Origin of the sequence: Microbacterium sp. AG1240 (assembly GCF_003635115.1) — a bacterium.
GTDB lineage: Bacteria > Actinomycetota > Actinomycetes > Actinomycetales > Microbacteriaceae > Microbacterium.
Genome location: NZ_RBXJ01000003.1, coordinates 353962 through 468007, shown reverse-complemented (window position 1 = coordinate 468007; position 114046 = coordinate 353962). Strand labels below are relative to the sequence as shown.

102 protein-coding genes and 2 pseudogenes (2 of these 104 running past the window's edge) are annotated in these 114046 nt (G+C 71.4%); 51 read left to right on the top strand and 53 right to left on the bottom strand.

Annotated elements, in window-relative coordinates; all coding sequences use genetic code 11:
• Nucleotides 1-896, bottom strand: partial view of a DEAD/DEAH box helicase gene (locus DEU34_RS14305; RefSeq protein ID WP_121151362.1) — the 5' portion only. 1252 nt of this gene lie to the left of the window's left edge; only the first 896 of its 2148 coding nucleotides appear in the window; the start codon lies at nucleotides 894-896; the stop codon falls past the left edge of the window.
• A 315-nt stretch (nucleotides 897-1211) separates the two neighbouring features.
• On the opposite strand from DEU34_RS14305, the gene DEU34_RS14300 reads away from it, so the two are divergent.
• Nucleotides 1212-2117 (top strand): aldose 1-epimerase family protein, encoded by a 906-nt coding sequence (locus tag DEU34_RS14300; RefSeq protein WP_121151360.1) that lies wholly within the window; start codon nucleotides 1212-1214, stop codon nucleotides 2115-2117.
• 97 nt (nucleotides 2118-2214) lie between these two features.
• A pseudogene (locus tag DEU34_RS16520) lies at nucleotides 2215-2964 on the top strand (DUF998 domain-containing protein); the annotation flags it as partial.
• A gap of 40 nt (nucleotides 2965-3004) precedes the next feature.
• Here DEU34_RS16520 and DEU34_RS14290 read toward each other — a convergent pair.
• The 4 genes from DEU34_RS14290 to DEU34_RS14275 form a co-directional block, all read right to left on the bottom strand.
• A complete protein-coding gene (locus DEU34_RS14290) occupies nucleotides 3005-6241 on the bottom strand; it encodes an efflux RND transporter permease subunit (protein ID WP_121151356.1) in 3237 nt (1078 codons plus the stop codon).
• 130 nt (nucleotides 6242-6371) lie between these two features.
• Entirely contained in the window at nucleotides 6372-7334 is a 963-nt protein-coding gene (locus DEU34_RS14285) for a DNA topoisomerase IB (RefSeq protein ID WP_121151354.1), read from the bottom strand.
• Between the two features lie 3 nt (nucleotides 7335-7337).
• Nucleotides 7338-7604, bottom strand: a complete 267-nt coding sequence (locus DEU34_RS14280; RefSeq protein ID WP_121151352.1) for a Rho termination factor N-terminal domain-containing protein — start codon at nucleotides 7602-7604, stop codon at nucleotides 7338-7340.
• A gap of 89 nt (nucleotides 7605-7693) precedes the next feature.
• Nucleotides 7694-8362, bottom strand: coding sequence for an FMN-dependent NADH-azoreductase (locus tag DEU34_RS14275; protein WP_259460176.1), 669 nt, complete (start codon nucleotides 8360-8362; stop codon nucleotides 7694-7696).
• A gap of 67 nt (nucleotides 8363-8429) precedes the next feature.
• On the opposite strand from DEU34_RS14275, the gene DEU34_RS14270 reads away from it, so the two are divergent.
• From DEU34_RS14270 to DEU34_RS14260, 3 genes are all read left to right on the top strand, one after another.
• Nucleotides 8430-8768: a helix-turn-helix domain-containing protein gene (locus DEU34_RS14270; RefSeq protein ID WP_121151348.1), complete on the top strand. Its 339-nt coding sequence runs from the start codon at nucleotides 8430-8432 to the stop codon at nucleotides 8766-8768.
• 122 nt (nucleotides 8769-8890) lie between these two features.
• Entirely contained in the window at nucleotides 8891-9766 is an 876-nt protein-coding gene (locus DEU34_RS14265; RefSeq protein WP_121151346.1) for a DUF4097 family beta strand repeat-containing protein, read from the top strand.
• Complete coding sequence (locus tag DEU34_RS14260; RefSeq protein ID WP_121151344.1) at nucleotides 9763-10371, top strand: PadR family transcriptional regulator; 609 nt, start codon at nucleotides 9763-9765, stop codon at nucleotides 10369-10371. The genes DEU34_RS14265 and DEU34_RS14260 overlap by 4 nt, the downstream gene beginning before the upstream one ends.
• 3 nt (nucleotides 10372-10374) lie before the next feature.
• On the opposite strand, the gene DEU34_RS14255 is transcribed toward DEU34_RS14260, so the two are convergent.
• Nucleotides 10375-10923 (bottom strand): universal stress protein, encoded by a 549-nt coding sequence (locus DEU34_RS14255; protein ID WP_121151342.1) that lies wholly within the window; start codon nucleotides 10921-10923, stop codon nucleotides 10375-10377.
• A gap of 140 nt (nucleotides 10924-11063) precedes the next feature.
• Between DEU34_RS14255 and DEU34_RS14250 the strand changes: the two genes are divergently transcribed.
• Nucleotides 11064-11282, top strand: coding sequence for a DUF3073 domain-containing protein (locus DEU34_RS14250; protein WP_116647120.1), 219 nt, complete (start codon nucleotides 11064-11066; stop codon nucleotides 11280-11282).
• 25 nt (nucleotides 11283-11307) lie between these two features.
• On the opposite strand, the gene DEU34_RS14245 is transcribed toward DEU34_RS14250, so the two are convergent.
• The 4 genes from DEU34_RS14245 to DEU34_RS14230 form a co-directional block, all read right to left on the bottom strand.
• Nucleotides 11308-12525, bottom strand: coding sequence for a CynX/NimT family MFS transporter (locus DEU34_RS14245; protein ID WP_259460175.1), 1218 nt, complete (start codon nucleotides 12523-12525; stop codon nucleotides 11308-11310).
• A gap of 13 nt (nucleotides 12526-12538) precedes the next feature.
• Complete coding sequence (gene purF, locus DEU34_RS14240) at nucleotides 12539-14047, bottom strand: amidophosphoribosyltransferase (protein WP_121151339.1); 1509 nt, start codon at nucleotides 14045-14047, stop codon at nucleotides 12539-12541.
• Between the two features lie 6 nt (nucleotides 14048-14053).
• A complete protein-coding gene (purM, locus tag DEU34_RS14235; RefSeq protein WP_121151338.1) occupies nucleotides 14054-15184 on the bottom strand; it encodes a phosphoribosylformylglycinamidine cyclo-ligase in 1131 nt (376 codons plus the stop codon).
• A 138-nt stretch (nucleotides 15185-15322) separates the two neighbouring features.
• A complete protein-coding gene (locus DEU34_RS14230) occupies nucleotides 15323-16168 on the bottom strand; it encodes an endonuclease domain-containing protein (RefSeq protein WP_121151335.1) in 846 nt (281 codons plus the stop codon).
• 215 nt (nucleotides 16169-16383) lie between these two features.
• On the opposite strand from DEU34_RS14230, the gene DEU34_RS14225 reads away from it, so the two are divergent.
• Nucleotides 16384-16998 carry a zinc-binding alcohol dehydrogenase gene (locus tag DEU34_RS14225; protein ID WP_121151334.1) on the top strand — a complete coding sequence of 205 codons (615 nt, stop codon included), beginning with the start codon at nucleotides 16384-16386 and terminating at the stop codon, nucleotides 16996-16998.
• On the opposite strand, the gene DEU34_RS14220 is transcribed toward DEU34_RS14225, so the two are convergent.
• Genes DEU34_RS14220 through DEU34_RS14195 form a run of 6 tightly spaced genes read right to left on the bottom strand, consistent with a single transcriptional unit; the run spans nucleotide 16999 to nucleotide 22818 of the window.
• The gene (locus DEU34_RS14220) at nucleotides 16999-17343 is read right to left on the bottom strand and encodes a YtxH domain-containing protein (protein WP_121151332.1); all 345 of its coding nucleotides are present in this window, start codon (nucleotides 17341-17343) and stop codon (nucleotides 16999-17001) included.
• 52 nt (nucleotides 17344-17395) lie between these two features.
• Nucleotides 17396-18631, bottom strand: coding sequence for a hypothetical protein (locus DEU34_RS14215; protein ID WP_121151330.1), 1236 nt, complete (start codon nucleotides 18629-18631; stop codon nucleotides 17396-17398).
• Nucleotides 18628-19791, bottom strand: coding sequence for a hypothetical protein (locus DEU34_RS14210; RefSeq protein ID WP_121151329.1), 1164 nt, complete (start codon nucleotides 19789-19791; stop codon nucleotides 18628-18630). Before DEU34_RS14210 ends, DEU34_RS14215 begins: the two co-directional genes overlap by 4 nt.
• The gene (locus tag DEU34_RS14205; protein WP_121151608.1) at nucleotides 19788-20594 is read right to left on the bottom strand and encodes a heme ABC transporter ATP-binding protein; all 807 of its coding nucleotides are present in this window, start codon (nucleotides 20592-20594) and stop codon (nucleotides 19788-19790) included. Before DEU34_RS14205 ends, DEU34_RS14210 begins: the two co-directional genes overlap by 4 nt.
• Nucleotides 20594-21721, bottom strand: coding sequence for an iron ABC transporter permease (locus tag DEU34_RS16385; protein WP_396652131.1), 1128 nt, complete (start codon nucleotides 21719-21721; stop codon nucleotides 20594-20596). The genes DEU34_RS14205 and DEU34_RS16385 overlap by 1 nt, the downstream gene beginning before the upstream one ends.
• The gene (locus DEU34_RS14195; protein ID WP_121151327.1) at nucleotides 21718-22818 is read right to left on the bottom strand and encodes a hemin ABC transporter substrate-binding protein; all 1101 of its coding nucleotides are present in this window, start codon (nucleotides 22816-22818) and stop codon (nucleotides 21718-21720) included. Before DEU34_RS14195 ends, DEU34_RS16385 begins: the two co-directional genes overlap by 4 nt.
• 181 nt (nucleotides 22819-22999) lie before the next feature.
• On the opposite strand from DEU34_RS14195, the gene DEU34_RS14190 reads away from it, so the two are divergent.
• Both DEU34_RS14190 and DEU34_RS14185 read left to right on the top strand, forming a co-directional pair.
• Nucleotides 23000-24817 (top strand): hypothetical protein, encoded by a 1818-nt coding sequence (locus tag DEU34_RS14190; RefSeq protein WP_147424078.1) that lies wholly within the window; start codon nucleotides 23000-23002, stop codon nucleotides 24815-24817.
• Between the two features lie 71 nt (nucleotides 24818-24888).
• The gene (locus DEU34_RS14185; RefSeq protein ID WP_147424077.1) at nucleotides 24889-25896 is read left to right on the top strand and encodes a WxL protein peptidoglycan domain-containing protein; all 1008 of its coding nucleotides are present in this window, start codon (nucleotides 24889-24891) and stop codon (nucleotides 25894-25896) included.
• Here the strand turns inward: DEU34_RS14185 and DEU34_RS14180 are convergent.
• Nucleotides 25870-26238 carry a sterol carrier family protein gene (locus tag DEU34_RS14180; RefSeq protein WP_121151321.1) on the bottom strand — a complete coding sequence of 123 codons (369 nt, stop codon included), beginning with the start codon at nucleotides 26236-26238 and terminating at the stop codon, nucleotides 25870-25872. The genes DEU34_RS14185 and DEU34_RS14180 overlap by 27 nt on opposite strands.
• A 126-nt stretch (nucleotides 26239-26364) precedes the next feature.
• On the opposite strand from DEU34_RS14180, the gene purD reads away from it, so the two are divergent.
• Nucleotides 26365-27636, top strand: coding sequence for a phosphoribosylamine--glycine ligase (gene purD, locus DEU34_RS14175; RefSeq protein WP_121151319.1), 1272 nt, complete (start codon nucleotides 26365-26367; stop codon nucleotides 27634-27636).
• 20 nt (nucleotides 27637-27656) lie between these two features.
• Here the strand turns inward: purD and DEU34_RS14170 are convergent, their stop codons facing one another.
• The gene (locus DEU34_RS14170) at nucleotides 27657-29162 is read right to left on the bottom strand and encodes a SulP family inorganic anion transporter (protein ID WP_121151317.1); all 1506 of its coding nucleotides are present in this window, start codon (nucleotides 29160-29162) and stop codon (nucleotides 27657-27659) included.
• Nucleotides 29163-29296: 134 nt separating this feature from the next.
• On the opposite strand from DEU34_RS14170, the gene DEU34_RS14165 reads away from it, so the two are divergent.
• Entirely contained in the window at nucleotides 29297-29665 is a 369-nt protein-coding gene (locus tag DEU34_RS14165) for a MerR family DNA-binding transcriptional regulator (protein WP_121151315.1), read from the top strand.
• Between the two features lie 66 nt (nucleotides 29666-29731).
• Here the strand turns inward: DEU34_RS14165 and DEU34_RS14160 are convergent, their stop codons facing one another.
• Together DEU34_RS14160 and DEU34_RS14155 are read right to left on the bottom strand one after the other, a co-directional pair.
• Complete coding sequence (locus DEU34_RS14160; RefSeq protein ID WP_121151314.1) at nucleotides 29732-31246, bottom strand: DHA2 family efflux MFS transporter permease subunit; 1515 nt, start codon at nucleotides 31244-31246, stop codon at nucleotides 29732-29734.
• A complete protein-coding gene (locus DEU34_RS14155; protein WP_121151312.1) occupies nucleotides 31243-31866 on the bottom strand; it encodes a PadR family transcriptional regulator in 624 nt (207 codons plus the stop codon). The genes DEU34_RS14160 and DEU34_RS14155 overlap by 4 nt, the downstream gene beginning before the upstream one ends.
• Before the next feature lie 116 nt (nucleotides 31867-31982).
• Between DEU34_RS14155 and DEU34_RS14150 the strand changes: the two genes are divergently transcribed.
• Nucleotides 31983-32903 (top strand): phosphoribosylaminoimidazolesuccinocarboxamide synthase, encoded by a 921-nt coding sequence (locus tag DEU34_RS14150; RefSeq protein WP_121151310.1) that lies wholly within the window; start codon nucleotides 31983-31985, stop codon nucleotides 32901-32903.
• Here DEU34_RS14150 and DEU34_RS14145 read toward each other — a convergent pair.
• Complete coding sequence (locus DEU34_RS14145; RefSeq protein ID WP_147424076.1) at nucleotides 32890-33354, bottom strand: hypothetical protein; 465 nt, start codon at nucleotides 33352-33354, stop codon at nucleotides 32890-32892. The two genes, DEU34_RS14150 and DEU34_RS14145, sit on opposite strands and share 14 nt — an antisense overlap.
• Before the next feature lie 169 nt (nucleotides 33355-33523).
• On the opposite strand from DEU34_RS14145, the gene DEU34_RS14140 reads away from it, so the two are divergent.
• Nucleotides 33524-34843 carry a uracil-xanthine permease family protein gene (locus tag DEU34_RS14140; protein WP_121151306.1) on the top strand — a complete coding sequence of 440 codons (1320 nt, stop codon included), beginning with the start codon at nucleotides 33524-33526 and terminating at the stop codon, nucleotides 34841-34843.
• A 29-nt stretch (nucleotides 34844-34872) separates the two neighbouring features.
• Here DEU34_RS14140 and DEU34_RS14135 read toward each other — a convergent pair whose 3' ends face one another.
• From DEU34_RS14135 to DEU34_RS14125, 3 genes are all read right to left on the bottom strand, one after another.
• Complete coding sequence (locus DEU34_RS14135; RefSeq protein WP_147424075.1) at nucleotides 34873-35841, bottom strand: hypothetical protein; 969 nt, start codon at nucleotides 35839-35841, stop codon at nucleotides 34873-34875.
• 2 nt (nucleotides 35842-35843) lie between these two features.
• Complete coding sequence (locus tag DEU34_RS14130; RefSeq protein WP_259460174.1) at nucleotides 35844-36185, bottom strand: GntR family transcriptional regulator; 342 nt, start codon at nucleotides 36183-36185, stop codon at nucleotides 35844-35846.
• Between the two features lie 71 nt (nucleotides 36186-36256).
• Nucleotides 36257-36625, bottom strand: coding sequence for a helix-turn-helix domain-containing protein (locus DEU34_RS14125; protein WP_121151300.1), 369 nt, complete (start codon nucleotides 36623-36625; stop codon nucleotides 36257-36259).
• A gap of 93 nt (nucleotides 36626-36718) precedes the next feature.
• Between DEU34_RS14125 and DEU34_RS14120 the strand changes: the two genes are divergently transcribed.
• Nucleotides 36719-37573 carry an SDR family oxidoreductase gene (locus DEU34_RS14120; protein WP_121151298.1) on the top strand — a complete coding sequence of 285 codons (855 nt, stop codon included), beginning with the start codon at nucleotides 36719-36721 and terminating at the stop codon, nucleotides 37571-37573.
• A 70-nt stretch (nucleotides 37574-37643) separates the two neighbouring features.
• Nucleotides 37644-38954, top strand: coding sequence for a GNAT family N-acetyltransferase (locus tag DEU34_RS14115; protein ID WP_121151296.1), 1311 nt, complete (start codon nucleotides 37644-37646; stop codon nucleotides 38952-38954).
• Between the two features lie 10 nt (nucleotides 38955-38964).
• Here the strand turns inward: DEU34_RS14115 and DEU34_RS14110 are convergent, their stop codons facing one another.
• The 5 genes from DEU34_RS14110 to DEU34_RS14090 form a co-directional block, all read right to left on the bottom strand.
• Complete coding sequence (locus tag DEU34_RS14110) at nucleotides 38965-39966, bottom strand: LacI family DNA-binding transcriptional regulator (RefSeq protein ID WP_121151294.1); 1002 nt, start codon at nucleotides 39964-39966, stop codon at nucleotides 38965-38967.
• A 28-nt stretch (nucleotides 39967-39994) separates the two neighbouring features.
• Nucleotides 39995-41476: a GH1 family beta-glucosidase gene (locus DEU34_RS14105; RefSeq protein ID WP_121151604.1), complete on the bottom strand. Its 1482-nt coding sequence runs from the start codon at nucleotides 41474-41476 to the stop codon at nucleotides 39995-39997.
• 41 nt (nucleotides 41477-41517) lie between these two features.
• Nucleotides 41518-42447, bottom strand: coding sequence for a carbohydrate ABC transporter permease (locus tag DEU34_RS14100; protein ID WP_259460173.1), 930 nt, complete (start codon nucleotides 42445-42447; stop codon nucleotides 41518-41520).
• Complete coding sequence (locus DEU34_RS14095) at nucleotides 42444-43493, bottom strand: carbohydrate ABC transporter permease (protein ID WP_121151292.1); 1050 nt, start codon at nucleotides 43491-43493, stop codon at nucleotides 42444-42446. The genes DEU34_RS14100 and DEU34_RS14095 overlap by 4 nt, the downstream gene beginning before the upstream one ends.
• Before the next feature lie 73 nt (nucleotides 43494-43566).
• Nucleotides 43567-44871, bottom strand: a complete 1305-nt coding sequence (locus DEU34_RS14090; protein ID WP_121151290.1) for an ABC transporter substrate-binding protein — start codon at nucleotides 44869-44871, stop codon at nucleotides 43567-43569.
• 200 nt (nucleotides 44872-45071) lie between these two features.
• On the opposite strand from DEU34_RS14090, the gene DEU34_RS14085 reads away from it, so the two are divergent.
• From DEU34_RS14085 to DEU34_RS14070, 4 genes are read left to right on the top strand one after another with little or no spacing between them, the layout of a single operon-like run.
• A complete protein-coding gene (locus DEU34_RS14085; protein WP_121151288.1) occupies nucleotides 45072-45320 on the top strand; it encodes a phosphoribosylformylglycinamidine synthase subunit PurS in 249 nt (82 codons plus the stop codon).
• Complete coding sequence (gene purQ / locus DEU34_RS14080) at nucleotides 45317-46024, top strand: phosphoribosylformylglycinamidine synthase subunit PurQ (protein ID WP_121151286.1); 708 nt, start codon at nucleotides 45317-45319, stop codon at nucleotides 46022-46024. Before DEU34_RS14085 ends, purQ begins: the two co-directional genes overlap by 4 nt.
• A gap of 14 nt (nucleotides 46025-46038) precedes the next feature.
• Nucleotides 46039-46533 carry a cupin domain-containing protein gene (locus tag DEU34_RS14075; protein WP_259460172.1) on the top strand — a complete coding sequence of 165 codons (495 nt, stop codon included), beginning with the start codon at nucleotides 46039-46041 and terminating at the stop codon, nucleotides 46531-46533.
• Between the two features lie 9 nt (nucleotides 46534-46542).
• Nucleotides 46543-47472: a 2-hydroxyacid dehydrogenase gene (locus tag DEU34_RS14070; RefSeq protein WP_259460171.1), complete on the top strand. Its 930-nt coding sequence runs from the start codon at nucleotides 46543-46545 to the stop codon at nucleotides 47470-47472.
• 116 nt (nucleotides 47473-47588) lie between these two features.
• Here DEU34_RS14070 and DEU34_RS14065 read toward each other — a convergent pair whose 3' ends face one another.
• Nucleotides 47589-48146: an NTP transferase domain-containing protein gene (locus tag DEU34_RS14065; RefSeq protein WP_121151284.1), complete on the bottom strand. Its 558-nt coding sequence runs from the start codon at nucleotides 48144-48146 to the stop codon at nucleotides 47589-47591.
• A 67-nt stretch (nucleotides 48147-48213) separates the two neighbouring features.
• Between DEU34_RS14065 and DEU34_RS14060 the strand changes: the two genes are divergently transcribed.
• From DEU34_RS14060 to DEU34_RS14040, 5 genes are all read left to right on the top strand, one after another.
• A complete protein-coding gene (locus tag DEU34_RS14060; RefSeq protein ID WP_183042497.1) occupies nucleotides 48214-49278 on the top strand; it encodes an XdhC family protein in 1065 nt (354 codons plus the stop codon).
• The gene (locus tag DEU34_RS14055; RefSeq protein ID WP_121151281.1) at nucleotides 49275-49739 is read left to right on the top strand and encodes a nucleoside deaminase; all 465 of its coding nucleotides are present in this window, start codon (nucleotides 49275-49277) and stop codon (nucleotides 49737-49739) included. The genes DEU34_RS14060 and DEU34_RS14055 overlap by 4 nt, the downstream gene beginning before the upstream one ends.
• Before the next feature lie 153 nt (nucleotides 49740-49892).
• Nucleotides 49893-50657 carry a nucleoside phosphorylase gene (locus DEU34_RS14050; protein ID WP_121151279.1) on the top strand — a complete coding sequence of 255 codons (765 nt, stop codon included), beginning with the start codon at nucleotides 49893-49895 and terminating at the stop codon, nucleotides 50655-50657.
• Nucleotides 50657-52015, top strand: a complete 1359-nt coding sequence (locus DEU34_RS14045; protein ID WP_121151277.1) for an 8-oxoguanine deaminase — start codon at nucleotides 50657-50659, stop codon at nucleotides 52013-52015. Before DEU34_RS14050 ends, DEU34_RS14045 begins: the two co-directional genes overlap by 1 nt.
• A 2-nt stretch (nucleotides 52016-52017) precedes the next feature.
• On the top strand, nucleotides 52018-52959 hold the full coding sequence (locus DEU34_RS14040) for a nucleoside hydrolase (protein ID WP_121151275.1): 942 nt from the start codon (nucleotides 52018-52020) through the stop codon (nucleotides 52957-52959).
• Between the two features lie 6 nt (nucleotides 52960-52965).
• Here DEU34_RS14040 and DEU34_RS14035 read toward each other — a convergent pair whose 3' ends face one another.
• Nucleotides 52966-54384 (bottom strand): HNH endonuclease signature motif containing protein, encoded by a 1419-nt coding sequence (locus DEU34_RS14035; protein WP_121151273.1) that lies wholly within the window; start codon nucleotides 54382-54384, stop codon nucleotides 52966-52968.
• 404 nt (nucleotides 54385-54788) lie between these two features.
• Between DEU34_RS14035 and DEU34_RS14030 the strand changes: the two genes are divergently transcribed.
• The 10 genes from DEU34_RS14030 (at nucleotide 54789) to DEU34_RS13985 (ending at nucleotide 67450) form a co-directional block, all read left to right on the top strand.
• Nucleotides 54789-55610, top strand: coding sequence for a xanthine dehydrogenase family protein subunit M (locus DEU34_RS14030; protein ID WP_121151269.1), 822 nt, complete (start codon nucleotides 54789-54791; stop codon nucleotides 55608-55610).
• Entirely contained in the window at nucleotides 55607-58501 is a 2895-nt protein-coding gene (locus DEU34_RS14025; RefSeq protein ID WP_121151267.1) for a molybdopterin-dependent oxidoreductase, read from the top strand. The genes DEU34_RS14030 and DEU34_RS14025 overlap by 4 nt, the downstream gene beginning before the upstream one ends.
• Nucleotides 58502-58524: 23 nt before the next feature.
• On the top strand, nucleotides 58525-59109 hold the full coding sequence (locus DEU34_RS14020; RefSeq protein WP_121151265.1) for a helix-turn-helix domain-containing protein: 585 nt from the start codon (nucleotides 58525-58527) through the stop codon (nucleotides 59107-59109).
• A 170-nt stretch (nucleotides 59110-59279) separates the two neighbouring features.
• Nucleotides 59280-60350 carry an ABC transporter substrate-binding protein gene (locus DEU34_RS14015; protein ID WP_121151263.1) on the top strand — a complete coding sequence of 357 codons (1071 nt, stop codon included), beginning with the start codon at nucleotides 59280-59282 and terminating at the stop codon, nucleotides 60348-60350.
• A 69-nt stretch (nucleotides 60351-60419) separates the two neighbouring features.
• Nucleotides 60420-61799, top strand: coding sequence for an amidohydrolase (locus DEU34_RS14010; RefSeq protein ID WP_183042496.1), 1380 nt, complete (start codon nucleotides 60420-60422; stop codon nucleotides 61797-61799).
• Nucleotides 61800-61892: 93 nt separating this feature from the next.
• Nucleotides 61893-63398 carry an aldehyde dehydrogenase gene (locus tag DEU34_RS14005; RefSeq protein ID WP_121151595.1) on the top strand — a complete coding sequence of 502 codons (1506 nt, stop codon included), beginning with the start codon at nucleotides 61893-61895 and terminating at the stop codon, nucleotides 63396-63398.
• The gene (locus DEU34_RS14000) at nucleotides 63395-64783 is read left to right on the top strand and encodes an NtaA/DmoA family FMN-dependent monooxygenase (protein ID WP_121151261.1); all 1389 of its coding nucleotides are present in this window, start codon (nucleotides 63395-63397) and stop codon (nucleotides 64781-64783) included. The genes DEU34_RS14005 and DEU34_RS14000 overlap by 4 nt, the downstream gene beginning before the upstream one ends.
• Nucleotides 64780-65280, top strand: coding sequence for a thiamine pyrophosphate-binding protein (locus tag DEU34_RS13995; RefSeq protein ID WP_121151259.1), 501 nt, complete (start codon nucleotides 64780-64782; stop codon nucleotides 65278-65280). Before DEU34_RS14000 ends, DEU34_RS13995 begins: the two co-directional genes overlap by 4 nt.
• Nucleotides 65277-65891, top strand: coding sequence for a thiamine pyrophosphate-dependent enzyme (locus tag DEU34_RS13990; protein ID WP_121151257.1), 615 nt, complete (start codon nucleotides 65277-65279; stop codon nucleotides 65889-65891). The genes DEU34_RS13995 and DEU34_RS13990 overlap by 4 nt, the downstream gene beginning before the upstream one ends.
• Complete coding sequence (locus tag DEU34_RS13985) at nucleotides 65891-67450, top strand: GMC family oxidoreductase (protein WP_121151255.1); 1560 nt, start codon at nucleotides 65891-65893, stop codon at nucleotides 67448-67450. Before DEU34_RS13990 ends, DEU34_RS13985 begins: the two co-directional genes overlap by 1 nt.
• Nucleotides 67451-67571: 121 nt before the next feature.
• Here the strand turns inward: DEU34_RS13985 and DEU34_RS13980 are convergent, their stop codons facing one another.
• The 12 genes from DEU34_RS13980 to allB form a co-directional block, all read right to left on the bottom strand.
• Nucleotides 67572-68630 carry a hypothetical protein gene (locus tag DEU34_RS13980; RefSeq protein WP_121151253.1) on the bottom strand — a complete coding sequence of 353 codons (1059 nt, stop codon included), beginning with the start codon at nucleotides 68628-68630 and terminating at the stop codon, nucleotides 67572-67574.
• Nucleotides 68627-69232: a helix-turn-helix domain-containing protein gene (locus DEU34_RS13975; protein ID WP_121151251.1), complete on the bottom strand. Its 606-nt coding sequence runs from the start codon at nucleotides 69230-69232 to the stop codon at nucleotides 68627-68629. The genes DEU34_RS13980 and DEU34_RS13975 overlap by 4 nt, the downstream gene beginning before the upstream one ends.
• Before the next feature lie 7 nt (nucleotides 69233-69239).
• A complete protein-coding gene (gene add, locus DEU34_RS13970) occupies nucleotides 69240-70271 on the bottom strand; it encodes an adenosine deaminase (RefSeq protein WP_121151249.1) in 1032 nt (343 codons plus the stop codon).
• A gap of 50 nt (nucleotides 70272-70321) precedes the next feature.
• A complete protein-coding gene (locus DEU34_RS13965; protein WP_259460170.1) occupies nucleotides 70322-71203 on the bottom strand; it encodes an ABC transporter permease in 882 nt (293 codons plus the stop codon).
• Complete coding sequence (locus DEU34_RS13960) at nucleotides 71200-72075, bottom strand: ABC transporter permease (RefSeq protein WP_121151245.1); 876 nt, start codon at nucleotides 72073-72075, stop codon at nucleotides 71200-71202. The genes DEU34_RS13965 and DEU34_RS13960 overlap by 4 nt, the downstream gene beginning before the upstream one ends.
• Entirely contained in the window at nucleotides 72065-72889 is an 825-nt protein-coding gene (locus DEU34_RS13955; RefSeq protein WP_183042495.1) for an ABC transporter ATP-binding protein, read from the bottom strand. The genes DEU34_RS13960 and DEU34_RS13955 overlap by 11 nt, the downstream gene beginning before the upstream one ends.
• 20 nt (nucleotides 72890-72909) lie before the next feature.
• On the bottom strand, nucleotides 72910-73986 hold the full coding sequence (locus tag DEU34_RS13950; protein WP_121151243.1) for an ABC transporter substrate-binding protein: 1077 nt from the start codon (nucleotides 73984-73986) through the stop codon (nucleotides 72910-72912).
• Between the two features lie 208 nt (nucleotides 73987-74194).
• Nucleotides 74195-75499, bottom strand: coding sequence for an allantoate amidohydrolase (locus DEU34_RS13945; RefSeq protein WP_259460169.1), 1305 nt, complete (start codon nucleotides 75497-75499; stop codon nucleotides 74195-74197).
• Nucleotides 75500-75502: 3 nt separating this feature from the next.
• Entirely contained in the window at nucleotides 75503-76729 is a 1227-nt protein-coding gene (locus DEU34_RS13940; RefSeq protein ID WP_121151241.1) for an alanine--glyoxylate aminotransferase family protein, read from the bottom strand.
• Nucleotides 76726-78405, bottom strand: coding sequence for an AtzH-like domain-containing protein (locus tag DEU34_RS13935; protein ID WP_259460168.1), 1680 nt, complete (start codon nucleotides 78403-78405; stop codon nucleotides 76726-76728). Before DEU34_RS13935 ends, DEU34_RS13940 begins: the two co-directional genes overlap by 4 nt.
• Nucleotides 78402-79490, bottom strand: coding sequence for an acetamidase/formamidase family protein (locus DEU34_RS13930; RefSeq protein WP_121151239.1), 1089 nt, complete (start codon nucleotides 79488-79490; stop codon nucleotides 78402-78404). Before DEU34_RS13930 ends, DEU34_RS13935 begins: the two co-directional genes overlap by 4 nt.
• 10 nt (nucleotides 79491-79500) lie before the next feature.
• Nucleotides 79501-80850 (bottom strand): allantoinase AllB, encoded by a 1350-nt coding sequence (allB, locus tag DEU34_RS13925; RefSeq protein WP_121151590.1) that lies wholly within the window; start codon nucleotides 80848-80850, stop codon nucleotides 79501-79503.
• 93 nt (nucleotides 80851-80943) lie between these two features.
• Here allB and uraD point away from each other — a divergent pair, with 93 nt between their 5' ends.
• The 3 genes from uraD to pucL are packed head-to-tail and all read left to right on the top strand — an operon-like array spanning nucleotide 80944 to nucleotide 82732.
• Entirely contained in the window at nucleotides 80944-81465 is a 522-nt protein-coding gene (gene uraD, locus DEU34_RS13920; RefSeq protein WP_121151237.1) for a 2-oxo-4-hydroxy-4-carboxy-5-ureidoimidazoline decarboxylase, read from the top strand.
• A complete protein-coding gene (uraH, locus tag DEU34_RS13915; protein WP_121151235.1) occupies nucleotides 81462-81812 on the top strand; it encodes a hydroxyisourate hydrolase in 351 nt (116 codons plus the stop codon). The genes uraD and uraH overlap by 4 nt, the downstream gene beginning before the upstream one ends.
• 2 nt (nucleotides 81813-81814) lie before the next feature.
• Nucleotides 81815-82732 carry a factor-independent urate hydroxylase gene (gene pucL, locus DEU34_RS13910; protein WP_121151233.1) on the top strand — a complete coding sequence of 306 codons (918 nt, stop codon included), beginning with the start codon at nucleotides 81815-81817 and terminating at the stop codon, nucleotides 82730-82732.
• Nucleotides 82733-82858: 126 nt separating this feature from the next.
• On the opposite strand, the gene DEU34_RS13905 is transcribed toward pucL, so the two are convergent.
• Both DEU34_RS13905 and DEU34_RS13900 read right to left on the bottom strand, forming a co-directional pair.
• The gene (locus DEU34_RS13905) at nucleotides 82859-83386 is read right to left on the bottom strand and encodes an adenine phosphoribosyltransferase (RefSeq protein WP_121151231.1); all 528 of its coding nucleotides are present in this window, start codon (nucleotides 83384-83386) and stop codon (nucleotides 82859-82861) included.
• Nucleotides 83387-83522: 136 nt separating this feature from the next.
• On the bottom strand, nucleotides 83523-84725 hold the full coding sequence (locus tag DEU34_RS13900) for an NAD(P)/FAD-dependent oxidoreductase (RefSeq protein ID WP_121151229.1): 1203 nt from the start codon (nucleotides 84723-84725) through the stop codon (nucleotides 83523-83525).
• Nucleotides 84726-84921: 196 nt separating this feature from the next.
• Here DEU34_RS13900 and DEU34_RS13895 point away from each other — a divergent pair, with 196 nt between their 5' ends.
• Together DEU34_RS13895 and DEU34_RS13890 are read left to right on the top strand one after the other, a co-directional pair.
• Nucleotides 84922-86598, top strand: a complete 1677-nt coding sequence (locus tag DEU34_RS13895) for an alpha-amylase family glycosyl hydrolase (protein WP_121151227.1) — start codon at nucleotides 84922-84924, stop codon at nucleotides 86596-86598.
• Nucleotides 86599-86748: 150 nt separating this feature from the next.
• On the top strand, nucleotides 86749-87963 hold the full coding sequence (locus DEU34_RS13890; protein ID WP_121151224.1) for an amidohydrolase: 1215 nt from the start codon (nucleotides 86749-86751) through the stop codon (nucleotides 87961-87963).
• Between the two features lie 22 nt (nucleotides 87964-87985).
• Here DEU34_RS13890 and map read toward each other — a convergent pair whose 3' ends face one another.
• Nucleotides 87986-88759, bottom strand: a complete 774-nt coding sequence (gene map, locus DEU34_RS13885) for a type I methionyl aminopeptidase (protein WP_121151222.1) — start codon at nucleotides 88757-88759, stop codon at nucleotides 87986-87988.
• Between the two features lie 44 nt (nucleotides 88760-88803).
• On the opposite strand from map, the gene DEU34_RS13880 reads away from it, so the two are divergent.
• A complete protein-coding gene (locus tag DEU34_RS13880) occupies nucleotides 88804-89079 on the top strand; it encodes a helix-turn-helix transcriptional regulator (RefSeq protein ID WP_121151220.1) in 276 nt (91 codons plus the stop codon).
• 96 nt (nucleotides 89080-89175) lie between these two features.
• On the opposite strand, the gene DEU34_RS13875 is transcribed toward DEU34_RS13880, so the two are convergent.
• Together DEU34_RS13875 and DEU34_RS13870 are read right to left on the bottom strand one after the other, a co-directional pair.
• Nucleotides 89176-90240 (bottom strand): VanZ family protein, encoded by a 1065-nt coding sequence (locus DEU34_RS13875; RefSeq protein ID WP_121151218.1) that lies wholly within the window; start codon nucleotides 90238-90240, stop codon nucleotides 89176-89178.
• A gap of 180 nt (nucleotides 90241-90420) precedes the next feature.
• Nucleotides 90421-91683, bottom strand: a complete 1263-nt coding sequence (locus DEU34_RS13870; RefSeq protein ID WP_220659957.1) for a wax ester/triacylglycerol synthase domain-containing protein — start codon at nucleotides 91681-91683, stop codon at nucleotides 90421-90423.
• 147 nt (nucleotides 91684-91830) lie between these two features.
• Between DEU34_RS13870 and DEU34_RS13865 the strand changes: the two genes are divergently transcribed.
• Nucleotides 91831-93885, top strand: a complete 2055-nt coding sequence (locus DEU34_RS13865) for an APC family permease (RefSeq protein ID WP_121151214.1) — start codon at nucleotides 91831-91833, stop codon at nucleotides 93883-93885.
• Nucleotides 93886-93931: 46 nt separating this feature from the next.
• Here DEU34_RS13865 and DEU34_RS16515 read toward each other — a convergent pair.
• Nucleotides 93932-94450: pseudogene (locus DEU34_RS16515) on the bottom strand (Pr6Pr family membrane protein); the annotation flags it as partial.
• Nucleotides 94451-94940: 490 nt separating this feature from the next.
• On the opposite strand from DEU34_RS16515, the gene kdpF reads away from it, so the two are divergent.
• Genes kdpF through DEU34_RS13835 form a run of 6 tightly spaced genes read left to right on the top strand, consistent with a single transcriptional unit; the run spans nucleotide 94941 to nucleotide 102764 of the window.
• The gene (gene kdpF / locus DEU34_RS13860; RefSeq protein WP_116647057.1) at nucleotides 94941-95030 is read left to right on the top strand and encodes a K(+)-transporting ATPase subunit F; all 90 of its coding nucleotides are present in this window, start codon (nucleotides 94941-94943) and stop codon (nucleotides 95028-95030) included.
• A 1-nt stretch (nucleotide 95031) separates the two neighbouring features.
• Complete coding sequence (gene kdpA, locus DEU34_RS13855) at nucleotides 95032-96714, top strand: potassium-transporting ATPase subunit KdpA (protein WP_121151212.1); 1683 nt, start codon at nucleotides 95032-95034, stop codon at nucleotides 96712-96714.
• 1 nt (nucleotide 96715) lies between these two features.
• Nucleotides 96716-98926, top strand: coding sequence for a potassium-transporting ATPase subunit KdpB (gene kdpB / locus DEU34_RS13850; RefSeq protein ID WP_121151211.1), 2211 nt, complete (start codon nucleotides 96716-96718; stop codon nucleotides 98924-98926).
• Nucleotides 98927-98937: 11 nt separating this feature from the next.
• Complete coding sequence (gene kdpC, locus DEU34_RS13845) at nucleotides 98938-99534, top strand: potassium-transporting ATPase subunit KdpC (RefSeq protein ID WP_121151209.1); 597 nt, start codon at nucleotides 98938-98940, stop codon at nucleotides 99532-99534.
• A 57-nt stretch (nucleotides 99535-99591) separates the two neighbouring features.
• Nucleotides 99592-102093, top strand: coding sequence for a DUF4118 domain-containing protein (locus DEU34_RS13840; RefSeq protein WP_121151207.1), 2502 nt, complete (start codon nucleotides 99592-99594; stop codon nucleotides 102091-102093).
• Nucleotides 102090-102764, top strand: coding sequence for a response regulator (locus tag DEU34_RS13835; protein ID WP_121151205.1), 675 nt, complete (start codon nucleotides 102090-102092; stop codon nucleotides 102762-102764). The genes DEU34_RS13840 and DEU34_RS13835 overlap by 4 nt, the downstream gene beginning before the upstream one ends.
• Nucleotides 102765-102965: 201 nt before the next feature.
• Here DEU34_RS13835 and DEU34_RS13830 read toward each other — a convergent pair whose 3' ends face one another.
• Nucleotides 102966-103457, bottom strand: a complete 492-nt coding sequence (locus tag DEU34_RS13830) for a hypothetical protein (protein WP_121151203.1) — start codon at nucleotides 103455-103457, stop codon at nucleotides 102966-102968.
• Between the two features lie 263 nt (nucleotides 103458-103720).
• Between DEU34_RS13830 and DEU34_RS13825 the strand changes: the two genes are divergently transcribed.
• The 4 genes from DEU34_RS13825 to sufU all read left to right on the top strand — a co-directional run bounded on the left by DEU34_RS13825 (nucleotide 103721) and on the right by sufU (nucleotide 107668).
• The gene (locus DEU34_RS13825; protein WP_121151201.1) at nucleotides 103721-104653 is read left to right on the top strand and encodes an ABC transporter ATP-binding protein; all 933 of its coding nucleotides are present in this window, start codon (nucleotides 103721-103723) and stop codon (nucleotides 104651-104653) included.
• Nucleotides 104650-105783: an ABC transporter permease gene (locus DEU34_RS13820; RefSeq protein ID WP_121151199.1), complete on the top strand. Its 1134-nt coding sequence runs from the start codon at nucleotides 104650-104652 to the stop codon at nucleotides 105781-105783. Before DEU34_RS13825 ends, DEU34_RS13820 begins: the two co-directional genes overlap by 4 nt.
• A gap of 152 nt (nucleotides 105784-105935) precedes the next feature.
• A complete protein-coding gene (locus DEU34_RS13815; RefSeq protein ID WP_121151197.1) occupies nucleotides 105936-107234 on the top strand; it encodes a SufS family cysteine desulfurase in 1299 nt (432 codons plus the stop codon).
• Nucleotides 107231-107668 carry a Fe-S cluster assembly sulfur transfer protein SufU gene (gene sufU, locus DEU34_RS13810; RefSeq protein ID WP_121151195.1) on the top strand — a complete coding sequence of 146 codons (438 nt, stop codon included), beginning with the start codon at nucleotides 107231-107233 and terminating at the stop codon, nucleotides 107666-107668. The genes DEU34_RS13815 and sufU overlap by 4 nt, the downstream gene beginning before the upstream one ends.
• A gap of 75 nt (nucleotides 107669-107743) precedes the next feature.
• Here the strand turns inward: sufU and DEU34_RS13805 are convergent, their stop codons facing one another.
• From DEU34_RS13805 to DEU34_RS13795, 3 genes are all read right to left on the bottom strand, one after another.
• A complete protein-coding gene (locus tag DEU34_RS13805) occupies nucleotides 107744-108217 on the bottom strand; it encodes a TIR domain-containing protein (protein WP_183042493.1) in 474 nt (157 codons plus the stop codon).
• A gap of 1 nt (nucleotide 108218) precedes the next feature.
• On the bottom strand, nucleotides 108219-108767 hold the full coding sequence (locus tag DEU34_RS13800; RefSeq protein ID WP_121151191.1) for a hypothetical protein: 549 nt from the start codon (nucleotides 108765-108767) through the stop codon (nucleotides 108219-108221).
• 89 nt (nucleotides 108768-108856) lie between these two features.
• Nucleotides 108857-114046, bottom strand: the 3' portion of a protein-coding gene (locus DEU34_RS13795) for a ThuA domain-containing protein (protein ID WP_259460167.1). The gene runs 1059 nt beyond the window's last position; the window shows 5190 of its 6249 coding nt (coding positions 1060-6249); its start codon lies off the right edge, out of view — the gene reads right to left on this strand; the stop codon is at nucleotides 108857-108859.

The window sequence follows — 114046 nt, the reverse complement described above, 5'->3', positions numbered from 1 at the left end:
TGCTGCGCGCTGCGCTTCGGAGCCGACGACCAGTCCGAGCGGCCCGGACCCTCGGAGCGACGGTCGTCGCGGCGGGGACGGTCGTCGAACGAACGCGCGGGACGGGCATCCCGGCGGGGGCGGTCATCGAACGACCGGGCCGGACGCTCGGACGAGCGCGCGGGACGCTCGTCGAACGACCGCGCCGGACGGTCGTCGCGGCGGGGACGGTCATCGAACGACCGAGCCGGACGATCGGACGAGCGCGCGGGACGGTCGTCGAACGACCGCGCCGGACGATCACCGCGCGCCGGGCGGTCGCCGAACGACCGAGCCGGACGCTCGGACGAGCGCGCGGGACGGTCGTCGAACGAACGGCGGGGACGGTCGTCGCGGTAGGACGGACGCGCGTCGCCCGTGGTGCGGCGCTCCGAGCGGTCGACGCGGTCGGTGTGCACGGGGCGGTCGTCGCGACGGGGACGGTCGTCGAACGAGCGAGCCGGGCGACCCTCGGACGACCGGGCGGGGCGGTCGAACGACCGGGCGGGGCGGTCGTCGAACGAACGGGCGGGGCGCCCCGACGACCGCGCCGGGCGATCGTCGTAGGAACGGGCCGGGCGGTCGTCGAACGAACGACGCGGGCGGTCGTCGGAACGACCCGCACCGCCGGCCTGGGTACGGATGCCGCGCGACTCGTCGCGGCCGGCGCGCTCCTGCGCCGTCCAGCGGCGCTTGGGGGCCACCTCCGTCGCCTCCGCCGCGCGGTATCCGCGGTGGCTCGGGCTCTTGCTGCCGGGCTTCGAGGCCGAGGCCCCGTCGCCGTGGCGCTTGCGGTCCTGGTACGCGGGCTTGTCGCCGTAGCGCGGTTCGAAGTTCTTGGCGGGCCGGCCGCCGGCCGGCTTCTTGCTCTTGGGCATGGGAGGGTGTCCTTCTCGGTTCTCACACGAGAACAGCGCCCGCGCGCAGCGGGAAACCCGGGCGGTCGTCGGCCGGGGGGCCATTCCAGTAGATGGTCCGGGGCCGCGGATCGGGCCCCGAGAATCGGCCCCGAGGACTCACACGAGATGCCCGCGCCCGTGGCGCGGTGTCCTCCGCCGACCTGCCAACGCTACCCCAGCTGCCTGTGAGGCGCCCGACGGTCCTGACGACGCGGCTCCCCCGGGCTGCGCCGGCCACCTCCTACGCTGTGGTGAGCGGATGCGTCGCACTCCGCCCGAGCCGAGGAGCACCCCATGACCGCCGATCCGACCGGACGCCGTCTCGTCCTCCGCCGATCCGACGTCGTCGCGGAGATCGCCCAGGTCGGCGCATCCCTGCGCGCCCTCACCGTCGGAGGCACCGACCTCGTCTCCCGCTACGCCGACGAGCTGCCGACGCCGTCGGCGTCGGGTATCGTGCTCGTGCCGTGGCCGAACCGCATTCGCGACGGGATCTGGCACGACGACGGCGAGGAACGACGCCTCGCGATCACCGAGCCGGCGTTGAGCAATGCGAGCCACGGCCTGCTGCGGTTCGCGCCCTACGCGGCCGGTTCCGACGCGACCGATCGGGTGACGCTCCGTGCCGACGTCTATCCCCAGACCGGTTATCCGTTCCACCTCGCGACCACCGTGACCTACGCCCTCACCGCAACCGGCGTGCACGTGTCCCACGAGCTGACGAACGTGGGAACGGGGTCTGCGCCCGTCGCGCTCGGAACGCATCCGTTCCTGGAGATCGGCGGCGTCGACACGGCCGACCTCGTCATCCGCTCCAGCGGCACGACCCGGCTCGTCCTCGACGACCAGAAGATCCCGATCGGCGAGCAGCCCGTCGACGCCGACACCGATCTGCGCGACGGGCGGCGCATCGGCGATCTCTCGCTCGACACCGCCTACCGCGGGCTCGCACGCGACGCCGACGGACGCATCCGGCACACCCTCACCGCACCCGACGGGCGGGTGTCGACGCTGTGGCAGGGGGGCGGCTTCGAGTGGGCCCAGGTGTTCACGACCGACCGCTACCCCGACCGAGCCCTTGCCGTCGCCATCGAGCCGATGACGGCCCCGGCGAACGCCTTCAACTCGGGCACGGACCTGCGCCGTCTCGCACCGGGCGAGGCATGGACCCTCGAGTGGGGCATCGAGCTCACCGCCTAGCCCTCCACCGCTCGCGGGGTCGTGATCGGCGACGTGCCTGCCCGATAACGGACTCGATGTCCACCCCGTCATCTGCCCGACTCATCCGGGCGGTACCATGTGCACGACGGCTTGCCGTCGCGCTGGGGAGCGAATTCTGGATGGAACCCGGCGTTCGCTTTCCGTAGGGGTAGTAGGGGCTGGGGGTCCCGCGGGGGGAGGACGCCCCGTTAGTCCTGGATGGAAAATGCCCGCGTCGAGCGTCGCTGCACCCCTGCCCCTCCGATTCTCCGTGCCGTCGGCCCGCGCCGCCGCGTCACGACTGACGACGATGCACTTCGGCGCAGCATCCCTCGTGATCCTCGTCGGCGGCATCCTGATGTCGGTCCTCACGACGACCGAGCCGCTGTGGTGGCAGCTGCATTTCAGCGAGCTGGGCACGTACCGCGACACCTCCGGGAGCTTCTTCAACGGCACGCTGATCATCGCCGGGATCGCCGTCACCCTGTACGCCCGCAGCGTGGGGCGCGACCTCCGGCGGATCCGCCGTGTCTACGTCCGCCGCGGTGCGCCGCTCGTGGCGCAGATCTGCCTGTCGATCGTGGGTGTCAACCTCTCGCTGGTCGGATGCATCCCGCTCAACGTGAACAAGACCATGCACGACAACGTCGCCGGCTCCATGGTGCTCGGCTTCGCCGCTCTGCTGCTGACCTCGCCGATCTTCCTGCACCGCATGCCCAAGCGCCTGCTGTTGACCACCGGCATCGTCTTCGTGGTGATCTTCGTCGGCGCATCGCTCTTCGTCACCGAGACGATCAACCTGGCGTTGTTCGAGGTGATCGCCACCAGCGCGATGTTCGCCTGGTCGGGGATCTTCACGCGGAGCCTCACGGCCCGCGTGCAGACCGTCAGTTCTCCGGGTGCTCCCGTCGGTACTCCCGCCGCGACGGCGGTGCCGCGTCGTCACCGTGCGGTGCGCTCGCGCCGGCGTGCGCTGCGGCCGACGAGCCGCCCGCAGAACCGGACGCAGACGCTGACACGCGTTCCGCGTCGGCCCCGGCCGGTGCGCCCCGCCGTGCTGCGCGCCGCTCACGCGCCCCTTCCACGAGGGCGTACAGCGTCGGCAGCACGAGGAGCGTCAGGACCGTGGACGACACCAGACCGCCGATCACGACGATCGCGAGCGGTTGGGAGATGAACCCGCCGTGCCCCGTGATGCCCAGAGCCATCGGGGTGAGCGCGAAGATCGTCGCGAGCGCCGTCATCAGGATCGGGCGCAGTCGTCGTGAGCCTCCCGCGATCATCGCGTCGGCGACCTCGAGACCCTTCCGCCGGTACTGATTGACCAGGTCGATCAGCACGATCGCGTTCGTCACGACGATGCCGATGAGCATCAGCACGCCGATGAGCGAGGCGATGCCCAGCGGGATCCCGCTGACGATCTGGAGCAGGATCGCCCCGGTGGCGGCGAACGGGATCGACACGAGCAGCAGCAGCGGCTGCAGCAACGACCGGAACGACGCCACCATGATGATGTAGACGATCAGGATCGCCGCGAGCATCGCGAGCCCGAGCTGGGCGAAGCCCTCCTGCTGCTGGGTGAGGACGCCCCCGACCGCGGCATCGGCCGACGAGGGCAGCTGCGCGTCGGCGAGCGCGGCATTGACGGCGGCGGACGCCGCGGTCAGGTCGTCGCCGTCCGGCGCGACCGTCACAGTGGCGGTCTGCTGGCCGCGCACCGTGGTGATCGAGGTCGGCCCCTGGGTCTCGGCGACCGTGGCGATCTCGTCGAGTCGCACGATGCCCGCCGCGGTCGGGATGCTGAGGGCCCGCAGCTCGTCGATGGTGAGGGGCCTCTGGGCCGCCGCGATGTAGACCGTCAACGAGGTCTCGTCGATCTCGACCGTGCCCGCCGAGCGGGGCTGCATCGTGTTCGAGACGAGGCCGCCCACCGCGACCTCCGACAACCCGCGTTGCGCGGCGGCATCGCGATCCACGGACACCGCGATGTAGGGCAGCGAGTCCGACAGGTTGCTCGTGACCTGCCCGATGTCCTCGCGGGCGTCGAGCGCGGTCACCACGGCATCGGTGGCCTCCTGCAGCGTCGACCCGTCGGGCGCGGTCACGTCGATCTCGATGTCGCTGGAGCCGAACCCGCCACCGGATGCGGCGACCGAGACGGTGCCGACGTCGTCGAGATCGGCGATCGCGTTCTGCACGTCGCGGCGCACGGCCTCCTGGTCGGCGTCGGTGTCGGTCGTCACCGAGTAGGTGATGCCCGCTCCGCCGCCGCTGAACGCATCGCGCAGAGCCGACCCCGTCGAGCCGATCGAGACCTGCACGGTGCGGATGCCGGCGACGCCCTCCAGGGCCGACTCCACGCGCTGCGCGGCCGCGTCCTCGGTCTCGAGGCTCGCCGCCGGGGCGACCTCCTGCGTGATCGTGAGGGTGTTCTGACCCGAGTCGCCGAGGAAGTTGATCTTCATCAGCGGAGCGAGGAATCCGGTGCCGACCAGCACGACCGCGGCGAGGACGAGCGTGACCGCCTTGTGTGCGAGCGTCCAGCGCAGCACCGGGAGGTAGCGCTTCTGCAGCCCGCTGGGCGGCGCGGCGGGGTCTTCGGGATCGATCGCGCGGCCGTCGGCATCGGTCACCGGTTTGCCGGGCCGGAGGAACCAGTAGGCCAGCACCGGCACGATCGTCAGCGCCACGAAGAGCGAGGCGGCCATCGCGATGGAGACGGTGAGGGCGAACGGTCGGAACAGCTCGCCCGTGAGGTCGCCGACGAAGGCGATCGGGAGGAAGACGGCGACGGTCGTGAGCGTCGACGCGGTGATCGCACCGGCGACCTCGCGCACGCCCAGGAGGATGGCCTGGGTCTTGTCGGCGCCCCGCACATAGTGCCGTTTGATGTTCTCGATCACGACGATGGAGTCGTCGACCACGCGTCCGATGGCGATGGTGAGCGCACCCAGCGTGAGGATGTTGAGGGAGTAGCCGAAGGCCTGGATGCCGATGAAGGTGATGAGCACGCTCGTCGGGATCGAGATCGCCGTGACGAGGGTCGAGCGCACCGACAGCAGGAACACCAGGATGACCAGCACGGCGAACACGAGCCCCAGCAGCCCCTCGAGGGCGAGCGACTCGATCGACTGCTCGATGAACGGAGCCTGGTCGAAGACGACCGTGAAGGTGGCGCCCTCGAACGACGACTCGAGCCCGGGGAGGGCGGCCAGCACGCCGCGGGAGACGTCGACCGTGTTCGCCGAGGGGAGTTTCGTCACCGCGATCGTCAGAGCCGGCTCACCGTCGACGCGGGAGATGGAGGTCACCGGGTCGGCCTGCAGCTCGACGGTGGCGACGTCGGCGACGGTCGTCGTGCCGGCGGCGACCTGCGCCGCGTCGGTGGGCACGAGCGGGAGGGCGGAGATGTCGTCGACCGAGGTGATCTTCGCGCCGGTCTGCACCGTCAGGGTCTGCTCGCCCTCGGTGATCTCGCCACCGGGGAAGAGCACGCCGTTCTGATCGAGAGCGTCGGTGATGGCCTGCTGCGAGAACCCGCGTTCGGCGAGCGCGGTCTGATCGGGGGTGATCGTGATGCGCTGACCGACGCCGCCGACGACCTGTGCGGCGTTCACCCCGTCGACGTCCTGGAGCTCGGGCACGATGGTCGACTGGAGCGTCGCCTGGGCGGTGTCGGCGTCGGCGTAGCCGGTGACGGCGATCTGGATGACCGGGAAGTCGTCGATGCTCACCGACACGACGTTCGGTTCGACATCGGTGGGCAGCTGCGCCTTGATGCGGTTGATCGCCTGGGTGATCTTCTGCTCGGCGGTGGCGAGGTCGGTGCCGTACGTGAACGACGCCTGCACGATCGAGGCGTTGGTCGTGCTGGTGGCGGTCGTGGACTCGAGGCCCGGAACCCCCTGGATGGCCGTCTCGATGGGCGTCGACACATCGTTGCTGACGACCTCGGGCGAGGCGCCGGGATAGGTCGTCACCACCGAGAGGACGGGCAGCTCGATCGAGGGGATGAGCTCCTGCTTCAGGCTCGTCAGCGCCAGGCCTCCGAACACCGCGACGACGATGGTGACCAGGGCGATGAGGGCCCGGTTCTTGAGGCTGAGGACGGCGAGATTCGACACGGGGGTCCTTCGCGGATCGCGGGTGCTTCGGGACGATACAGAGATGTATCGGATTCAGTATTCCACGCGCGCGTCGGACCCGGCCGGGGGATCAGCCGAGAACACGGCCCGGCCCTTCGGGCACCCAGGCTCAACCGAGGATGAGCGCGCGGATCGCGTTGTCGCGCGAGCCCTCGAGGTTCAACAGCGTGCCCTTGCGGTAGCGGTCGAAGACGCGAGGGTCGATGTAGCTGCTCTTCGCGACGGCCGGGGTGTTCCCGAGCCCCTCGGCGGTCGCACGGATCGCGAGGAGCTCCGCCCGCTTGCGCTCGCTCGCCGTATCGACGGTGCCGATGCGGGCCAGCGCCTCCGCGGCGAGCACCGTGCCGCGGAGCGTGCGGAAGTCCTTCGCCGAGAACGACCCCCCGGTCAGCACCCGCACGTACGCGTTCACGTCGCCGGGGCGCAGAGCCACGCGGCGTCGCCCCCTCCGGTAGGTCAGGAGGGGCGCACGCGGCCGCCCGGCGGCCAGCTCGCCGAGGGCGGCGGCGAGATCGTCGTCGTCGAGCTCGAGGTAGGCACGCTTGCCGCTCTTGGCCGGGAACGACAGCTCGACGTGCGATCCCTCGACGGTGGCATCGCGGCGCTGCAGGGTCGTGAGGCCCCGGCTGCCGTTGGTGGTGAAGTAGCGCGCCGAGCCGACGCGCGGCGCCACCTGGTCGAGGAGCCGGAACGACACCGCCAGCACGCGCTCCCGATCGAGCTCGGGGCGCCTCAGCGACTGCGTGACGCGCCCTCGCGCGCGCGGCAGCGTGTCGGCGAGCGCGAGCGCACGGGCGAACTTGCCCTTGTCCTGCCGCTTCGACCAGTCGGCGTGGTAGAGGTACTGGCGCCGACCCGCCTCGTCGGTTCCGACGGCCTGGATGTGCGCGAGCGGCTCGTGCGAGATCCAGACTTCGCGCCACGCCGGCGGGATCACCAGTGTGCGCGCACGATCGGCGTCGTGCGCCGCGACGGCGCCGCCGGCGTGATCGACGTAGCGGAATCCGCCGCCCGACCTCACCCGGCGGAACCCGGGATCCTCGTACGGGCGCACCCGCAGGAGTCGCGCCACGGGTCAGTGCTCGCGGAGCATCGCGATCAGCTCCGCCTTCTTCTTGCCCGAGTATCCGCTCAGACCGAGCTCCTTGGCGCGCGCCTTCAGCTCGGGAACCGTGCGGTCTTCGTAGTCCTCGGCCTGTCCGCCGCGCGATCCGACACGCGAGCGCCCCTGCGCCGCGGCGGCGTTGGAGATGCGAGCGGCCTTCTCCTTCGATGCGCCGTCCTTGCGCAGCTCCTCGTACATGTCTGGGTCTTTGAGACTCGATCCGCGCGCACCGGGCATGGCGGCTCCTTCCGTCACCGAACTGAGCCCGAGGTTAGAGCGCGGAGCGTGCTCGGCGCCGCGGGTTGACACCGCGGCGCCGAGCGCGTTCACACAGCGGTGCGGGAGAGGGCGTTGGCGAGGAACCGGCCGTGCTCGAGGGCCTGAGCGTGGGATTCTCGCGCGATCTCGGCGGCGGCATCGGCGAATTGGTCGAGGGCGGGGTTCACACCGACGAGGGTGAACTCCCGCTGCACGACGCGGACGTCCATTCCCCAGACGTCCGCGAGGATGCGCCGCATCCATCCTGTCGCGTGATCCCAGCCCTCGCGCGGGGTGCCGTCGCGGTAGTTGCCGCCCTGAACGGTGGCGAGGACGGCCGGGCGGTCGCGCAGGGTCGTGGCACCGGGCTGCATCCGCGCGTCGGTGATGACGAGGTCGACCCATGACTTGAAGTGCTGCGACACACCGAAGTTGTAGAGCGGCACGGCGAAGAGGAACGCGTCGGCCTCGACCAGCTCATCGACGAGCGTCGTGGCGAGCGCGACCGCGTCGCGTTGCGACGTCGTCCACTGCTCGGGCGCCACGTAGCCGGCCGTGACCGCCGCACCCCAGGCGTGCGCGGGAACGGGATCGACACCCACGTGACGACGAAGGATCGTCGCATCGGGGTGCGACGCCGACCACTCGGCCTCGACGACGTCTCCCAGCTCACGGCTGAGCGACCCCTCCTGACGGATGCTCGCATCCAACCGGAACAGAACCATGGCGCTCTCCACTTCTCGAAACCTTGTCGCTCGTTATTTACTAGCGGCAAGGAAAAAGGTAGCACGGTAGACTGGATTCATGCATGCGGCGAGCCCTCACGACGCGCGGAGGTGCGACGCCGCGCTCACCCACGCGTTCGTCGTGCTGGGAAAGCGTTGGAACGGCATGATCCTCAGCGTCCTCAGTGGCGGCGAGGCGTCTTTCTCCGACCTGCGACGAGCCCTCGACGGGATCAGCGACTCGATGCTCTCGGAACGCCTGAGTGAACTCGCCGCGAACGGCCTGGTGACGCGGACGGTCGCGGCCGGCCCTCCGGTGAGCGTGCGCTACGACCTCACCGACGGCGGGCACGCGCTGGAGCCCGCACTCGACCAAATCCGCGACTGGGCGAGCGTCCACCTCACCCGCCCGGCCTGACGCTCGCCCGTCTCACTCGAGCCGTCCTTGGCGCCCTCGACGACCCCTCTGGCAACACGCGATATATCGTGTTATCTTCTTCCTAACGCGATATATCGCGACCATGCGAGAAGGAGTCGACCATGACTTTGGAGAAGTGGATCATCCACCCCGGCGAGACGCGCGTCATCGACATCGAGACGGTGCGCTCGCTGAAGGCCGGCCTCGTCGGCGGCCAGATCGACGTCGTCGCCCACGACGAACCGGGCGTGCGCATCGAGGTGCACGGCGTGACGGTCAAAGACCTGCGCATCGAGATGTCGGGCGACGCGCTCGAGATCGACCACCCGCAGCTGAGATGGGACAACTTCCTCGAGGTGTTCCGCAACTTCGGCGCCGGCGGCCCCAAGGCGGAGATCAGCGTCGCCGTGCCCCGCGACATCGCCCTCACCCTCGGCGTGGTGAGCGCGAGCGCCCTCGTGGCGGGCCTCACGACCTCGGCGCGGCTCAACACCGTCTCGGGCGACATCATCGTCGACGGACTCGACGGCGACCTCACCCTCAACGCCGTCTCCGGCGACGTGCAGGTGCGGGAGCTCCGTGGAGCACTCACCGCCAACAGCGTCTCTGGCGACGTCGCCGCAACCGGCGAGATCACCAAGACCTCCGTCGACACGGTGTCGGGATCGGTGCTGGTCGACTCGAGCGGCCCCGTCCACACCATCAACGTCAACACCGTCAGCGGCAACGCGACCGTGCGCCTCGACGAGGGACTCGCCGCCAACTACGTCGCGCGCACCGTCAGCGGCCGTGTGCAGGTCGACGGTGTCGTGCGTTCCGGCTCGGGGCCCACCAATTACACCGGCTCGTCGGGAGAACTCGCGGGCACCTTCGTCGACGTGCGTACCAACGCCGTCTCGGGCGATCTGACGGTGCTGCGCCGCCCGGCGCTCGCCTCCGCCGAGTCACCCGCCGTGACGCCCGCCGCGCACGAGCACGAGTCGGAGGAGGAGCGATGAGCCCGGTGTTCTCGCACGGCGATCTGCGCCTCTACCTGCTGAGCCTGCTCGACGAGTCGCCGCGACACGGCTACGACCTCATGCAGGCGTTGTCCGACCGCACCGGCGGCACCTACACGCCCTCGGCCGGCACGATCTACCCCCGCCTCGCCAAGCTCGAGGAGGAGGGGCTCGTGACGAAGACCGTCGACGGGCGCAAGACCGTGTACGAGATCACCGACGCCGGTCGCGCCGAGGTGGCCGCCCGTGCGGGCGACCTCCGCGGCATCCAGGACGACCTCGCAGACAGCGTGAGGCTCATCGCTCAAGAGGTGCGCGGCAGCGTCCGCGACGCGATGCGCAGCCTCCGCGCAGATCTCGCCGCCGCCTCGCGCGAGGAACGCGCCGAGCCCGCGGCGCCCTCGGCCGACGACGATCCCCGCGTCCGCAGCCGGGAGCAGCTGCACCGGGCCGACGCCCTCGTGAGCGAGTTCCGCGCGCGGGTCCGCAGCGACCTGCGCACCCGCGTCGCGCGGGGTGGAACGCTCACCGCCTCGACGGTGGACGCCCTGGAAGCGGCGCTCGACGACGCATCCCGAGCCCTCACCCGGGCCATGCAGGGCTGAGCCTCAGAGACCCCAGTCGATCTCCTGGTCGTCGGGCACCGGTTCACCCAGGGGCACCACCAGCACCGGCCGGTGCTGCCGGTGGGTGAGCCGGGCGGCGACCGATCCCGTGAAGAACTCGCGGATCGACTCGCCGAGACCCCGCCGGCGGGTGCCGACCACCAGCAGAGGCGAGTCGATCCGATCCCCGAGTCTGGCCAGGGCCGTCGCCGGATCTCCGACGAGCTGATGCACCGACCACGCGACGTCGAACTCGGCCAACGCACGGCGCGCCGCGTCCTCGACCTGGTCGAGCTGGGCCCGGGCGGCGTCGGCGGCCAGCTCGATCTGCGAGGAGTGGACGTAGCCGTCGGGGTCTTCGAACGTGACAAACCGGGTGACGTCGACGTGCACGACCGCCAGGGGTGCCGACGACAGTCTCGCGAAGCGCGCGGCCTCGACCACGACCCGGGGGCTCACGCCCGGCGCGACACCGGCGATCACCGCTCCTCGCGGCACGTCGGGCGAGCCGGAGACCGGCCCGTCGGGCAGGAGGGAAGCTTCGTCGCTCATCGGTCGCGTCCTCTCGCCTCCCGGCGCGGGAAGCGCAGGAGGCCACCGTGATATCCTGAATGCTACTCTTACCGGCTTCAATCCGGATCCGCGAATACCGGGCTGGACAAGCCCGCGTCAGTCAAATGAGGGGGTCTCGCATGGGGCGTGGCCGTCAAAAGGCGAAGCACACCAAGATCGCCCGGGAACTCAAGTCGTTCAGCCCGTCGGTGAACTACTCGGCACTCGAGCGCGAGCTCGGGCACCCCGACGCCGACGAGAACGCCTACGAAGACAAGTGGGCGGATGAGTTCGACGACGACGAAGAAGGCGAAGAGGAAGACACTCCGCAGTCGTCCACCCCGCACGTGAGCCGCTGAGGCCGGTCGAACCCGCGTCGACTCCTCACCAGGGGCCGTGCCGACGTTCCCACTCGTCCTCCACCGTGCCGGAGCGCACGACGAAGTAGGCGGCGGGCGCGGCCATCGCGATGACGACACCGAGGATCACCAGTGCGACCGTCCAGTCGCCGGTGACCTCATGGCTGACCCCGATCGCCAGAGGCACGAGGGCCGCGAACGCATAGCCGACGCTCTGGACGAACCCGCTCGTCGCCACGGCCGTGTCGTGCGCGCGCGTGCGCAGGCCCAGCAGCACCAGCATCATCGGGAACAGCAGCGGCGGCAACCCCAGGAGCACGACCCACAGCGCCGTCGCGGCGGCCGGCGCGAGGAGCAGCCCGCCGATCGCAACGAGACCGCCGCCGACCGCCACTACGTAGAGGCTGCGGATGACGCGGTAACGGGCGACCAGCACGGGCACCAGAAGCGTGCAGGGCAGCCCGACCAGGGCGAAGAGCGCGAGCAACGCACCCGCTCCCTCGGCCGACGAGCCCGCGACGTCGACGAGGATCGCCGGCAGCCACGCGAAGGCCGCATAGACAATCGAGGCGTTCACCGCGAAGGTGCCCGCGAGGGCCCAGGCGAGCGGCAGACGCACGAGGCGACGCACGACGTCGACACGCGGCCCCTCCATCGCGTCGCGTGAGGATCGCCGCGCGCGCAGCGCGATCACGAGCCAGGGAATGAGGGAGGCGGCCCCGACCGCCGCCCATACCGCGAACGACAGCCGCCAGCCGAGCGAGTCGGCCAGGGGCACGGCGAACAGCGGCGGCACGAAGGTGGCCACGGTCATCGCGGTCGTGTACACCGCGGTCATCGCACCAACGCTGCGGGGGAAGTACTTCTTCACGATGCCGGGCAGCAGCACGTTGCCCACACCGACGGCGGCGAACAGCACGGCGGTGACGGCGAGCAGCGACCAGGCGTCGACGGCCAGTGCGCGGGCGGCGAGCCCCGCCGCTCCGACGGCGACGGCCGCCAGTGCGAGCCGCTCGAGGCCGACCCGCCGCTCAATGGCGGGCGTCAGCATCCCCATCACCGCGAAAGCCGCCGGGGGCGCCATACCGATGAGCCCGACAAGCGCGGCCGGCAGGGCGAAATCGCGATCGATGCGATCGATGACGGGCGACAGCGACGCCACCGCGATGCGCAGGGTCGCGGCCATCAGCACGACCCCGACGACGACGAGCACACGGCCGACCGGCCGCGACGGACCGCTCACGGCCGCGGTCGGGTCACGAGGATTGCGAACCCTCGACCCACGTGAGGTACTCGGCGGAGACGGTACCGGTGATGTAACGACCGTCGAAGCAGCTCATGTCGAGGTCGGTGACGTCGGAGCCCTCCAGGATCGCAGCCTTGAGGTCGTCGACCTCCTGGTAGACGAGGTAGTCGCACCCGAGCTCTTCGGCGATCTCGGGGATCGTACGGTTGTGGGCCACGAGCTCCTCGCGGGAGGGCATGTTGATGCCGTACACGTGGGGGTAGCGCACGGGCGGCGCCGCCGACGCGAACGTCACCGTCTTCGCACCGGCGTCGCGGGCCATCTGGATGATCTCGCGGCTCGTGGTGCCGCGCACGATCGAGTCGTCGATGAGCAGCACGTTCTTGCCCTTGAACTCGCTCGACATGGCGTTGAGCTTCTGGCGCACGCTCTTCTTGCGCACCGCCTGCCCCGGCATGATGAAGGTGCGGCCGACGTAGCGGTTCTTGTAGAAGCCCTCGCGGTACTCGATGCCGAGCTTGCGGGCCACCTGCATCGCCGCCGGACGCGACGAGTCGGGGATCGGCATGACCACGTCGATCGCCTCGATCGGTGTGTACTTCGCGATCGTGTCGGCCAGACGGTCGCCCATGCGCAACCGCGACTCGTACACGGCGATGCCGTTCATCACCGAGTCGGGGCGGGCGAGGTAGACGTACTCGAACGAGCACGGCACGAGCTGGGGGTCGGGCGCGCACTGCCGCGTGTGCAGCTCGCCGTCGAGGGTGATGAAGACCGCCTCGCCCGGCAGCAGGTCGCGCACGACCTCGAAGCCCGCGTTCTCGAGCACGAGCGACTCGGATGCGACGACCCACTCGTACGCGCCGGAGTGCCCGACCGGCTCCACGCCGATCGACTCGCCGACGGGCGCCGACGGGTCGGCCGCGCGGGTGCCGAGGATCAGCGGGCGGATGCCGAACGGGTCGCGGAAGGCGAGCAGGCCGTACCCGGCGATCAGCGCGATCGCGGCGTACGAGCCCTCGACGCGCTGGTGCACGCGGGTCACGGCGGCGAAGACCTGCGCGGGATCGAGGTCGGGGCCGCCGATCTCGGACTGCAGCTCGGAACCCAGGATGTTCACGAGCAGCTCGGTGTCGGAACTGGTGTTGAGGTGACGGCGGTCGCGGTGGAACAGCTCGTCGGTCAGCTCGCGGGTGTTCGTGAGGTTGCCGTTGTGCACGAGCACAATGCCGTAGGGCGCGTTCACGTAGAACGGCTGCGCCTCCTCCTCGTTCGACGCGGTGCCCTTGGTGGCGTACCGCACGTGACCGAGGCCGATACCGCCGAGGAGCGTGCGCATGTCACGCGTGCGGAAGCCCTCGCGCACCATTCCGCGCGCCTTGGAGATGTGGAAGATGCCGTTCGACTCGGCCGTGGCGATACCCGTCGAGTCCTGCCCGCGGTGCTGCAGGAGGAGGAGGGCATCGTAGATCTCCTGGTTGACCGGGCCTTGGCCCACCATTCCGACGATTCCGCACATGTGGTGTTAGTTCGCTCCGGTTTCGGATGAGCCGTCGGCGTAGGCGCCCACGAGACGCACCGCACCCCCGTCGACGCCCTTGGCGCCCTGCTCGAAGTCGCCGTCGGGGAGGGCGCTGTCGTGGATGGTGCCGACCGGCCACGTGTGGATGCCGAGGGCCGCCAGGTGGGCGGTGGCAGCATCCGCTCTCTCGGCCGAGACGACCGCGAGGAAGCCGATGCCGAGGTTCCACGTGCCCTCGGTCTCGGTGAGGGAGAGAGCGCCGAGGTCGGCCAGCACGCGGAAGACCGGCGGCGGCGACCACGACGAGCGATCGACGTCGACCCAGGTGCCGCGCGGCAGCACGCGCGCGAGATTCGCGGCGATGCCGCCACCGGTGACGTGGGTCAGCGCGTGCACGCCGTCGCCGAGGGCGTCGACGAGTCCGAGGAGGGGGGTCGTGTACAGGCGGGTCGGCTCGAGGAGCGCCTCGCCCCACGTGACGCCGAAGTCGGCGGCGACATCGCCGTACTGGATGCCGCGGCCCGAGACGATGTGACGCACGAGCGAATAGCCGTTCGAGTGCAGGCCGCTGGAGGCGAGGGCCAGCACCACGTCGCCCGGGCGCACGCGCTCGGCGCCGAGGATCCGGTCGGCCTCGACCACGCCCGTCGCCGCCCCGGCGACGTCGTAGTCGTGGGGACCGAGCAGGCCCGGGTGCTCCGCCGTCTCGCCGCCGACGAGCGCCGTGCCGGTCTCGGCGCAGCCGCGCGCGATGCCCGCGACGATGTCGGCGATGCGCTCGGGGAAGACCTTGCCGCACGCGATGTAGTCGGTCATGAAGAGCGGCTTGGCGCCCACCACGACGATGTCGTCGACGACCATGCCGACCAGGTCGAGGCCGATCGTGTCGTGCTTGTCGATGGCCTGCGCGATGGCGACCTTCGTGCCGACGCCGTCGGTGCTGGACGCGAGCAGCGGCCGGCTGTACCCGAGCAGCGCCGAGGCGTCGAACAGGCCGGCGAAACCGCCGACGCCGCCGAGCACCTCGGGGCCGTGCGTGCGGCGGACGGCGGCCTTCATGAGCTCGACCGCGCGGTCACCCGCAGCCGTGTCCACGCCGGCATCGGAGTAGGGATTGCGGGGAGCTTCAGCCACGGTGACAGCCTACCGGCGCGCCGCGGCGCGGTCTGCGCCGCGGCCGCCGCCGTGACGTGAGGAGGAGATCTCACGAGGGGAGGATGCTGCGGGGCCCAGGGGTCCTCCCCTCGTGAGATCTCCTCCCGTGGTTGCACCTCAGGCGGCGAGGTGGAGTCCTTGAGCGACGGCGCGAGAGAGGAGATCCTGCACCGACAGCCAGTCGTCGACGACCTGCCGGTACCCGACGCGGATCACGTGATACCCGCGCAGTACCAACTCGGCGTCGTGCCGCACGTCGCGTTCGCGCTGGGCACCGACGTGATGGCCGCCGTCGATCTGCAGCACGAGGCGGTCACCGATGAGGAAGTCGACGGGGCGCCCGGCGATCCACGCCTGGGCGATGATGCGCAACCGCATCCACCTCAGCCTCGGCAGCACGAACGACTCGAGCCCCGAATCGGAGAACGGCTGGGCCACAGCCAGGATCTCGCGCGCCCGCGTTCCGAAGGGAAGACGCTGCAGCTCGAGAGCGTCGACCCGCTGCGTGCGGAGCGCCGATTCCCACACCGCCAGCGCCGTCTCGAACGGCTGGCAGGCCGCGACGAGGGCGAGCACGTTCTGGATCGGATCGCCGAGCACGTCGGCGGCTCGCGGGAGAAGGGGCCGGGCACGGTGCACGTGCACCCCGGCGGGCACATCGACGCGGCCCGCATTCGGCGGGGCGGCGACGTGCCACTCGGATGCATCGAGCACCCAGAGCCCGAGCCGCTGGGCCTGGGTGATGCACGAGAGGACCACCCCGGCCCGCGCCGCCTCGAGGAGGGCGGGGTCGGCGTCGGGCAGCGCGATCCACGACCGCCGGACCCGGATGGCGAGTCCGCGTTCGATCGCCGCGCCGATGGTGCGGTGCGGATGACCCTCGCGGACCAGACGGATGCTGCGGACGAGACCGCCTCCCGCCCGCAGAGCCGTCACGAGTCGTGCCAGATCGCGTTCACGCATCCCCCGACCCTGACCGACGGGGGGAGGCCTCCGTTCGACGCGCGGGAGGGATGGGGACGAACCGCAGCGCGCAGCGGCTGGGGAGGAGCGGTCGGTGTCGCGAACGGAGGAGTTCTCACCGGGGGCTGACCCGGAGCGCCCGCAGCATCCTCCGCTCGTGAGATCTCCTCCGCCGGCGACGGGGGCGGGCGGGCACGCGCACCTACAATGGCGGCATGGCGGGCACCGGTGGTCCGGAATGGACGATCCGCGAGGACGCGGGGGTCGCGGTGCTGCTCGCGCTCTACCTCCGCCAGGCCATCGGGGTACGCTCCCCCGACGAGCTCCCCCACCTTCGCGGTGTGCCCGCCCGCACCGGCCCCGAGCGCGACGAAGAAGCCCAGTCCCGGCTCGAACACCAGTGGCGCGAGTACTGGGCGATGACGGTGGAGCCGCAGGCCCACCCCTCACCCGTGCCGCTCGAGCTCGTCGACGACTTCGAGACCATGATCGCGCTGCCCGCCCAGGGCATGGCCGACCTCCACGCCGCGATCGTGCCGCACGCGCGCGCCTCTCTCGCCTACGCGCGCGCCGCGAACGCGCGGTACTCGTCCGACTCGGGCAGCAGGCCCGGGGTGTCGTATCGCGCCTATGCCAGCGCGATCGCCGAGCACGAGCGTCGCGTCGGCCGGCGCGCGCACTCGTTCGAACTCAACGTGCAGGTGCTCCCGCTGACCCAGCGAGGGGTGTGGTGGATCGGTTCGCTCACGGTCGCGGTGACCGACGGACTGCGCGGCGACGTGGTCGCCTTCGACGCGGCCATCCACCCGATCATCGCCGAGCTCGCCTGATCAGTCGGGCAGCTGCACCCGCTCGTGGTCGACGACAACCTCGCGTGTTCGTCGTCCGACCGTGCGGTCGAAGAGCAGCGCGACGACTCCGCCGATAGCGATCCCGGCGGGCACGCAGATGAGGGCGATGAAACCGAACACCTGCATGGGCGCGTACTCGATGCCCGTGTACTGACTGGTCTCGGCGGGGCGGGAGAACGCCAGCGTCAGGATCATCGCGATGACGATGCCGAGAGCGGCGCCCGCGACGAGGAAGACGCTGTACTTGGGCGCCCGGCGCACGGTGACCGTCTCGACCTCGTCGGTGACGGAGGGAGGCGGTGCGTACTCGGGCTGGGCGGCCATACCCCTATTGTCGCACCGCGCGCCCCCCGTGGCGCCGCCGGTGTCTCGACGCCTAGGGGATCGCCCTCCGCTGCCAGGGGAGCAGCTGCATGAGACCGAGCACGGCGATGATCGACAGCCCCAGCGCCGCGGCCGTACCGAGCAGCGGCACGACGAGCGGCGACATCGCGGTCGCGGCGTCGGGCACGAGTCCGCGGGGCGACGGCACGGTCGTCAGCGCGGTCGTCGCGACGATCGGCAGTGACGGGACGGACGGCACCTCGAGGGGCGACGCGACCGCCGGGGCCCTCCGCACAGGGTTGGAGGGCGTGGCGCCGGCAGCCTGCGCGCCGCCGCCGCCCGCCGCGGGGGCGGTGACCGGGGCGGATGCGTCGTAGCTGACGGTGAGCGCGGTCGCGGGCTTGGCGGGGTCTCGCACCCCGCCGGAGGTCAGCCAGTACGCGCGCTGGCCCGTGCGGCTCTGGTAGTCGACGAAGCTCTGCGGGAACGATCCCCAGTACGCCTCGTTCTGCGCGGTGCGCGGTGCCTGACCGTCCGAGACGGCGACGCCCAGGTACTCCGGAACGACCGAGAACCCGGCGCCGCCCGAGGAGTCGACGCGACGCACTTCGGCGAGCACGATCGACTGGTCGGGGAGCTTCTCCCACTTCGTCGTGTCGTCCATCGACGTGCCCCACCCACTGGCCGTGCCGACGAGCCGACCCGCGCCGGAGGCGTCGATCGTGAGCACAGGATCGGTGACCGACCAGTACGTCATGCCCCCGTAGAAGACGACCGTGAACGAGCCGCTCCAGCGCAGGTCGATGCCGCCGTCGGCGCGGACGGAGCCGATACCGCCGTCGATCACCACGGTGTTGCCCGAGGCGCGGGTCACGCTCGAGGTGGTCACGGCGCGACCCTGGGGGTCGAGGCAGCGGGAGTCGAACGACGCCGGCACCCACTCGCCCGCGGCGTTGGGCTTCTCGATGCGCACCGAACCGGCGCGGGCCGCGTACAGCCCGTCGCCGGCGCCCCAGACGCGGGCGCTGCCGGCGTCGCCGGCGCGCCCGGCGCTGAGGAAGTTGCAGCCGCCGGCGAAGGCCCCGGCCCCCGCCTCGGTGTTGAGGCCCCAGCGCAGCTGCGCGTTCGTGATCGTCGTGCCGACGCCCGGGCTCGGCGGCACCTCGACGAACTCGGGAACGGTGACGGTGATCTCGTCGGGCGCGGCGATCGCGGGGGCGACGCCCCCGAGCGAGAGGGCGCCGGCGGCGAGGACGGCGGCGATGGCCGCCACGAGACGGCGTGTCATCGCACGACCTCCATCGCCGTCGTGGACGGGGCCACGGGTTCGGATGCTGCGGCCGTCGCAGCTGCGGCCGGGAGCGCGGCATCCGCCTTCCGCGCCTTCGTGCGCCGGTGACGACGACGCAGCCCGGCGATGAGGCTCGTGACGATGAGGACGACGGCGAGCACGATGCTCGCCAGCAGCACGACCACCACCCACTGCGGCGTCTCGGGCGTCGCCGCGGAGACGAGGCCAGCCGACGCGCTGCTACCGGTGACGGTGACCTCGGCCTCGGCCACGACCCCCGATCCCGCGCCGCGGAGGCTCACGAGATGGGTGCCGTCGCGCGCATCGGACGGCACGGGGAGCGCCCCCGCGACCTCGCCGAGCGAACCGGCGGTGAGCGGCCCGACCGCGGTGAGTCCGGAGTCGAGCGATGCCACGACCTGCTCCCCGGGCGCGAACCCCTGACCCGTGAAGACGATGGAGGTGCCCGCCTCGACGAAGCCCGACGCGAGTCCGACCCGCACCGAGCCTGCGGGAGCCGCGGCGGGAGCTGCCGCCGCAGCATCCGTCCCGTCGGTGGCGGGCGCCGGTACCGCACCGAAACGCACCGGCGTGAACGTCTCGTTGTTGGCATTCTTCACGCCGTGTGCACCGATCGTGATGATGCCGCAGGTGACCTGGCGGCAGTCGACCTCCGATACCCGGCCGTCGCGATCCTGGCTCTCGAAGACCGCGCCGGGCACGACCATCGACAGGGTCCACGACCCGTCGGCGGCGAGCACGCCGTTCGCCGAGGACTCGGTCTGACTGCCGGGGAACGCGAGGAATCGCTGGTAACCGGCGTTGTCGGCCGACTCGGCATCGGGGACGTAGCGGTAGTCGCTGCCGACCTCACCTCCTTGCGACGGGCGCCACGACCCGCCGGCCACGTCGTCGACCCAGCCGAACAGCACGTAGACGCCGCCGAAGCCCTTCGGGATCGACTGAAAGCCGGCGCCGCTCACCGTCACCTCCGTCGCGTACTCGGCCGACAGGAGGCTGCCACCGTCGGGACCGGTGACCGTCACGCCCGCGGCCGCCCAGGCGGGCGTCGCACCCGCGATCGCCGAGGCCGCGGTGGCCGTGGCGATCGCGAGGGCGGCGAGCGGTCGGACTCGACGGTGGATGCTGGCGGTCATGCGATGCGCTCCTCGGAAGAGTCGGAGAGGGTGGCGGACGGGTCGGCGATCACCAGGAGCGACCCCCCGGGCCCGTCGACGACGTGGATGGGATGCCGGTACACCCGCGTGAGCAGGTCGGGCTCGAGCACCTCGCGGGGGGCGCCCACGGCGATGAGTCGCCCGGCCTCCAGCAGCGCGATGCGGTCGGCGTAGGCCGCCGCGAGCGCGAGGTCGTGCAGCACGACGACCGCCGCGCCACCCGCCGCGACACGGGCTCGGGTGCGGGAGAGCACGCGGTGCTGGTGCCGGATGTCGAGGCTCGCGGTGGGCTCGTCGAGCAGCGCGATCGCGCATTCCTGCGCGAACGAACGGGCGAACGCGACGCGCGCGCGCTCGCCTCCCGAGAGCGAGGTCACCGGACGCGCCGCGAACGACTCGACCTCGCCCGCGGCAAGCGCGACGCGCACGGCGTCATCGTCGCGGTCGGCCTCGGGCCGGCGGCGCCACGGCGCCCTGCCCATGGCGACCACCTCGGCCGAGAGGAAGGGGAACGACACCTCGTTGCTCTGGGTGAGCACCGACCGCCGACGGGCACGGTCTTCCACGCGGTGGCCCTGGAGGCGTCGACCGTCGAGCTCGACCTCGCCGTCGTCGGGCACGCGGTCGCCGGCGAGCACCGACAGGAGCGTGGACTTCCCCGCGCCGTTCGGCCCCACGAGCACGAGCAGCTCGCCGGGGTGCAGGTCGAGGTCGACCCCGTCGAGCAGACGGCGGCCGCCGATCGATACGCCCACGTTCCGCGCTCTCAGCACCGCGGCCATCACCCCCACCCCCCGGAGCGGCGCCGCGTGCGCCGGAGCAGCCAGAAGAAGAAGGGTCCGCCGATGAGGGCGGTGATCATGCCGATCGGAAGCTCCGAGTTCGGCACGACGGTGCGCGCGACGAGGTCGGCGGCGACGAGCAGCACCGCCCCTCCCAGGGCGCTGGCGGGAAGGAGGAGACGATGGCCCGGTCCGAGCAGCATCCGCATCAGATGCGGGACCACCAGTCCTACGAAGCCGATGATGCCGCAGAAGGCCACCGCCGCGCCGGTGAGGAGCGCGATCGCGACGATCGCGGCGACGCGCAGCCGCTCCACCCGCACTCCGAGGTGCTCGGCCTGCCGCTCGCCGAGGGCGAGCAGGTCGAGATCTGCCGACAGCAGCAGGCAGACGACGACGCCCACCGCCACCAGCGGCGCGACGATCGTGACGTCCTGCCACCGGGTGCCGTTGAGCGACCCGAGCTGCCAGAACACGATCTGCTCGCGCTCCTGGGTCGACCCGAGGTAGGTGAACAGGGCGATGGCCGCGCCCCCGATCGCGTTGACCGCGATACCGGTGAGCACGAGCGTGACCACCTCCGTGCGCCCGTCGGCGCGGGCCGAGGTGTACACGACGACGGTCGCGGCGAGTCCGCCGAGGAAGGCGAACAGCGGCAGGGTCACAGGCCCGGCGAACGACAGCCCGAAGACGATCACCGCAGACGCGCCGACGGCCGCGCCCGACGAGATGCCGATCACTCCGGGCTCGGCGAGCGGGTTGCGGAACACGCCCTGCATGACGGCACCGGCCGTCGCGAGCGAGGCGCCGACGAGCACCGCCATGAACAGCCGCGGCAGGCGGACGAGCCAGAGGGTCGCCTCGCCGTTCACGTGCGTCATGGCCGCGCCGCTCGGCACCGACATCCAGCCCGCACCGACCGAGGAGACGAAGCCGTTCCACGCTCGGGCGAACGACCCGAGCACCTCCGCGGCCGGGATCGAGAGCTGCCCGGTGCCCGCGGAGACGACCGTCAGCACGACGAGCGCCGCGCCCATCGCGACGAAGGTCGCGATCGTGACCGCGCGGCGATCCCGACGCCTCGGGACGGGGGCGGCGACGGCGACCGCCTGAGTCGCGGCGCTCACCCCGCCGACTCCGGCGCGTAGATCGCCACGGCGAGCGCGTCGAGGGTCTGCGCGGTGTTCGGACCGAAGCTCAGGACCGTCGAGTCGGCCATGTCGACGATGCGGCGGTTGCGGCCGGCGTCGGTCTGGGCGACGGCCGGGAGGTGCTCGGCGAGCCCGTCGACGCCGCCGACCGAGGCGAGCCCGTCGGTCATCATGAGGAGGAGATCGGGGTTGGCGTCGATGAGCGCCTCGTCGGTGACCGGGCGCATCCCCTGCCAGCCGATCTCCCCGGCGATGTCGACTCCGCCGAGGGCCGTGATGAGGGTGTCGGCGCCGGACTCCTCGCCGAAGAGGTAGTAGACGCCCGACTGCCCTCGCACGTAGAGGAACATCATGCGCAGCCTCTGCGACGGGTCTGCCGGGGCGACGGCGGCGATCTCGGCGACCTTCGCGTCGACGGCCGCCGTGGTGCGCGCGGCGAGGGTCGTTCCCCGCTCGGACACCCCGAGGGCGTCGGCGACCTGTTGGGTCAGCGCGCCCACCGTGTCGATCGAGCGGTGCGAGTCGACGACGACGACCGCGATGCCCGCGTCGCGCATCTGCAGGATCGTGTCCCACGGACCGAGGCTGGTGTCGGTGAGGATGACGGTCGGGGCGGCGTCGAGGATGGCCTCGGCGCTCAGCTCGTGACCGTTCGCGGTGACGAGGGGCAGATCGGATGCCTCGGGGAACGCGCTCGACACGTCGCGCCCCACGACCGAGTCGCCCAGTCCGAGCTCGAAGACGATGCGGGAGAGCGACCCGTAGATGTCGAGCGCGAGGATGCGCGACGTGTCGGTGACGGTGACCGTCGTCCCCTGCGCGTCGACGACGGTCGCGGGCAGCGCGGCCGCGCCGTCGGTGACGGGATCTATCGCGCTGTGGGCGGCGACCGCCGTCGACGGACCCTGCCACGACAACGGGTCGGCGATCGGCGAGACCTCCGCCAACGGCGGGGTGGCGGGCGCCGCGTCGCCGGAGCCGGCCGCGGCACCGGTGCACCCGGCGAGCGCCAGCGCCGCAGCGAGCAGCACGGCGGACGGGGACGACGAGCGACGTCTCACGGTGATGGTCATGACGGCCCCCGGGCGGGTCGGAAGGTGGTCGAGGTTAGGCAAGGCTTACTTCCATCTTGCCCGAAAGAGCTCGGTCGTGGTTAGGTAAGCCTCACCTACTATCCCACATCCTTTTCACAGGATGACGCCCGGCACCCGACACCGCCGCGCGACGAGGGATGGCATCACGAAAGGAACGAACGTGGATTCTTCGACCATGCGTCGACGGTTCAACCGCTCGGCCGCCGTCGTCGCGACCGCGGCGCTGGCCCTCGGCGGCGCGGTGGCTTTCGCCGCCCCCGCACAGGCGGCGACCGCGGGTGCGGTGACCGACGCCACCCTCAGCTGGGGGCTGAGCGGCGAAGCGGGAGGCGGCGCGTTCTTCGGCGGCTGCAACTTCCTCAGCGCCGGCACCGCGGGCAACACCGGCAGCTCCCGCGTCTGGACCGAGGCCGACGGCTTCTTCCAGACCACCGCGGGCAACGTCACCGTCACCAAGCCCGATGCCACGGGCACGCAGGTGCCCGTCGCCTGGGCCGACAAGTGCAAGAACCCCTCCGGCACCGCCGTGAGCGCGGCGTCGACCACGTCGCTGACGAAGATCCAGGTCACCATCACCGACGGCCAGGGTCAGGTCGCCCCCGACGGCTCGGTGCAGCTCGCGTGGGACGGCGACTTCACGGTCGCCTTCTACGGAGGCCTGACGTACTGGACGGCGTCCGACCCGACGCTCTCGCTCGACGCGAACGGCAACGGCCAGTTGACGGCGACGGCCAGCGGCTACGGCACGTCGATGGAGGACCAGACGCAGTGGGTGCCGATCGCGGCCCAGCAGATCGTGCTCGCCGACATCGCGGCCGGCCAGGTCTCCGACACCGGCTTCACGGCCACGCCCGCCTACCTGGGCGTCGAGGTCACCACGACGGGCACCGCCCAGACGCGCACCGGCGCGAACTGGGGGTCGTTCCCGCAGTCGTACGTCGACTTCCAGAACCTCACCGGCCAGTCGAGCTACTGGTACTCCTCGGGCGGATCGCGCGACGCCGCCAAGCCGGCCAGCCCGATCAGCGTGAGCTACTCCGTCGCGGCCGCCCCCGCCGCACCCTCGGTGTCGGTCTCGAAGACGGAGGGCATCTCTCGCGCCGGCGAGACCCTGACGGTCACCGGGTCCGGTTTCGTGCCCAGCGGCACCGCCACCGCCGGCACCCGCCCGCCGCTGGCCGGGCAGTTCAGCGGCGCCTACGTCGTGTTCGGCAAGTTCCTCGACACGTGGAAACCCTCCGCGGGGGCGGCGAGCTCCGCGCGCAAGGTGCTGACGCAGAAGTGGGCCGTTCCCGAGGCGAGCGCAGCGACGATCGGCGGCGCGAACGCCGGTGCGATCACGCTGCAGCCCGACGGATCGTTCTCCGCCCAGATCACCGTCTCGGCGTCGGAGGCGAACGACCTGCTCGCCGGCAACTACGGCATCTACACCTACGGCGGCAGCGGCACCGTGTACGCCCCGTTCGAGACGTTCACGCCGCTCACCTTCACGGGTGCCGACGACGTGGTGGTCGAGATCCCCGAGTGGGTCGACGAGGCGACCGGCTCGTTCGGCTGGGCGTTCGCGGGCTCGAGCCCCGCGAACCTCGGCGTCGCCGCGCAGGAAGGGACGAACTTCGTCGCCTCGGGATCGCTCACCGACATCGTCGTGACCGACACCCGCGCCGGGGGGACGTCGCCGTACACCTGGTCGATCGCCGGCCAGGCGTCGGACTTCACCTCGGGTGCGCAGACCTTCACGGCCGGCTACCTCGGCTGGACCCCGAAGATCGTCGCCGGCGGCAGCCTTGTCTCGGCGGGAGCCCCGGTCACCTCGAGCCAGGTCGGCGGCACCGGGCTCGCGTCCTCGCGCGCCCTCGCATCGTCGACCGCAGCGGTCACCGCCACGGTCGGCGCCGACCTCTCGCTCGTACTGCCCGGCACGACCCCGGCGGGTCAGTACACCAGCACCATCACCATCACCGCCCTGTCGGAGTGAGCCGCGCGGGGTCCCGGCCGACGCCGGGGCCCCGCGCGCGCCCCGCAGACCCCTGACCCGAAAGACCCGCCGTGCCCGCTCAGCGCTCCACGACGATGCTCGCCGCGGCGACCGCATCCGCCCTCCTCGTCCTCGGACTCGCCGCTCCCGCGATCGCGCAAGACAGCGGCGGCGTCGCGTGGACGGTGAAGACCGTCGACAGCGAGAACGGCACGGGGCGGGGCAGCTTCAGCTACGACCTCGAACCCGGCGCCACTGTCAGCGACGCCATGGTCGTCGTCAACACGGGCACCGTCGCCCTCCCCCTCGACGTGTATGCCGCCGACGCCTTCACCACGGCCGGCGGCGATGTCGACCTCATCGCCGATGCGTCCGACTCCGAAGATGCCGGACTCTGGGTGAGCGTGGCGACCTCCGAGATCGTGCTCGAACCGGGCGCCCAGGCCGAGATCCCCTTCACCCTCACCGTGCCCGCCGGTGCGCAGCCGGGCGACCACGCCGCGGGCCTCGTGACGTCGCTCGCGGGCGTCGAGGCCTCGGCCATCCTGTCGGTCGAACGCCGCCTGGGTGCCCGCATCAACGTCCGCGTGGCCGGGGCCCTGCTGCCCGCCGCGCAGGTCGAGAACGTGCGCGCCGCGTACGCAGCATCGTGGAACCCCTTCGAGGCCGGAACGCTGACGGTCGACTACGCCCTCCGCAACACCGGCAACACCCGCCTGACGGGCGTGGGCGCGATCGAGGCCGCGGGCCCCGTGGGACTGTTCGCGAGCCGCACGCCTGCGGAGCAGCTCGACGAGGTCATCCCGGGCTCGACGATCGAGGTGCGCCGCACGCTCCCCGTCTCCGCCCTCGGGTGGGTCTCGGGGGCGGTCGTCATCGACCCGGAGGGCGTCGGACTCGGGGCGGGGCAGCTCGCGCCCGTCGTGACGGATTTCTCCGCGCCCGCCGTGCCGTGGAGCCTCGTCGCGCTCCTCGCGGTCGTCGCCGGGCTCGTCGTGGCCGCCGTGATGCTCGTCCGCCGTCGGCGCGCGGCGACGGTCGAGGGCGGCCCGTCAGGGACGCAGGGGCAGCAGGGCTGAGAGGTCGGCGCGCACGCCCGAGGCGACGATGCGGCCCGCGGCCGCAGCATCCGCCCATTCCTCGCCGCCCGTGGCCAGGGCGATCCACGTGGCGGCGTCGGTCTCGACGACGTTCGGCGGCGTGCCGCGGGTGTGCCGCGGCCCCTCGATCACCTGGACCGCGCCGAACGGGGGCACCCGCACCTCGACGGAGTTTCCGGGGGCCTTCTCGACCAGCAGCTGCAGCAGGTAGCGCACGGCGGTGGCGAGGTCGGTGCGCGCGGGGGGCCGGCCGGCCGCATCGGCGGCCGAGACCGCACCGAGCGCCGCTCGTCCGTCGCCCGTCTCGATCCGTCGCGCCATGGCCCCCACGCTACGCGCAGAATGAAGGAGGAACGGCCCTGCCGCGGCCCAGGCGCCGTCCGCGCGTCGATTCGTCCTGCGTTCTGAACAGGCGCGCGCGGAAAACGCGGTCGATAGGGTGGGCGGGTGAGAATCCTCGTCCTCGGCTCCGGCGCGCGCGAGCACGCCATCATCCTCGCCCTGCGTTCGGAGGACGAGGCGCACGCGATCTTCGCCGCGCCCGGCAACGCCGGCATCGCCTCCGACGCGCACCTGGTCGACCTCGATCCGAACGACCCCGACGCCGTCACGGCCTTCGCCGACGACGAGTCGATCGACCTGGTCGTCGTGGGCCCCGAGGCCCCGCTCATCGCCGGTGTCGCCGATGCGCTGCGCACGCGCGGCATCCCCGTGTTCGGCCCCGGCAAGGCGGCGGCGCAGCTCGAGGGCTCCAAAGCGTTCGCGAAGCGGGTGATGGATGCGGCGGGGGTGCCCACCGGTCGCGCCCTGCGCGCCCAGGACTCCGCCGCCGTCGCCGCGGCTCTCGACGAGTTCGGCGCGCCCTACGTGGTCAAGGCCGACGGCCTCGCCTCGGGCAAGGGCGTCATCGTCACGAGCGACCGCGCCGAGGCCATCGGCCACGCGGAGGCGTTCCTCCCCCGCGGCCCCGTGCTGATCGAGGAGTTCCTCGAGGGGCCCGAGGTGTCGCTGTTCTTCCTCTCCGACGGCGACACCGTTCGCCCCCTCAGCCCCGCGCAGGACTACAAGCGCCTGCGTGACGGAGACGCCGGCCCGAACACCGGCGGCATGGGCGCCTACTCGCCGTTGCCGTGGCTGTCGGAGCGCTTCGGCGGCGAGGAGGAGTTCGTCGACCTGGTCACCCGCGAGGTGGCCGAGCCCGTCGTCCGTCAGCTCGATGCCGAGGGCACGCCGTTCATCGGGCTGCTCTACGCCGGCCTCATCCTCACCGACGCCGGCGTCCGCGTGATCGAGTTCAACGCGCGCTTCGGCGACCCCGAGACCCAGGTCGTGCTGCCGCGCCTCGTCGACCCGCTGTCGCAGCTGCTGCTGGCGACGGCCTCCGGAACCCTCGAGAGCCATCCGCGGCCCGCCTTCGCCGACGCCACCGCGGTGACCGTCGTGCTCGCCAGCGCCGGCTACCCGGAGGCACCTCTGACCGGGCGCGCCCTCCGCGGGCTGGATGCGGCGGCCGACGTCGACGGCGTGCACCTCGCGCATGCGGCGACCGTCCGCGTCGACGACGGCCTGGTCGCCACCGGCGGCCGCGTGCTCAGCGTCGTGGCGCTCGGAACGACGTTCGCCGAGGCGCGGGCGAGCGTGTACCGCGCGGTCGAGGGGATCGACCTCGAGGGCGGTCAGTACCGCACCGACATCGCCGCGCGGGTCGCCGCGTACTGATCCGCCGCCGGGGCCCGGCCTCAGTGGCCGGCGCCGAGGCCCCCGCTGAGCCGGCGGTGGAACGCGGTCGTGGCCTCGTTCATCCCCTCGAAGACGACGCTCTTGCCATGCGCGGCGTACTTCGTCTCGATCGCGTCGAGGGCCGCCACCGTCGAGGCGTCCCACACGTGCGAGCGTGAGAGGTCGACGACCACGCGGTCGGGATCGGACGCGTAGTCGAACTGGGTCGTGAGGTCGTTGATCGACGCGAAGAACAGCTCGCCGTCGACGGTGTAGCGCACCGCGTCGTCGCCGGCGTCGGTGCGGGTCACGGTGGCGAAGTGCGCCACGCGACGGGCGAAGAGCACCATGGCGGCGACCACGCCGACGATCACCCCGATCGCGAGGTTGTGCGACCAGACGGTCACGGCGACGGTGAGCACCATGACGGCGGTCTCGCTCTTGGGCAGGCGCCGCAGGGTCGACAGGCGAACACTGTGCCAGTCGAACGTCGCGACCGAGACGACCACCATGACGGCCACGAGCGCGGCCATCGGGACGATGGCGACCACGTCGCCGAAGACGAGCACGAGCACCAGCAGGAACACGCCGGCCAGGAACGTCGAGATGCGCGTGCGGGCGCCGGAGGCCTTCACGTTGATCATCGTCTGGCCGATCATGGCGCAGCCGCCCATGCCCCCGAACGCTCCCGAGAGGATGTTGGCCGCACCCTGCGCCCACGCCTCGCGGGTCTTGGGCGAGTGGGTATCGGTGATCTCGTCGACGAGCTTCGCCGTCATCAGCGACTCCAGGAGTCCCACGACTGCCATCGCCAGGGCGTAGGGCGCGATGATGGCGAGCGTGTCGAGTGTGAGGGGCACCTGCGGCAGGAAGAGCTCGGGCAGGCTCCGCGGCAGCTCGCCCTGATCCCCGACCGTCGGCACCGCGATCGCGAAGACGACGACGGCAGCCGTGAGCAGCACGATGGCCACCAGCGGCGCCGGCACGACACGCGTGAGCCGCGGCATGAGGAACATCACCAGAAGGCCCGCCGACGTCAGCGGATAGACAGCCCATGGGACGCCGATGAGGTGCGGCACCTGCGAGATGAAGATGAGGATCGCGAGCGCGTTGACGAAGCCCACCATGACGCTGCGCGGAATGAAGCGCATGAGTTTGGCCACCCCGAGCACGGCGAGCACGATCTGGATCGCGCCGCCCAGCAGCACGGTCGCGATGAAGTAGTCCATGCCGTGCTCACGGGCGACGGGGGCGATCACCAGCGCGATCGCGCCGGTCGCCGCCGTGATCATCGCGGGACGACCACCGAGGAACGCGATGGCGACGGCCATCACGAACGACGAGAACAGTCCGACGCGCGGATCGACGCCCGCGATGATCGAGAACGCGATGGCCTCGGGGATCAGCGCGATCGCCACGACGAGCCCGGCCAGCACCTCGCGGGTGAGCAGGCGCGGGCTTCGCAGCGCCTGCAGGACGGTGGGTTCGATGCGGGGTCGCGCGGGGGCGACGGGGGCGATGGACATGAGGACTCCCGGGGATCAGAAGGGATGGGGTCGCGCGCCGGGGCGGCGTGAGCACGCCGGGCGAAGAGAATGGAGGGGGCGGAGAGACCGCCTGAAACAAACTCTACCCTTACGTAAGGGTTGGTTGGAGCGACATGGGCGACCGCACGATGCACATCGGCGAGCTCGCCGACCGCCTCGGTCTCTCGCAGCGCTCGTTGCGGCACTGGGACGAGATCGGATTACTCACGCCGTCGGGGCGCAGCGACGGCAACTTCCGCGTGTACTCGGAGGCCGACGAGGCGAAGGGTCGCTTCGTCATGCTCATGAAGCCGCTCGGCTTCAGCCTCGACGAGATCGCCGAACTCGCCGCCTCGCGCGACGCCTCGCCGCAGCATCCGCTCGCCGCCCTGAGCCCCGAGCGCCGCGCTCACTTCGCCGATGCGGCGAGATCGCGCGGCGAGAAGCTCCGCCGCGACCTCGCCGCCGTCGACGACTTCCTCGCCCTGACCGATCAGGAGTGAGGCGAGCCGATCCCGGATGCTGAGGAACGACGCGCCGGCGTCCCTCCCCCCGCATCCGGGATCGCTTCAGTTCTCGACGCCCGCCCGATGCGCCCGAGCGGCCCCGTGGGCCGGGATCACGCTGGGGCGCCGCAGGAAGAGCACGGCGACGATGCCGACCACCATCACGGCGGCGGGGAGCAGGATCGTCTGCGACATCGCCTCGGCGAACGGGCCGGCGACCTCGGCAGGGAGCGCTCCGCCGGCGAACCCGCTGGTCGCATCCGACGCGCCGGGAAGGTTGGCCTCGAGTCGCGACTGCATGAACGCGGCGATCGCGGCCGAGCCGAGCACCGACCCGATCGTGCGGGTGGCGTTGTAGATGCCTGCGCCGGCGCCCGCCTGATCGCGCGGCAGCATCCGCGTCGCGGTGGTCGCCAGAGGGCCCCACATGCCGGCGTTGCCGATGCCCATCATCGCGGAGGGCAGGAGGAACATCCAGATCGGGGTGTCGAGGTTCATCAGCGTCGAGTACCAGATGAGGGATCCGGCGACGAGTGCGAGTCCGGGCACCAGCAGGAAACGCGGGTCGGTGCGGTCGAGCAGTCGGCCGGCGAACGGCGCGAGCACGCCCGACAGGACCGCCATCGGGATGAGCAGCAGCGCCGACTGGGTCGGAGTGAGCCCGCGGGCGAGCTGGATGAAGAAGAACAGCGGGAGCGTCATGCTCGTCACGGTGAATCCGACCGTGGTGATCGCGAGGTTCGACACCGAGAAGTTGCGCTCCCGGAAGAGCGCGAGAGGCACGAGCGGCTCGGCCTTCGTGCGGGCCTGTGTCCAGATGAAGACCGCGAGCACGACGACACCGGCGGCGATCATCGCCCACACCCAGCCCGCCCAGTCGTAGTGCTCGCCCTCCTGCAGGCCGAAGACGATCAGGAAGAGCGCGATCGCACTGAGGATCACGCCGAGGATGTCGAACCGGTGCGGGTTGGTCGTGAGCTTGGGGACCAGACGCCAGGCCGCGACGAAGGCGATCACACCGACGGGGATGTTGACGAAGAAGATCCACTCCCAGCCGAATCCGTCGACGAGGAGCCCGCCGGCGAGGGGACCGACGAGCGTCGCGACGCCCGCGGTGGCTCCCCACAGGCCCATGGCGGCACCGCGCCGGTTCGCCGGGAACGTGCGGGTGATAACGGCCATCGTCTGCGGGGTCATCATCGCGGCGCCGAGCCCCTGCACGGCGCGCGCGATCACGAGCACCTCGAGCGAGCCCGACAGGCCGCACGCGAGTGAGGCGAGGGTGAAGACGGCCAGACCGATGAGGTAGATGTTCTTCGGGCCGAAGCGGTCGCCGAGGCGCCCGGTGATCAGCAGCGGAACCGCGTAGGCGAGGAGGTACGCGCTGGTGACCCACACGACGTTGTCGAGGTTCGTCGTGGCGGGGTCGAGGGCCGCCTTGATCGCGGGGTTCGCGACCGAGACGATCGTGGTGTCGACGAGGATCATGAAGAACCCGATGACGAGCGCGAAGAGCGCGGGCCAGGGACTTCTCTCGGGGGCGGCCGTGGTGACGGGCGCGGTGCGCGGTGAGGTCATGACAGGGACTTTCGGATAGCGGCGTTGGAGTGACGTACGTGGTCGGGGATCTCATCGACCCCCCACGGGAGCGAGCCGTCGACGAGGCGCGCGTGAAGGGCGTCCTGCCAGGCGAGCTCGGCGTCGAGGAGGGCCGCCTGGCGGCTCACCTCGACGAGGAATTGATCGGGGATGCTGCGGGTCGCCGAGCCGGCGAGCCCCGTGCGGTGCGTGTCGAGTTCGGCGACGAGCGCGACGCGACGCTCCGCGAGGAGAGCGGCGACCTCGCTCCGGTCGAGGTTGTGGGCCTCGGCGAGCGCGATGCGGAACTCCGCCGGGTGATCCATGCGCGGCAGCTCCCGGCGCACCCAGTCGACGACGGCCGTGTCGCCGGCATCGGTGAGCCGGTAGGTCGTGCGCTCGGGGCGGTTGCCGTCGCGATCGACCCCCACCTCGGTGACGAGCCCCGCCCGCTCGAGCCGCGAGACGGTGTGGTAGAACGTGCCGTTCTGGATGCGCACGAGCCGGTCGTCGCCGCGCTGACGCAGCATCCGCATCATCTCGTACGGATGCATCTCGCCCTCGCGCAGAAGCGCGAGCACGACGACCCCGAGGGGCGTCAGGCGGGAGGCGTCGCTCATTTAGTCACTCCATCTCGACTAGTCCATATGGACTATACGCCCTCGGGCGGTGAGCGACCACCGCACGAGCCGGTTCGCCGAATCGCGCACCGCGCCGTCCCCGCGATAATGGGCGCATGAGCTCGACGACCGAACTGCCCGGCTGGCGTCACGTCTACTCCGGGAAGGTGCGCGATCTCTACGTGCCCGACAGTGAGGGCGTCACCGACCGCATGCTCGTCGTCGCGAGCGACCGCGTGAGCGCCTTCGATCACGTGCTCTCCCCCGGTATTCCGCAGAAGGGCGAGCTGCTCACCGCGCTGAGCCTGTGGTGGTTCGACCGTCTCGGCGGCGGCGACGGGGGTCGTCGCATCCCGAACCACCTCATCGCCGACCACGAGCTCGTCGGCGATGAGCCGCACGAGATCATTCCGCGACAGGTCGTCGCCCGATCGATGCTGGTGCGCTCGCTCGAGATGGAGCCGATCGAGTGCGTCGTGCGCGGCTATCTCACCGGCACCGGCTGGGCCGAATACCGGGCGTCGGGAACCGTGTGCGGCATCTCCCTGCCCGGGGGCCTGTCCAACGGCGACCGCCTTCCGGAGCCCATCTTCACCCCCGCGTTCAAGGCGCCCCTCGGTGAGCACGACGAGAACATCTCGTTCGAGCGCACCGTGGAGATCGTCGGCGCCGAGAGCGCGGCGGAGCTGCGCGACACGTCGCTCGAGATCTACCGGCGCGCGGCGGCGACCGCCGAGGAGCACGGGCTGATCCTCGCCGACACGAAGTTCGAGTTCGGCCGCGACGCCTCCGGCACTCTGACGCTGGCCGACGAGGTGCTCACGAGCGACTCGTCGCGCTACTGGGATGCGGCGGCCTGGGCCTCGGGAACCACGCCCGAGGAGCGCATGGCCAGCTTCGACAAGCAGATCGTGCGCGACTGGCTCGCGGCGAACTGGTCGGACCGCGAGGGCGAGCCGCCCGCGCTCCCCGCCGACATCGTCGAGCGCACCCGAGACCGCTACGCCGAGTTGCTGGAGCGCCTCACCGCGGCGTGATCACCCGAGGCGTCGGATCGTCGAACCCGTCGTAGAGCCGTACCTCCGACCACGGGACCGGGGCGTCGGCGAAGACCGGTTCGAGCAGCATCCACATCTCCTCCGTGTCGTCACCGACGAAGGAGAGCTCGTAGGTGCCGTCGCCGACGTCGTTCCCGTCGATCCATCCCGCGTCCGCGTCGGCGAGCGCCTGGTCGGCTGCGAGCTCGGTCTCGAGCAGCTCGTCCATCGGATCGAGATCGGACTCGGCCTCCCGATCGTCGAAGGAGACGACCACCCAGTCGTCGCCCTCACCTTCCGCAGGCGCGACACTCTCGACCGGGGTCGCCCCGGCCGCCGGCGCGGCGGGCGGCTCCGTCCACGTCACCAGCGGCGCGCATCCGGACAAGAGACCGGCCGACGCGAGCATCCCCACCGCGGACACGAACGATCCCCGACGACGCCTCTCCACCCCCATACCGTAGAGCACCGATCGGGCACACCGAGGGCACGGGGTGGCCCCGGGCGCACGGGATCGGCGCGGCCGCATGCCGTGTGCTCGCGGGGCGGTCCGTGCTCTCGCACAGCGGCGGCCGCGCGCGTCGGTAAGGTGACGTGAGCGAATCTCCGGGAGGAACACCATGGCGCTATGGAAGCTGCACGGAAACGGCCGCACCGTCGCCCCCGGGGCCGTCGTCGCCCCCGACGAGCGCATGAACTGGGGCGCGACCGTCGCGATCGGCATCCAGCACGTCATCGCGATGTTCGGCGCGACCTTCCTCGTGCCGGTGCTCACCGGCTTCCCCGTCTCGACGACCCTCTTCTTCTCCGGTGTCGGAACGCTGCTCTTCCTCGTGGTCACCCGCAACAAGTTGCCCAGCTACCTCGGGTCGTCTTTCGCGTTCATCGCTCCGATCACCGCCGCCACGGCGACCGCCGGCACGGGGTCGGCCCTCGCGGGCATCGTCGCGGTCGGGCTGCTGCTGGCCGCCGTCGGTGTGATCGTGCAGTTCGCGGGCCTCGGCTGGGTCGATCGCCTCATGCCCCCGGTGGTCGCCGGCGCGATCGTCGCCCTCATCGGGTTCAACCTCGCCCCCGTCGCCTGGACCTCGTTCCGCGAGGCGCCGCTGACCGGAACCATCACTCTCGCCGCGGTGATCCTCTTCAGCGTGCTGTTCCGCGGCTTCCTCGGGCGTATCTCGATCTTCCTCGGCGTGATCGTGGGCTACATCGCCGCCCTCATCCAGAACGAGATCGACTTCACCCCGGTGGCGGATGCGGCGTGGATCGGCTTCCCCGAGTTCCAGCTCGCCGATGTCACCTCGCCGCAGACCTGGTCGGTCATCGCGATGTTCCTCCCCGTCGTGCTCGTGCTGGTCGCCGAGAACGTCGGCCACGTGCGCGGTGTCGCCACGATGACGGATGCGTCGGTCAACCGCTCGACCGGCCGCGCCCTGATCGCCGACGGTGCGGCGACCACCCTGGCCGGCCTCTTCGGCGGCTCGGGAACGACGACCTACGGCGAGAACATCGGCGTCATGGCGGCCACCCGCGTCTACTCGACCGCGGTGTACTGGGTCGCGGGAGCCGCGGCGATCGTGCTGAGCCTCTCGCCGAAGATCGGCGCGGTCTTCAACACCATCCCGCCCGGAGTGCTCGGCGGCGTCACCACCGCCCTGTACGGGCTCATCGGCATCATCGGCATCAAGATCTGGGTCGACAACCGCGTGGACTTCTCGCGCCCGGTCAACCAGTACACCGGCGCCGTCGCTCTCGTGCTCGCGATCGCCGGATTCACCATGCAGTGGGGCGACTTCCAGCTCGGCGCCATCGTGCTCGGCTCGGTGGCCGCGCTCGTCATCTACCACCTCGGCAACGCGATCGCGCGCCTGCGCAAGACCGGCGCCGACGACGGTGGACCGATCCCCGCGGTCGGCCCCCTCGGCGGCGATCCGCTCTAGCGGAGAAGAGTCGAAGAAGGGCCGACGCCCTAGGCCTCCTGCCGCTCGACCAGTGCGGACAGCAGGGCGGCCGGCGTCTCGGGGTGCGGCGCGTTCACGGCGAACCTGCGGCCATCCCGGCGGTGCACGACGATCCCGGGGCCCCGCGCGATGACGATCGCAGAGCGTCCGGGGAGAAATCGGTACCCCCAGCCGCCCCATTCCGCCGGGCGGATCGTGGCAGGTTCCGCAGAGCGGATGCTGTCGAGGCGGATGCGTGCCAGCGGCGCACCGATCAGTGCGGAGACCACGCGAAGACCGCGTCTGTCCACGCTGATGCGCAGCCGCGCGAACGCGGCGGAGGCGAACGTGGCGACGCCGAGCGCGATGAGCCCGACCGCGGCGCCGAACTCCCCGGAGAGCACCACGTAGATCAGGACCGCCGCAGCGATCGCGCCGAAGATCGCCGTCGCCCAGGCGAATCCGGGCACAGGGACTGTGCGCACCCACGCGCCGGTCTCGCCGTCGGCGAGTGTCAGCTGCACGGGCTCGTAGTGTTCGTCGCGGCGACGCCGGGGCGAGACCGAGAAGGGGACGAGACCGAACAACCCGGCGAGGACCCCGAGCAACGGCCATCCGCCGGCATGGGGGAGATCGAATCCGGACGTCAGAACGAGCGCCACCGTCACGATCCATATGCCCGCAGCGATTCCGCCGGCGACTCCCCCCAGCAGGAAGACCGCCCTCCTGATCCGGGCCGCCTCGGGGAGCAGAGCGATCAGACCGATGATCCCGACCGCCAGCGCAATGCCCCCCGTCACGGCCAGAACGGCGGGGGTGGGAGCGGTGGCGACGACGGTGTCGTCGCGCCACACCGTCGGCAAGACTGCCGGAAGGCGCTCGCCGAAGGTCAGGGCCGTCGCGATGACGGCCGCACCCGGCATCCACAGGAGCGCAGCCGCCGCTCGCTCTCGGGCAGTCGCTTCGGGTCGAAGCCGGTCGTCCATCCATGGAGCCACGGTCAGCTCCTCCTCTCGATCAGCGTGACGACGTCTGCGGGGCGGAGGCCGAGCTTGCGTGCTTCACCGAGCAGCGCATCGACCATCTCCGAGAGCCGGATCGTGCCGGGCGCCATGTCTTTCCGCACCCACGCGCCCCGCCCCTGCCTCATCTCGATCACCCCGTCGTCACGGAGTTGCGCATAAGCGCGCAGCACCGTGTGCATGTTGATGTCGAGCGCGCGCGAGAGCTCCCGGGCGGGCGGCAGGCGCTCGCCCGGTGCCAGGGTGCCGTCGGCGATCGATGACCGCACCTGCACCGCGAGCTGGGCAGCGATCGACATCGCCGCGGTGGGGTCGAGCAAGAACAATATGTTCGCAATGTTAGTAGAACAATCGACGTTGATCTACCCGGATCTCGACAGCGAACAGGCGCTCAGGCCTCGCTGCGGATCATCGCCTCGGCGTTCTGCGCGACCCACTCGACCAGCGGCAGCATGCGCTCCATGAGGTCGCGCCCCAGGGGCGTGAGGCTGTACTCAACGTGCGGCGGCACCGACGGGAACGACTCCCGGTGCACGAGACCGTCGTCGCAGAGCGTCTTGAGGGTGCTCGCGAGCATCTTCTCGCTGATGCCGTCGATCGCTCGGCGCAGCGCCCCCCAGCGCAGCGTCCCGTCCGACAACGAGGAGAGCACGAGAACCCCCCACTTGCTCATGATGTGATCGAGCACCGTCCGGGTGCTGCACCCCTCGGAGAAGACCCCCTCGGTCTCGCCCCGGATCTCCGCAAAACTCACCGACATGCCAGTACCTTACGCAGAAGTGGGTACCTCCGTGAGGGATGGTTTCGCAGCATCCGACGGTTCTTGCTCGTGTCCACACACGAAAGGCACACCATGACCATCCTCGTCACCGGCGCGACCGGGCACCTCGGCCGCCTCGTCATCGACAGCCTCATCGCCCGCGGCGCCGAGCCGCGCACCATCGTCGCCGGTGCGCGCGACCTGTCCAAGGCAGCCGACCTCGCCGGGCGCGGCGTCACCGTCTCCGTGCTCGACTACGCGGCGCCCGCGACCATCGCGTCGTCGCTCGAGGGCGTCGACACCGTGCTGCTCATCTCCGGGTCGGAGGTCGGCCAGCGCACGGCGCAGCACCAGGCGGTCATCGACGCCGCCGTCGCCGCGGGCGTGTCGAAGTTCGTCTACACCAGCCTCGCCCACGCCGACACGTCCGAGCTGCCGCTCGCCCCCGAGCACAAGGCGACCGAAGAGGCGATCGCCGCGTCGGGGCTCCCCGCCGTGATCCTCCGCAACAACTGGTACACCGAGAACCACGCCGCCGACATCGCGCGGGCCGCCGAGACCGGCGTCGTGACGTCGAGCGTCGGTGACGGCCGCATCGCGTCGGCCACCCGGGCCGACTTCGCCGAGGCGGCCGCGGTCGTGCTGCTCGAAGACGGGCACATCGGCGAGGTCTACGAACTGAGCGGCGACACGAGCTGGACGTTCGACGACTTCGCCGCGGCCGCGGCCGAGATCACCGGCCGCCCCGTCGCCTACCAGGCGCTGACGACGCAGGAGCAGAGCGCGGGCCTCGAGGCGGCGGGACTCGACGCCGGCACGATCGGCTTCGTGACCGCGCTCGAGGCGGGCATCCGCGACGGAGCCCTCGCCGACGCCGACGGCACGCTCGCGCGCCTCATCGGGCGCCCGACGACGCCGCTCGTCGAGGGTCTGCGCCCGCTCGCCTGAACCGCGGGGCGGCCGGCGGGCTCCGCCGGTCGCCCTGGAGCGTCGCAGGCCCCGCGGCTAGGCTCGGGGGATGCCCGCCGAGACCTCCGCCCTTCCCGCCGACCCGACGTCCACCGCCGCGCTGGCCGATCGCGGTCTGCGGATGTCCGCGATCGACGCCTCCGACGACGCGGCCGTCCGCGCCTGGGTCGAAGCCGATGCGCGCGGCTTCCACGACGGCGCTCCGACCGACGAGTTCCTCGCCGAGCTGCGCGACGATTTCGTGCTGCAACGCACCGTCGGCGTCTTCGACGACACCCTCGCCGACCCCGCGATCCCCATCGCGACGGTCGCGGGATGGCCCGCCCCCGTCACCCTCCCCGGCGGGGAGGTCGACGCGTGGGCGATCAGTGCGGTCACCGTCGCACCGACCCACAGACGCCGGGGCATCGCGCGGGCCATGCTCGAGGGCGAACTGCGCACCGCCGTCGAGGCGGGCCTGCCGATGGCCGTGCTCACGGTGTCAGAGGCGACGATCTACGGTCGGTACGGCTTCGGCCCCGTCACCTGGGCGAGCCGGTTCGAGGTCGACGTGCGTCGCGCGGGCTGGGTCGGCGCCGACTCACCCGGGCGCGTGCAGCTGGTCAGCCGCGAGATCGCCATGACGACCGCTCGCACGCTCTTCGACGAGGCGCGGCGGGCGACGCCCGGCGACGTCGGCATCGTCGGGCATCGCTTCGACCGCCTCTTCGGCGCCCCCTCCGATGCGGCCGAGCGCCGCAAGCGCCGCTTCGTGCGCTACGACGACGAGTCGGGCGCACCTCGTGGGCTCGGGGTCTACCACGTGAGCGAAGACCCGCACGACTGGTCGGCGCAGATCCTCGAGGTCGACTACCTCGCGACGACCACCGACGACGCCTACCGCGCGCTCTGGCGCTACCTGTTCGAACTCGACCTCATCGGCACGCTGAAGGCGTCGCTTCGTTCGACCGACGAACCGCTGACCTGGCTCGTCGCGAACCCGCGCATGATCCGCACTCTCGAGCTGCGCGAGCACCTCTGGGCGCGTGTGCTCGACGCGCCGGCCGTGCTGAGCTCGCGCACGTACGGCGGGGCAGGCTCCCTCACCCTGCGCGTGCACGACCCGCTCGGGTTCGCCGACGGCGTCTTCTCGATCGAGACGGATGCGGCGGGCGCGGCGCAGGTGTCGCAGGCCGAAGCATCCACCGGCCCGCTCATCGACCTTCCGGTCGACCTGCTCGCACCGCTGCTGTTCGGCGGCGTCTCGGCGGCGACCCTCACCGCGGCCGGACGCATCACCGAGCGCGCCCCCGGCGACGCGGCGGCCGCCGACGGCCTGCTGCGCTCCGCGCGTCAGCCGGTGCTCACGACCTGGTTCTGACCGACGCCGGTCAGGTCGACGCGCGCACCACGAGCTCGGTCGGCATGACGGTGGCGTGCTCGGGCGCGCCGCCGCGGAGGAGCTCGAGCAGGATCTCGACGAGGCGTTCGCCCTGCGCGCGCGAGGGCTGACGGATCGTCGTGAGGGCCGGGGAGGTCGTCGCCGCGATCATCGAATCGTCGAAGCCCACGACGGCGACGTCGTCGGGCACTGCGAGCCCGGCGTCGCGCAGCACCCGCAGTGCGCCGCGCGCCATGAGGTCGCTCGCGACGAAGATCGCGTCGACCTCGTGCCCGCTCGCGAGGATGCGGCGCATCGCTGCGGCGCCGCCGTCCTCCGAGAAATCACCGTCCTCGACGGCCACGGGCGAGAGCCCCGCCTCCTCGAGCACGGCGCGGAACCCGTCGAGCCGGTCGAGCGAGGAGCGCATCGAGGGCGGCCCCGTGATGGTGGCGATGCGCCGCCGGCCCCGCTCGAGGAGGTGCTCGGTGGCCGCGCGGCCACCGCCGACGTTGTCGCTGTCGACGACGTGGTCCTCTTCGCGCACGCGAACGCGTCGCCCGCCGTAGACGACGGGGATGGCGCCGGCGATGCGGTCGATGAAGGTGTCGTTGTCGTGGTGGGAGACGATGATCGCGCCGTCGACGCTGCCGCTGCGGAGGTAGCCGGTGGTCTTGTCACCCGGATCACCCGTGGCGAGGATCACGTTGAGGATGTAGTCGGTGCTCGCCAATCGCGACTGGATGCCCGAGACCACCGCCGCGAAGAACGGGTCGCCGAAGAACCTCGCCGTATCCTCCGGGACGACGAGCGCGATCGCCTGGCTGTGCCGACTCGCGAGCGCGCGCGCCGCCCGATTCGGCACGTAGTTGAGATCGTCGATCGCACGGCGCACCGACTCGCGGGCGACCTCCGAGACCGCGGGCGAGCCGTTGACGACGCGCGAGACGGTCGAGCGCGACACCCCGGCGCGCGCCGCGACCTCCTCGATGGTCGACGCACTGATGACCATGACATTCCTCCCCGACCGGCGGAGAGTGCTACAAGGACGCGGGAAAGCCCTCGAGCGCGCGCGCGGCGATGATGCGACTGTACTGGAGCGCCGAATCCTTCAGCGTGCGTTCCTGGGTGTCGTAGTCGACGCGCACGATGCCGAACCGCTTCTCGTAGCCCCACGCCCACTCGAAGTTGTCCATCAGCGACCAGTAGAAGTAGCCGCGCACGTCGACCCCGTGCTCGATCGCGTCGAGCACGGCGCCCAGGTGGGCGCTGACGAAGTCGGCCCTGCCGCCGTCGTGCACGCGACGCGCGCCGTCCTCCACGACCGGTTCGTCGTCGTAGGCGGCGCCGTTCTCGGTGACGAACAGCGCCGTGCCCGCGGCGGCCGAGTACTCCTCGCCGACGCGACGCAGGAGACGGGTGAGCCCTTCGGGCTGCACCTCCCAGTTCATGGGAGTGCGCGGGAGTCCCCTGTCGTGCCAATAGATCCCGTCGATCGACGGGAACGGGGAACGGGTGACGCGGTCGGTCGGCGCGTCTCCGCCGCCGGGTGCGGCGACGGGCGGCGTGCCGCCGACGAACTCGCCGTGGTAGTAGTTCACACCGAGGGTCTCGATGGGGGTCGAGATGACCTGGAGGTCGCCCGGGCGCACCGCCGCCTCCCACGTCGCGACGGCCTCGGCATCGACGCGGCGGAAGTCCTCGACGATGTCGGCCGGATAGGCGCCCCGGAAGACGGGGTCGAGGAACCACCGGTTGAACTGCCCGTCGATGCGGCGGGCGGCGTCGACGTCGGCCGCGACCGCGGGATCCACGGGATCGGCGACCGTGAGGTTGAGCGTGAGCCCGAGGTTGAGCGACGAATCGCGCGCGCGCAGTTCGCGCACGGTCTGACCGTGACCGAGCAGCAGGTGGTGGGCCGCCAGTATCCCCTCACCCGTCGAGAAGTGCCCCGGTGCGTGGATGCCCGCGGTGTAGCTGAGGAACGACGAGCACCAGGGTTCGTTGAGCGTCGTCCAGACCCCGACCCGGTCGCCGAGGGCGTCATGCATGTCGAGGGCGTACTCGGTGAACTTCTCGGCGGTGTCGCGGTTCGTCCACCCGCCGTCCTCCTCGAGGGCCTGCGGGAGATCCCAGTGGTACAGCGTCAGCCAGGGCAGGATGTCGGCGGCGAGAAGCTCGTCGACGAGACGCTCGTAGAAGTCGACGCCCTTCGGGTTCAGCGCTCCCCCGTCGGGACGCACGCGCGACCACGACGTCGAGAAGCGATACGTCTGAAGACCGAGACGCTTCATCATCGCCACGTCGTCGCGGTACCGGTGGTAGTGGTCGCAGGCCACGTCGCCGTTGTCGCCGTTGATGACGGCACCGGGCATCCGCGCGAACGCGTCCCAGATCGAGTCGCGTCGGCCGTCCTCGGCCGCGGCACCCTCGATCTGGTAGGCGGCGGTCGCCGCGCCGAAGAGGAAGTCGGCGGGGAAGGGCCGCAGCGGCGTGGCGGTGGTGGCGGCGGTGAGGGTCATGGAGCGGGGTCCCATCGGTCGGGGCGTCGAAACGGTCACGGTCATCCTTTTACCGCCCCCGCCATGATCCCACTGATCAATTGCTTGCCCGCGAGCACGAACAGCACCAGCAGCGGCAGGGTCGCCATGACCGCTCCCGCCAGCACGATCGAGTAGTCGATGTAGTAGCCCGACTGCAGCTGACTGAGCGCCGTCTGCAGGGTCGGGTTCTGAGGGCTGAGCACGATGAGGGGCCAGAGGTAGTCGGTCCATGCCGTCATGAAGGTGAACAGTCCGAGGATCGCCATGGCGGGCCGCGCCGCGGGCAGCCCGACCGTCAGGAACGTGCGGAACTGGTTCGCGCCGTCCATCCGGGCGGCCTCGATCAGCTCGTCGGGGATGACGTCGACGAGGTACTGCCGCATGAAGAAGACACCGAAGGCGGTGACGAGCGTGGGCACGATGACCGCGCCGATCGTGCCGGTCCACCCGAGTTCGCGCATCACCATGAACAGCGGGATGATGCCGAGCTGCGTGGGGATCGCCATGGTCGCGATCACGAAGAGCATCAGGCCGTTGCGCCCGCGGAAGCGGAGCTTGGCGAACGCGTAGCCCGCGATCGTGGAGAACGTCACCACCGAGAGCGTGATGATCGCCGAGATGAGCACGGAGTTGCCCAGCGCCAGCCAGAACGGGATCGCATCGAGCACCGTGGCCGCGTTGGCGAGGAAGTTGCCACCCGGCACGAGCGGCAGGGTCTCACCACGGGTGGCGTTGGTGCCGGAGGCGACGACCACCGACCACCAGAGCGGGTAGACGCTGCCGATGATGAACGCGGCCAGGAGGCCGTAGGTGAGGAATCCGGGTCGGCTGCCGATGCCGGCCGTCCCCGTCTCGCGCGAGCGGCGGCCCCGCCCGGGTCGGCGAGGCGGGTCGGTGTCGAGCGTGTCGACCTGCACGGCGGGGAGGGGTTCGGGCACGACGACGCTCATGACGACGCTCCTGTCTTCTCGCGGCGGGCGGCGGCCCGTCGCGCACGGCGTGACACGCGCGCATCGCCGGTGGAGATGCGTCGCGCGATGAGGAAGTTGACGAGGCCGAAGCCGACGATGAGGAGGAACAGCAGCCACGCCACCGCCGATGCCTCGCCGAGGTTGCGGCGGAAGAACGCGAGCTCCCACAGGAACAGCACGGTGGTCTGGAACTGCCGATCGCTGCCGCCGATACCGCCGGCCGTGGAGACGTCGAACAGGCGGGGCTCGGCGAAGATCTGCAGGCCCCCGATCGTGGCGGTGATGATCACGAAGATGAGGGTCGGGCGGATGGTCGGGATGGTGATGGAGAAGAAGCGTCGCACCGGACCCGCGCCGTCGATCGCCGCCGACTCGTACAGGTCGCGCGGCACCGCCTGCATCGCCGCCAGGAGGATGAGGGCGTTGTATCCGGTCCAGCGGAAGTTGACCATGATCGCGATCGCGAGATGGCTGAGATAGCGGTCCTGCTTCCACGCCTGATCGGCGATGCCGAAGAGGTTCAGGAGGTTGTTGGCGAGGCCGTCGGCGTCGTTGAAGATGCTCGAGAAGATCAGCGCCGTGGCAACGGGGGTGACGACGAACGGCACGAGCACGCTCATCCGCCAGAAAGTGGGGGCGCGCAGGCCCCGGTCGAGCAGGTACGCCACGACGAGGGCGACCGCCAGCTGCGGGATGGCCGACAGCAGGAAGATGCTGACGGTGTTGAACACCGAGTTCCAGAACATGCCGTCGGTGAGGATCTCGACGAAGTTGCCGAGCCCGACGAAGTCGCCCTGTCCCTTCAGAAGGTCCCAGTCGTAGAGCGAGACGACGAGGGTGTAGACGAGCGGGAAGAGACCCACGAGTCCGAACAGGAGGAAGAACGGAGCGATGTAGAGGTAGGGAGCGCCCTTCTGATCGGCCTTCGACAGGCGCATCCGCCACGCGGGGCGAGGGCGAGAAGCCGGGCGGCGGGGCGCGGGGGCGGTGGGCGAAGCATCCACCGATGGCAGTGTGGCGGTCATGAGGGGTCCTCTCGCTGGCGGGGGTGGGGGCCTGCCACGCGCGCTGCGAGCAGGCCCCAACCTCCGGGACGGATCAGCCGACCAGTTCCTTCAGGAGGTCCTGTGCCTGCTGCCACGCGCCCTGCGTGTCGGTGTTGCCGAGGTCGAGCGCCTTCAGCGCCGGGCCGAAGACGTTCTCCTGGATCACCGAGTCATCCGGGCCCTTGAATTGCGCCACGACGCCCTTCGCGCGCTCGGCGAGGATCGCGCCGGTCGGTGCGTCGCTGAAGAACTCGTTCGGGGTCGCGTCGGCGGCCAGGGTCTCCTGGGCGGCCACGGTGCTCGGGAAGTTGTTCGCCGCGGCGGACTGCTTCACCTGCTGGTCGGGCTGGGTCAGCCAGTCGGCGAGCTTGGCCGCCTCCTCCTTGTGCTGCGAGGTCTCGGCCACCGCGAGGAACGCGCCGCCCCAGTTCGCGGGACCGCCGGGGAAGGCATCGGCGAAGTCCCAGCCGTTGTCGGCCGTGCCGCCGGCGCCCTCGATCGAGCCCTGCATCGTGCCGAGCATCCAGCCGGGGCAGACGAAGGTGGCGAAGGTGCCGTCGAGGAACGACTTGCCACCGTTCCAATCCCACGCCGTCTGCGCGGCCGAGAGGCCGCCCTCGGTCGCCGCCCCCAGCAGCTCGAAGCGATCCTGCAGTTCGGCGTTGCCCTCGACGTTGAGTTCGCCGTTGCTCGTGTAGTAGCCCTCGTCGAGCTGGTTCACCATCGCGTTCCAGACGAACCCGGAGTGGTCGTAGAAGGCTTTGCCGGTGGCCTCGTGGTACTGCCGCCCGATGTCGAAGTAGTTCTCCCAGTCGCCGTCGAACAGGGCGGCGACCTCTTCGCGATCGGTCGGGAGACCGGCGGCCTCGAAGGCGGGCTTGTTGTAGCAGAGCCCCTCGGGACCGATGTCGGTGCCGTAGCCGATGACGCGGCCCGACGGGTCGGTGCCCTGGGCGTACTTCCAGTCGACCCAGTCGGCCTTGCGGTCTTCGATGCCGTAGTCGCGGAGGTCGGCGAACTGGTCGGAGACCTCCATGATCGCGCCGAGCCAGCCCTCTTCGAGCGCGACGACATCGGACAGACCCGAGCCCGCGGCGATCTTGGTGAAGGCGTCGGTGCGGGCGTTGCCGCCGGTGTCGATGTTGGTCGCCTCGATCTTCACGTTCGGATTCAGCTCCTCGTACTCGGCGTAGAGGTCTTCGTATCCGAAGGTGCCGAAGGTGGTGACCGTCAGCGTGATGTCGCCGTCGGCCCCCTCACCGGTCGAGCCGCCGCCGGAGCAGCCGGCGAGGACGAGGGCGGATGACGTCAGAGCCACCGCGACGATGGCGGTGCGGTGCAGTGCAGGTGATCTCACGGTTCACTCCTGGTGTGTTCGGGTCTTCGATGATCGGAACAGGTGCGAGCAAGCGGTCATGGGAGCGCTCTCATTGCTCGAGGCCACCGTATGGGATCGCTCCCACGCCGTCAAGGGAGCGCTCCCACGACATTCGATGCGGGTCAGCCCGCGCCCGTAGGATGGGCGGTGCCCCTCTTCCCGCGACACTCGGAGCCGAAATGCCCACCATCGTCGTCGACGTCATGCCCAAGGCCGAGCTGCTCGACCCGCAGGGGAAGGCCGTCGCCGGCGCCCTCGCCCGCCAGGGAGAGACGCGTTTCTCGTCCGTCCGGATCGGCAAGCGGTTCGAGCTCACCGTCGACGGCCCCGTCGACGACGCGACGCTCGCGGCCGCTCGCGAGATCGCCGACAGCATCCTGTCCAACTCCGTCATCGAAGACGTCGTGGGCATCGAGGTCGTCGAATGACGGTGCGGATCGGCGTCATCACGTTCCCGGGCTCGCTCGACGACCGCGACGCGCAGCGCGCCGTCCGCATCGCCGGGGCCGAACCCGTCGCGCTCTGGCACGGCGACCACGACCTCCAGGGGGTCGACGCCCTCGTGCTCCCCGGCGGCTTCAGCTACGGCGACTACCTGCGCGCGGGAGCCATCGCCGCCCTCGCCCCCATCATGAGCGAGGTGAAGGATGCGGCGGCCAAGGGCATGCCCGTGCTCGGCATCTGCAACGGCTTCCAGATGCTCGTCGAGGCGCACCTGCTGCCGGGCGGGCTGATCCGCAATGCGCACCAGCAGTTCATCCGTCGCGACCAGCGTCTGCGGGTCGAGAACGCATCGACGGCGTGGACGAGCGAGTTCGCCGAGGGCGATGAGATCGTGATCCCGCTGAAGAACGCCGACGGCGGCTACATCGCCGACGCCGAGACGCTCGCCCGCGTCAACGGAGAAGGCCTCGTCGCGTTCCGCTACCTCGGGGTCAACCCGAACGGCTCGCTCGACGACATCGCCGGCCTCACGAACGAGCGCGGCAACGTGGTCGGCCTCATGCCCCACCCCGAGCACGCCGTCGAGCCCGGCTTCGGCCCGTCCACGTCGCTCGCGATGCGCTCCGGCGTCGACGGGATCGGCTTCTTCGCCTCGGCGATCGCCGCCGTCGTGGCGACCGCGGCCTGACCCCGCCGCATCCCGTGTCCGACGACGCGCTCGCCGAACGCCGCACCCTCGACGGGCGTCTCATCGAGCGCCTGGTGCGCCCTGCTCTGGCCGTCGAACTCGCCCTCGAACCCCACCCCGAGGGAGGCTGGTACCGGCGCACCTGGACGTCTCCGGCCACGGTCGCCGTCGGCGGTGAGACGCGACCCGCCGCCACGCTCATCCTCTTCCTGCTGCCGGCCGGCGACGCCTCTGGATGGCACCGCGTCTCGTCGAGCGAGATCTGGATCTCGACCGGCGTGGGCCCGGTGTCGCTGCAGCTCGGCGGCGACGGCGACGAACCCGAGCCGGGCGAGACGATCGTCGTCGGCGACCCAGCCGACGGGTTCGCCCCGCAGGCCGTGGTGCCGCCGGACGTGTGGCAACGCACCGTCCCGGCCGATCACGACGCCCTCGTGAGCTGCCTCGTCTCTCCGGGTTTCGACTTCGCCGACTTCGAGATGCCTGACGTCGACGGGCGCACGCCGTAGCGTGAGGGGGTGACCCCCAGCCAGAGCATCGTCGTATCCGTGCCCACCGATCGGCTCGCCGCCGACCTGCAGCCCCTGCCGGCGGGCGTCGATCTGGTCGTCTGGCCGATGGACGGCCCCGCCCCCCGCGACCGTTTCGACATGGTCGTGCCGCCCTACATGACGATGACCCACGTCATCGACCGCATCCGCGGCGTCGACATCGGCCTACTCCAGAGCCAATCGATCGGATACGAGGGCATGGAGGACCTCCTCCCGCCCGGGCTCCCCTTCGCCAACGCCTCCACCGTGCACGAGGCGTCGACCGCGGAGCTCGCGGTCGCCCTCACCCTCGCCGCCCAGCGCCGCATCCCCGAGTTCGTCCGCGCGCAGGACGAGCATTCCTGGCGCGGCCGGTTCTCGGAGAGCCTGGCGGATCGTCGGGTGACGCTCCTCGGCTTCGGCGGCGTGGGCAAGGCGATCGCCGCCCGGCTGGCGGGCTTCGAGGTCGAGCTGACCGCGGTCGCGAGCCGGGCGCGGGAGGAGGACGGCATCGTCGTCCGAGCGATCGACGACCTCCACGAGGTGCTCGCCGAGACCGAGATCGTCATCGCCTCGCTCCCCGGCGGCGACGCGACCCGCCACGTGCTCGACGCCGCGGCGCTCGCCGCTCTCCCCGACGGCGCGCTCGTGGTCAACGTGGGCCGCGGCCCGCTGATCGATACCGACGCGCTCGTGGCCGAGGTGGGGTCCGGGCGCCTGCGCGCGGCTCTCGACGTGACCGACCCCGAGCCGCTCTCCGAGGATCACCCCCTCTGGTCGTTGCCCGGGGCCCTCGTCGTGCCGCACGTCGGCGGGGCGTCGAGCGCGATGGGACCGCGGATCGCGCGACTCGTGCGGCGCCAGATCGACCGACTGGTGGCGGGAGAGCCGCCGCTGAACGTCGTGCTCGGAGGCTGAGGCGACCGGTTCGGCACCGAGGGATGACGCCGGGGTAGGAGGTGACGCCGGCGTAGGACGATGTCGCGCCGGTCCTCCTGCGCCTGCGTGACCGTCCTACTTTCGCGACGGCGGGGTCAGCGGCGGTCGCGATCCTCGCCCGACCACAGGTCGGAGCAGTCGATGCGCAGCGCACCGTGTCGGGCGAGGTACGCACCGGCGCCGCCATCGCCCGTGACCGCGTCGGCGAGGGCGACGAAGTGGTCGGCGCGCACGAGTACGGGGTGACCCGGCCGGCCGTCGTACTCCGCGCGGGCGAGCGGCGCCCGCGCCGCACCGGCGATGACCCTCGCGACGGCGGCGGCCGGGAGATCGGGGGTGTCCACCGGCACGATGACGGCCGCGTCCGCCCCCGCCGCCGCACCCAGCCCGACCCGCAGGGAGCGGGAGAGTCCGCCCGCCCAGTCCGCGGCGATCGCGACGCGCGTGCCGTCGGGTACGAGGTCGGCCGCCGCATCCGCCTCCGCCCCGAGCACCACCACGACCTCGTCGCACCCGCCGCCGCGAAGGGCGCGCGCGGCCCTGGCGATCCACGGCTCGCCCTCGGGAGTGCGCGCCAGAGCCTTGGGCCCGCCGAAGCGGGTTCCGGCGCCCGCGGCGAGCACGATGCCGCAGATCCGCCCCGCCTCGCCCATGGCGCCTCACCCTACCTGCGCAGCCCCGCGTCGTCTCGCCGAAACATCGCGGGGTTACCGTGGAAGCATGCTCGAACTCGCGTCCGCCCTCCTGCCGGTGCTCCGCGGCGGTGAGCCCGTGGCCGTCGTGACCGTGGTGCGGGTCACCCGCAGCGCGCCGCGCGGCGTCGGAACGGCGATGGCGCTCACTCTCGGCGGCGACGTGATCGGCTCGATCTCGGGCGGCTGCGTCGAGGGCGACGCGATCCTGCTGGCGACCGATGTGCTGGCCGCGGGGCGCGCGCGCACCGCCGACCTCGGCTTCAGCGACGACGCCGCCCACGCCGCCGGACTCGCCTGCGGCGGGAGCGTCGCGGTGGTCGTTCACCGGATCGGACCGACGGATGCGGCGGCGATCGCCGCGCTCGCGTCTGCGGCCGACGACGAACCCACCGCCGTCGGGCTCGTCTCGTCGGGGCCTCGCGCGGGCCGGATCGTCGAACTCGCCGGCGCTGACGCGCTCGACGACACACGTATGCTCGAGAACGCATACAACGGCTGTGACGTGCTCGCGGTCGTGCACCGGCCGCGCCCTGCGCTCGTGATCGTGGGCGCCGGCGACCACGCCATGGCTCTCTCGCGGGTGGGCAGCGCCGCGGGCTTCGCCGTGACCGTCTGCGACGTCTGGGAGCGGCTCGTCACCCCCGAGCGCTTCCCCACCGCCGACCGCCTCGTCGTCGGGCTGCCGTCCGACGAGCTGCGCGGGCTCGTCGCCGACCCCGCGCGCGCCGCCGTGTGCGTGCTCACGCACGACGAGCGGGTCGACGTGCCCGCGATCGCCGCCGCACTGCGCCTCGGTGTCGGTTTCGTCGGCGCGATGGGCGCACGCTCCACGGTCGCGCACCGCGCGCGCCTGCTCCGTGAGAGCGGGGTCGGCGACGCCGAGATCGCCCGTCTGCACAGCCCGCTCGGTCTCGACCTCGGCGGCGCCTCGCCCGCGGAGACGGCCATCGCGGTGCTCGCCGAGATTGTCGCCGCCCGGCACGGCGCTCCCGGCTCCTCCCTCCGCGACGGTGACGGCCCCCTCCACCGCCGCAGCCCGATGACGGCCGACGCCGTCTGCATCCCCTCTCTCCAGGACGTGACCCGATGAACGACCTCGACCACCTCGCCCACGCCGTGCGGCTCGCCCAGGCCGCCCGCGACCGCGGCGACCACCCCTTCGGCGCGATCGTGGTGACCCCGGCCGGCACGATCGTCGAGGGCATGAACTCGGTGCTCACGCAGGGGGATCCCACCGGTCACGCCGAGACGAACCTCGTGCGCGCGGCGGGTCAGGCGCTCGAGAGCGTCGAGCTCGCCGCATCCACTCTCTTCACCAGCACCGAGCCCTGCGCCATGTGCGCGGGCGCGATCTACTGGTCGGGGATCGGGCGCGTCGTGTACGCGATCGGCGAGGACGAGCTCATCGAGATGGTGCGCGAGCAGGAGGGCGTGCCGACGATGGCGATGCCCTGCCGCGAGGTCTTCGCCCGTGGCGGCCGCGCGATCGAGGTCGTGGGGCCCGTCGAGGTCGAGGGCGCCCGAGAGGTGCACGCCGGCTTCTGGGACTGACGGCGGCACCGAAACACCGCCGCAACAGGCGGTCGGTAGGCTCGGCGGCACTGCGGGTCCTATCACCATGACCGGACCGGTTCCTCGCGAGCGGGGCCGGCTCAGGGCGGGGACTGCGGCGACATCACGTCACTGCATCCTCGAAGGAGAACCATGTCCACCGTCGACAAATCCCAGGCCGGACTCACCGAACGCCAGTACCACATCGGCATCGCGCCGGGTGAGGTCTCGTCGGTCGCGCTGCTGCCGGGCGATCCGTTCCGCGTGCCGTTCGTGGCCGAGTTCCTCACCGGCGTGAAGGAGGTCGCGCACAACCGCGAGCACCGCACGATGACCGGTTGGTACAAGGGCCGCCACATCACGGCGACCTCGACGGGCATGGGCTGCCCGTCGACGGCGATCGCCGTGGAGGAGCTCGCCCGCGTCGGGGTGACCTCGTTCATCCGCGTCGGAAGTTCCGCAGGACTCCAGCCGGGCATCGCCCCCGGCGATCTGCTCGTGAGCGAGGGAAGTCTCCGCGCCGACGGCACGACCGACGCCTACGTCCCGCGCGGGTTCCCCGCCGTCCCCGACCTCGGGCTCACGGTCGCGCTGACCCGCCACGCCGAGCGGATCGCCGCCGCATCCGGCACACGGTCGTTCACCGGCATCAGCACGTCGAGCGACGCGTTCTACGCCGAGACGCCCGCCCTGATCACCGAGCTCAGTGCCATGGGCGTGCTCAACATCGAGATGGAGGCCTCGGCGATGTATGTCGTCGCGCGCCTGCGGGGGGTGAAGGCCGGCATGATCTGCGCGTGCTCGAGCAACCTCGTCGACGGCGATTCGCTCTACTCCGACAAGAACGCCGCGCTCAAGGGCGGATGGATGCGCTCCATCGAGGCGGCGCTCGAGACCGCGGTCGAACTGGAGCTGTGATGGCGCGCACGATCATCGAGGGCGGCTACGTCGCCGCGGTGGATGCCGCGGGGTCGGAGTACGACGGCGGACACGTCGTCGTCGAGGGCACCCGCATCGTCGCGGTCGGCCCGGGCCGTGCGCCCGACGCGTGGCGCGAGGGCGCGAGTGTCGTCGACGCCCGCGGTTGCCTCGTGACCCCCGGGCTCATCAACACCCACCACCACCTCTACCAGTGGCTCACTCGCGGCTACGCGCAGGACTCGATCCTGTTCGACTGGCTCACGTCGCTCTATCCGCTCTGGGCGCGCATCGACGCCGGCCTCGTCGGGGCGGGCGCGGCGGGTGCGATGTCGGTGCTGGCGCGCTCGGGCTGCACGACGGTGGGCGACCACCACTACGTCTTCCCCCGCGGGGGCGGTGACATCGTCGGCGCGATCGTCGACGCCTCCGCCCGCATCGGCGTGCGCCTGCACGCGACGCGCGGCTCGATGGATCGCGGTCAGTCGCAGGGCGGGCTGCCGCCCGACTTCGCCGTGGAGACGACGGATGCTGCGCTGGCGGCGTCGCAGGAGGCGGTGGAGCGGTACCACGACCCGTCGTTCGAGTCGATGGTGCGGGTCGCCGTCGCGCCGTGCTCGCCGTTCTCGGTGACGGAGGACCTGCTGCGCGAGGCCGCCGTGCTCGCCCGCTCTCTCGACGTGCGTCTGCACACCCACGCGTCGGAGACCGCCGAAGAGGACGAGTACTGCCTCGCCACGTTCGGCAAATCGCCGACCGACCATCTCGGCGACCTCGGGTGGCTGGGGTCTGACGTGTGGATGGCGCACGCCGTGCGGCTCGACGACGCGGGCATCCGTCGATACGCCGAGACCGGCACGGGCGTCGCGCACTGCCCGTCGTCGAATGCGCGACTGGCCGCGGGGATCGCCCCGGTGCGCGACATGCTGCGCGCGGGGGTTCCGGTCGGTCTCGGCGTCGACGGGTCGGCGTCGAACGAATCGGGGCAGCTGGGCATCGAGATCCGCGAGGCGGTGCTGATGAACCGCCTCCGCACCGGCGCCGACTCGTTCTCGGTGCGCGACGGGCTGCGCCTCGCCACGATCGGCGGGGCGCGCGTGCTCGGACGCGACACCGAGATCGGGTCGCTCGACGTGGGAAAGCTCGCCGACATCGCGGTGTGGCGGATCGACGGGGTGGAGCACGCGGGCATCCTCGACCCGGTGGCAGCTCTCGGACTCGGCGCGATGCCGCCCGTCGAGCGCCTGTTCGTGAACGGACGCGTCGTGGTCGATGGCGGGATGCTGACGACCGCCGACGAGCGCACGATCTCCGCCGAGGTCGCCGCGGCATCCAGAGAACTGGCGGGAAGACTGTGACGATGACCGACCGCATTCCGCTCGTGATCGACACCGACACGGCGGCCGACGACTGCTTCGCGCTGATGATCGGGCTCACCGATGCGCGCGCCGACCTCCGGGCGATCACCATGGTCGCCGGCAACGTCGGGTTCGAGCAGCAGGTCGAGAACGCGTTCCTCACGCTCGAGGTCGTCGGGCGTCGCGGTGAGGTGCCCGTGCACCTCGGCGCACGCGCGCCTCTCGAGCGCGAGTGGGCGAGCGCGTCGGACGTGCACGGCGACGGCGTCGGCGGCCAGCAGCGCGAGGGGTCGGAGCAGGCCGCCGACGAACCCGCGCCCGACGCGCTGGTGCGGCTCGCGCGCGAGCACGCCGGGGCGCTGAAGGTGGTCGCGATCGGTCCGCTGACGAACATCGCTCTTGCGGTGCAGCGCGACCCCGGGTTCGCGGCGAATGTCGCGGAGCTCGTGGTCATGGGCGGCTCGATCAACGCGCGCGGCAACATCACCGCGGCCGCGGAGTACAACATCTACGTCGATCCGGAGGCCGCGCAGATCGTGCTCGACGCCGGTTTCGCGTCGGTGCGGTTCGTCACGTGGGACCCGCTGTCGCTGCGCGACGTGGTCTTCGATCAGGCGAGGATCGACAGCATCCGTTCCCTCGGCACGCGCCGCAGCGACTTCTTCGTCACCGCGAACCAGCAGACCTTCGACTTCGACGTGGCTGTGGGGGTGGGTGGGTCGATCCACTGCGACTCGCTGTCGGTGCTGGTGGCGCTGGAGCCGGCGCTCGTGCTCGAAGAACGCGGATATTTCGTCGCCGTCGAGACGCAGGGAGAACTCACCCGCGGCGCGACGGTGTTCGACTGGCGCGCGGTCGCCCCACCGGTGAATGCCACAGCGATCGAGGCGATCGACCGCGAGCGCTTCGTGGAGTACATGATGCGGATGCTGGCGGAGGACTGAGCCGCGTCACCCCGGGTGGGCGGCCTCGACGAGATCTCGACGCCTCACCGGCGATTTCGTGGCCGGCCGCCAGCGCTGGCCGGGATCCCACCAGACCGGGCCGAGAATCTCGGGCACCCCGTTCTTCATCCTGACTTTCCAGCCGCCCGTATCGATCGTTCGGTGGTGGAACCAGCACAACAGCACGCCGTTGTCGGTGTGCGTGGGTCCGCCGCGAGCCGCCTCGATGACGTGGTGGATCTCGCACCACGCGGCCGGAACGTGGCAGCCGGGAATCACGCACTCCCCGTCGCGGAGCACGATGGCTCTGCGCTGGACATGCGTGAAGACCCAGTCGTTGACCGTGATCGCGATGATGCGGCCGTTCGCGCCGAGCCGCACCCGCTGCACGCCGCCGGTACACGCGATCTGACGGGCGACCGCGATGGACACCGGTTCGTCGATCCCCTGCACGTGCGCAGTGCCGACGCCGTTGGCAACATCGGCCTCGCGGGCCGAGACCACCAGCGTGGGCGCCGCGCCGCCGATGGTGGGTAACTGACCGGATGCGGCGGCCACCGTCAGGGCGGTCGCCAGCGCGTCGTGCTGCTTCTGAGGGCGGGTGCGGGTGTCGCAGCGCGCGTCGGGGTCTGCGTCGCCGTTGTGCTCCGTGAAGCGCGGCCCCGCGGGTCCCTCGAGCTTCGGGTTGTTGACGCTGTCGAAGATGCGCTGCAATTGACCCGCGGTCTCGGGCAGCAACGCGCCCCGCACCGGCACGAGTCCGTCGCGGCAGACGCCGAGGGTGAGGCCGCGTTTGCGCATCGCGCGCTCGTCACGGGGCTCGGGGCCGTCTTGATCGAGGTATGCCGCCCAGACCAGGGACTGCGCCCGCAGGTCGTCGGCTGCGAGGGGCGGCATGCCGTCGGCGCCGTCGCCCCGGGCTGCCGCCGCGAGCTCTTCGTCGGCGGCGATGATCGCGTCGCGCCCGACCGGCAACGAGGCGAGCGGGCCCGCGACCGCGACGACGCCGTCCACGCCGACGGCGCCGTCGATGACGGCCTCGCGGAGCGCGGGGAAAACCGCCGGCAGCCGCTCGCCCGTCGCGAGCGCGGTCGTTCGACGGATTCCGCGACCCGCCGTCACGAACTCACCCGCACGACGCGAGGAGAACCTCGTCGTGCGCTGTACGAGCTCCTTCACGGAGCGGCACCCGACCTCGGTCGTCATGCGCACCGAGAGGTCGCGCTGATCCGAGCGCGCGTCGACCTCCCCGACGGCCTCGATGAGCAACGCCTCGGCACGCCGCACGATCGACGCCGCAGCATCCATCACCGACAAGAGATCGCGCGCACCGAGGCCCCCTACGTCGCCGTCGCGCAGCTGCGCGTCGACGACGGCGGCGAGCGCCGCATCGAGGTCGCGAAGCGCCGCAGCGGTGTCTGTCATGCCTCCATTCTGACGAGGGGGTGCGACATTCCATCCCCTGATCAGGCGCCAAAACACGACCTGTGGACAACTCGTCGAATCCTCCCCTGTGGAGGAGAGGATGCCGACCCCAGAACACCCCGCAGACCCTTCGATGAGCTCAGGGACCGCTCCCGCCCCGGCACACGCAGGAGGGCGAGGCGGTGCGATGGATCGAGTCGCTGACACCGGGATGGGCGGGGAGCCGACGGCCGCAGGCCGACGACTCCGGGCATGCGGCACGTACCATCGCACCGCGCAGCCCGCCCGGAGGTACGCCGCATCCGCGTCCGAACCTTTGAAGCGCCCGCCGATGTTGACCCAGGAAACATTGGAGTAATCCGCGAGTGGTTGACTGACCGCACCGCACAGCAGAAGGGCGCGGCATGGACATCAACACCGTGACGAGCTTCCGCCGCGCTCGCACGCGCGACGACCTCGCGCTCGCGCCCGGCGAGGTGTTCCTCGGCGGGGGCACCTGGCTCATGAGCGAGCCGCAGCCGCAGGCGACCGGCTTCGTCGACCTCACCACGATGCCGTGGCCCGACCTCGAGATCACACCTGAGGGCCTTCGGATCGCCGCGACCTGCACGATCGCCCGATTCGTCGCCTGGTCGCAGAGCGCCGAGGTGCCCCCCGACTGGCGCGCCATCGCCCGGGTGCCGGACGCGGCGAACGCCCTGCTCGCGAGCTTCAAGATCTGGAACACCGCCACCGTCGGCGGCAACGTCTGCCAGTCGTTCGCGGCCGGCTCGATGACCTCGTTCGCCGCCGGTCTCGACGCGACGGCCGTCGTCTGGACGCCCGACGGCGGCGAGCGCCGCCTGCCCGTCGCCGAACTCGTGACCGGAAACGCCGAGAACGCCCTCGCGCGCGGCGAGGTGCTGCGGGCGATCGAGATCCCCGCGCATTCCCTCCGCTCGCGGATGCTGCTGCAGAAGATCGCGCTCGCCGAGCTCGGCCGCTCCGGCGCGGTCGTCACCGGCCGCGTCGATCCCGACGGCGCGTGCGTCTTCGCGATCACCGCGGCGACCGAGGCGCCGACCGTGCTGCGGTTCGAGGGGATCCCGGATGCTGCGACCCTCGCCGACGCGGTGGGCGCGGCATCGCGCTACTACTCCGATCCGCTCGGTTCGGCCGACTGGCGCCGGGGCGTGAGCATCGTGCTCGCCGAGCGCATCCGCGCGGCGCTGGAGGAGGACGCATGAGGTTCGAGCTCAACGGCGCAGGCGTCGACGCGGATCCCCGTCCGGGCCAGTCGCTGCGCACCCTGCTGCGCGAGCACGGCCACACCGAGGTCAAGAAGGGCTGCGACGCGGGCGACTGCGGCGCGTGCGCGGTGATCCTCGACGGCGCGCCCGTGCACTCGTGCATCATCCCCGCCATGCGGGTCGAGGGTGCCGTCGTCACCACGGCCGCGGGACTCGCTCCCGGCGACGACCTGCACCCCGTGCAGGAGGCGATCGCGACCGGCTTCGGGTTCCAGTGCGGGTTCTGCACGGCCGGAATGTCGGTCACGGCGTCCACCCTCTCCCCCGACGACCTCCCCGACCTGCACCGTCACATGAAGGGCAGCCTCTGCCGCTGCACGGGCTATCGTCCGATCCGCGAGGCGATCGAAGCATCCGTTCTGGGCCCGGTGCGCGAGACCGGCGCGGGCCCGACGTCGAAAGTCCAGAACACCCGGACGCTCGAGGGCGCTGCTCCGGGTGTCTTGGACTCTCACGCGAGAGACGACGCGCGCGAGTCGCAGGGCGTCGGCGCGTCGCCCGTGCCGCCCGCGGCGCGCAGCATCGTGCAGGGGCTCGAGCCATACACCTTCGACGAACCGGTGCCGGGCGCCCTGTTCCTCCGCGTGCTGGGCTCGCCCCACGCGCACGCGCGGATCGTCGCGATCGACACGACGGCCGCCCGCGGCATCCCCGGCGTCGTCGCCGTCTTCACGCACGAAGACGTGCCGTCGACGCGCTACTCCACGGGGCGTCACGAGCACCGCACCGACGATCCCGATGACACACGGATGCTGGACGACACGGTGCGCTTCATCGGACAACGCGTCGCGGCCGTCGTCGCAGAGACCGCCGCAGCCGCCGAGGCCGCGTGCCGCGCGATCGCCGTGACCTACGACGCGCTGCCCGCCGTCTTCGCACCGGAGGAGGCGCGAAGCCCCGGTGCGCCGCTGCTGCACCCCGACCGCACCCCCGACGACCGCGTCGCCGAGGCCGGCCGCAACGTGGTCGCGGCGTTCCACGAGGAGCACGGCGACACGCGGGCCGCGCTCGCGGCGAGCGCCGTGACCGTCAGCGGAACCTGGCGCAACGCCCGCGTCTCGCACGCGCAGCTCGAGACGCACGGCGCGGTCGGCTGGCTCGACGACGACGGGCGGCTGGTGATCCGCGCGAGCACGCAGGTGCCGTTCCTCACGCGCGACGAGCTCGCCCGCATCTTCGATCTCGACCCGACGCGCGTGCGGGTGCTGACCGCGCGGGTCGGTGGCGGGTTCGGGGGGAAGCAGGAGATCTTCGCCGAAGACCTCGTCGCCCTCGCGGTGCTGCGCACCGGCCGTCCCGTCGCCTACGAGCTCTCGCGCACCGACGAGTTCCAGCGCACCTCGGTGCGGCACCCGATGCGTGTCTCGGTGACCCTCGGCGCAACGGGCGAGGGCGTGCTGACCGCGATGCAGGTCGACGTGCTGAGCGACACCGGTGCCTACGGCAACCACGCCATCGGCGTGATGTTCCACGGGGTCGCCGAGTCGACCACGGTGTACCGCTGCCCCGTGCGGCGCATCGACGCGGAGGCGGTCTACACGAACAACGTGCCGTCGGGGGCCTTCCGCGGGTACGGGCTCGGCCAGGTCATGCTCGGCGTGGAGTCGGCGATGGACATGCTCGCCGAGCGCCTGGGCATCGACCCGTTCGAGCTGCGCCGCATCAACGCGGTGCGGGAGGGCGAGCGGCTCCACCCCGACGACGTCCCCCACGAGGAGGATCTCGTCTGGGGCAGCTACGGCCTCGACCAGTGCCTCGACCTCGCGCAGGCCGCGATCGAACGCGGCAACGGGGTGGCAGCCCCCGCGGGCGGGAACTGGCGGGTCGGCGAGGGCATGGCGATCGCGATGATCGCGACGATGGCCCCCCGCGGACACATCTCCCACACCTCGGTCACGCTCCGCCGCGACGGCACGTTCGCGCTGCGCGCCGGCACGGCCGAGTTCGGCAACGGCACCACGACCGTGCTGCGGCAGATCGCCGCATCCGATCTTTCGGCCTCGTTCGACCGCCTCGACCTGCGCACCGCCGACACCGACCTGGTCTCGCACGACACCGGCGCGTTCGCGTCGGCCGGCATCACGGTCGCCGGCAAGGCCCTGCACGCCGCGTGCCTGTCGCTGCGCGACCGCATGCTGCAGGTCGCGCGGGAGATCGCCCGCCGAGACGACGCGCTCTCGCCGAGCGGACAGGCTTTCGACGCCGGTGAGGTGTCGACTCGGCGAGAGGCTATCGACTCGACGAACGCAGACGCGCGGCTCGAAGCGGGAGGGGTGCGGGTCGGAGAGCGACTCGTTCCGTTCGACGAGATCGTGGATGCTGCGGGCGAGAGCACCGACGAGGGGCTGCGCGCCGAGGGGAGCGAGCACGGCGACGTGCGCTCGCTCGCGTTCAACGTGCACGCGGTGCGGGTCGCGGTCGACGTCGAGACCGGCACGGTGAAGGTGCTGCAGTCGGTGCACGCCGCCGACGCGGGGTTCGTCATGAACCCGGCGCAGTGCCGGGGCCAGATCGAGGGCGGCGTCGCGCAGGGCTACGGCAGCGCGCTCTACGAGGAGGTCTACATCCAGCCCGACGGGCGCGTCGAGAACCCCGTGTTCCGCACCTACCGGGTGCCGCAGTTCGCCGACATCCCCGACACCGAGGTGTACTTCGCCGACACCGACGACGCGGTCGGACCGTTCGGGGCGAAGTCGATGAGCGAGTCGCCCTACAACCCCGTCGCCCCCGCCGTCGGCAACGCGATCGCCCGCGCGCTCGGCACGCGCGGCTACGAGCAGCCCTTCTCGCGCGACCGCGTGTGGCGGCTGGCGCAGGGCGCCCCGTGACGTCAGCGCCTATCGTGGAGCCCGTGCCCGTCGCCCCCGACCACGACGCCCTCATCGGGCAGTCGCTGGGGCGTGCGATCCGCGAGGCCCGCACGGCGCGCAAGCTCTCGATGCGCGCCCTCGCCGCCGAGGCCGAGATCAGCCAGCCGTTCCTCAGCACGATCGAGAACGGGCAGACCATGCCGTCGCTCGCGTCGCTCTACCGGATCGCGAAGGTGCTCGGCATCTCGCCGTCGGCGCTCCTGCCCGCGATGCCCGAGCCCGAGGTCGTGCATCTCTCCAGGGCGGATGCGGGCGCCTGGGCGCCGATCGCCGACGTCGCCAATGCGGGGGTGCATCGCGTCATCTCCTCGGCCGGCGCCCGCGCCGCGACCGTGCAGGAGTACCGCATCGAACCCGGCCAGTACATGGGCGACTGGTTCGAATCCGACGGAGACCTCACCGTCTACGTCGTCACCGGGCGCATCACCGTCTCGATCGAGGGTCGCGGCGAATGGGAGCTCGGCGCGGGCGACGCGATCGCCCATCCGGGTGCCCTGCGCAACCGCTGGTCGGTCGTCGGCGACGACCCCGTGCGCATCCTGCTGGTCTACGCCGGCAGCCGGTGAGTCCCCCATCGCGAAACGAACACGTAACGTGATCGCTATTTGCAATCAACGATAGGTATTTACTATCGGAGCAGGGCCGCCTCCTCCGGGTCCTCGTCGCTTCACCCGCAGCGATGACACCGTTTCCGCCGCGCCCGCCCGCCGAGCGCCGCGGGGAGAGCGAGAGAGCCATGACCTCGACCCGTCCCCTGCTCCGTCGATTCGCCGCGGGGGCTGCCGTGGCCGTCGGCGCCCTGCTGCTGTCCGCCTGCGCCGGCGGCGCAGCATCCGCCCCGTCGGAGAGCTCCGCAGACGGCGCCGGCCTCGGCGACCTGACCGTGCAGCTCAGCTGGATCCTGAACGAGGAGTGGTCGGGCGAGATCATCGCCGATGCGGAGGGGTACTACACCGACGCGGGGCTCGCCTCCGTGCAGCTGGTGCCCGGTCCGTCGAGCGGTGTGCCCGAACTGCTCTCGGGCACCGCCGACCTGTCGCTGACCGATGCCCTCTCGGTGGGCGCCGCCGTCGCGAACGAAGCGGCGCCGCTGAAGATCATCGGCGCGACGTTCCAGAAGAACCCCTTCACGATCGCCTCGCTCGCCGACGGCGCCGACATCACGACGCCGCAGGACATGATCGGCAAGAAGATCGGCGTGCAGGACTCCAACCGCGCGGTCTTCGACGCGTTCCTCGCCGCGAACGACATCGACACCTCCGAGGTCGACATCGTGCCCGTGCAGTACGACCCCGCGCCGCTGACCACCGGCGAGGTCGACGGGCTCATCGCGTTCGTCACGAGCCAGTCGGTCGCGATCGAGCTGCAGGGGATCGAGGTCACCGACCTGCTCTTCGCCGACAACGGCCTTCCCTTCGTCGGCCACGTCATCACCGCCACCGACGACACCATCGCCTCCGACCGCGATGCCCTCAAGGCCTTCCTCACGGCCGAGATCCGCGGCTGGAGCGACGCGGTGGCCGACCCGGGCGCGGGCGCCCAGCTCGCCGTCGACGAGTACGGCACCGACCTCGGGCTCGACCTCGAGAGCTCGACCGCGAGCGCGACCGCCCAGGCGGAGCTGCTCGTCGTCTCCGACGAGACGGTCGAGAACGGCCTGTTCACCATCTCGGACGACCTGCAGGAGCAGACCCTGGCGAGCCTCGCCACGTCGGGCTACGCGCTCACCGCGGCCGACCTGTTCGACCTCACCCTGCTCGACGAGGTCTACGCCGACAATCCCGACCTCGTCGCCTACCGGCGCTGAGCCTCCGGGCCGGGAGCGCACCCCGGCCCGGCCTCCGCCGCATCCCTCACCCCATCCAGGAAGCACCCCATGAGCATCACCCCCACGATCCTGCTGACCCCCGACGTCGTGCTGACGATGGACGACGAGCGCTCGGTGCTCGAAGGCGCCGCCGTCGCCGTGCAGGGCGACGCGATCGTCGCCGTCGGGCCGCGGGCAGACCTCGAGGCCGCCTACCCCGGCGCCGCCCGGATCGACCTGCCCGACCGCGTGCTCATGCCGGGCCTGGTCAACGCCCACCACCACTCCGGCATGCTGCGCGGCACCGCCGAGCACCTGCCGGTGTGGGAGTGGCTGCGCCTGCACATCGACCCGATGCACCGGGTGCTGCGCCCCGAGGAGGCGGAGGCGGCCGCCTGGCTCTGCTACGCGGAGGGGCTGCTGTCGGGCACCACCACGGTGGTCGACATGTGGCGCTACATGGACGGCGCCGCGCGCGCGGCATCCGCGCTCGGCAACCGCCTGGTCACGGTCAACTACGTCGGCGAGCACCCCGACTTCGACTACTTCGACACCCTCGACGACAACGAGCGGATGCTGACGCAGTGGGCCGGCGCAGCGAACGGCCGCATCATGCCGTGGGTCGGCCTCGAGCACCCGTTCTACGCCGACGAGGCCGGGCAGCGCCGGGCCGTCGACCTCGCGAAGGCCTACGACACGGGCATCTACACGCACTGCAGCGAGGCCGAGATCGAGGTCGCCGACTTCGTCTCGCGCTACGGTGTGCGACCGATGTTCGCCCTCGAGAAGCTCGGCTTCTTCGACACCCCGCGGGCGATGATCGCCCACGCGGTGTGGCTCGACCAGGCCGAGGTCGAGCTCATCGCCGAGCGCGGGGTCGGCGTCTCGCACAACCCGGTGTCGAACATGAAGCTCGCCAGCGGTATGGCCCCGATCGCCGAGATCCTGGCCGCGGGCGTGAACGTGGGTCTCGGCACCGACGGCGAGAAGGAGAACAACAACCTCGACATGTTCGAGGAGATGAAGGTCGCCTCCCTCCTCGGCAAGCTCCGCACGATGGATGCGGCGGCCATGGACTCCTGGCAGGTGCTGCAGATGGCGACCCGCGGCGGGGCGGCGGCCATCGGCCGCGGCGGCGACATCGGAGCGATCGCCCCCGGGTTCCAGGCCGACCTCGTCGCCGTCCGCACCGACACCCCGCGGATGACGCCGCTGCTGCCGTCGGGCGGATACGCGAACGTGCACCACAACCTCGTGCACGCCGTGCGCGGATCGGACGTCGACCTGACGATGGTCGCGGGCGACGTCGTCGTCCGCGACGGCCGACTCGTGCACGCCGACCTCGGCGAGATCATCGACCGCGTGCGCTCACTGGTGCCCGACCTCTTCGCCCGCCGCTCGGCCTGGCTCGACGCCCAGGACGACCCGACCGGGCTCTTCCACGGCTGACACGCGAGGAGCGAACGGCCGTAACACGACCTTCGTAGCCTCTCGAACAACCCGATGCACAGCCACCACCCCCACCTCGCGACGGAGAAGCCCATGACGATCGAGATCACCCGCGGCGCGCTCCGCGAACGCGTCGCCGCGTTCCTGGCCGACGACCCGGGGCGCCTCCTCGTGGGCGGCCGCTGGACCCCCGCCCGCGACGATGCGACCTTCGCCACGCTCGACCCCGCCACCGGCGAGACGCTCGCCACGGTCGCGCGCGGATCGGGGGCGGACGCGGATGCTGCGGTGGCCGCCGCATCCGCCGCCCTCGCGTCGTGGGCCGGCATGCGGCCCGCCGACCGGGGTGCGCTGCTGTGGCGCATCGCCGACCTGATGCAGGAGCACCTCGACGACCTCGCCGAGCTCGAGACGCTCGACCAGGGCAAGAGCGTGCGCACCTCCCGCTTCGGCGAGGTGCCCGCCGCGATCAACCAGTTCCGCTACTACGCGGGCTGGCCGACGAAGATCCTCGGCGAGACGATCCCGACGTCGCTGAGCCGCACGCCCCCCGGCAAGGAGGTCTTCGCCTACACGCGCCGCGAGCCCGTCGGCGTGGTCGCCGCGATCGTGCCGTGGAACTCACCGCTCATCATGACGGCGATGAAGCTCGCTCCCGCCCTCGCCGCGGGCTGCACGATCGTGCTGAAGCCGGCCGAGAACACCCCGCTGACGGCGCTGTACCTGGGGCGCCTGCTGCAGGAGGCGGGCGTGCCCGACGGCGTCGTCAACATCGTCACCGGCTTCGGCGGCGAGGCGGGTCAGGCCCTCGCCGAGCATCCCGGCGTCGCCAAGGTGGCGTTCACCGGCTCGACCGCCGTCGGAAAGCGTCTCGTCGCCACCGCCGCGGGGAGCCTGAAGCGGCTCACCCTCGAGCTCGGCGGCAAGTCTCCCGCGCTCGTGCTGCCCGACGCCGACCTCGCCCAGGCCGTGGAGGGCATCTCGCGCGGCATCTTCGACAACGGCGGCCAGGTCTGCGTCGCGAGCGCCCGCGTCTACGCCCACCGCTCGGTCTACCGCGACGTCGTCGACGGGATGGCGGCGGCGGGCGAGAAGCTGCGGCTCGGACACGGTCTCGACCCCGACGCCGACCTCGGCCCCCTCGTCAGCCTCGCCCAGGCGGAGCGGGTGGCCGGCTTCATCGACGAGGGCCGGGCGCAGGGCGCGACCGTCGTCACGGGCGGCGAGCGCTCGGGCGACGCCGGCACGTTCTATACGCCGACGGTGCTCACCGACGTGCGGGCAGACATGCGCCTCATGCGCGAGGAGATCTTCGGGCCCGTCGCCGTCGTCACCCCCTACGACGACCTCGACGAGGTGGTGGGGTGGGCCAACGACTCGCCCTACGGTCTCGCGGCGAGCGTGTGGACGGAGGGCCTCAGCGACGCCCACCGCGTGGCGGCGCGACTGCAGGCGGGCACCGTGTGGGTGAACTGCCACTCGTTCCTCGGACCGGAGCTCCCCAAGGGCGGCCACAAGGAATCGGGCTGGGGCTACGAGAACGGCGCCCAGGGCCTGGAGAACTACCTGGAGACGAAGACGGTGGTGATGGTGCTGTGACGAAGAGGATCAGACTCGGGGTCTTCGAGATGATGAACCCCAGCAATGGGATGCCGACGTGGACCGACCCTCGCGGCCGCGGCGACGACTGGGACGACCTCGACCACTGGGTGACGCTCGCGCGCGAGCTCGACGCCGCGGGGTTCGACTTCCTCTTCTTCGCCGACACCTACGGCTATGCGACCCTCGGCGGGCGGATGCCCGAAGAGGTGGCGGCGCACGGCATCCAGTTCCCCGCCCTCGACCCGATGCTCGCCATCGCCGCCCTCGCCCGCGAGACCGAGAGCCTCGGCTTCGTCGTGACGTCGCCCACCACGGTCGAGCGCCCCTACGCCACGGCCCGGCGATTCGCGACGCTCGACCGGCTCACCGGCGGACGCATCGGGTGGAACATCGTCACCGGCAGTTCGCAGGCCACGACCGACGAGCTGTTCGGCGTGACCGAGCAGCTCACGCACGATGAGCGCTACGACGCCGCCGACGCCTTCCTCGACACGTGCCTGCGCTACTGGGAGCACAGCTGGGACGACGACGCCGAGGTTCGCGACCGGGCGAGCGGCGTGTACGCCGACCCCGCGAAGCTCCGCCCCGTCGAGGTCGAGGGGCGGTTCCAGCGCTCGCGCGGCATCTTCGCCGTGCCGCCGACCCCGCAGCGCACCCCCGTGCTCTTCCAGGCCGGCACCTCCGACCGGGGCCGCGCCTACGCCGCCCGTAACGCCGAGGCCGTCTTCATCCAGGGGCAGACGATCGCCTCGGCCGCCGCCCACGTCCAGGACATCCGCGAGCAGGCGGTGAAGAACGGGCGCGCGGCCGACGACGTCGCCGTGGTCACCGGCATGACCGTGACGGTGGCGCCGACCTCGGAGGAGGCGCGGATGCTGCGCGCCGAGTACGAGGCGCTCCTCGGCCTCGATGACGCCGCCGTCATGTTCGCCGGCATCACCGGACTCGACCTGACGGGCCTCGACCCCGAGATGCGGGTCGTGGATCTGAAGACCGATCTCGGGCAGACGCTCGTGCAGCGCTACGCACGGCAGGACCCCGGCATGCGCGTGGGGCAGATCCTCGACCAGTTCCGCACGAAGGCGATCCGCGGCTTCCAGGTCACCGGGTCGCCGGTCGAGGTCGCCGACGAGATCGAGCGCATCGTCGACGGCTCCGGCATCGACGGCATCATGCTCGAGCCGACCTTCGGCGGCCTCGACGCCTACCGCGCGTTCATCGACCTCGTGCTGCCGATCCTCGTCGAGCGCGGGCGCGCCGGCGGCGAAGCATCCACCCTGCGCGAGAGATTCACCGGCGCTGCGCGCCTCGCACCGACCCACCGCGCGCACGGGCTCTCCGCCCGCGCCGCGGACGATCTCCAGATGGGAGCCACCGAATGAGAGCCGATGCTGTCGACGCGGTCATCCGCGGCCTGAAGAGGGCGGGGGTGAGCGTGGCGACCTACCTGCCCGACTCGCTGCTGAAGGAGCTGTACCCGGCGCTGGACGCCGACCCCGACATCCGCACGATCCCCGTGACGAACGAGGGCGAGGGCGCCGCGATCGCCGGCGGCGTCTTCCTCTCCGGCAAGCGCGCCGTGCTCGTGATGGAGAACTCCGGACTCCGCGCCGCCACCGAGCACCTCGCCCGCATGGGACTCGGCGCCGGCATCCCGGTCGTGATGATCATGAGCTACCGGGGAGAGATGGGCGAGAACAACTGGTGGGCGATCCCCCACGGGATCACCATGGAACCTCTTCTGCAGGCCCTCCGCACGCCCTACACGATCGTGCGCGACGTCGACCAGCTCGAGACCGCGATCGTGCGCGCCTACGACACCGCCTACGCCTCGTACTACCACGCGGCGATCGTCCTCGGAGGAGACCTGGTCCGATGAGCTACTCCCGATTCGAAGCCATGAGACTGCTCGGGGCGCGCCTCGCCGACGAGCTCGTCATCCTCTCCCTCGGCGGTGCGGTCGACGAGTGGTACAACGCCGCCCCGCACATGCGCGACGCGAGCCTGTTCCAGCAGCAGCTCGGCTGCGTCACCCCCGAGGCCTTCGGACTCGCCGTCGGCCTCCCCCACCGCCGCATCGTCTCCCTCGACACCGACGGCGGACTGCTGTTCAACCTCGGCATCCTCGCCACCCTCGGCAACGAGCGCCCCGAGAACCTCTTCATCGTCGTCTGGGACAACGAGCAGTACCAGTCGATCGGGGGGCCTGCGACCCACACCGCGAAGGGGCGCGTCGACCTCGCCGCGATCGCCCGCGGCGCCGGCGTCGAGAACGCGTACACGGCCGCGACGCTCGAGGAGTTCGACGCGCACTGCGCGGCCGGCCTCGCGGCCACCGAGCCCTACATCGTCGTCGCGAAGACCGACGGGATCCTCGAACCCGGCATCAAGCGCAAGCACTCCGACGGACGCGAGGACAAATACATTTTCGTCCGCCACGTCGAGGCCACCGAGGGCATCAGCATCATGGGCCCCAGCGAGCACAACTGATGCCCGTGGTGACCGCGCCGGCGCCCGCCTACGACCTGATCGTGGTCGGCGGCGGCGCGGCCGGGAGCGTGCTGGCCGCCCGGCTCTCGGAAGACCCCGACCGGCGGGTGCTGCTGATCGAGGCGGGGCCCGACCACCGCGGGGTGCGCGAGATCCTCGACGCCGCGCACTGGGACGCCATGATCGGCGGGCCGTACGACTGGGGCTACCGCTCGACCCCCACCGACCACGTACTCGGGCGCTCGCTCGCGATGCCCCGCGGGAAGGTGCTGGGCGGCAGCTCGAGCACGAACGCGATGCTCTGGTACCGCGGCAACCGCGCCGACTACGACGCCTGGGCCGCCGCCGGGGCGACGGGCTGGGGGTACGACGACCTGCTGCCGTACTTCCGACGGTCGGAGTCGCGGGCGGGCGGCGACCCGGCCTTCCGCGGCACCGACGGACCCATGCGGGTCGGCCCGCTCGCCGACGTGCACCCGATCGCCGACGCCCTCATCGCCGCCTCGGCCGAGCGCGGCCTGCCGGTGCTCGACGACGCCAACGGCGCCTCCAACGAGGGCGCGGTCTACGCCGACTACAACGCGGTCGCCGGACCCGACGGCACTTTCGAGCGGTGGAGCGCCGCGCGGGCCTACCTCGAGCCCGCGCTCGCACGCGAGAACCTGCACGTGCTGGTCGGCAGCGCGGTGCACGCTGTCGTCGTGACCGCGGGCATCGTCACGGGCGTGCGGCACGTCGTCGACGGCGCGCTCGTGACCACGACCGCGGCGCGCACGGTGCTCGCCGCCGGCGCCCTCGACACCCCGCGCCTGCTGCAGCTCTCGGGCATCGGCGACCCGGAACGCCTCGCCGCCGCCGGGATCGCCGCCGCGCATGACCTGCCCGGGGTGGGCGAGAACTTCCAGGACCACCCGCTGATCCTGGGCATGAACTTCCGCGCCCGCGCCGACCTCGGCCCCGTGATCGGCAACGGCGGGGGCGCGATGCTGAACTGGCGCAGCACCCACGCCGAAGCCGGCCCCGACCTCCACACCGTCATCGCGCACGGCTCGCGCGGCGACGACGCCCTCCACGCCGCGCACGACCTCTCCGGCGACCGCGTGTTCGCGCTCGTGCCGGGGCTGTACCGCTCGCGGAGCACCGGATGGGTGCGGGTGCGCTCGGCCGACCCCGCAGCATCCGCCGACATCCAGCCGAACTACCTGGCCGACCCCACCGACCTCGCCGCCATGGTCGAGGCCGTCGACGCCGTGCACGACCTCGTCGCGACGTCGGCCTACGGCGATCTCGCCGAGGGCCCGATCACCCCGCCGCACGGCCTCGACCGTGCGGCGAAGGTGCGCTTCGTGCGCGAGAACATCGGCACCTTCTTCCACTGCTCGGGAACGGCCCGCATCGGCACCGACGACCTCGCCGTCGTCGATCCGGGGCTCCGCGTGCGTGGCCTCGAGGGCCTGTGGATCGCCGACGCCTCGGTCATGCCCACCATCCCGACCTGCAACACCCAGGCGCCCACCGTCGCGATCGCCGAGCGGGCCGCGGAGCTCCTGCGCGCCTGAGCGCCCGCGCGCACACCGGAGGACGTGTGCCGTCCGGAGGGCGGATGCTGCGGAACGCACCTCCCGTGCGTACATCTCCTCCCGTGTGCACCACGGGCAGCCGCGCCGCGAGCGGCCGGAGTCAGCGCTCGAGGAGGGCGTCGAGGGCGAGGAACTGCGCGGTGAAGTCGGCGCGCAGCATCCGCTTCTGCTCGTCGTCGCAGAACGCGGTGTCGATACCGGTGAGCGCGATGCGCTTGGCCGTCTCGGCGTCTATCCCCATCGCACGGAGCCCCTCGCGATACTCCCGGCCCAGATCGGTGCGGAAGAACATCGCATCGTCGGTCGAGACCGACACCGGAAGCCCGGCGTCGATCATCGCCCGGATGCGGTGCGCGGGATCGAGCACCCACCCCGAGCAGATCGTCGTCGACACCGGGGTGGTGGCGAAGCCGATCCCCCGCTCGAGAGCCAGCGCGAGCACCGCCGGATCGTCCATGACGCGGTAGCCGTGGTCGATGCGATCGCACCCCAGAACCTCGATCGCGTCGCGCACGTTGTGCGGGCTCGCCGACGGCGTCTCGCCCACATGGGCGGTGCGCAGGAGTCCGTGCTCACCCGCCAAGGCGTACGCGGCGGCGAACCTCAACGGGTCTTCGGTGTTCTCCGGCGTGAGGTCGTCCTGGCCGATCCCGACGACCTCCGGGAAGGGGTGCGCGATCATCTCGCGCACCAGGTCGACGGCCGCTTCGGCGGACTCCCGCCGGTTGATCGCCACGATGACGCGGAAGCCGACGCCCAGTTCGCGCTCGGCCCGCCTCAGACCGGCGATGGCCGCGGTCAGCACCTCGACGTACGACATCGGCGCCACCCCGGGCGTCGCCGGGTGCGCGAAGTACTGCGGGTTGATGTAGTACTCGCGATAGCGCAGATTGCCCTGCGCAACGGCATCGGCCACGCCCTCCCACGCGACCCGCTCCAGATCGGCGGGCGTGCGCAGCACCTCGTGCGCCACGCGCCAGCCATGGAGGAACTCGACGAGATCGCCGAACTCGAACAGGCGGTCGGTATCGTCGGTCCACAGCTCGACCGACGAGCGCAGCGCGAGCTCTCGCAGCGTCGCAGGTCGCATCGTCGAGACGAGATGGCAGTGCAGCTCGGTCTTCGGCAGCAGCTGAAGATAATCGGCGTACGAGATCATGCGTTCCTCCAGCCGCTCGGGCCCTGCTTCACAACGAGAAGCCGATAGGCCTCCCCCGTCGCCGACCACCAGCGGTGCGCCAGCCCGCCGCGGTAGTAGACCGAGTCGCCCCGGCCGAGCGTGAGCACGTCGCCGGCGACATCGACGCGCACGGCGCCGGCGAGCACGTAGACGAACTCGTCCTCGGCGTGCACGTACGCCTCACCCGCCGAGACGTTCTCGCCCACGACCTCCAGCGGATGCATCGGCCTCGTCCCGTGCGCGAGGGTGCGGGCCGGGGTCGCGGCGAACCCGTCGTCGACCAGCCGCTCGTCCGAGCGATGCACCTCGACCTCGGCCGCTTTCTCGTCGGGTGCGTCGGCGGCGGCGATCAGCTCGATCGGACTGGTCTCCAGCGCGACCGCCACGCGCCGAAGGGTCGACAGGCTCGGCTGGGCGAGACCGCGCTCGAGCTGGCTGAGGAACGGGTGCGACAGATCGGTCGCGTCGGCGAGCTGCACCAGCGTCATCGAGCGAGCGTGACGGAGCAGGCGGATGTGCGCGCCGAGGCGCAGACTCGCGGCCCTCTCGTCGTGCGCCGCCTGCTCGACCATCGTCGTCATGTCGACCTCAGGCGGGGAGCGCCACTCCGTGATCGCTCGCGTACGCCTCCACCGCGGCCACGAACGCCGCGCGGCGGGCGGGAGTGAGCCACGACGCCTCGAAGGAGTTGATCGCGAGCTGCACGAGGTCGGTCTGCGACAGCCCCGCCTGCTCGGCGAGGGCGACGTAGTTCTCACCGACGTAGGCGCCGAAGTAGGCCGGGTCGTCGGAGTTGACCGTCACGCGCAGGCCCTCGCGCAGGAGCCCGACGATCTCGTCGGCCTTCATCTGCTCGGTCACGAACGAGTTCGACACGGGGCAGGTGGTGAACCCGAGACCGCGCTCCTTCGCGAGGGCGACGAGCGCGGGGTCTTCGACGATGTTCGTGCCGTGGTCGATGCGGTCGACACCGATCTGCTCGATGACCGCGCGGATGTTGTCGACCGAGCCGACCTGGTCGATGTCGCAGTGCATCGTGAGGAAGAACCCCTCGGCCTTGGCACGGGCGAAGACATCGGCGAACTTGCCGGGCGGGTTGTCGCGCTCGTCGGAGTCGAGGCCGACACCGATGATCCACGCCTTGTAGGGCAGCGCCTCCATGAGCGTCGTCATGGCGTGCTCGGCCGAGAAATCGCGGAGGAAGCAGAGGATCAGCTCCGCCGAGATGCCCAGCTCGCTCTCGGCGCGGACCGCTGCCCGCCGGTAGCCGCCGATGACGTTGCCGAAGGGCACCCCGCGGCTCGTGTGCGCCTGCGGGTCGAAGAACATCTCCGCGTGCACGACGCCCTGCTCCTTGGCCCTCAGCAGGTACGCCCAGGCCAGGTCGTGGAAGTCGTCGGCCGTCTGCAGCACGTTCATCGCCGGGTAGTACACCGCGAGGAAGCTGGTGAGGTCGGTGAAGTCGTACGTCGCCTTCACCGCGTCCACGGTCTTCTCGGCGAGCTCGATGCCGTTGCGCGCGGCGAGGTCGAACTTCAGCTCGGGCTCGAGCGTGCCCTCGAGGTGCAGGTGCAGCTCGGCCTTGGGCAGGCCGAGGGCGAAGTCGGTCAGGGAGGTCATGCGGGAGTGTCCTTTCGGGCGGACGGATGCGGCGGAGGCGGCGGGATGCGTCAGGACCGGTCGGCCATGCCCATGCGGGCGAGCACCACCGACTCGACGATCTGTACGAGGTTGTAGAGGATGAGCGCGGTGCCGGTGACCAGCACGACGGCCGTCCACACGGCCGAGAACTGCGCCCCGGCGATGTAGCCGCCGACGGCACCGCCGATGCCGCCGCCGACCGCGAGCCACTCGGCGAGGAGCGCGCCGGTGATCGCCCCCGGCACCGAGATGCGCACCGCCGCGAAGAACTCCGGCAGCGAGCTCGGCAGGGCGACCTTGCGCAGTCGCGTCCAGGCGTTGCCGCCGTACACCGCGACGAGGTCGTTCATCTGCGGCGAGGCCGACTTGAGGCCGAACACGATGTTCACGAGGGCTGGGAAGAGCACGACGATCCCGCCGATCACGGCGACCGAGGCGAACTCGCGCCCGAAGATGAGGATGATCACCGGCGCCATGGCCACCAGCGGCACGGAGCGCAGCAGCATCGCCATCGGCATGAGCGCGTGCTCGATGCCCTTGCTCAGCTGGAACACGATGGCCACCAGCAGCGCGACCACGAGGCCCGCGGCGAACCCGACGAACGAGTGGCCGAGGGTCACACCGAGCTGGCCGAACAGCTGCGCCCGGTTGGCCTCGGCGTTGGGCACCGTGAACAGGAAGTTCCAGACGTCGATCGGCCCCTTGCCGACGTAGGCCGACACCTGGAAGACCCCGAGGGCCCCGACCCAGATGACGAGCACGGCGACGATCGTGAGCACGAAGGTCAGGAGCGCACGGGTGAGCGCGCGAACGGTCGACTTCGTCGCCTCGCGGCGGATCTCGGCGTTCAGATTCGCGATCGATTCGGCGCGGCCCGGCACGGCGACCGCGGACAGGGTGTCCATGCTCATCGGGATGCTCCCTTCGACCAGGGCGCCACGGCCCGCGAGATGAGACCGAGCAGCGCGTAGCCGAGGAGGGCCACCGCCCCGGAGGCGAGGGCGATGTCCCACACCCGGGCGGAGTTGAGGGCCTGCTGGGCGGCGATCATCGCCGGACCGACGCCCACGGTGATCTTGCCGAAGAACTCTCCCAGCACCGCACCCAGGAAGGCGGCGGGCACCGCGATCTGGAGGGCGTTGAGGATCGCGGGGAGGGAGGCGATGAGGCGCACCTTGCGCAGCTGGGTGAGCCGGGAGCCGCCGTAGACGGTGATGAGGTCGAGGCTCGCCTTGTCGGCGGCCTTCAGCCCGAGGAGGGCGCCGACGACGGTCGTGAAGAAGCAGCTCAGCGCGGCGAGGAACACGGCCGTCGTCGAGGGCTGCCCGGCCGTCGGGATCGGCACGATCACGGTGAGCAGCAGACCGAGAGCCACGATCGGGATGCAGTACGTGATGATCGCGATCTGCATCACCACGCCCTCCAGGCGCGGCACGATCAGCACCAGCGCGGCCAGCACCAGGGCGAGGCCGTTGCCCCAGAGGTAGCCGATGCCCGCTTCGGTGAGCGTGATGCCGAAGTTCTTGGCGTAGAACTCCCACCCGGTGTCGAAGAACTCCACGACGACCTGCAGCGGGGTGGGAATGGCCTGCACCCCGCCGGGGCCGACGTTCGAGAACACCGTCGCCGCCAGGATCCACCAGACGGCGATGATGCCGATGACACCGATCGCTCCGGTCAACCACGCGGGGAGCGCGACGTCCTCCCACTGGATCGCGCGCGGCTTCGAGCCCTGGGGGGCGGGAGCGCCCGGGCTCTTCGTCACGGGAGCGTCAATGGTCATCGGCGGCGGCGCCTCCGACGCCGAACAGCAGTTCCTGCGCGTGATCGACGTAGGCGTGGAACTCGGGCGTGCGCATCATCTCGGGGGTCCGAGGACGAGGGAGGTCGATGGTCATGACCTCCTTGATGCGGCCCGGACGCGGGCTCATGACGGCCACCTGGTCGGAGAGGAAGATCGCCTCCGAGATGCCGTGCGTGACCAGGAGGGTCGTCGCGGGCTTCTCGGTCCAGATGCGCAGCAGCTCGAGGTTGAGCTTCTGCCGCGTCATGTCGTCGAGGGCGCCGAACGGTTCGTCGAACAGCAGCACCGAGGGCTTCATGATGAGGGAGCGCGCGATCGACACGCGCTGGCGCATGCCGCCCGACAGCTGCGCGGGCTTGGCCTTCTCGAAGCCCTTGAGGCCGACCAGGTCGATCATCTCGGCGACGTAGGCCTTGTCGACGGGCTTGCCCGCGACCTCGAACGGCAGCTGGATGTTCGACTGAACGCTGCGCCACGGCAGGAGCGCCGAGTCTTGGAACGCGATGCCCAGCTCGTTGCCCCGGCGCAGCTCTTTCGGGCTCTTGCCGTCGACACGGGTGGTGCCGCTGGTCGGGTCCTCCAGACCGGCGAGGATCCGCAGGATCGTCGACTTGCCGCACCCCGATGGACCGAGGAGGGCCAGGAACGTTCCCTGGTCGGTGTGGAGGTTGGCGTCCTGCAGCGCCACGACGCTCTTGCGTCCGACGCTGAAGACTTTGTTCAGTCCGGTGATCTGCAGGCCGGTGCCCAGGGTCGTCCCCTGGGCACCGGTCTCGGTGGCCGTGTCGGTCACAATTGCACTCCCAAGGGATCTCAGCCCGCGTAGGCGACGAGATCCGGGTTCTCCTCGTAGACCTCGGCCAGCAGGCTGAGGTCGAAGAGGTCGGATGCTTCGAGGTTGATCCCCGCTCCCGCGAGGCTCTTGATGGTCTCCGCCTGCAGCGCATCGGAGATGGTGAAGATGCCGTTCTCCTCGGTCTCGTCCGAGACGACCAGCAGGTTCTGGGCCTCGGATCCGGCGAGGGTCTTGGCCGGGTCGAGGTCGAGGTCGGTGCCGTAGGTCTCGATGGCGAGGTCGGCGCCGGCCTGCGGGTCGGCGAGCGCGTCGGTCCAGCCCTTGATCTCGGCGACGAGGAACGCCTTGAGCATCTCGCGGTTGTTCGCGATGGTGTCGTCGGTCACGGTGACCGTCTCGGCCACGAACGGCAGGCCGTTGTCGGCGAAGGGCAGGTTGGTGGTGGCGGTGCCCGCCATCTCGACCGAGATCGCCTCGTTGGTGAGGTAGGCGACGAAGCCGTCGACCTCGCCGTTGATCAGCGGCGCCGGGTCGTACTGCACGGGAACGATCGTGAGCTCGGAAGCGTCGATGTCGTTCGCGGCCAGGAGCGCGTTGAACAGCGTCAGGTTGGAGTCCTGGACGCCGATCTTCTTGCCCTTGAGGTCTTCGGGGGTGGCGATGTCGCCGCCGTCCTTGAGCGAGAGCACGGTGAAGGGGTTCGCCTGGAACGTCGCGCCGATGATCTTCAGCGGTGCCGACTCGTTGGCGACGGCCGCGCCGACCTGCACCGAGTCGCTCAGCGCGATGTCGGCGGTGCCGCTGAGGAGCTCGGGAACGCCGCCCGAGGGGCCGGGGACCAGCTGCACCGACGAGAAGCCGGCGTCGGTGTAGTAGCCCTTGGAGTCGGCGATGTACTCACCGGCGAACTCCTCGTTGAAGATCCAGCTGAGCTGCAGCGTGATGTCGCCGAAGCCGTCGGCGCCGGCCGATGCCTCGCCACCGGCGGTCTCGGTCGCGCCGCCCGCGCAGGCGGAGAGCGCGACGGCCGCAACGGCGATCCCGGCGAGGGCTGCGGCGAGGCGCTTGGCGCGCCGAGGGAGAAGGAAGGACATGAACACTCCTGACGGATGTGGTGCTTCGGGTGGGAACGCGCACGCCCTGGGCCTCGACACTGCGCGTGACCCCGACGCTAGGCGATGTAGATTTCACGAACACTGGCGCGATGTTTCGCCGCCGTTACAGGTGCGGGGGTCGACACACGTCAATCGGCCGAGACTCCCCGCCTGGCCGCGTGTCTCGGCCGATCGCGATGTCTCGGGCTCAGCGGGGCTCGGCGGCGAGGTGCAGCACCGATTCGGCGAGCGCGGCGATCCCCCGCTCGACGTCGGCGGCCGACACCGACTCGTCGGGGTGATGGCTGATCCCGTCGGGGTTTCGGAGGAACAGCATCCCGACGTCGGTGATGGCGCCGATCGACATCGCGTCGTGCCCGGCGCGGCTGAAGATCTCGGGCGGCTCCCCCGCCCCGGGGCCCCGGATGCCCGCGCGCACGACGTCCTGCAGCAGCGGCGCGCAGAACACCGCCGGGGCGTTGTGCACCTCACGGGCCCGCCAGCGGAGTCCGCGGCGCCCCATGGCCTCGTCGACCTCGCGCGAGATGGCGTCCCACACGTGGTCGCGCGCGCCGTCGAACTCTCCGCGCAGGTCGACCGAGAGGTGGGCCTCGCCGGGCACGATGTTGACCGCCCCGGGGAAGGCCTCCAGCTGCCCGACCGTGCCGATGATGTGGTGCTCGCCCCGGCAGATCCGTTCGACGGCGAGGGCGATCTCGCTCGCCCCGAGCAGGGCGTCGCGCCGCATGTCGTAGGGGGTTCCGCCGGCGTGCCGCGCCTCGCCCTCCACCACGAGCTGGAACCGTCGCGCGCTGGCGATCGACGACACCACCGCGAGCGCCTCGCCGCGGCGGTGCAGCTCCGGCCCCTGTTCGATGTGCGCCTCGAGGTAGCCGACGAGCTCGTCGGGCCGGCGCGCGGCCTCCCCCACCCTCCCCGGATCGAGGCCGAACTCGAGGAACGCCTGCCGGAGCGTCACCCCGTCGGCGTCGGCGAGCGACCACCAGGAGTCGTCCCACGTGCCGGCGACCGCCGACGACCCCAGAAGCGCCTTCCCGAACCGCGTGCCCTCCTCGTCGGAGAACGCCACGACCTCCAGGGCGAACGGGAGGGGCGAGACGGCGAGTCCGTCGTCTCGGATGCGGCGCAGCATCCGCACCACTTCCAGGCCCATGAGCACGCCCACGATCCCGTCGAAGCGACCCGCGTCGGGAACCGTGTCGAGGTGCGAACCGATCATGAGCGCGGGCGCGTCGTCTCGCGGGGTCGCCGAGGCGGTCGACGGTGCGAGACGCCCGACCTGGTTGCCCGCGGCGTCCTGACGCGTGGCCATGCCGATCTCGCGCATCCACTCGGCGGCGAGCCTGTTGACGCGGGCGTGCTCGGTGGAGAGGTAGACGCGCTCGATGCGCCCGGGGGTCGAGGTGACGCGCGCGAGCTCGTCGCAGCGCTGCATCACCCGACGGGCGGCGGCGGCGAGGCGGTCGGGCTCGACCCGGAGTCGGCTCTGCACCCGTCAGCTCGCCGCCCGGTAGACGTCGTTCGCGGCCTCGACCCCGCCGCCGGCGGGCACCGGGGCACCGAAGCGGCGCAGCACCGTCTCGAGCGAGGCGAGGGTCTGCAGCACGGCGTCGGTGCGGGCGTTGTAGCCCATCGTGCCGATGCGCCAGACGCGCCCGTGCAGCGGGCCGAACGACGTGCCGATCTCGATGCCGAAGTCGTCGAGCATCGCGGTGCGCGCCGCGTCGCCCGGCACCCCCTCGGGGATCTCGACGGCGACGACGTTGCTCATCTTGTGGGCGACGTCGCCGAAGACGCTCAGGCCGAGCCCGCGCACCCCCGCGAGCATTGCCTCGCCGTGCAGACGGTGCCGGTCGATGACGGCGTCGCGCCCCTCGAGCAGCAGCACGCGCGCGCACTCACGGGCGCCGTAGAGCATGGTCGTCGCCTCGGTGTGGTGATTCAGGCGCCGGGGACCCCAGTAGTCCAGGATCATGCCGAGATCGAAGTAGTTCGATCGCACGAAATCGGCCGCCGACGGGTCTCCGGCCTCGCGGATGCCGGCCTCGATACGGGTGCGCGATCGGATGACCTCCACCGCCGCCTCGGACAGGCTGATCGGGGCCGACCCCGACGGCCCGCCGAGGCACTTCTGCAGGCCCGCGGTCGCCGCATCCAGTCCCCAGGCGTCCATCTCGAACGCGTTGCCGCCGAGGGAGGCGGTCGCGTCGGTGTAGAACAGCACCCCGTTCGCTCGGCACAGCTCGCCGATCTCGTCGAGGGGCTGCAGCATCGTCGTCGACGTGTCGCCCTGCACGAGCGCCAGGAGGTGGGGCTTCACCCGCTCGATCGCCTCGCGCACCGCCGAGACGGGGAACACCTCGCCCCACGGCACCTCGATCGTGTGCACCTCGGCCATCGCGCGCTCGGCGATCTCGGCGAGCAGGTGCCCGAAGCGACCGAAGATCGGCACGAGCACGCGGTCACCCGGCCGCACGAGCGAGACCATCGCGGCCTCGATCCCCGCGCGGGAGGTGCCGTCGACGAGCACGGTCGCGTCGTTCTCGGTCGCCCACACCTGTCGGTAGAGCTCCTGGGTCTCGGTCATCGTCGCCGTCATGAACGGGTCGTACTGTCCGACGAGAGGCGCCGACATCGCCCGCAGCACGCTGGGATACGCCGAGATCGGCCCCGGCCCCATCAGCAGACGCGCGGGCGGATCGATCGGTGCGGGGAAGGTCATGGGGTCTCCGTTCGACGGACGAGGGATGCGAGGCGGCGGGCCAGGCGTACGAGGGCGATGTCGGTGCCGGCGCGCGAGACGAGGCACACCCCGACCGGGGCCGCGCCCAGGGGCGAGGCGACGGTCAGCAGGGGCGCCGAGACGGCGGGGAGCCCGGCCACGGCGGCGGGCACGGTCATGCGCAGCGTCGCCGCGCGGGTCGCGTCGATGTCGGCCGGGTCGGCGGTGCGCGCGGGCGCCGGGCCGGGCACCGTGGGAAAGATCAGCACCGCGTCGCGCACGAGGGCCTCGAGGCGGTCGCGCAGGGGTGCCAGGGAGTAACGGGCGGATGCTTCGCCCTCGGCCGTCACGGCGGCACCCGCCCGGAAACGTTCGGCCGCAGCCGGGCCGACCGCCCCGGGATGCGCCTCCAGCCATTCGCCGTTGTTGCGCCACGCCTCGGCGCCCTGCACCGCACGGAACGCCGCCGCGGGCGCGGCGAGGTCGCCGATCGACACGTCGTCGATGACGGGACCGTCGGTCACGGCGGCCAGAGCCTCGACCAGCGCGTCGAAGGCGGCGATCGTCGCGGGGTCGGCGTCGGCGCGGATCTCGGCCGGCACGCGCAGACGCCAGGGCAGGTCGGGCCCCGACTCCCCCCACACGCTCTCGGTCGACTCCGACCCGTCGTAGCTCAGGCACCAGTCGGCGACGCGTTGCAGGGTCTCCCCGTCGCGGGTGATCCAGCCGACGGTGTCGAACGACTGCGCGAGCGGAAGCAGGCCCTGGCGCGGCACGAGCCCGTGGGTCGTGCGGAGCCCCCATAGCCCCTGGTACGACGCGGGGACGCGCACCGACCCGGCGGTGTCGGTGGCCAGACCGATCTCGGCCTGGCCGGTCGCGACCGCCGACGCCGGCCCGTTCGACGAGCCGCCGGGGAGGGCCCCGGGGACGGCGCCGTTGGGCGGGGTGCCGTAGTGCGGGTTGTCGCCCGCGATCGAGTACGCGAACTCGTCGGTGCGGGCGATCCCGCGCAACGACGCGCCCCCGCGCAGCAGGTCGGAGACGGCGGCGGCGGTCGTCGCCTCGGCCCGCGCACTCTCGAGGTACGCCGGGTTCCCCGCGCCGATGCGGAACCCCTTGATGGCGAAGAGGTCTTTCACCGCGACGGTGAGCCCGGCCAGCGGCCCCTCCCACGCGCCCTGGAGGAACGGGTCGCCGACCTGGCGCCACACGGCGCGGTCGAGCGCCTGGGCGCGGCCGGTGACGTGCGCGGCCGTGATGACCCAGCATCCGTCGACCCGCTGCCAGACCTGCGTCTGCAGCCCGGTTCCGCCGCCCCGGAAGCGCGACACCGATACCAGCAGCGCCACGTCCTCGGCGAGGGGACGGTATTCGATCCGCTCGATGGTGCGGGGAGCGACCCCGCCGCGCAGCTTCCGGAACGCCAGCAGGGCGCCGTCGCCGACGAGCAGCCCCGCAGCATCCCCCCGCATCACCTCGGGCCCCGAGGCGAACGCCGCGTCGAGCACCTCGACGTCGTCGCTCATGAGCGCCCGTTCGTACGCCTCGAACGCCGCGCGCAGGTCGGCGGGGATCTCGCTCCCCTCTGCCGCGTGAGAGTCCACGACACCCGGAGCGGGGTCGTGCGTCGTCCGGGTGTTCTGGCCTTTCGGCGCGTGGGGGGCGGCGCTCACCGAGCCACCTCCGCGAAATCGGACTCGCGGATGCGGGCGTGCACACCGCACACGATGTCGACCACCTGCGAGATGTCGAAGTCGGTCGCCGCGCTCAGGTACGCGTACGCGAGGTGTTCGTCGAGACCCCACCGCGCGCGGATCAGCGAGAGCGCGGCGCGCACGCACGCCCGCATCGCCGCATCCAGGTCGGGGTCGAGGCCGGTGGGAACCAGGTAATCCGCCGTACGCACGAGCGGCCCGGTGATCTCGCCGAACTCGGCGAGGGCATCGTTCCTCGCGACGACGTCGAACCGCAGAGTCGCACGCAACGACGCCTCCAGCGCGGTCAGCGCGACCTCGCCGTCGCCCTGCGCGAAGTGCGGGTCGCCGACGTACGCGAGGGCGCCGGCCACCTGCACGGGCAGGTAGAGCACGGTGCCCGCGACGAGCAGATTGATGTCGATGTTGCCGCCGTGCGCCCCGGGCGGCACCGAGTGCGGGCGGTCTGATCCGGCGACGGCGACCCCCATCGTGCCGAGGAACGGCGCGAGCGGGAACGTCACGACCCGCTCGCCGCCCTCGACCACGGGAAGGCTCCCGAACAGCTCCCCGTCGCGTTCGACCACCGGGCTGAAGACGCTGACGTTGCCCGCCCCGCGCGGCAGCTCCCCGACGAGGGCCCCTTTGCCGTGACGGTTCGAGATCACGCCGTACGGCACGCGCGGCACGAGCTCGACGACCGTGATCTTCAGCAGGTCGCCGGGCTCGGCGCCCTCGACCCTGATCGGTCCGGTGACCACGTGCGGCCCGTCGGCGGCCGGATCGCGGGTGACGGATGCGGCGATCTCGACCGCGTCGTCGAGCACCTCGGAGGCCGCGACCCCGTGCGAGGCGAAGAACGCGAGCGGGTCCTTCCCCTGGTCATCGAGGATGCCCTCGTGCGAGACGGTGTCGATCGTGACGGTCTCGCCCGGCGCGACGGTGAGCACCGCAGCATCCGTCTCGCACGGGAGGCGCCCCCACCGCACGGTCTCGGGCGAGGCGGGAAGATAGTGGTCGCCCGGGGTCTCACCCACGCCGGGCTGGAGGATCTCGATCGTCACCGCTCGCCCCTCACTCCGCGAGTGACGCGGATCCGGCCAGGATCTCACGCCCCCGCCGTTCGACGACACCGGCGGCGCTGTACGCGAGTCCGCCGTGCACGTAGGTCGCCTCGACGACTCCCCGGAGGTGCTGCCCGTGCCAGGGCGACATCTTGTTGCGGTACTCGAGGGCGGAGGCGTCGACCCTTCGCACGGCGTCGGGGTCGAACACCACGAGGTGCGCGGGTTCACCGGCCGCGATCCGCCCGCGCCCGGCGAGTCCGCCGATGCGGGCGGGGCCGGTGGTGAACAGCGGAAGCAGCCGCTCGATCGGCACCCCCCGGCGGTGGGCCTCGGTGTGGACGGCGGCGAAGCCCGTCTGCAGGCCCGAGATCCCGCCCCACGAGAGGCCGAAGTCGGGAGACGACTTGAGGTCGGCGGTCGACGGGGAGTGATCGCTGACGATCGCGTCGATCGTGCCGTCGAGGAGGCCTCCCCAGAGGAGGTCCTGGTTCGCGGCATCGCGGATCGGCGGGCAGCATTTGAACTGCGCCGCCCCCGCGGGCACGTCCTCCGCTCGGAGCGTGAGGTAGTGCGGGCACGTCTCGACGGTGAGCGGCACGCCCTCGGCCTTGGCCGCGCGCACCGCGTCGAGCGCCCCGCCGTCGGAGACGTGAACGATGTGCGCCCGGCCGCGGGTGCGCCGCGACGCCTCGATCACCGCGAGGATCGCCTCCCGTTCGCTCTGCGGCGGGCGCGAGGCGACGAAGTCGGCGTACACCTCGCCGAGCGGGCCGTCGGCGTGCAGGTGCGAGGGGTCTTCGGCGTGGACGATGAGGATGCTGCCGAGCCCCGCGATCTCGGCGAGCGCGGCGTCGAGCTGGTCGAGCGCGAGGTGCCCGAACTCGTCGATGCCCGACGGCGACAGGAAGCACTTGAAGCCGACGACTCCCGCCGCATCCAGCTCGGACAGGGTGCCGAGGTTCTCGGGAACCGCCCCGCCCCAGTACCCCACGTCGACGGCCAGCTTGCCCCGGGCGGCGTCGCGCTTGTCGGCGAGCGCCTCGACCGTGGTGGTCACCGGCACACTGTTCAGCGGCATGTCGAGGAGAGTCGTGACGCCGCCGGCGGCCGCGGCGGCCGTGCCGGTCGCGAACCCCTCCCACTCTGTGCGACCGGGCTCGTCGAGGTGCACGTGCGAGTCGACGAGGCCAGGAAGCAGCATCCGCTCGTCGTCGAGCACGAGGTCGGCGCGCGGGTCGAAGGCGTCGACGGCGGCGATCACCCCGCCGACGGTGTGGACGGTGGCCGGCACGAAGGCGGTGCCCGTCCAGACACGGCGCGCGGCGACCGTGGCGGGCAGGGCGGGGAACGCGGTCATGACGACCACGCTAGGTGCGTCGCGTTTCCCGGATGTTACCCAGGGCAACATTTTCGCCGCTCGCCCGAAATGTGCGCTCGATACGGTGACGGAATGGAACTGAGCGAATTCGACGCGGCCGACGAGGCCTCAGCGACCGCGACCGCCCGCGTCTGGGCCGAGGTCGACGGGTGGGTGAACGCGATCGTGACGGGTCGCCCGTTCGGCTCGGTGGAGGCCCTCGCGGCGTATGCGGGTGCGCTCGCGCAGCAGTGGACGCCCGCCGACCTGGAAGCCGCCCTTGCCCACCACCCCCGCATCGGGGCGCGCGTGACGGGTGCGGACGCCGCGGCCTCGGCCTCGCGTCGCGAGCAGGCCTCGATGTCGGCCGCGGGCGATGACGTCGTCGGCGCGATCGCCGAGGGCAACGCCCGGTACGAGGAGCGGTTCGGCCGGGTCTTCCTCATCCGCGCCGCCGGCCGGACGCCGTCGGAGATGCTCGCCGAGCTCGAACGCCGCCTGTCGAACGACCCCGAGACCGAGACCCGCGAGGCGACCGCGCAGCTGGCCGAGATCGCGTTGCTGCGACTGCGCGAGACGTTCGCGGTGCCCACCCTCCCGGAGGAGCAGGAATGACCCACCTCACCACGCACGTGCTCGACGCGGCGACGGGGAACCCCGCCGCCGAGGTGTCGGTCGTACTCGCCCACGCGTCGGGCGGCGCCGTCACCGCGGAGGCCGCCGGGGCGATCGTCGCCCACGGCTCCACCGACGCCGACGGGAGGCTCGCGCTCGGCCCCGAGACCCTCGAGCCCGGCGACTACACGCTGACCTTCCTCACGGGCGAGTACTTCGCCGCCCGCGACACACCGACGTTCCACCCCTACGTCGCCGTGACCTTCACGGTCGACGGCTCGGGCCGGCACCTGCACGTGCCGCTGCTGCTGAGCCCCTTCGCCTACTCGACCTACCGCGGGAGCTGACCATGACGGAAGTGAGCGTCAGCCTCGGCGCCAACAAGTACGGCAAGGCCGAGAACCGGGTCGTGCGCGTCGTGCGCGACTCCGCCCGGCACGAGATCGTCGACCTCAACGTGACGTCGCAGCTGCGGGGCGCCGCCCTCGCGTCGGCGTACCTCACGGGCGACAACTCGATGGTCGTGGCGACCGACACGCAGAAGAACACCGTCTTCGCCTTCGCGAAGGAGCACGGCATCCGCTCGCCCGAGGAATTCCTGCTGCTGCTCGCCGAGCACTTCACCTCGTCGTTCGAGTGGATCGAGGGCGGACTCTTCCAGGCCGAGCAGTACGCGTGGGAGCGCATCCTCGTCGACGGCGTGCCGCACGACCACTCGTTCGTGCGGCAGGGGCAGGGCACCCGCCTCGCCACCGTGCAGTCGATCGACGGCGCGGTGCACGTGACCGGCGGGGTGAAAGACCTCACGGTGCTGAAGTCGACCGGGAGCGAGTTCGCCGGCTTCCCCCGCGATCGCTACACGACCCTCGTCGAGACCGACGACCGGATCATGGCGACCTCGGTGACGGGGCGCTGGCGGTTCCTGCCCGAGGCGGTCGAGGCCGGCATCGACTACGACGGCCTGTACGCCGAGGTCACCGAGGTGCTGCTGGCCACCTTCGCGTCGGTGCATTCGCTTGCTCTTCAGCAGACGCTGTTCGAGATGGGCAGGGCCGCGATCCAGGCCCGCCCCGAGATCGCCGAGGTGCGCTTCGCGATGCCGAACAAGCACCACTTCGTCGTCGACCTGTCGTCGTTCGGCCTCGAGAATCCGAACGAGGTCTTCTTCGCCGCCGACCGCCCCTACGGCCTCATCGAGGGCACGGTCACGCGCGACGGCGCCGCCCCCGCCCCCGACGCCTGGCTGGACCTGCCCGCGTTCATCTGACCGCGGTTCTGCGGCCGCGGTTCACTGACCGCGAGACCCGTCGTGCGCGCCGAGACCCGGGCTTTATGTCGGGGTTTCGCCACGCGGAGGCGGTTTCGCGGTCAGGGGCGGGCTCGGGGCCGCGGGTCAGACGTGGAAGAGGGAGTGCAGCGGGGCGTCGCCCAGGGCCGCGCGACCGCCGAGCACGTCGATCTCGAGCAGGGCCGCCGTGCCGATGACCTCGCTGCCGAGGGTGTGCACGAGCTCGCGTCCCGCGGCGAGCGTGCCACCCGTGGCCAGCACGTCGTCGAGCAGCAGCACGCGCGTTCCGCGGGGCAGATCGTCGTGCATCTCGATCGCGGCGGTGCCGTACTCGAGGGCGTACGAGACGGATGCTGCGGGGCGCGGCAGCTTCCCGGCCTTGCGGATCGGCACCAACCCGACACCGGCGGCGGTGGCCGCCGCGCCGGCGAGGAGGAACCCTCGGGCCTCGATCCCGGCGACCACGTCGAACTGCCCGGCGAAGGGCTCCATGAGGGCATCGATCGTCGCACGGAGGGCGGCAGCATCCGCCAGCAACGGCGTGATGTCGCGGAACACGACCCCCGGCTGCGGGTAGTCGGGGATCGAGCCGATGAGCGATTCGGCGCGGGCGAGGGCGGAGGCGTCGGGCACCGTACGACCTTACGCGAGCCGCCACAGGCCGCGAGACCCGGCCTGCGCGGCGAGACCCTGACATCGAGCCCGGGTCTCGCGCCGCCGCAGCGGTCTCGCGGTCACGCCCGGCTCGGCGCTCGCGGTCACGCCCGGCTCAGCGAATGCGGCCGCGCAGGTCGTCGGGAGCGAGCTCCTCGGCGGCGGCGAGGACGGCGCGGGCGGCGTCGCGCCGGTCTTCCACGCCCCACAGCAGCACGCCGACGACGCGTCCTGCGTCGAGGTAGTAGACGACGCCGCGCTCGAACGGCTCCTGCCAGTCCTCGACCGTGTCGAGTGACGCGTCGAGCGTGCCGACCGCCTCATAGCGGTGGCCGAACACCGCGGAGTAGTAGTACGGCGTGTGCGTGTACGGCTCGTCCGCCCCGGCGAGGTTGCGCCCGACCGCCCGCCCCATCTCCTGGGCGTTGTCGACGTGCTCCACCCGGCGTCGCCCGAGGATGCGGTCGGGGTAGCTGGCGACATCGCCCGCGGCGAAGACGTCGGCCGCAGACGTGCGCAAGAACTCGTCGACGACGATGCCGTCGTCGACGGTGAGTCCGGCGTCCTCGGCGATCCGCGTCTCGGGGGTGATGCCGAGGCCGCCGACCACCGCATCCGCGCGCAGGTCCTCGCCGTTCTCGAGCTCGAGACGGGCGCCCGAGCCGTCGACCGTGCCGCCGGAGACCCGGCTTCCGCCGACCAGCTCGACGCCGGCGTCGCGGAACATCCGCTCGAAACGGTGCGCGAGGTCGGCGGGGAAGACGTCTTCCCCCAGCACCGAGCCGGTGTGCACGAGCGTGACCGCCATGCCGTTCTGCACGAGCGCCGCGGCGAGCTCGGTGCCGATGTAGCCGCCGCCCACCACGATGATCGACCCGCCCTCGTCGGCGAGGGCGCGCAGCCGCCGGTAGTCCTCGGCGGTGCGGAACGCGATCGATCGCCGGCCGTCGGAGGCGTCGTCGAGCGGCAACGGCACCGGACGGCCCCCGGTCGCCAGGAGCAGGCGTCCGTAGGTGAAGGTCCGCCCGTCGGAGGTGACCACCTCGTGAGCGGCGGGCCGGATCGCCCGCACGGTGGTGCGCAGCCGGATCTCCGCGCCCGTGTCGGCGGCGGTGTTCAACGGCACCTGCTCGTCGGTGAAGTCGGGGTCGGTCCAGAGCTTCTTGCTGAGCGCCGGGCGGGTGTACGGCTCGTCGACGTCGTCGCTGAGGATCAGGATCGTCGCGGACGCGTCGATCTCGCGGATGCCGCGTGCCGCGCTGTCAGCGACCATCCCGCCGCCGACGATGAGGTGGGAGAAGGGGGTGGAATCAGCCATGCTCCGAGCCAACCCGCCACGCCCCGTCGACGGCCACCGCTGGACAACGCGGCCCCGCTGCGTTATCCGATGACCGCGAGACCCGTTCTGCGCGACCAGACCCCGACATGAAGCCCGGGTCTCGCCGCGCAGAAGCGGTCTCGCGGTCGGAAACCGCTGTCAGCAACGGATCGAACCGATTCGGTACCCTGGGCGTATGACGACCGTTGAGACCGTGCCGACGACCGAGGCCCGACCCGCCGAGACCGGATCCGAGTGGTGGCGCACCGCCGTCATCTACCAGATCTACCCCCGCTCGTTCTCCGACAGCTCCGGCGACGGCATCGGCGACCTCCCCGGGGTCACCGCGCACCTCGACGACCTCAAGAAGCTCGGCGTCGACGCCATCTGGCTGAGCCCCTTCCAGCGTTCCCCGCAGAAGGACGCCGGATACGACGTCGCCGACTACTGCGACGTCGACCCGCTCTTCGGCACGCTGTCCGATTTCGACCGGATGCTGGCCGAGGCGCACGCCCGCAGCATCCGCATCATCGTCGACCTCGTGCCGAACCACTCCAGCGATCAGCACGCCTGGTTCCAGGAGGCTCTCGCGGCCGGCCCCGGCAGCCCCGAGCGCGCTCGCTACATGTTCCGCGACGGGCGCGGCCCGCACGGCGAGCTCCCCCCGAACAACTGGGACTCCGTCTTCGGAGGCCCCGCCTGGACCCGCGTCACCGAAGCGGGCGGCGCACCCGGCCAGTGGTACCTGCACCTGTTCGACACCTCGCAGCCCGACTTCGACTGGTCGAACGACGAGGTGCGCGAGGAGTTCCGCGGCGTGCTGCGCTTCTGGCTCGACCGAGGCGTCGACGGGTTCCGCGTCGACGTCGCGCACGGCCTCGTCAAGGAGGCGGGCCTGCCCGACTACACGCCCTCCCCCGAGGGCGGCTCGATGGGCGGCGACGAGGCGAACGTGCCCTACTGGGGGCAGCCCGGCGTGCACGAGATCTACCGCGACTGGCACGAGGTGCTGGCGCAGTACGACGGCGACCGAGCCCTGTGCGCCGAGGCGTGGCTGCCGACCATCGAGAAGACCGCGCTGTGGGTGCGCCCCGACGAGATGCACCAGGCGTTCAACTTCGTCTTCCTCGAGACCCACTGGGATGCGGCCGACCTCCGCTCCGTCATCGACGAGTCGCTGCGCGCCTACGGAGCCGTGGGCGCGCCGAGCACGTGGGTTCTGTCGAACCATGACGTCGTGCGTCACGCATCGCGCCTGGGCCTGCCCGCCGACATCCCGCAGGGCGCGGGCATCGGCCCGAACACCGTCGGCAAGCCCGATCCCGCTCTGGGGCTGCGTCGCGCCCGCGCCGCGTCGGCGCTGATGCTGGCGCTCCCGGGTTCGGCCTACATCTACCAGGGCGAGGAGCTCGGGCTGCCCGAGGCGATCGACCTGCCCTACGAGGCCCGCCAAGACCCGACCTGGTTCCGCACCGACGGCGAGAAGTACGGCCGCGACGGATGCCGCGTGCCTCTCCCCTGGACCAGCGAGGGCCCCGCCTTCGGCTTCAACGACACCGGCGCCTCGTGGCTCCCCCAGCCCGCCGAGTGGGCGACCCTCGCCCGCGACGCGCAGCAGGGCGAACCCACGTCGACCCTCTCGCTCTACGAGACGATGCTGGCCGAGCGCCGCGCCCGCGGCCTCGGTGCGGGCACCCTCACCTGGGTCGACGACGCAGCATCCGACGTCCTGTCGTTCCGCAACGGCGACCTGCACGTGCTGACGAACATCGGCGCCACGCCGATCGAGCTGCCCGAGGGCACCGTCGTCGTCGCGAGCGAGCCGCTCGAGGGCCGCCGGCTCCCGCCCGACACGACGGTCTGGCTGGCCTGACGGGTCCCGCGTCACCGCGCAGCATCCGCTCTTCTCACCGAGACGCCATCGTCTCGCCGAGGTGACACGCTCTCGACGCGAAGAGGGTGTCGCCTCGGCGAGACGACGTGCTCTGGACGGCAGCACCGCACGCCCCCGTAGGCTCGGGTCATGACGATCGACCTCGAAGCCCTGTACGTCGACCTGCACAAGCACCCGGAGCTGTCGTTCCAGGAGACCCGCACCGCCGGGGTGATCGTGCGCCACCTCACCGAGCTCGGACTCGAGGTCGAGGAGGGGGTCGGACGCACGGGGCTCGTCACGTCGATCGTGAACGGCGACGGACCGGTCGTGTGGCTGCGCGCCGACATGGACGGCCTCCCGGTGCAGGAGCAGACCGGCCTCGAGTACGCCAGCACCGCGAAGAGCACCGATCCCGCCGGGCTCGAGGTTCCCGTGATGCACGCGTGCGGCCACGACATGCACGTCTCCTCGCTCGTGGGCGCTCTCGAGCGCCTCGTGAGCACGAAGGGCGAATGGTCGGGCACCGTCGTCGCGGTCTTCCAGCCCGCCGAGGAGTACGGCGCCGGCTCGAAGGCGATGATCGCCGACGGCGTGCTCGACCGCTACCCGCGGCCCGACATCGTGCTCGGCCAGCACGTGACCCCGTTGCCGGCGGGTGTCATCGGGGTGCGCCCCGGCACCCAGATGGCCGCCTCCGACGGCCTGACGGTCGTGCTGCACGGCCGCGGCGGGCACGGCTCGCGCCCGCACTCCACGGTCGACCCGATCGTCATGGCCGCCGCCACCGTCATGCGCCTGCAGACCATCGTCTCGCGCGAGATCGACCCGCGCGACGTCGCGGTCGTCACGGTCGGTTCGATCCACGCGGGTCTGAAGAACAACATCATCCCCGCCGAGGCGAAGCTCGAACTGAGCCTGCGCTACCCGAACGACCAAGCGCGCGCCAAGGTGCTCGAGAAGGTGGAGCGCGTCATCCGGGCCGAGGCCGCAGCATCCGGCGCCGAGCAGACCCCCACGATCACGACCGACCACACCCTGCCGCCCACGATCAACGATGAGACAGCGACCGCACGGCTGACGGGCGCCTTCCAGCGCGCGTTCGGCGACGACAGCGTCGTCGACCCCGGCATGTTCACCGGCAGCGAGGACGTGTCGTGGTTCGCCCGCGAGGCCGGCGTGCCACTGGTGTTCTGGTTCTGGGGCGGCGTCGACCCCCAGAAGTTCGCGGATGCTGTCGCCGGCGGCACGATCGACCGTGACATTCCGACGAACCACTCGCCGTACTTCGCCCCCGTGCTGCAGCCGACCCTCGACCGCGGTGTCGAGAACCTGGTGGTCGCGGCTCGGGAGTTCCTCGCCTGAGGCGACCCCACCGCGAAGGGGACTAGCGCGAAGGCAGTGTCAGGATCTCGGCGCCCGAGTCCGTGATCGCGACCGTGTGCTCGGTGTGCGCGGTGCGCGCGCCCGTCGCGCTGCGGAGGGTCCACCCGTCGGGGTCGGTCACCAGCTCGGCGGTGTCGGCCATGACCCAGGGCTCGAGCGCGAGGAGGAGGCCCGGGCGCAACGTGTAGCCGCGGCCGGGACGACCGGTGTTGGCGACGTGGGGCTCCTGGTGCATCGTCGATCCGATGCCGTGCCCTCCGAACTCGACGTTCACGGGGTACCCCGCATCTTTGAGCACCGCGCCGATCGCGCGCGAGATATCGCCGACCTTCGCACCCGGGCGGGCGGCGGCGATGCCCGCGGCCAGCGCGCGCTCGGTCGCGTCGATCAGCGCGAGGTCGTCGGCCGACCGCGTCTCGCCGACGATGAAGCTGATGGCGGAGTCGGCGGCGATGCCGCCCTTCACCACGGCGAGATCGAGCGTGAGCAGATCGCCGTCGGCGAGCGCGTAGTCGTGGGGCAGACCGTGCAGCACGGCGTCGTTGACGGCGGTGCAGATGTAATGGCCGAACGGCCCCCGCCCGAACGACGGCGCGTAGTCGACGTAGCACGACGTCGCGCCGGCCTCGACGATCATCTCCTGCGCCCACCGGTCGATCTCGAGCAGGTTCGTGCCCACGGTCGCGCGGCCCTTGATGGTGTGGAGGATGTCGGCGACGAGGGCGCCGGTGACCCGCGCGCGGCTGATCTGGTCGGAGTTCAGGATCTCAATCACCCAATAACTATACCGGCCATATCATCCCGTCTACACTCGAGGCCATGGTCAGACTGCCCCTCAGCCCCGAGGAGATCGAACGCGGCCGACGCCTCGGCACGCTTCTGCGCCACGCCCGCGCCGGACGCCCGATGCTCGACGTCGCCCTCGACGCCGGCGTCTCGCCCGAGACCCTTCGCAAGATCGAATCGGGCCGCATCGCGACCCCCGCGTTCCCCACGATCGCCGCGATCGCCGGGGTGCTGAACCTCTCGCTCGACGAGGTGTGGGCCGAGGTCAACGCCGGCGCGTCTCCCGCGCAGCATCCCGTCGCCTCCTGAGCATCCGTCGCCCGAGCGCACGGGTTGCGACCGAGCGCACGAGCTGTGCGCGTACCCGGGCCGTGCGGTCGGGGGGAAGCCGTGCGCTCGCGGGGCCTACTCCACGCGCGCCGGCACCTCGCGATCGTCGACGACACGGGCGCCGAAGACGCCGGGGAGCCCCCGACCGTCGCGGAATGCGAACAGCATCACCGCGGTCACGGCGACGAACAACAGCGCCAGGAGGCTCCACGGATCGGGCAGGGCATCGAGCAGCGTGTATCCGCTCACCCCGGTCAGCCACCGCACCGGCCGGGCGAGCCACGTCGGCAGCACCCCTCCCGCGAACCGCAGCCGCACGGCGAGATCGCCGACCGAGCGCCCCGTGCCCAGGATCACCGCGAGCCAGAGCCCGGTGCCGACGACCACACCGGCCACCGACGAGACGGTGCCGTCGATGACGGCCTGCTGATCTCCCACGACGAACTGCAACCACAGCTGCACGACCACGCCGACGACCGACATCACCAGCCCCAGGCCGACCGCGTCGCACAGCATGCCGAGCGCCCGCCGCCGACGGGTCACGGGGCGCGGAACGTCGGCGTCGGGGGCGCGCTCGGCTCCGCGCAAGCGCGACGGGACGGCGAGGGCGAGGAGCGACCCGGCCACGGCGCCGAGGGTGTTGGTGAGCATGTCGTCGACGTCGAAGACCCGGTACGCGCACGGGTAGATGCCCCAGACGCCGGTCACCTGCGTGGTCTCCACGAACACCGACGTCGCGAGACCGACGAGCAGGGCGACGAGGATGCCGCGGCCGCCGAGCACGCGCAGGAAGAACCCGAGCGGCACGAACAGCAGCACGTTCAGAACGAGTTGGAGGATGGCCGGGTCGGTCACGAACGGGCCGGGTCGGCGCGCCGCGCCTCGGATGTCGTCGACGAACGCCCAGATGTCGAGGTTCGTCCCGGCGCAGCGCATCGTGTCGGGGTCGGGGAGCGGGAGGAGCGTATACGTCCAGATCGCCCAGAAATACACCAGCGCCAGCGCCCAGAGGACGGCCCTGCCGGCGGTGAGGCGACCGCGCCGCCGATAGCTGAGGGCGACGAAGGGAACGAACAGCAGAACCCCGACGAGACCCCCGGCGACGATCGCGAGGATGCCGTTGCGCACCTGATCATCCACCCTGCGAGTGTATTCACCCGTCGTCCCGCGCGAGACCGACGACATCGTGCTCGCGACCGCCGAGGTCGCCCGGGCGCGACGTTCGGAATCCAGGACGGATCGACGTCGGCACCGCCCAGGGCCGGCTGCGGCCGCCGTTCGTCCTGCATTCCGAACGTCGCGCCCGGTGAGAAGGCCCCGTCAGGTCGCGGCGAGCGCGTCGAAGGCGTCGTGCGTCGCGTCGGCGAGGCCCGTGACGTCGGCGACGGCGGTCGGGTCGACGCAGAAGCCGACGCCCATCCGGTCGGCGCTCGAGATGGCCGAGATGCGCAGGGCGTGGTGGGCCGCGGGCTCCGACGACGTGTAGAGCCGTTCGACCCGCCGTCCCGACACCACGACGGGCGTGCGGGGCCCCGGCACGTTCGAGATCGCGACGCCGAACTCCCGCGGATTGTCGGCGACGGCCCGCGCGACAGACCCCGCCCGACCGAGCGCGCGGAAGAGATCGTCCATCAGCGCAGCGTCGTGGTCGAGCTTGCGCACGCGGGTCTGGGCGCTGATGCCGTCGAGGCGTCGCAGATCGTCGCCCTCGCGGAGGAGCAGATCGACGTTCAGGAACGAGTCGCGGTTGCCCGCCGCCGCCGCCTCCCCCTCGACGTGCAGACTCACCGGGATCTGCGCGCGCAGGTGCGGGAGGGCGTGCCCGCGGGCCTGCGGAAGCCCGCCGATCCATCGTCGCAGCCCCCCGGCGACGACGGCGAGCAGCACGTCGTTGACGGTCGCGTGCTGCGGACGAGAGGCACCGACGGCCCGGAGCCCGTCGAGCGGCAGGTCGGCGAAGGCGAGCGCCCTCTCGCGGGTGATCGGCCGGTCGAACGGCGAGCGCGCCCCCGGGCGGCCGAGCTCGCGCATCAGGGCTCCGGGCATGCGCTCCCACTCGAGCCAGCGGGGGATCGCAGGGGCCGCCGCGCTCACCCCGACCGGATGCGGCGGGACGTCGTGGGGATCGAGGAGCACCGCGTCGAGGAAACGCACGCCGCCGATCCCGTCGACCATCGCGTGGTGCAGTCGCACCGCGACGGCGTGACTGCCGTCGTCGAGCGGGCCGATCAGGTCGACCGTCCACAGGGGTCGCGCGCGGTCGAGGTGCTGCGACATGAGCTCCCCCACCACGCGACGGAGGTCGTGGGGCGTCCCCGCCGAGCGGCTCCGCACGTGGTGGTCGAGGTCGATGCGATCGACCCTCTGCCACGCCGCACCCGACGGCCCGACGACGACGCGATCGAGCGCGCGGGGGAAGGTGTCGACGCCGGCGAGGATGCGCTCGCGCACCGCGTCGACGTCGAGCGGAGCGCCCGGTTCGAGCACCAGCAGTTTCAGGGTGTGGCCGAGCACCGCGTCGGATTCGAGCGCGAAGATACGGGCGTCGTCCTGCGCCAACGGCCGCGTCGGATCCCCGTTCACGACCACAGCTTGCCAGTGGCCCTCCGCCGTTGTACACCGCACCGTGCGCGTCGCGTTGCGCAGGGGTGAGATACGGGCGTAGTGTCGCGCGTCGTGACTGATGAAGGTCGCGAATCCGGCGAGGACGTGCCGGTCGCGCAAACCCCCATGGCGAAACGCCTGCTGATCGGTGATCCGCTGACCTCGGAGAAGCTCGACGACCAGCTGCTCCCCAAGAAGATGGCGCTGCCGATCTTCGCCTCCGACGCCCTGTCGTCGGTGGCGTACGCGCCGCAGGAACTGCTCATGATCCTGCTCATCGGGGGCACGGCGCTGCTGACCTTCAGCCCCTGGGTCGCGGGTGCCGTGGTGCTGGTGCTCGTGGTCGTGGTCACGAGCTACCGGCAGCTGATCAAGGCCTACCCGTCGGGCGGCGGCGACTACGAGGTCGCACGCACCAACCTGGGCGAGATACCGGGCGTCATCGTCGGGGCGGCCCTGCTGGTCGACTACATCCTGACCGTCGCGGTGTCGGTCGCCTCCGGCGTCGACAACATCATCTCGGCGATCCCCGAGCTCAATCCGTTCCGCATCGAGTTCGCCGTCGGGTTCGTGGTGCTGATCGTCATCGTGAACCTCCGCGGGGTGCGCGAGGCATCCGCGGTGTTCGCCATCCCCACGTACCTCTTCATCGGGTCCGTGGCGCTGATGATCGTGGTGGGCCTGGCTCGCACGGTCGCCGGCGACCCGCCGGTCGCGTCGAGCCACGATTACGCGGTGGAAGCGGAGTCGTTGACGCAGGCCGCGATGATCCTGCTCGTGCTGCGGGCCTTCTCGAGCGGATGCTCCGCCCTCACCGGCGTCGAGGCCGTCTCCAACGGCGTGCCGGCGTTCCGCAAGCCGAAGATCCGCAACGCCCAGACGACGCTGAGCCTCATGGGCATCATCGCGATCCTGCTGTTCGTGGGCCTGACGATCGTCGCGCTCGTCTCGGGCGTGCGCTACGCCGAGAACCCCTGCACCCTCGTCGGCTTCGACTGCACGCAGCCGCAGCCGAGCCTGATGGCGCAGGTGGCCGCGGCGACCTTCGGCATGGGCAGCATCCCGTTCTTCGTCATTCAGGCGGCGACGGCCTGCGTGCTGCTGCTGGCGGCCAACACCGCCTTCAACGGCTTCCCGCTGCTGGGGTCGACCCTCGCTCGCGACGGCTACGCGCCGAAGTCGCTGAACACCCGCGGCGACCGGCTGGTCTACTCCAACGGCATGATCGTGCTCGGCATCGTCGCGATCATCGTGCTGATCGTCTATCAGGCCGACCAGACCGACCTCATCCAGCTCTACATCATCGGTGTCTTCGTGTCGTTCTCCCTGGGCCAGATCGGCATGGTGCGTCACTGGCGTCGCGCGCTGCAGGGCCTGAAGGACCTGACCCCCGAAGCGGCGCAGCAGGACTCGGCGCGATACGAACGGCGCTCGGCGGTCAGCGGCCTCGTCATCAACGCCATCGGCGCCGGCATGACGGTGGCCGTGCTCATCATCGTCACGATCACGAAGTTCACCCACGGCGCGTGGCTTGTGTTCCTCGCCATCCCGATCCTTGCGGTGCTGATGGTGGGCGTGAACCGCTACTACCGCGACGTCGAGCACGAGATCGAGATGGACGACACGGTGCACTTCGGTGCCGAGGGCGACGTCGCGATCGTGCTCGTGAACCGTTTGCAGAAGCCCATCGTGAAGGCCATCGACTACGCCCTGGCCGCGAATCACGACAAGACGCTCGCGGTGCACGTCGCCGTGAACGAGGCCGATGCCGCCCGGCTGCAGAAGGACTGGGCCGAGCACGAGGTGCCGGTACCGCTCGTCATCATCGACTCGCCCTACCGGGCCTACACGTCGCCGGTGGCCGGCTTCATCCAGAAGTACCGCGAGAAGCACGGCTCGTCGGTGGTGACGGTCTACCTGCCGCAGTACATCGTGGGGCACTGGTGGGAGACGTTCCTGCACAACCGCAGGGCTCGTCGCCTGGCGAACCAGCTCATGCTGCTGCACGGCGTCTCCATCACGCTCGTGCCGTGGCTGCTCGACTCGTCGGAGATCATCTACGGTCGGCGATCCCGTCCGCTTCCGGGTCAGCAGCGCGGGGGCCAGCCGGTGCCGGAGGTGGGGCAGCGCCCCCACCACCTGTCGCGCGGCTCCGACGAGACGCCGCCGCCCGCCCCGTAGCGTCGCGATCACGGCCTCGCTTCCGTCCGACGGCGACGACGACGAAGGCCGCGAGCAGCACGACGAGCCCGATGAGCGCCACGAAGCCGGCGACGGTGACGTACCCGCCGGGCTGGTACGGGTTGAGGAACGGGTAGGGATACCAGTACGGCACGCCGGTCAGGGTGTTCGTCACCAGGTTCGCGCGCGCCAGCGTGTAGACGACCCACGCGGCGGGGAAGGCGAGGATCCACGCCACGCGCGACCACGGCAGCGCCCGCCGGTTCGGGCCGAGGAACAGATCGAGCACGAAGAACGACGGCACGATCCCGTGGAGGATGACGCTCGCCCACGGCAGGATCGCGTTGCGCGCCATGGGCATGCCGGGCACGTTCACGTTGTAGACGACCCCGGTGACGAAGATGCACGTCGTCGCGGCGGCCAGAGCCATCGCGAGCGGGGCCGGCTCGCGGCGCGCGCCCCGGGTGACCCAGAACCAGACCGCCGCCCACAGCAGCACGACCGCCGCCGCCGTGTTCGACACCATCGTGAAGAACCCGAAATAGTTCGCGGCAACGGTCGGCACGTGGCGGTCGCCCTCGATGGCCCCGCGGATCACCACCTCGGCGGGGGCGGCGACGCCGACGACGGCCGTGATGGCCACCGCCACGCGCAGCACCGTCCAGGCCTGCGCCGCTTCGTTCGAACGCAGCGCGGTGGCGATCCCGCGCTCGACGGCGCGCGCGCGGGAGCGGCGGGTCGGCGTCGGCCGCTCATCATCCACGAGGGCCTCCCCCGTCGTCGACTCGGCCTGTCGGTTGCCATTATCGCTCCGACTCGTAGGCGGTTCGTGAGGGGTTGCGTCGGGGGCGTATGGATTCCGTGAGGACGGACGGATGCTGCGTCGCGGCGCGGTTGCATCGAAACCGTGACCCGGGGGATCCCGTCGGGCCACCCGCGCGCAGCAGCGCGGCCGCACCGTCTTGAGGAGTTCCCGTGCTCGATGTCGTCTACATCGCCGCGACGATCGTGCTGTTCGCACTCGTCGCGCTGATCGCCCGGGGGGTCGAGCGGCTATGACGTTCTTCACTCTGCTCGCCGGCGTCCTGGCGATCGGCGCCGTGGTCTACCTCGTCGTCGCCCTCGTGCGACCGGAAAGGTTCTGAGGTGACCACCGAACAGTTCTGGTTCGCCGTCCTCCAGGCCGGCGCGCTCGCCCTCCTCCTGGCGCTGGCGTACCGGCCGGTGGGCGACTACATCGCCCACGTCTACACCTCCGCGAGGGACCTCGCCGTCGAGCGGGGCACCTATCGCCTCATCGGCGTCGACCCGCGCTCCGCGCAGACCTGGCAGGCCTACCTCCGCGGCGTGCTGCTCTTCTCGTTCATCGGGATCGTGGTCGTCTACGGCCTCCAGCGCCTCCAGTCGTTCCTGCCCGCGTCGCTGGGGCTGCCCGCGCCGAGCGAACCGCTCGCGTTCAACACGGCGGTGTCGTTCGTGACGAACACGAACTGGCAGTCGTACTCGCCCGAGCTCACGCTCGGCTACACCGTGCAGTTCGCCGGCCTCGCCGTGCAGAACTTCGTCTCGGCGGCCGTCGGCATCGCGGTGGCCATCACCCTGGTGCGCGGCTTCGCCTACCGCCGGTCGGGCACGATCGGCAACTTCTGGGTCGACCTCGTGCGCGGCACCTACCGGGTGCTGCTGCCCTTCTCGATCGTCGCGGCGATCGTGCTGCTCGCCGGCGGAGTGATCCAGAACGTCGCGGGCTTCACCGACGTGACGACCGTGGCCGGAGCGACGCAGTCGATCCCGGGCGGCCCGGTGGCGAGCCAGGAGGCCATCAAGCTCCTCGGCACGAACGGCGGCGGTTTCTTCAATGCCAACTCCGCCCACCCGTTCGAGAACCCCGCACCCTGGACGAGCCTCTTCCAGGTCTTCCTCATGCTCGTGATCCCGTTCGCGATGCCTCGCGCGTTCGGCCGCATCGTCGGAGACAACCGTCAGGGGTACGCCATCGTCGCCGTGATGGCGGGCATCTTCGTCGCCTCGCTCGTGCTCGTCACGTGGGCCGAAGCATCCGCCGGGGGCACCGCTCCCCAGCTCGCCGGTGCCGCGATGGAGGGCAAGGAGGTGCGGTTCGGACTCTTCGGCTCGACACTCTTCTCGTCGACATCGACCCTCACCTCCACCGGCGCGGTGAACTCGATGCACGACAGCTACACCGCACTCGGCGGCATGCTGCCGATGATCAACATGATGCTGGGCGAGATCGCCCCGGGCGGCGTCGGCTCGGGCCTGTACGGGATGCTGGTGGTCGCCGTCATCGCGGTGTTCGTCGGCGGGCTCCTCATCGGGCGCACTCCCGAATACCTCGGCAAGAAGATCGGTCCGCGCGAGATCAAGCTCGCGAGCCTCTACATCCTCGTGACCCCGATCCTCGTGCTCGTCGGCACCGCGCTGAGCTTCGCGATCCCCGCGGTGCGCGCCGATGTCGAGTCGACGTCCATCTGGAACCCGGGCATCCACGGTCTGAGCGAAGTGCTCTACGCGTTCACCTCGGCGGCCAACAACAACGGGTCGGCCTTCGCCGGTCTCACCGCGAACACCCCGTGGCTGAACACCGCGCTCGGTGTCGCGATGCTGCTGGGCCGCTTCGTGCCCATCGTGCTCGTCCTCGCGCTGGCGGGCTCGTTCGCCGCGCAGGACAAGGTTCCGTCCACCGTCGGAACGCTGCCGACGCACCGGCCCCAGTTCGCGGGGCTCCTTGCGGGCGTCGCGGTGATCATCACCGCACTCACCTACTTCCCGGTCCTCACCCTCGGACCCCTCGCTGAAGGACTCTCCTGACATGTCCACCACCGCCATCCCGGCCCCCGACCCCGTCGAACGACGCACGCCGGCCCCCGCTCCCGCAGAAGAGTCGGCGAGCCGCGCCCCTCAGCGCGGCTTCGGCGTCGCACAGCTCGCGGAGGCGCTCCCCGGGGCGCTGACCAAACTCAACCCGGCCGCCCTCTGGCGCAACCCCGTGATGTTCCTCGTGTGGGTGGGCGCGGCCCTGACCACCGCCATTGCGATCGCCGAGCCGTTCCTCGGCGGCCCGGAGGCCTCCGGCGGCACCCCTGTGCCGGCCGGTTTCACGTGGGGCATCGCCGTCTGGCTCTGGCTGACCGTGCTGTTCGCGAACCTCGCCGAGTCTGTGGCCGAGGGTCGCGGCAAGGCGCAGGCCTCGGCGCTGCGACAGACCCGCACCACGACGAACGCCCGCCGGGTGGTCGCCTACGACGCGTCGTCGGATGCGGCGGCCACCGCAGCATCCGTCACCGAGGTGCCGTCGGCCGACCTCACCCTCGGCGACGCCGTGGTGGTGACCGCGGGCGAGCTCATCCCGGGCGACGGCGACATCGTCTGGGGGATCGCCACGGTGGACGAGTCGGCGATCACGGGCGAGTCGGCCCCGGTCGTGCGGGAGTCGGGCGGCGACCGCAGCGCGGTCACCGGCGGCACCCGCGTGCTGTCGGACCGGATCGTCGTGCGCATCACCTCGAAACCCGGCGAGACCTTCGTCGACCGCATGATCGCCCTTGTCGAGGGCGCCTCGCGTCAGCGCACCCCGAACGAGATCGCGCTGAACATCCTGCTGGCGAGCCTGTCGATCGTGTTCGTCATCGTCGTGCTGGCGATGAACCCCATCGCCTCCTACGCCGCGTCTCCCGTCAGCATCCCGGTGCTCATCGCCCTGCTCGTCTGCCTCATCCCCACCACGATCGGGGCGCTCCTGAGCGCCATCGGCATCGCCGGCATGGACCGCCTCGTGCAGCGCAACGTGCTCGCGATGTCGGGCCGCGCCGTCGAGGCCGCGGGCGACGTGACGACCCTCCTCCTCGACAAGACGGGCACGATCACCTACGGCAACCGCCGGGCGACCGACTTCGTGCGCATGCCCGGAGTGCCGGCCGACGAGCTCGCCCGTGCCGCCTCGCTCTCGTCGCTCGCCGATCCGACACCCGAGGGCACCTCGGTCGTCGAGCTGGCCGCGGCGCAGGGGGTCGTCGCGACCCTCCCCGACGGGGCGGTGTCGGTGCCCTTCACCGCGCAGACGCGCATGAGCGGTCTCGACCTCCTCGACGGCACCCAGGTGCGCAAGGGTGCCGGTTCGGCGGTGCTCGCGTGGCTCGAAGCATCCGCCGCCGCCCCCTCGACGTCGCTGCGGGCACAACTCGTGAGCGAGACCGATGCGATCGCCGCCTCGGGCGGCACCCCGCTCGTCGTCGCGACCCTTCGACAGGCTCAGGCACCGGGCGGAGAGGGCTCGGTGACCGGCTCGATCCTCGGCGTGATCCACCTCAAGGACGTCGTCAAGGACGGGCTGCGCGAACGATTCGACGAGCTGCGTGCAATGGGCATCCGGACGGTGATGATCACCGGCGACAACCCGCTCACCGCGAAGGCGATCGCCGCCGAAGCCGGCGTCGACGACTTCCTCGCCGAGGCCACGCCCGAAGACAAGCTCGCCCTGATCCAGCGCGAGCAGGAGGGCGGCAACCTCGTCGCGATGACCGGAGACGGCACGAACGACGCCCCCGCCCTCGCCCAGGCCGACGTCGGGGTCGCGATGAACACCGGCACGTCGGCGGCGAAGGAGGCCGGCAACATGGTCGACCTCGACTCCGACCCGACCAAGCTGATCGACATCGTGCGGATCGGCAAGCAGCTGCTCATCACGCGGGGCGCGCTCACCACGTTCTCCCTCGCGAACGACATCGCGAAGTACTTCGCGATCATCCCGGCGATGTTCATGGGGGTCTTCCCCGGCCTCGCCGCGCTCAACGTGATGCAGCTGAGTTCACCGGCCTCGGCGGTGACGAGCGCGATCATCTTCAATGCGCTGGTCATCATCGTGCTGATCCCGCTGGCGCTGCGCGGAGTCCGATACCGCGCGGCGAGCGCTTCGGCGACCCTCAGCCGCAACCTCGTGATCTACGGCCTCGGCGGCGTGATCGCGCCCTTCATCGGCATCAAGCTCATCGACCTCGTCGTGAGCCTCATCCCGGGCTTCTGAAAGGTCCAGCCATGCGCACCACACTCCGCACCACCGGCGTCGCCGTCCGCGCGATGCTCGTCTTCACCGTCGTCCTCGGCGTCGGGTACATGCTGCTGATCACCGCGATCGGGCAGCTCGCCTTCCCCGCCCAGGCCAACGGCTCCCTCATCCGGAGCGCCGACGGCGGCATCGTCGGCTCGTCGCTGATCGGTCAGTCGTTCACCGACGCCGACGGGGCCCCGCTGCCGGAGTACTTCCAGTCGCGGCCGTCCGCCGCGGGCGACGGCTTCGACGCCGGGGCCTCGAGCGGGTCGAACTACGGCCCCGAGAACGATGACCTCATCGCGGCGATCGGTGAGCGCCAGGCGACGATCGCCGACCTCGACGGGGTCGCGGCGGGCGAGATCCCGGCCGACGCGGTCACCGCCTCCGGTTCGGGTCTCGACCCCGACATCAGCGTCGCGTACGCCCTCCTGCAGGTCGACCGCGTGGCCGAGGCCCGCGATCTCGACGCGGCGGAGGTGCGCGACCTCGTGGAGCGCAGCATCCGTCCCCGTGACCTCGGGTTCGTCGGCGAGCCGCGCGTGAACGTGCTCGAGCTCAACCTCGCGCTCGACGCGCGCTGAGGTGCGTCTTGCGCCGCGCACGCGCCCCGCGGGAACGGCACGGATTAGGGTGACGACATGAAACGCGGGCGGTTGCGGGTGCTGCTCGGGGCCGCACCCGGGGTCGGCAAGACGTACGAGATGCTCGAGGAGGGCCGGCGCCTGCAGGGCGACGGGCGCGACGTCGTCATCGCCGTCGTCGAGACCCACGGCCGCGCGGCGACCGCGGCGCAGACCGCCGGTCTTCCCGAGGTGCCCCGGCGCACGGTGGTGCACCGGGGGGTCGAGCTGACCGAGATGGACCTCGACGCGGTGCTCGAGCGACGCCCGTCGCTCGCCCTCGTCGACGAGCTCGCGCACACGAACGCCCCCGGGTCACGGCACGACAAGCGCTGGCAGGACGTCGACGACCTGCTCGCCGCGGGGATCGACGTCATCACGACCGTCAACGTGCAGCACATCGAATCGCTGAACGACGTCGTGCAGAAGATCACGGGCGTCGAGCAGCGCGAGACGGTGCCGGATGCGGTGGTGCGCGGCGCCGATCAGATCGAGGTCGTCGACCTCGCCCCCGCGTCCTTGCGCGACCGCCTGGCCGCGGGCCACGTCTACCCGGCGGAGCGGATCGACGCGGCCCTGTCGAACTACTTCCGCCTCGGCAACCTCACCGCGCTGCGCGAGCTCGCACTGCTGTGGCTCGCCGACGAGGTCGACAGCGCGCTGAAGACCTATCGCGCAGAGCACGGCATCGAGGGGGCATGGCAGGCGCGCGAGCGCGTCGTGGTGACCCTGACCGGCGGCCCCGAGGGCGAGACGCTCCTGCGGCGCGGCGCCCGGATCGCCGCGCGCTCGGCGGGCGGCGAGCTGCTCGCCGTGCACGTCACGAGCCAGGACGGGCTCCGGCAGGCCGCACCCGGGGCGCTGGCGGCGCAGCGTGCGCTCGTCGAATCGCTCGGCGGCACGTACCACCAGGTCGTCGGCGACGACGTGGCGCGCACGCTCGTCGAGTTCGCGCGATCGGTCAACGCCTCGCAGCTGGTCGTCGGGGTCAGCCGACGCGGCCGGCTCGCCGCCGCGCTCACCGGACCGGGGATCGGTGCGACCGTGATCCGCGAGTCGGGCGACATCGACGTGCACATCGTCACGCACGCCGCAGCCGGGGGCCGCTTCGCGCTCCCGCGGCTCACCGGCGGCGCCCTCAGCCTCAAGCGCCGCGTGCTCGGCTTCGTCGTCGCCGTCACCGGAGGTCCGCTCCTGTCGTGGCTGCTCCTGTCCACCAGCTCCGACGAGTCGATCACGGCCGACGTGCTCGCCTACCAGCTGCTCGTGGTGATCGTCGCGCTCGTGGGTGGTATCTGGCCGGCTCTGTTCGCAGCCGTGCTGTCGGGCTTCACGCTCGACTTCTTGTTCGTCGATCCGCTGTTCACCGTGACGATCGATGACCCGGCGCACGCGCTGTCGCTCGTCCTGTACGTCGTGATCGCGATCCTCGTCAGCTACATCGTCGACCAGGCGGCCCGTCGGGCGCGGGCAGCGCGGCGGGCGCTGGCGGAGTCCGAACTGCTCGCGACCGTGGCCGGCAGCATCCTGCGCGGAGAGAGCGCCGTGCCCGCGCTCGTCAGCCGCACGCGCGAGGCGTTCGGAATGGCCGGGGTGCGTCTCGTCGATGCGTCGGGCGAGGTGCTCGCCACCGACGGCGAGCCGTTGCGCGGCGACGCGGTCGTGGCGATCCCGGTCGGCGCGGACCGGGCCACCCTCGAGCTGCACGGCGGAGACCTGGATGCTGCCGAACGCCGCCTCCTCGACGTCATCGTCGCGCAGCTCGGGGCGGCGATCGAGCACACCGACCTGACCGAGACCGCTCGCGAGGCGGGGATCCTCGCCGAGACCGACCACGTGCGCACCGCGCTGCTCTCGGCCGTCAGCCACGACCTCCGACGCCCTCTCGCCGCCGCGGTCGCCGCGGTCGGGGGCCTGCGGGCGACCGACGTGCGGCTGTCGGAATCCGACCGCGCCGAGCTCCTCGCCACCGCCGACGAGAGCCTGCATACGCTCACGGCGCTGGTCACGGATCTCCTCGACGTCAGCCGCGTGCAGGCGGGGGTGCTGGCGGTATCGCTCGCCCCCGTCGATGCCGCCGACGTCGTGCTCGCTGCGGTCGACGAGCTCGGCCTCGGCCCCGACAGCGTCGAGCTGGCGCTCGATCCCGACCTGCCCGCGGTCTCGGCCGATCCGGTGCTGCTGCAGCGCGTGCTCGTCAACGTGCTGGCGAATGCCGCACGGCACTCGCCCACCGACACGCGCGTGCGAGTGGCGACGAGCCGCCTCGCCGGAACCGCGGAGATCCGCGTCGTCGACCACGGCCCCGGGGTCGAGCCCGATCGCCGCAGCGACATGTTCGCCCCCTTCCAGCGCTTCGGTGACACCGACAACAGCACCGGCCTCGGGCTGGGACTCGCCCTGTCGAAGGGCTTCGCCGAGGGCATGGGCGGTACGCTCGCGCCCGAGGACACACCCGGAGGAGGGCTCACGATGGTGATCGCGCTCCCCGTGGCGTCACCCGAGGCGGTCGCTCCGTGAAGGTGCTGATCGCCGACGACGACCCGCAGCTGGTGCGGGCGCTGCGCATCACCCTCGCCGCGCACGGCTACGACGTCGTGGCCGCGGCCGACGGCGCGGCGGCGATCGCCGCGGCCGCGCAGACGCATCCCGATCTGGTGCTGCTCGACCTCGGGATGCCCCGGCTCGACGGGGTGCAGGTGATCGAGGCGATCCGCGGGTGGTCGAGCGTGCCGATCCTCGTCGTATCGGGGCGCACGGGGTCGGCCGACAAGGTCGACGCGCTCGACGCGGGAGCCGACGACTACGTCACGAAGCCGTTCCAGATCGACGAGCTGCTGGCACGCCTGCGTGCGCTCTCGCGGCGCCAGGTCGCCACGACCGACGAGCCGACCGTGCGTTTCGGCGACGTGGTGGTCGACCTGGCCGCGAAGTCGGTCACCCGCGCGGGAGCCACCGTGCACCTGACGCCGACGGAGTGGCGGATGCTGGAGTTCCTCGCCCGCAACCCCGGCGCCCTCGTCACCCGCCAGACCCTGCTGAAGGAGATCTGGGCGAGCGATCAGGTGAGCGACTCGGGCTACCTGCGCCTGTACGTCTCGCAGCTGCGCAAGAAGCTCGAGCGCGACCCCGCCCACCCCGCGCACCTGCTGACCGAGTCGGGCATGGGCTACCGCCTCGTCACCGGCTGACACCTTCGCCACGGGCCGCGAGACGTCATCCCGGATACGAGACTTCAGGCGGAGGTCGCAGTCTCGTATCCGGGTTGTTGTTTCGACGACTCGGGCGCGACGCGCGTCAGGCGGGGTCCTCGTCAGGCGGTTCGGGAGCCGACGCGGTGGCTTCGACACGGGCGCAGCGCACGGCGTACAGGATCGTGTGGAGCAGCACGGTCAACGCCCCCGCGAGGGGCGCACATCGCCCACGCTGAAGCATCCCGAGCAGGGAACGGCGACGAGATCGCCGACGCGCGGGTCGCCCGGAATCCGCACCGCACCCGACACCGCGCCCGAGTCGGCGTCGAGCACCGAGAACGCCTGCTCGTACGCGTGCGAGACGCGGCCGAGCAACCGCGCCTCCCGCCACAGCGGAGCGTGGAGGCGGAAGGTCGCGTCGAGGCGGATGCTGCCCGCATCCGTCGCCGCGACACGAGCCACCACGACCGTGGTCGCGTCGGTCGACGACACCACGCCTCCCGACATCGGAATCACGGCCGCGCCGGTGTAGACGCAGGGCGTCGCGCAGAGGTCGACGATGCGCAAGAGCGAGACGCCGGCGACCACGACGTCGTCGATCGTCGGGGTGGTGCGCGCCGGCCAGGCCTCGCGATCGAAGGGCGAGGGGATGCTGTCGCGCAGCGTGGGGAGGATCGACGTGAGGGTCATGTCGTCCGGTCTACGCCCGGTCGCCCCGCCCGCCCGCGGTCCTCACGCAACCCGTACGCCCGCTCCCCCGTTCCTCACGCCGCCCGTGCGCCGCCCGCCCGCCGCCCGCCCGCGACCCGCCCGTCCCCGCCCCGCCCGTCCCCGCCCCGACCGCGAGACCCGATGCGCGCGGCGAGACCCCGACATAAGGCCCGGGTCTCGTCGCGCGGAAGCGGTCTCGCGGTCTCCCGGGGGCGGCAGAAACGCCCCGATAGGGTGAAACGATGAGTGCCACCATCGTCGCGGCCGGAGTCCGTCGCTCGTTCGGCGACGTGCCCGCCGTGCGGGACGTCAGTCTGCGGGCCGAGGCGGGGCGCGTCACCGGCCTCGTCGGACCCAACGGATCGGGCAAGACGACGCTGATGCTGATGCTCTCGTCACTGCTGGCGCCGGATGCGGGCGAGATCAGCGTCGGCGGATTCGATCCCGTCACCGAACCCCACGAAGTGCGGCGGCTGCTCGGCTGGATGCCCGACGCGCTCGGCGCCTGGGGCTCGCTCTCGGCCCGCGAGACGCTCGTGGTGACCGGCCGTCTCTACGACGCCACGCGCGAGGCCGCGCACGAGCGTGCCGAAGAGCTGCTGCAGCTCGTCGACCTCGCCTCCCTCGCCGAGGCCCCCGCGAGAGTGCTCTCCCGCGGACAGAAGCAACGCCTCGGGCTCGCCCGCGCCCTGGTGCACGACCCGCAGGCCCTCCTCCTCGACGAACCCGCCTCCGGACTCGACCCCGAGGCCCGTGTGGCTCTGCGCGTGCTGCTGCGCCGGTTCGCCGACGAGGGGCGGGCCGTCCTCGTCTCCAGCCACGTGCTCTCCGAGCTCGAGGAGGTCGTCGACGACGCGGTCTTCCTCCTCGACGGCGCGACGGTCGCACCCGACCGCGTCGCCGCCGCCACCCACCGCCGTCGCGCGTGGCGCGTGCGTCTCGCGAACACGGCGGCCGCCGCATCCGTCGAGCCCATCGCCTCGGCCCTGCGCCTGGAGGCGTGGACCCTCACGGCCGAACGTCTCGGCGTGATGGTGCCGGTCGGATCCGACGACGACGCCGCGGCGGCGCTGCGCGCGCTCGTCGAAGCGGGTCTCCCCGTCGTGGAGTTCGCGCCGGCGACCGGAACCCTCGAACACACCCTGCTCGACCTCCGCGACGGGAGCCTGACGTGAACGCCGCCCGCATCGGGGTCATCGCCCGACTCGAACTGACGCAGCGCGTGCGCAGCGCCGCCTGGTACGTGCTGCTCGGCGTCTTCGCCGTGCTCCTCGTGGCGGTCACGGCCCTGTCGTTCGGGGCGGCGGGGACCACATCCGGCGACACCGCGGGCGCGACGGTGTTCTCGATCGTCGTCTACTTCGTGCTGCTGCTGGTCGTGCTGGTCTCACCGACCCTGAGCGGCAACGCGATCAACGGCGACCGGGATGCGGCGACGCTCGCCCCCGTGCAGGTCACCCTCGCCACGACCGGCGACATCCTCGTCGGCAAGCTGCTCGCGGCCTGGGTGACGGGCCTGGCGTTCCTCGCGGTCGCGCTTCCGTTCCTCGTGATCGCCACCGTCTCGGGCGGGGTGTCGATCTCCGTGCTGCTCGTCTCGCTCCTGGTGCTCGTCGTCGAGGTCGGCGTCGTCGCCGCGATCGGCGTCGGGCTCAGCGGCATCCTGGCCCGCCCCCTGTTCTCGGTGGCCGTGACCTACCTGACGGTCGCCGCCCTCGTGCTGGGCACGCCGATCGCCTTCGGGCTCGCCACCGCCGCCAGCTCCACCACCGTCGAGTCGCGATCGCGGAGCCTCGAGCCCGTCTATCCGACGGACGTGCCGACGGTCGCGCCGGAGTGCATGACGGCCGCCCCCGGGCAGACCGAACCGCTGCCCCAGTGCACCGGCGGCTCGGGATTCATCGAGCCGCAGTACGTGTGCGGCGAGTGGACGACGAGCGAGTACCGCACCACGCGCAGCGACCATGTGTGGTGGCTGCTGGCGGCGAACCCGTTCATCGTGCTCGCCGACGCCACGCCGTCGCAGTTCGTCGACGGCTACCCCCGCGATCTCTTCGGAACGATCAAGGTCTTCATCCGCTCGGCCCAGCTGTCGCCCGAGGCCGCGTCGGAATACGACGGGTGCGCCGTGCAGAACTCGACCGACGGCTCCATCACGTCCGAGGACCGCATCGAGGGCACCACGCCGAGCTGGTTCGTCGGACTGGCGGTGCAGCTCGCCCTCGCCGCGCTGCTGCTGTGGCGCGCCGCGGTGCGCACCCGCACCCCCGCGAAGCGCATGCCCCCGGGCACCCGCATCGCGTGACCCCCGCGCGCAGCATCCGCCTGACCGCGAGACCGCTTCCCCGCGGCGAGACCCCGACATGAAGCCCGGGTCTCGTCGGCCGGAAGCGGTTTCGCGGTCAGCGGGCGGGGGCACACGACCCGGGGACGGATGCTTCGGCATAGCCTGGAGCGATGAGCTCTCCTGACGGCGCGATCCTGGCCGCCGGTTTCGACCCGGTCGCCGTCCGCGGCGACTTCCCGATCCTCACGCGCGACATCGACGGCGCGCCGCTCGTGTACCTCGACTCGGCCGCGACGAGCCAGAAACCCCGCGCGGTCACCGACGCGGAGGTCGCCTTCCTCACCGGCGCGAACGCGGCCGTGCACCGCGGCGCGCACACCCTCGCCGCCGAAGCCACCGAGCTGTTCGAAGACGCCCGCGAGACGGTCGCGGCGTTCGTGGGCGCGAGCGCCGAGCAGCTCGTGTGGACGAGCGGCGCGACGGCGGGCATCAACCTCGTCGCCTACGCGATCGGAAACGCGTCGATCGGACGCGGCGGGCCGGAGGCGGCGAGATTCGCCCTCGTCCCCGGTGACGAGATCGTCGTCACCGAGTCGGAGCACCACGCCAACCTCATCCCGTGGCAGGAGCTGGCCGCCCGCACCGGTGCGATCCTGCGCCACATCCCCGTGCTCGACGACGGCCGGCTCGACCTCGAGGCCGCCGCATCCGTCATCGGCGAGCGCACGCGCGTGGTCGCCTTCTCCCACGTCTCCAACGTGCTCGGCATCGTGAACCCCGTCGCCGAGCTGGTGGGCCTCGCCCGCGCCGCGGGGGCGTTGAGCGTGCTCGATGCGTGCCAGTCGGCGCCGCACCTGCCGCTCGACCTGCCGTCGCTCGGGGTCGACCTCGCCGTGTTCTCGGGCCACAAGATGCTCGCCCCGTACGGCATCGGCGCGCTCTACGGACGCACCGACGTGCTCAAGGCCCTGCCGCCGTTCCTCACCGGCGGGTCGATGATCACGACCGTGACACTCGACCGCGCCGAGTACCTGCCGCCGCCGCAGCGGTTCGAGGCCGGCACGCAGCCCGTGTCGCAGGCCATCGCCCTCGCCGCCGCCGCGCGCTACCTCGGCACACTCGACATGACCGCCGTCCACGCGCACGAGACGGCCCTGGAGCAGCGGATGCTGCGCGGACTCCGCGAGATCCCCGGCATCCGTCTGCTGGGCGATGCCGACGGTGTCGAACGCGTCGCGCTGTGGGCGTTCGACGTCGCCGGCGTGCACGCGCACGACGTCGGCCAGTTCCTCGACGCGCGCGGTGTGGCCGTGCGCGTCGGCCACCACTGCGCGCAGCCGCTGCACCGACGATTCGGGATCACCGCGTCGGTGCGCGCGAGCGCCGCCCTCTACAACACGGAGGACGAGATCGACGTGTTCCTCGATGCGCTCTCGGGCGTGCGCCCCTTCTTCGGAGCCGACGCGTGAGCGGGCTGGAGTCGCTCTACCAGGAGCTCATCCTCGACCATGCCAAGAACCGGCGCGGCTTCGGCCTGGCCGGGTCCGACGCGGACGCGACGAGCCACCAGCGCAACCCGATCTGCGGAGACGAGATCACCGTGCGCGTGCGCATGGAGGGCGACCGCGTCGTCTCCCTCACGTGGGAGGGCGCGGGGTGCTCGATCTCGCAGGCGTCGGCCTCGATGCTCGCCGAGCTCGCCGCCGAGGGTCTCGATCGCGCGGGCGCCGAGCGCCTGATCGAGGGCTTCCGCGAGGCCATGCGCTCGAAGGGCACCCTCGAACTCGACGAGGACGAGTTCGGTGACGCCACCGCTCTGTCGGGGGTGTCGAAGTACACCGCCCGGGTCAAGTGCGCGATGCTCTCGTGGGTCGCATTCGAAGACGCCCTGCGTCGCTCCTGAGCGGGACCACCCCGCCGCGTCGTCCGCCGGTGGCACACCGCGCCCCGCGCTGACGGTCGCCCGTGCGCTCGAGGATCACAGCAGAAGCCGCGCGCCCCACTCGGGTTTGCAGCACTCGATCGCGTCGATGAACGCGGCGATCTCGGGCGAACCCCACTCGGCGGGCTGCGGGACGGCGAGCGGCGGCTGGTGCTCGGAGTCCGCCCACACGCTGAGGATCGGCTTACCCGCCTCGCGCGCACGATGCAACTCCCACGCCTGCCCCTCCGACGCCGGGGTGTGCCGGCTCACGAGCGCGATCACCGCGTCGCACCCTTCGATGCGGTGACGCGCCCGACGCACCCAGGTGCGGTCGTCCGGGCGCTTGACCGCCAGGTCGACGAAGACGAAGGGATCGCGCGTGCGGAACGACTGCGCGCGGAAGGATGCTTCGCGTTGCTCGTCCTCGACGGCGAACGACACGAAGATCACCTTCGATTCGACGGCTACGGCTCCGGTGCTGCGACGCACAGCCGACCGGACGGGGGACTCGATGCTCGTCGCACTCATCTCAGACCGTTCGGTCTTTCGTGCGGCGGCGGAGCACGATTGCCCCCACGACGCCTCCGACGAGGAGTACCCCCGCGCCGAGTCCGACGATTCCGACGCCGAGCGCGGAGGATGTGTCATCGTCTGCCGCTGCGGAGGTGGTCTGAGCGCTGATCGGCTCGTCCAGCTCGGCCACGGTGAAGACCGCGGTCGTCTCCGCGACGTCGGGGGTGGTCGTGCGTACCGTGACCGTCCATCGCCCCTCGCCGAGGAAGGGCTGCTCACTCACCCAGCGCCCCTGCCCCTCCGACGACGAGACGAGCGAGACCGGCCCGGCCGTGCGCCCGTCGTCGGCCTTCGCCGTCACGAGCGGGTCGATGATCTCGTCGACCATGTGCCCGTCCCGGGTGTACTGGGCATAGAGCGATACGCCTCCGATGCCGTCGGGACCGATGGTCAGCTGGATCGGCCCACCGTGCGCGTTCGCGGCACCGGGGGCCACGAGGACGAAAGCGGCGGCCAGCAGGAAGGCGAGGGCCGCACCGAAGGGGCGAAGGACAGTCTTCGTCATGGTGTCATCTTCTCTCGTGATCGACGGGGAAGCCGAGACCCGCGGGAAGCCCCGGACGCAGAGCGCCCGGGGCTTCCCGCGGTGGGGGGTCAGTCCTGCGCTCCGCGGCGGCGGCGCGTGACCAGGTAGACCAGGGCTCCCAGCAGCAGCAGGCCCGCTCCGAAGGGGAGCTGCAGCTGCCAGGCGTCCGAACCGGTCGCCGGGAGACTTCCGCCGCCCGTACCACCACCGCTGCCCGTGCCCGTGCCCGAACCGGTACCGGTGCCGGGGTTCGTGCCGGGGTCGGTGCCGGGGTTCGTGCCAGGGTCGGTGCCGGGGCCCGTGCCGGGGTCGGTGCCGCCTCCACCGGGTGCCGCCGTGACCGTGAGCTCACCGCTGCGGGCCACCTCGACGCCGTCGATGCGGAGGGCGATGTGGTGCACGCCGGGGTCGACGCCGGCGGGGATGGTGACGTTCACCGAGAACGTGCCGCCGGCGTTCGTCTGCACGGTCGCCAACCGCAGCGGGTCGGAGAGGATCCAGATCTCCACCGCGGTGTCGGCGGGCAGATGCGCACCGGTGACAGAGACCTGTCCGCCCACGGCGACCCCTGTGGGGTTCACCACGACCGACGGGTCGGGCTGCGGCTCGGGATCGACGATGACCTCGGCGACCTCGGCCGCCTGGCCGGCACCGACGTTGCCCGCCACGTCGACCGCTCGGAACGCGACCGTGGCGGCAGCGGTACCGGGGACGACGATCGGCTCGGCGTACGAGACCCACGCGCCGTCGGCGCTCAAGCGGTACTCGATCCGGTCGATGCCGCTCGTCGCGTCCGTCGCCGTGAGGGTGACGGTGCGCGTCGCGACCTCGGCCGACGCGGTCGGCACGACCGTGTCGATGCGGATGATCCGCTGCTCGGTCACCGACACGTTCTCGCCGTCGGTGGCACGGATCCACAGCGTGGTCGTGCCCTCGGCGTCGATCACGAGCGACTCGCCCAGGGCGGTGAACGTCTCGCCGTCGGTGGAGTACTCCACCGAGACCGGCTCTTCACCGGTGGTCGTGCCCGTCGCACTGACGTCCACCTCGTCGACGTACCACCCGTTCTCGCCGTTGGGCTGCGACGGGTCGAGCGTGACCTCGAGCCCGATGACCGGGGTCTCGTCCGAGACTGCCGGCACCTCGACGCTGATGGCCTCCGACGTGTTGCCGGCCTCGTCGGTGGCGCGATGCCAGACCGTCTGAGCCTCGTCGGTGAGGGACACGACCGACTCGTACGCGGTCCACTCCCCCTCGCCGATGCGGTACTCGATCGACTCCACACCGCTCGTGGCGTCCGTCGCCGCGAGGGTCAGCGTCCGCGGGCTGGCGACGACGTCGACGACCGCCGTGCTCACCGGTGCGAGCGCATCGATCTTGAACGACACCTCGTCGGTGATCGGCTCCTGGTTCGGCGCCGACGCTCGGAACTGCACCGTGTGCTCACCGTCTCCGGTCACCCGCACGGCCGAGGTGTACTCGACCCAGCCGGCCCCGTCGACGTTGATCTCGCGGTAGACCGCGCTCTCGCCGCCACCGGTCGTGGTGACCGTCACGTCGACAGCATCCGTGTACCACCCGTTCTCGCCCGTCGGCTCCGCCGGGTCGAGAGCCGCGCTCACCGAGATCGGCTCGGCGGCGGTGTCGATCACCCGGAAGTAGTCGAAGTGCGCGGTCTTGGAGACCTGGCCCTGTGCGGGGTTGCCCAGTGCGTAGAGACCGACCCGGCCGGCTGCCGCCGGCTGGTTCTCGAACGTCTCGGCGAAGGTGCTCCAGGTCGTGCCGTCGGCGCTGTACGACCCGGAGATGGTCGTGCCGGTCTTGGCCAGTCGGAGCCAGACGATGCCGCTCGACGGCGCCGCCGCGTTCGGCTGCGGGTTCTGCACCACGCCACCGATCTCGCTGCGGATCTCGAGGTTGCGCGGCGGGTTGTCACCCCCCGAACCGGTCGCCAGGATGTCGATCTTCACGTAGTTGTTGTCGTCGGCGCGAAGGATCAGGCCGCCCTGCTGGTATGCCCGGTCGAGGCGCGAGGCGTCGACCTTCGTCTCGACGACCCAGTCGCCGTCCGGCTGCGCCTGCGTCACGAAGTTCGGCACACCGGTGTCGGCACCGTAGATGTCGTTCGGCGTGGTGTCGATCTGCAGCTCGCCCCCCGCGACCCGGTAGCCCTCGGGCTGCGGGTTCTCGACGGTCCAGCGGCAGGCGTCGAGTGACGTGCCGTCGAACTCGTCGTCGGGCGTGGCGGCCGAGGCCGTGTCGTCCGGCGTGATGTGGAACCAGTCGAACTGGGCGTTGACCACGCTGGGCGCCGAACCGCTGTTCGCGAAGGCCGCGAGGCCGATGCGGGGGTTCGTGATACCGGCGAGCTGCTTCGTCTCGGTCATCGACGTGAAGGTCGAGCCGTCGGCGGAGTACGACGCCTGCAGGTTGCTGCCGTCGCTCGTGAACCGCACGAAGTAGGTGTCGGGGAACGCCTCGCCCAGGGGCGACGTGTTCGAGGCCGCGACCTCGTTCGGGGTTCCGTTCTCCTCGCGGATGAACTGGAACACGCGTCCGGCGGCGCTGGCGTCACGCGCCTGGAGCACCATCTTGGCGTAGTTGTCGTCATCGCCGTAGATGAGCAGACCGGCCTGCTGGTAGGTCGCCCGCGCCGGCAGCGTCACCTTGGCAGTGGCCTGCCAGGCACCCTCCGGGAGGTCCTGCAGCACGATGTTCGGCGTGTCACCACCGGCACCGTAGATGTCGGTCTTGCTCGCGGGGATCACGAGGCTGCCGTTCTCGACACGGAGGTCCTGGTTGACCCGCACGTTGCGGTTCCACCGGTCGGTGTCGAGCGCGTCACCGTCGAACCCGTCGGAGCGACCCGACAGGCAGGTCTCGCCGCCCGGCGTCGACACGGTGATCTGCACCACCTCGTCGCGGTAGGCGCCCTGCTCGTCGGTGGCGCGCACCGTCAGCAGGTAGGTGCCCGGCGTCTCGTAGATGAACTGCCTCTCACCCTCGCCCGCCACGAAACCGTCACCCGTGCCCTGGTCCCACTGCAGGGTCACCGGGCCTCCCTCGGGGTCGGTCGCCGCTGCGGTCGCGTTCACGACGAGCGGCGCTGCGCCCGATCGCGCATCGACGTTCAGCGTGACGACCGGGAGCCCGTTGCTCTCCACTCCGTCGCCGACCCAGTCGAAGTAGTTCACGTTGACGCCGCCCGAGGTGAGGACGAAGTACAGCGTGCCGGTCTCCTGGGGGAGATCGCCGAGCTCGGCGTCGAAGTACTGGTAGGTCTGCCAGGCCCCGGTCGCGGTGAAGTCGATCGTGCCGATCTCCGGCCCGGTCGGCGAGTTCCACCGCATCGAGATCGAGCCGCCCGCGTCGGGCGCGGCGAGACGGGCGCGCAGCCCGTCGATCCCGGTGAAGTTGATCGGCTCGTACGACCACCAGTCGCCCGGCTCGACGTACGACAGATTCAGTCCGCCGCCCTCGTCGCCCGTGGTCTCGGTCTGCACTCCACCGGGTCCGTCGACGTTGCCGGTGGCGGCGAAGAACTCGGCCTCGAAGTGCTTCGGGTTCAGGATGTTCGTGCCGTACCCGGTGAGGGGCACGCCTGCGGCTCCGCCGTCGTCGGTGTAGCGCACGTCGACCACCCAGAAGATGTTGGAGGTGATGCCGTGCCCGCCGTCGCGACCGGTGGGGATGCTGCCCGAGCAGCCGCTCAGCTCGCCCCAGGGGTGCTGGTGCGAGTCGTGGCCGAGGGCCGGAAGCACCTGCACCTTGGCGCAGTCGATCGGCTCCGACGCATCCGGGTCGGTGATGACGACCTCGTAGGCGACCTCGTCACCCCAGTTGAAGAATCCGCCCGACTGCGGGAAGACGATCTCCACCTTGGGCTCGGCGTTGCCGACGACCAGGTTGATGGTGGCGATCGAGGTGCGTCCGTCCTCGTCGGTCACCGTGAGGGTGGCGGTGTACTGCCCGACGCCCTCGTAGGTGTGCGCGGGGTCGGCCTCGCTCGACGTCGGCGATCCGTCGCCGAAGTCCCACTCGACGGTGAACGCCTTGCCCGCCGGGTGGCGCGTGCCCTCGGAGGAGAAGTTCACCGCGAGGGTGTCGCCCGCGCCGTTGGTGACGTCGGAGCTCGCCCGCGCCAGCGGCGAGGGGTTCGCCTGCACGTAGTCGATGCGGTAGATGCCGGAGCTGGCGTTGTCGCCGCCGAAGCCCTGGCCCCAGTCGATGACGTAAAGGGCGCCTTCCGGGCCCCACGTCATGTCCATGGCCCGGTAGAAGCCCTGAGCCGGGTCGAGGATGCCGGGGAGGACACGGTTCACATCGACGATCTCGGTGTTGCGCGCCGCATCCGTCGTGTCGGTGTTCAGCTGCATGCTGAAGACCTGACCGGCGTTCCAGTCTCCGAAGATGGCCTTGTTGTCCCAGTAGGCGGGCCACTTCACGTCGGAGTCGAGCTCGGCGTCGAACTGGTAGACGGGTCCGCCCATCGGGGCACCGCTGTAGCCCGAGCCGTTACCGATCTCCTTGAAGGGGTTGTCGGCGCCGCTAGAGCCCCAGTACTCGGGCTGGATGACGGGCGGCAGGTTCGTCAGACCGGTGTTGTTCGGGCTGTTGTTGACGAGGTTCTGCGGGTCGAACACCGCCCCCGAGACGCGGGTGCCGAAGTTGTAGTCGTTGTAGCAGGTGACACCGGCGCAGTACGGCCAGCCGTAGTTGCCGGGCTCGTCGACGATGTTCCATTCGGTCGTCGCGGCCGGGCCGCGCGACGGGTTGGCCGCGCCCGCGTCGGGGCCGTAGTCGCCCACGAGCACGTTGCCGGTGTACGGGTCGAGACCGATGCGGAACGGGTTGCGGAAGCCCATGGCGTAGACCTCGGCGCGCGTCTGCGCGGTGCCCTCGGCGAAGAGGTTGCCCTCGGGGACGGTGTAGGTGCCGTCGTCCTGCGGCGTGATGCGGATGATCTTGCCGCGGAGGTCGTTCGTGTTGCCCGCGCTGCCCTGCGCGTCGTAGTCGCTGCGACCGGAGCGCTCGTCGATCGGCGTGTAGCCGTCGGACTCGAACGGGTTGGTGTTGTCGCCGGTGGCGAGGATGAGGTTGCCGTCGAGGTCGAAGACCATGTCGCCGCCCGCGTGGCAGCAGGTGTTGCGCTGGGTCTTCACCTTCAGCAGCGCCCTCTCGGACGCCGCGTCGAAGGTCTGAGTGGCCCGGTCGTAGGTGAAGCGCGAGATGCGGTTGTGGGGGCCGTCCTCCGGGGT

What these genes read in the sequence shown, in the direction of transcription:
- DEU34_RS14300 (WP_121151360.1), top strand. Translation starts at nt 1,212, where the DNA reads ATGACCGCCGATCCGACCGGACGCCGTCTCGTCCTCCGCCGATCCGAC.
- DEU34_RS14280 (WP_121151352.1), bottom strand. Translation starts at nt 7,604, where the DNA reads ATGCCCGGTGCGCGCGGATCGAGTCTCAAAGACCCAGACATGTACGAG.
- DEU34_RS14270 (WP_121151348.1), top strand. Translation starts at nt 8,430, where the DNA reads ATGCATGCGGCGAGCCCTCACGACGCGCGGAGGTGCGACGCCGCGCTC.
- DEU34_RS14265 (WP_121151346.1), top strand. Translation starts at nt 8,891, where the DNA reads ATGACTTTGGAGAAGTGGATCATCCACCCCGGCGAGACGCGCGTCATC.
- DEU34_RS14260 (WP_121151344.1), top strand. Translation starts at nt 9,763, where the DNA reads ATGAGCCCGGTGTTCTCGCACGGCGATCTGCGCCTCTACCTGCTGAGC.
- DEU34_RS14255 (WP_121151342.1), bottom strand. Translation starts at nt 10,923, where the DNA reads ATGAGCGACGAAGCTTCCCTCCTGCCCGACGGGCCGGTCTCCGGCTCG.
- DEU34_RS14250 (WP_116647120.1), top strand. Translation starts at nt 11,064, where the DNA reads ATGGGGCGTGGCCGTCAAAAGGCGAAGCACACCAAGATCGCCCGGGAA.
- purF (WP_121151339.1), bottom strand. Translation starts at nt 14,047, where the DNA reads ATGTGCGGAATCGTCGGAATGGTGGGCCAAGGCCCGGTCAACCAGGAG.
- DEU34_RS14230 (WP_121151335.1), bottom strand. Translation starts at nt 16,168, where the DNA reads ATGCGTGAACGCGATCTGGCACGACTCGTGACGGCTCTGCGGGCGGGA.
- DEU34_RS14225 (WP_121151334.1), top strand. Translation starts at nt 16,384, where the DNA reads ATGGCGGGCACCGGTGGTCCGGAATGGACGATCCGCGAGGACGCGGGG.
- DEU34_RS14220 (WP_121151332.1), bottom strand. Translation starts at nt 17,343, where the DNA reads ATGGCCGCCCAGCCCGAGTACGCACCGCCTCCCTCCGTCACCGACGAG.
- DEU34_RS14215 (WP_121151330.1), bottom strand. Translation starts at nt 18,631, where the DNA reads ATGACACGCCGTCTCGTGGCGGCCATCGCCGCCGTCCTCGCCGCCGGC.
- DEU34_RS14210 (WP_121151329.1), bottom strand. Translation starts at nt 19,791, where the DNA reads ATGACCGCCAGCATCCACCGTCGAGTCCGACCGCTCGCCGCCCTCGCG.
- DEU34_RS14205 (WP_121151608.1), bottom strand. Translation starts at nt 20,594, where the DNA reads ATGGCCGCGGTGCTGAGAGCGCGGAACGTGGGCGTATCGATCGGCGGC.
- DEU34_RS14195 (WP_121151327.1), bottom strand. Translation starts at nt 22,818, where the DNA reads ATGACCATCACCGTGAGACGTCGCTCGTCGTCCCCGTCCGCCGTGCTG.
- DEU34_RS14180 (WP_121151321.1), bottom strand. Translation starts at nt 26,238, where the DNA reads ATGGCGCGACGGATCGAGACGGGCGACGGACGAGCGGCGCTCGGTGCG.
- DEU34_RS14170 (WP_121151317.1), bottom strand. Translation starts at nt 29,162, where the DNA reads ATGTCCATCGCCCCCGTCGCCCCCGCGCGACCCCGCATCGAACCCACC.
- DEU34_RS14165 (WP_121151315.1), top strand. Translation starts at nt 29,297, where the DNA reads ATGGGCGACCGCACGATGCACATCGGCGAGCTCGCCGACCGCCTCGGT.
- DEU34_RS14160 (WP_121151314.1), bottom strand. Translation starts at nt 31,246, where the DNA reads ATGACCTCACCGCGCACCGCGCCCGTCACCACGGCCGCCCCCGAGAGA.
- DEU34_RS14155 (WP_121151312.1), bottom strand. Translation starts at nt 31,866, where the DNA reads ATGAGCGACGCCTCCCGCCTGACGCCCCTCGGGGTCGTCGTGCTCGCG.
- DEU34_RS14150 (WP_121151310.1), top strand. Translation starts at nt 31,983, where the DNA reads ATGAGCTCGACGACCGAACTGCCCGGCTGGCGTCACGTCTACTCCGGG.
- DEU34_RS14140 (WP_121151306.1), top strand. Translation starts at nt 33,524, where the DNA reads ATGGCGCTATGGAAGCTGCACGGAAACGGCCGCACCGTCGCCCCCGGG.
- DEU34_RS14125 (WP_121151300.1), bottom strand. Translation starts at nt 36,625, where the DNA reads ATGTCGGTGAGTTTTGCGGAGATCCGGGGCGAGACCGAGGGGGTCTTC.
- DEU34_RS14120 (WP_121151298.1), top strand. Translation starts at nt 36,719, where the DNA reads ATGACCATCCTCGTCACCGGCGCGACCGGGCACCTCGGCCGCCTCGTC.
- DEU34_RS14115 (WP_121151296.1), top strand. Translation starts at nt 37,644, where the DNA reads ATGCCCGCCGAGACCTCCGCCCTTCCCGCCGACCCGACGTCCACCGCC.
- DEU34_RS14110 (WP_121151294.1), bottom strand. Translation starts at nt 39,966, where the DNA reads ATGGTCATCAGTGCGTCGACCATCGAGGAGGTCGCGGCGCGCGCCGGG.
- DEU34_RS14105 (WP_121151604.1), bottom strand. Translation starts at nt 41,476, where the DNA reads ATGACCCTCACCGCCGCCACCACCGCCACGCCGCTGCGGCCCTTCCCC.
- DEU34_RS14100 (WP_259460173.1), bottom strand. Translation starts at nt 42,447, where the DNA reads ATGAGCGTCGTCGTGCCCGAACCCCTCCCCGCCGTGCAGGTCGACACG.
- DEU34_RS14095 (WP_121151292.1), bottom strand. Translation starts at nt 43,493, where the DNA reads ATGACCGCCACACTGCCATCGGTGGATGCTTCGCCCACCGCCCCCGCG.
- DEU34_RS14085 (WP_121151288.1), top strand. Translation starts at nt 45,072, where the DNA reads ATGCCCACCATCGTCGTCGACGTCATGCCCAAGGCCGAGCTGCTCGAC.
- purQ (WP_121151286.1), top strand. Translation starts at nt 45,317, where the DNA reads ATGACGGTGCGGATCGGCGTCATCACGTTCCCGGGCTCGCTCGACGAC.
- DEU34_RS14065 (WP_121151284.1), bottom strand. Translation starts at nt 48,146, where the DNA reads ATGGGCGAGGCGGGGCGGATCTGCGGCATCGTGCTCGCCGCGGGCGCC.
- DEU34_RS14060 (WP_183042497.1), top strand. Translation starts at nt 48,214, where the DNA reads ATGCTCGAACTCGCGTCCGCCCTCCTGCCGGTGCTCCGCGGCGGTGAG.
- DEU34_RS14055 (WP_121151281.1), top strand. Translation starts at nt 49,275, where the DNA reads ATGAACGACCTCGACCACCTCGCCCACGCCGTGCGGCTCGCCCAGGCC.
- DEU34_RS14050 (WP_121151279.1), top strand. Translation starts at nt 49,893, where the DNA reads ATGTCCACCGTCGACAAATCCCAGGCCGGACTCACCGAACGCCAGTAC.
- DEU34_RS14045 (WP_121151277.1), top strand. Translation starts at nt 50,657, where the DNA reads ATGGCGCGCACGATCATCGAGGGCGGCTACGTCGCCGCGGTGGATGCC.
- DEU34_RS14040 (WP_121151275.1), top strand. Translation starts at nt 52,018, where the DNA reads ATGACCGACCGCATTCCGCTCGTGATCGACACCGACACGGCGGCCGAC.
- DEU34_RS14035 (WP_121151273.1), bottom strand. Translation starts at nt 54,384, where the DNA reads ATGACAGACACCGCTGCGGCGCTTCGCGACCTCGATGCGGCGCTCGCC.
- DEU34_RS14030 (WP_121151269.1), top strand. Translation starts at nt 54,789, where the DNA reads ATGGACATCAACACCGTGACGAGCTTCCGCCGCGCTCGCACGCGCGAC.
- DEU34_RS14025 (WP_121151267.1), top strand. Translation starts at nt 55,607, where the DNA reads ATGAGGTTCGAGCTCAACGGCGCAGGCGTCGACGCGGATCCCCGTCCG.
- DEU34_RS14015 (WP_121151263.1), top strand. Translation starts at nt 59,280, where the DNA reads ATGACCTCGACCCGTCCCCTGCTCCGTCGATTCGCCGCGGGGGCTGCC.
- DEU34_RS14010 (WP_183042496.1), top strand. Translation starts at nt 60,420, where the DNA reads ATGAGCATCACCCCCACGATCCTGCTGACCCCCGACGTCGTGCTGACG.
- DEU34_RS14005 (WP_121151595.1), top strand. Translation starts at nt 61,893, where the DNA reads ATGACGATCGAGATCACCCGCGGCGCGCTCCGCGAACGCGTCGCCGCG.
- DEU34_RS13995 (WP_121151259.1), top strand. Translation starts at nt 64,780, where the DNA reads ATGAGAGCCGATGCTGTCGACGCGGTCATCCGCGGCCTGAAGAGGGCG.
- DEU34_RS13990 (WP_121151257.1), top strand. Translation starts at nt 65,277, where the DNA reads ATGAGCTACTCCCGATTCGAAGCCATGAGACTGCTCGGGGCGCGCCTC.
- DEU34_RS13985 (WP_121151255.1), top strand. Translation starts at nt 65,891, where the DNA reads ATGCCCGTGGTGACCGCGCCGGCGCCCGCCTACGACCTGATCGTGGTC.
- DEU34_RS13980 (WP_121151253.1), bottom strand. Translation starts at nt 68,630, where the DNA reads ATGATCTCGTACGCCGATTATCTTCAGCTGCTGCCGAAGACCGAGCTG.
- DEU34_RS13975 (WP_121151251.1), bottom strand. Translation starts at nt 69,232, where the DNA reads ATGACGACGATGGTCGAGCAGGCGGCGCACGACGAGAGGGCCGCGAGT.
- add (WP_121151249.1), bottom strand. Translation starts at nt 70,271, where the DNA reads ATGACCTCCCTGACCGACTTCGCCCTCGGCCTGCCCAAGGCCGAGCTG.
- DEU34_RS13965 (WP_259460170.1), bottom strand. Translation starts at nt 71,203, where the DNA reads ATGAGCATGGACACCCTGTCCGCGGTCGCCGTGCCGGGCCGCGCCGAA.
- DEU34_RS13960 (WP_121151245.1), bottom strand. Translation starts at nt 72,075, where the DNA reads ATGACCATTGACGCTCCCGTGACGAAGAGCCCGGGCGCTCCCGCCCCC.
- DEU34_RS13950 (WP_121151243.1), bottom strand. Translation starts at nt 73,986, where the DNA reads ATGTCCTTCCTTCTCCCTCGGCGCGCCAAGCGCCTCGCCGCAGCCCTC.
- DEU34_RS13940 (WP_121151241.1), bottom strand. Translation starts at nt 76,729, where the DNA reads ATGACCTTCCCCGCACCGATCGATCCGCCCGCGCGTCTGCTGATGGGG.
- allB (WP_121151590.1), bottom strand. Translation starts at nt 80,850, where the DNA reads ATGACCGCGTTCCCCGCCCTGCCCGCCACGGTCGCCGCGCGCCGTGTC.
- uraD (WP_121151237.1), top strand. Translation starts at nt 80,944, where the DNA reads ATGGAACTGAGCGAATTCGACGCGGCCGACGAGGCCTCAGCGACCGCG.
- uraH (WP_121151235.1), top strand. Translation starts at nt 81,462, where the DNA reads ATGACCCACCTCACCACGCACGTGCTCGACGCGGCGACGGGGAACCCC.
- pucL (WP_121151233.1), top strand. Translation starts at nt 81,815, where the DNA reads ATGACGGAAGTGAGCGTCAGCCTCGGCGCCAACAAGTACGGCAAGGCC.
- DEU34_RS13900 (WP_121151229.1), bottom strand. Translation starts at nt 84,725, where the DNA reads ATGGCTGATTCCACCCCCTTCTCCCACCTCATCGTCGGCGGCGGGATG.
- DEU34_RS13895 (WP_121151227.1), top strand. Translation starts at nt 84,922, where the DNA reads ATGACGACCGTTGAGACCGTGCCGACGACCGAGGCCCGACCCGCCGAG.
- DEU34_RS13890 (WP_121151224.1), top strand. Translation starts at nt 86,749, where the DNA reads ATGACGATCGACCTCGAAGCCCTGTACGTCGACCTGCACAAGCACCCG.
- DEU34_RS13880 (WP_121151220.1), top strand. Translation starts at nt 88,804, where the DNA reads ATGGTCAGACTGCCCCTCAGCCCCGAGGAGATCGAACGCGGCCGACGC.
- DEU34_RS13865 (WP_121151214.1), top strand. Translation starts at nt 91,831, where the DNA reads ATGGCGAAACGCCTGCTGATCGGTGATCCGCTGACCTCGGAGAAGCTC.
- kdpF (WP_116647057.1), top strand. Translation starts at nt 94,941, where the DNA reads ATGACGTTCTTCACTCTGCTCGCCGGCGTCCTGGCGATCGGCGCCGTG.
- kdpB (WP_121151211.1), top strand. Translation starts at nt 96,716, where the DNA reads ATGTCCACCACCGCCATCCCGGCCCCCGACCCCGTCGAACGACGCACG.
- kdpC (WP_121151209.1), top strand. Translation starts at nt 98,938, where the DNA reads ATGCGCACCACACTCCGCACCACCGGCGTCGCCGTCCGCGCGATGCTC.
- DEU34_RS13840 (WP_121151207.1), top strand. Translation starts at nt 99,592, where the DNA reads ATGAAACGCGGGCGGTTGCGGGTGCTGCTCGGGGCCGCACCCGGGGTC.
- DEU34_RS13830 (WP_121151203.1), bottom strand. Translation starts at nt 103,457, where the DNA reads ATGACCCTCACGTCGATCCTCCCCACGCTGCGCGACAGCATCCCCTCG.
- DEU34_RS13825 (WP_121151201.1), top strand. Translation starts at nt 103,721, where the DNA reads ATGAGTGCCACCATCGTCGCGGCCGGAGTCCGTCGCTCGTTCGGCGAC.
- DEU34_RS13815 (WP_121151197.1), top strand. Translation starts at nt 105,936, where the DNA reads ATGAGCTCTCCTGACGGCGCGATCCTGGCCGCCGGTTTCGACCCGGTC.
- DEU34_RS13805 (WP_183042493.1), bottom strand. Translation starts at nt 108,217, where the DNA reads ATGAGTGCGACGAGCATCGAGTCCCCCGTCCGGTCGGCTGTGCGTCGC.
- DEU34_RS13800 (WP_121151191.1), bottom strand. Translation starts at nt 108,767, where the DNA reads ATGACGAAGACTGTCCTTCGCCCCTTCGGTGCGGCCCTCGCCTTCCTG.